At 36.7% G+C, this 115,343-nt stretch carries 119 protein-coding genes, 1 other RNA gene, 1 pseudogene and 1 other annotated feature (1 of these 122 only partly in view); of the genes and pseudogenes, 18 read left to right on the plus strand and 103 right to left on the minus strand.

Going from position 1 to position 115,343, the window contains the following annotated elements:
• Positions 1-22: 22 nt before the first annotated feature.
• The 9 genes from pstB to MKY26_RS10085 form a co-directional block, all read right to left on the minus strand.
• Positions 23-838: a phosphate ABC transporter ATP-binding protein PstB gene (gene pstB / locus MKY26_RS10045; RefSeq protein ID WP_370873266.1), complete on the minus strand. Its 816-nt coding sequence runs from the start codon at positions 836-838 to the stop codon at positions 23-25.
• A gap of 25 nt (positions 839-863) precedes the next feature.
• On the minus strand, positions 864-1,742 hold the full coding sequence (gene pstA / locus MKY26_RS10050; RefSeq protein ID WP_224935967.1) for a phosphate ABC transporter permease PstA: 879 nt from the start codon (positions 1,740-1,742) through the stop codon (positions 864-866).
• A 1-nt stretch (position 1,743) separates the two neighbouring features.
• Positions 1,744-2,694, minus strand: a complete 951-nt coding sequence (pstC, locus tag MKY26_RS10055) for a phosphate ABC transporter permease subunit PstC (RefSeq protein ID WP_095372558.1) — start codon at positions 2,692-2,694, stop codon at positions 1,744-1,746.
• Between the two features lie 51 nt (positions 2,695-2,745).
• Positions 2,746-3,720, minus strand: a complete 975-nt coding sequence (locus tag MKY26_RS10060; RefSeq protein WP_095372557.1) for a PstS family phosphate ABC transporter substrate-binding protein — start codon at positions 3,718-3,720, stop codon at positions 2,746-2,748.
• 423 nt (positions 3,721-4,143) lie between these two features.
• On the minus strand, positions 4,144-6,243 hold the full coding sequence (locus MKY26_RS10065) for a peptidoglycan D,D-transpeptidase FtsI family protein (protein WP_322909686.1): 2,100 nt from the start codon (positions 6,241-6,243) through the stop codon (positions 4,144-4,146).
• Between the two features lie 159 nt (positions 6,244-6,402).
• Positions 6,403-7,608, minus strand: a complete 1,206-nt coding sequence (locus MKY26_RS10070; RefSeq protein WP_095372556.1) for an MFS transporter — start codon at positions 7,606-7,608, stop codon at positions 6,403-6,405.
• 241 nt (positions 7,609-7,849) lie between these two features.
• A complete protein-coding gene (locus MKY26_RS10075) occupies positions 7,850-8,458 on the minus strand; it encodes a superoxide dismutase (RefSeq protein ID WP_095372555.1) in 609 nt (202 codons plus the stop codon).
• 110 nt (positions 8,459-8,568) lie between these two features.
• Positions 8,569-9,051 carry a DUF456 domain-containing protein gene (locus tag MKY26_RS10080; protein WP_095372554.1) on the minus strand — a complete coding sequence of 161 codons (483 nt, stop codon included), beginning with the start codon at positions 9,049-9,051 and terminating at the stop codon, positions 8,569-8,571.
• Between the two features lie 131 nt (positions 9,052-9,182).
• Positions 9,183-10,811, minus strand: a complete 1,629-nt coding sequence (locus MKY26_RS10085; RefSeq protein WP_180316948.1) for a Na/Pi cotransporter family protein — start codon at positions 10,809-10,811, stop codon at positions 9,183-9,185.
• A gap of 236 nt (positions 10,812-11,047) precedes the next feature.
• Here MKY26_RS10085 and MKY26_RS10090 point away from each other — a divergent pair, with 236 nt between their 5' ends.
• From MKY26_RS10090 to ispG, 3 genes are all read left to right on the plus strand, one after another.
• Entirely contained in the window at positions 11,048-11,830 is a 783-nt protein-coding gene (locus MKY26_RS10090) for a DUF1189 domain-containing protein (protein WP_307312886.1), read from the plus strand.
• Between the two features lie 121 nt (positions 11,831-11,951).
• On the plus strand, positions 11,952-12,290 hold the full coding sequence (locus MKY26_RS10095) for a hypothetical protein (RefSeq protein WP_095372552.1): 339 nt from the start codon (positions 11,952-11,954) through the stop codon (positions 12,288-12,290).
• Between the two features lie 125 nt (positions 12,291-12,415).
• Positions 12,416-13,525, plus strand: coding sequence for a flavodoxin-dependent (E)-4-hydroxy-3-methylbut-2-enyl-diphosphate synthase (gene ispG / locus MKY26_RS10100; RefSeq protein WP_180317072.1), 1,110 nt, complete (start codon positions 12,416-12,418; stop codon positions 13,523-13,525).
• Positions 13,526-13,572: 47 nt separating this feature from the next.
• On the opposite strand, the gene MKY26_RS10105 is transcribed toward ispG, so the two are convergent.
• Entirely contained in the window at positions 13,573-13,950 is a 378-nt protein-coding gene (locus MKY26_RS10105) for a DUF4190 domain-containing protein (protein ID WP_341096566.1), read from the minus strand.
• 206 nt (positions 13,951-14,156) lie between these two features.
• Here MKY26_RS10105 and MKY26_RS10110 point away from each other — a divergent pair, with 206 nt between their 5' ends.
• Positions 14,157-14,729 carry a 5' nucleotidase, NT5C type gene (locus tag MKY26_RS10110; RefSeq protein WP_095372549.1) on the plus strand — a complete coding sequence of 191 codons (573 nt, stop codon included), beginning with the start codon at positions 14,157-14,159 and terminating at the stop codon, positions 14,727-14,729.
• Positions 14,730-14,779: 50 nt separating this feature from the next.
• Here the strand turns inward: MKY26_RS10110 and MKY26_RS10115 are convergent, their stop codons facing one another.
• The 3 genes from MKY26_RS10115 to MKY26_RS10125 are packed head-to-tail and all read right to left on the minus strand — an operon-like array spanning position 14,780 to position 16,851.
• Positions 14,780-15,190: a Fur family transcriptional regulator gene (locus MKY26_RS10115; RefSeq protein ID WP_095372548.1), complete on the minus strand. Its 411-nt coding sequence runs from the start codon at positions 15,188-15,190 to the stop codon at positions 14,780-14,782.
• Positions 15,191-15,214: 24 nt separating this feature from the next.
• Positions 15,215-16,063, minus strand: a complete 849-nt coding sequence (locus MKY26_RS10120; protein ID WP_341098684.1) for a metal ABC transporter permease — start codon at positions 16,061-16,063, stop codon at positions 15,215-15,217.
• Positions 16,063-16,851 (minus strand): metal ABC transporter ATP-binding protein, encoded by a 789-nt coding sequence (locus tag MKY26_RS10125; protein WP_307312882.1) that lies wholly within the window; start codon positions 16,849-16,851, stop codon positions 16,063-16,065. The genes MKY26_RS10120 and MKY26_RS10125 overlap by 1 nt, the downstream gene beginning before the upstream one ends.
• A 168-nt stretch (positions 16,852-17,019) precedes the next feature.
• On the opposite strand from MKY26_RS10125, the gene MKY26_RS10130 reads away from it, so the two are divergent.
• Positions 17,020-17,277, plus strand: coding sequence for a DUF2624 domain-containing protein (locus MKY26_RS10130; RefSeq protein WP_095372545.1), 258 nt, complete (start codon positions 17,020-17,022; stop codon positions 17,275-17,277).
• A 92-nt stretch (positions 17,278-17,369) separates the two neighbouring features.
• Here MKY26_RS10130 and MKY26_RS10135 read toward each other — a convergent pair whose 3' ends face one another.
• Both MKY26_RS10135 and MKY26_RS10140 read right to left on the minus strand, forming a co-directional pair.
• Complete coding sequence (locus tag MKY26_RS10135; RefSeq protein ID WP_251163394.1) at positions 17,370-18,263, minus strand: deoxyribonuclease IV; 894 nt, start codon at positions 18,261-18,263, stop codon at positions 17,370-17,372.
• A 16-nt stretch (positions 18,264-18,279) separates the two neighbouring features.
• Entirely contained in the window at positions 18,280-19,584 is a 1,305-nt protein-coding gene (locus MKY26_RS10140) for a DEAD/DEAH box helicase (protein ID WP_095372543.1), read from the minus strand.
• A gap of 220 nt (positions 19,585-19,804) precedes the next feature.
• Between MKY26_RS10140 and MKY26_RS10145 the strand changes: the two genes are divergently transcribed.
• Together MKY26_RS10145 and MKY26_RS10150 are read left to right on the plus strand one after the other, a co-directional pair.
• On the plus strand, positions 19,805-20,455 hold the full coding sequence (locus MKY26_RS10145; RefSeq protein ID WP_233435220.1) for a YqfQ family protein: 651 nt from the start codon (positions 19,805-19,807) through the stop codon (positions 20,453-20,455).
• Positions 20,456-20,797: 342 nt separating this feature from the next.
• A complete protein-coding gene (locus MKY26_RS10150; protein WP_095372542.1) occupies positions 20,798-21,754 on the plus strand; it encodes a 4-hydroxy-3-methylbut-2-enyl diphosphate reductase in 957 nt (318 codons plus the stop codon).
• A gap of 44 nt (positions 21,755-21,798) precedes the next feature.
• Here MKY26_RS10150 and MKY26_RS10155 read toward each other — a convergent pair whose 3' ends face one another.
• The 26 genes from MKY26_RS10155 to rpsU form a co-directional block, all read right to left on the minus strand.
• Entirely contained in the window at positions 21,799-22,914 is a 1,116-nt protein-coding gene (locus tag MKY26_RS10155) for a Nif3-like dinuclear metal center hexameric protein (RefSeq protein WP_095372541.1), read from the minus strand.
• Positions 22,911-23,615 (minus strand): tRNA (adenine(22)-N(1))-methyltransferase, encoded by a 705-nt coding sequence (locus tag MKY26_RS10160; protein ID WP_307312877.1) that lies wholly within the window; start codon positions 23,613-23,615, stop codon positions 22,911-22,913. The genes MKY26_RS10155 and MKY26_RS10160 overlap by 4 nt, the downstream gene beginning before the upstream one ends.
• A gap of 81 nt (positions 23,616-23,696) precedes the next feature.
• Entirely contained in the window at positions 23,697-24,050 is a 354-nt protein-coding gene (cccA, locus tag MKY26_RS10165; RefSeq protein WP_095372539.1) for a cytochrome c550, read from the minus strand.
• 351 nt (positions 24,051-24,401) lie between these two features.
• Positions 24,402-25,541: an acyl-CoA dehydrogenase family protein gene (locus tag MKY26_RS10170; protein WP_095372538.1), complete on the minus strand. Its 1,140-nt coding sequence runs from the start codon at positions 25,539-25,541 to the stop codon at positions 24,402-24,404.
• A gap of 418 nt (positions 25,542-25,959) precedes the next feature.
• Positions 25,960-27,087 (minus strand): RNA polymerase sigma factor RpoD, encoded by a 1,128-nt coding sequence (gene rpoD, locus MKY26_RS10175; protein ID WP_095372537.1) that lies wholly within the window; start codon positions 27,085-27,087, stop codon positions 25,960-25,962.
• A 122-nt stretch (positions 27,088-27,209) separates the two neighbouring features.
• Positions 27,210-29,030, minus strand: coding sequence for a DNA primase (gene dnaG, locus MKY26_RS10180; protein WP_307312872.1), 1,821 nt, complete (start codon positions 29,028-29,030; stop codon positions 27,210-27,212).
• A gap of 44 nt (positions 29,031-29,074) precedes the next feature.
• The gene (locus MKY26_RS10185) at positions 29,075-29,509 is read right to left on the minus strand and encodes a YaiI/YqxD family protein (RefSeq protein ID WP_095372535.1); all 435 of its coding nucleotides are present in this window, start codon (positions 29,507-29,509) and stop codon (positions 29,075-29,077) included.
• Between the two features lie 344 nt (positions 29,510-29,853).
• Positions 29,854-30,672, minus strand: coding sequence for a pyruvate, water dikinase regulatory protein (locus tag MKY26_RS10190; RefSeq protein WP_095372534.1), 819 nt, complete (start codon positions 30,670-30,672; stop codon positions 29,854-29,856).
• 33 nt (positions 30,673-30,705) lie between these two features.
• Positions 30,706-31,326 carry a helix-turn-helix transcriptional regulator gene (locus MKY26_RS10195; protein ID WP_225230375.1) on the minus strand — a complete coding sequence of 207 codons (621 nt, stop codon included), beginning with the start codon at positions 31,324-31,326 and terminating at the stop codon, positions 30,706-30,708.
• A gap of 216 nt (positions 31,327-31,542) precedes the next feature.
• Positions 31,543-33,615, minus strand: a complete 2,073-nt coding sequence (glyS, locus tag MKY26_RS10200) for a glycine--tRNA ligase subunit beta (protein WP_341096615.1) — start codon at positions 33,613-33,615, stop codon at positions 31,543-31,545.
• Positions 33,608-34,498 carry a glycine--tRNA ligase subunit alpha gene (glyQ, locus tag MKY26_RS10205; protein ID WP_095372531.1) on the minus strand — a complete coding sequence of 297 codons (891 nt, stop codon included), beginning with the start codon at positions 34,496-34,498 and terminating at the stop codon, positions 33,608-33,610. The genes glyS and glyQ overlap by 8 nt, the downstream gene beginning before the upstream one ends.
• Positions 34,499-34,870: 372 nt before the next feature.
• Positions 34,871-35,626 carry a DNA repair protein RecO gene (recO, locus tag MKY26_RS10210; RefSeq protein ID WP_095372530.1) on the minus strand — a complete coding sequence of 252 codons (756 nt, stop codon included), beginning with the start codon at positions 35,624-35,626 and terminating at the stop codon, positions 34,871-34,873.
• Positions 35,627-35,655: 29 nt separating this feature from the next.
• Positions 35,656-35,799, minus strand: a complete 144-nt coding sequence (locus tag MKY26_RS10215; protein ID WP_095372529.1) for a YqzL family protein — start codon at positions 35,797-35,799, stop codon at positions 35,656-35,658.
• A gap of 147 nt (positions 35,800-35,946) precedes the next feature.
• Positions 35,947-36,858 carry a GTPase Era gene (era, locus tag MKY26_RS10220; RefSeq protein WP_095372528.1) on the minus strand — a complete coding sequence of 304 codons (912 nt, stop codon included), beginning with the start codon at positions 36,856-36,858 and terminating at the stop codon, positions 35,947-35,949.
• Positions 36,851-37,249: a cytidine deaminase gene (locus tag MKY26_RS10225; protein ID WP_224935947.1), complete on the minus strand. Its 399-nt coding sequence runs from the start codon at positions 37,247-37,249 to the stop codon at positions 36,851-36,853. Before MKY26_RS10225 ends, era begins: the two co-directional genes overlap by 8 nt.
• Before the next feature lie 330 nt (positions 37,250-37,579).
• The gene (locus tag MKY26_RS10230) at positions 37,580-37,963 is read right to left on the minus strand and encodes a diacylglycerol kinase family protein (RefSeq protein WP_341096627.1); all 384 of its coding nucleotides are present in this window, start codon (positions 37,961-37,963) and stop codon (positions 37,580-37,582) included.
• Positions 37,941-38,411: an rRNA maturation RNase YbeY gene (ybeY, locus tag MKY26_RS10235; protein WP_095372525.1), complete on the minus strand. Its 471-nt coding sequence runs from the start codon at positions 38,409-38,411 to the stop codon at positions 37,941-37,943. The genes MKY26_RS10230 and ybeY overlap by 23 nt, the downstream gene beginning before the upstream one ends.
• A complete protein-coding gene (locus tag MKY26_RS10240) occupies positions 38,408-40,588 on the minus strand; it encodes an HD family phosphohydrolase (protein ID WP_095372524.1) in 2,181 nt (726 codons plus the stop codon). Before MKY26_RS10240 ends, ybeY begins: the two co-directional genes overlap by 4 nt.
• Before the next feature lie 413 nt (positions 40,589-41,001).
• Positions 41,002-41,964, minus strand: coding sequence for a PhoH family protein (locus MKY26_RS10245; protein ID WP_095372523.1), 963 nt, complete (start codon positions 41,962-41,964; stop codon positions 41,002-41,004).
• Entirely contained in the window at positions 41,961-43,154 is a 1,194-nt protein-coding gene (gene yqfD, locus MKY26_RS10250) for a sporulation protein YqfD (RefSeq protein ID WP_095372522.1), read from the minus strand. Before yqfD ends, MKY26_RS10245 begins: the two co-directional genes overlap by 4 nt.
• 74 nt (positions 43,155-43,228) lie before the next feature.
• Positions 43,229-43,513, minus strand: a complete 285-nt coding sequence (yqfC, locus tag MKY26_RS10255; RefSeq protein WP_095372521.1) for a sporulation protein YqfC — start codon at positions 43,511-43,513, stop codon at positions 43,229-43,231.
• A 73-nt stretch (positions 43,514-43,586) separates the two neighbouring features.
• Positions 43,587-44,090 (minus strand): hypothetical protein, encoded by a 504-nt coding sequence (locus tag MKY26_RS10260; RefSeq protein WP_095372520.1) that lies wholly within the window; start codon positions 44,088-44,090, stop codon positions 43,587-43,589.
• 43 nt (positions 44,091-44,133) lie between these two features.
• A complete protein-coding gene (gene floA, locus MKY26_RS10265; RefSeq protein ID WP_095372519.1) occupies positions 44,134-45,129 on the minus strand; it encodes a flotillin-like protein FloA in 996 nt (331 codons plus the stop codon).
• 24 nt (positions 45,130-45,153) lie between these two features.
• A complete protein-coding gene (locus MKY26_RS10270; RefSeq protein ID WP_095372518.1) occupies positions 45,154-46,470 on the minus strand; it encodes an NfeD family protein in 1,317 nt (438 codons plus the stop codon).
• Positions 46,471-46,696: 226 nt separating this feature from the next.
• Positions 46,697-47,140, minus strand: coding sequence for a GatB/YqeY domain-containing protein (locus tag MKY26_RS10275; protein WP_095372517.1), 444 nt, complete (start codon positions 47,138-47,140; stop codon positions 46,697-46,699).
• Positions 47,141-47,156: 16 nt separating this feature from the next.
• Complete coding sequence (gene rpsU / locus MKY26_RS10280) at positions 47,157-47,330, minus strand: 30S ribosomal protein S21 (protein ID WP_066201342.1); 174 nt, start codon at positions 47,328-47,330, stop codon at positions 47,157-47,159.
• Positions 47,331-47,559: 229 nt separating this feature from the next.
• Here rpsU and MKY26_RS10285 point away from each other — a divergent pair, with 229 nt between their 5' ends.
• Positions 47,560-48,486, plus strand: coding sequence for a Na/Pi symporter (locus MKY26_RS10285; protein ID WP_341096663.1), 927 nt, complete (start codon positions 47,560-47,562; stop codon positions 48,484-48,486).
• Positions 48,487-48,568: 82 nt separating this feature from the next.
• On the opposite strand, the gene deoC is transcribed toward MKY26_RS10285, so the two are convergent.
• Positions 48,569-49,240 carry a deoxyribose-phosphate aldolase gene (gene deoC / locus MKY26_RS10290; RefSeq protein ID WP_095372515.1) on the minus strand — a complete coding sequence of 224 codons (672 nt, stop codon included), beginning with the start codon at positions 49,238-49,240 and terminating at the stop codon, positions 48,569-48,571.
• A gap of 296 nt (positions 49,241-49,536) precedes the next feature.
• Here deoC and MKY26_RS10295 point away from each other — a divergent pair, with 296 nt between their 5' ends.
• Together MKY26_RS10295 and MKY26_RS10300 are read left to right on the plus strand one after the other, a co-directional pair.
• Positions 49,537-49,737 carry a helix-turn-helix transcriptional regulator gene (locus MKY26_RS10295; protein ID WP_157733932.1) on the plus strand — a complete coding sequence of 67 codons (201 nt, stop codon included), beginning with the start codon at positions 49,537-49,539 and terminating at the stop codon, positions 49,735-49,737.
• A gap of 6 nt (positions 49,738-49,743) precedes the next feature.
• Entirely contained in the window at positions 49,744-50,172 is a 429-nt protein-coding gene (locus MKY26_RS10300; RefSeq protein WP_095372513.1) for a hypothetical protein, read from the plus strand.
• A gap of 163 nt (positions 50,173-50,335) precedes the next feature.
• Here MKY26_RS10300 and mtaB read toward each other — a convergent pair whose 3' ends face one another.
• The 11 genes from mtaB to gpr form a co-directional block, all read right to left on the minus strand.
• Complete coding sequence (gene mtaB, locus MKY26_RS10305) at positions 50,336-51,679, minus strand: tRNA (N(6)-L-threonylcarbamoyladenosine(37)-C(2))-methylthiotransferase MtaB (RefSeq protein WP_341096677.1); 1,344 nt, start codon at positions 51,677-51,679, stop codon at positions 50,336-50,338.
• Positions 51,680-51,685: 6 nt separating this feature from the next.
• Positions 51,686-52,432 (minus strand): 16S rRNA (uracil(1498)-N(3))-methyltransferase, encoded by a 747-nt coding sequence (locus tag MKY26_RS10310; protein WP_281202237.1) that lies wholly within the window; start codon positions 52,430-52,432, stop codon positions 51,686-51,688.
• A 58-nt stretch (positions 52,433-52,490) separates the two neighbouring features.
• Entirely contained in the window at positions 52,491-53,429 is a 939-nt protein-coding gene (prmA, locus tag MKY26_RS10315) for a 50S ribosomal protein L11 methyltransferase (protein ID WP_341096687.1), read from the minus strand.
• Between the two features lie 22 nt (positions 53,430-53,451).
• A complete protein-coding gene (gene dnaJ / locus MKY26_RS10320; RefSeq protein ID WP_307312851.1) occupies positions 53,452-54,573 on the minus strand; it encodes a molecular chaperone DnaJ in 1,122 nt (373 codons plus the stop codon).
• 569 nt (positions 54,574-55,142) lie between these two features.
• Positions 55,143-56,978 carry a molecular chaperone DnaK gene (gene dnaK / locus MKY26_RS10325; protein ID WP_095372509.1) on the minus strand — a complete coding sequence of 612 codons (1,836 nt, stop codon included), beginning with the start codon at positions 56,976-56,978 and terminating at the stop codon, positions 55,143-55,145.
• Between the two features lie 29 nt (positions 56,979-57,007).
• Entirely contained in the window at positions 57,008-57,601 is a 594-nt protein-coding gene (gene grpE, locus MKY26_RS10330; RefSeq protein WP_095372508.1) for a nucleotide exchange factor GrpE, read from the minus strand.
• Positions 57,602-57,683: 82 nt separating this feature from the next.
• Positions 57,684-58,715 (minus strand): heat-inducible transcriptional repressor HrcA, encoded by a 1,032-nt coding sequence (gene hrcA / locus MKY26_RS10335; RefSeq protein WP_095372507.1) that lies wholly within the window; start codon positions 58,713-58,715, stop codon positions 57,684-57,686.
• A gap of 262 nt (positions 58,716-58,977) precedes the next feature.
• Positions 58,978-60,111, minus strand: coding sequence for a radical SAM family heme chaperone HemW (gene hemW, locus MKY26_RS10340; protein ID WP_341096707.1), 1,134 nt, complete (start codon positions 60,109-60,111; stop codon positions 58,978-58,980).
• A gap of 188 nt (positions 60,112-60,299) precedes the next feature.
• The gene (gene lepA / locus MKY26_RS10345; RefSeq protein WP_095372505.1) at positions 60,300-62,135 is read right to left on the minus strand and encodes a translation elongation factor 4; all 1,836 of its coding nucleotides are present in this window, start codon (positions 62,133-62,135) and stop codon (positions 60,300-60,302) included.
• A gap of 422 nt (positions 62,136-62,557) precedes the next feature.
• Positions 62,558-62,851 (minus strand): DUF3679 domain-containing protein, encoded by a 294-nt coding sequence (locus MKY26_RS10350; protein ID WP_095372504.1) that lies wholly within the window; start codon positions 62,849-62,851, stop codon positions 62,558-62,560.
• A gap of 65 nt (positions 62,852-62,916) precedes the next feature.
• A complete protein-coding gene (gene gpr, locus MKY26_RS10355; RefSeq protein ID WP_095372503.1) occupies positions 62,917-64,035 on the minus strand; it encodes a GPR endopeptidase in 1,119 nt (372 codons plus the stop codon).
• A 246-nt stretch (positions 64,036-64,281) separates the two neighbouring features.
• Here gpr and rpsT point away from each other — a divergent pair, with 246 nt between their 5' ends.
• The gene (rpsT, locus tag MKY26_RS10360; RefSeq protein ID WP_095372502.1) at positions 64,282-64,545 is read left to right on the plus strand and encodes a 30S ribosomal protein S20; all 264 of its coding nucleotides are present in this window, start codon (positions 64,282-64,284) and stop codon (positions 64,543-64,545) included.
• Positions 64,546-64,612: 67 nt separating this feature from the next.
• Here the strand turns inward: rpsT and holA are convergent, their stop codons facing one another.
• Positions 64,613-65,647 (minus strand): DNA polymerase III subunit delta, encoded by a 1,035-nt coding sequence (holA, locus tag MKY26_RS10365; protein WP_095372501.1) that lies wholly within the window; start codon positions 65,645-65,647, stop codon positions 64,613-64,615.
• 340 nt (positions 65,648-65,987) lie between these two features.
• Between holA and MKY26_RS10370 the strand changes: the two genes are divergently transcribed.
• Entirely contained in the window at positions 65,988-66,122 is a 135-nt protein-coding gene (locus tag MKY26_RS10370; protein WP_095372500.1) for a YqzM family protein, read from the plus strand.
• Between the two features lie 145 nt (positions 66,123-66,267).
• On the opposite strand, the gene MKY26_RS10375 is transcribed toward MKY26_RS10370, so the two are convergent.
• The 3 genes from MKY26_RS10375 to MKY26_RS10385 all read right to left on the minus strand — a co-directional run bounded on the left by MKY26_RS10375 (position 66,268) and on the right by MKY26_RS10385 (position 69,941).
• On the minus strand, positions 66,268-68,586 hold the full coding sequence (locus tag MKY26_RS10375; RefSeq protein WP_341096729.1) for a DNA internalization-related competence protein ComEC/Rec2: 2,319 nt from the start codon (positions 68,584-68,586) through the stop codon (positions 66,268-66,270).
• Between the two features lie 85 nt (positions 68,587-68,671).
• The gene (locus tag MKY26_RS10380; RefSeq protein ID WP_095372498.1) at positions 68,672-69,232 is read right to left on the minus strand and encodes a ComE operon protein 2; all 561 of its coding nucleotides are present in this window, start codon (positions 69,230-69,232) and stop codon (positions 68,672-68,674) included.
• 85 nt (positions 69,233-69,317) lie between these two features.
• Entirely contained in the window at positions 69,318-69,941 is a 624-nt protein-coding gene (locus MKY26_RS10385; RefSeq protein ID WP_095372497.1) for a helix-hairpin-helix domain-containing protein, read from the minus strand.
• A gap of 91 nt (positions 69,942-70,032) precedes the next feature.
• Here MKY26_RS10385 and comER point away from each other — a divergent pair, with 91 nt between their 5' ends.
• Positions 70,033-70,857: a late competence protein ComER gene (gene comER / locus MKY26_RS10390; protein ID WP_095372496.1), complete on the plus strand. Its 825-nt coding sequence runs from the start codon at positions 70,033-70,035 to the stop codon at positions 70,855-70,857.
• A 74-nt stretch (positions 70,858-70,931) separates the two neighbouring features.
• On the opposite strand, the gene MKY26_RS10395 is transcribed toward comER, so the two are convergent.
• The 8 genes from MKY26_RS10395 to MKY26_RS10430 are packed head-to-tail and all read right to left on the minus strand — an operon-like array spanning position 70,932 to position 75,973.
• Positions 70,932-71,693, minus strand: a complete 762-nt coding sequence (locus tag MKY26_RS10395; protein ID WP_095372495.1) for a class I SAM-dependent DNA methyltransferase — start codon at positions 71,691-71,693, stop codon at positions 70,932-70,934.
• Positions 71,693-72,049: a ribosome silencing factor gene (rsfS, locus tag MKY26_RS10400; protein ID WP_095372494.1), complete on the minus strand. Its 357-nt coding sequence runs from the start codon at positions 72,047-72,049 to the stop codon at positions 71,693-71,695. Before rsfS ends, MKY26_RS10395 begins: the two co-directional genes overlap by 1 nt.
• Before the next feature lie 4 nt (positions 72,050-72,053).
• Positions 72,054-72,620 carry a bis(5'-nucleosyl)-tetraphosphatase (symmetrical) YqeK gene (yqeK, locus tag MKY26_RS10405; protein ID WP_095372493.1) on the minus strand — a complete coding sequence of 189 codons (567 nt, stop codon included), beginning with the start codon at positions 72,618-72,620 and terminating at the stop codon, positions 72,054-72,056.
• A complete protein-coding gene (locus tag MKY26_RS10410) occupies positions 72,610-73,179 on the minus strand; it encodes a nicotinate-nucleotide adenylyltransferase (protein ID WP_095372492.1) in 570 nt (189 codons plus the stop codon). Before MKY26_RS10410 ends, yqeK begins: the two co-directional genes overlap by 11 nt.
• A 22-nt stretch (positions 73,180-73,201) precedes the next feature.
• Positions 73,202-73,492 (minus strand): ribosome assembly RNA-binding protein YhbY, encoded by a 291-nt coding sequence (gene yhbY / locus MKY26_RS10415; RefSeq protein WP_095372491.1) that lies wholly within the window; start codon positions 73,490-73,492, stop codon positions 73,202-73,204.
• Complete coding sequence (gene aroE, locus MKY26_RS10420; RefSeq protein WP_307312833.1) at positions 73,479-74,324, minus strand: shikimate dehydrogenase; 846 nt, start codon at positions 74,322-74,324, stop codon at positions 73,479-73,481. Before aroE ends, yhbY begins: the two co-directional genes overlap by 14 nt.
• A 27-nt stretch (positions 74,325-74,351) precedes the next feature.
• The gene (gene yqeH / locus MKY26_RS10425) at positions 74,352-75,455 is read right to left on the minus strand and encodes a ribosome biogenesis GTPase YqeH (RefSeq protein ID WP_095372489.1); all 1,104 of its coding nucleotides are present in this window, start codon (positions 75,453-75,455) and stop codon (positions 74,352-74,354) included.
• 2 nt (positions 75,456-75,457) lie between these two features.
• Entirely contained in the window at positions 75,458-75,973 is a 516-nt protein-coding gene (locus MKY26_RS10430; RefSeq protein ID WP_095372488.1) for a YqeG family HAD IIIA-type phosphatase, read from the minus strand.
• A 388-nt stretch (positions 75,974-76,361) separates the two neighbouring features.
• On the opposite strand from MKY26_RS10430, the gene MKY26_RS10435 reads away from it, so the two are divergent.
• Positions 76,362-76,502 (plus strand): sporulation histidine kinase inhibitor Sda, encoded by a 141-nt coding sequence (locus tag MKY26_RS10435; RefSeq protein ID WP_095372487.1) that lies wholly within the window; start codon positions 76,362-76,364, stop codon positions 76,500-76,502.
• Between the two features lie 42 nt (positions 76,503-76,544).
• Here MKY26_RS10435 and MKY26_RS10440 read toward each other — a convergent pair whose 3' ends face one another.
• The 4 genes from MKY26_RS10440 to sigK form a co-directional block, all read right to left on the minus strand.
• Positions 76,545-77,324, minus strand: coding sequence for a phosphatidylserine decarboxylase (locus tag MKY26_RS10440; protein ID WP_307312828.1), 780 nt, complete (start codon positions 77,322-77,324; stop codon positions 76,545-76,547).
• 451 nt (positions 77,325-77,775) lie between these two features.
• Positions 77,776-79,578 (minus strand): M3 family oligoendopeptidase, encoded by a 1,803-nt coding sequence (locus tag MKY26_RS10445; RefSeq protein WP_095372486.1) that lies wholly within the window; start codon positions 79,576-79,578, stop codon positions 77,776-77,778.
• A gap of 187 nt (positions 79,579-79,765) precedes the next feature.
• Positions 79,766-80,095, minus strand: a complete 330-nt coding sequence (locus MKY26_RS10450) for an antibiotic biosynthesis monooxygenase (protein ID WP_307312826.1) — start codon at positions 80,093-80,095, stop codon at positions 79,766-79,768.
• Between the two features lie 670 nt (positions 80,096-80,765).
• Positions 80,766-81,479, minus strand: coding sequence for an RNA polymerase sporulation sigma factor SigK (gene sigK, locus MKY26_RS10455; protein ID WP_095372484.1), 714 nt, complete (start codon positions 81,477-81,479; stop codon positions 80,766-80,768).
• 113 nt (positions 81,480-81,592) lie between these two features.
• Here sigK and MKY26_RS10460 point away from each other — a divergent pair, with 113 nt between their 5' ends.
• Positions 81,593-81,826: a hypothetical protein gene (locus MKY26_RS10460; RefSeq protein WP_341056587.1), complete on the plus strand. Its 234-nt coding sequence runs from the start codon at positions 81,593-81,595 to the stop codon at positions 81,824-81,826.
• A 236-nt stretch (positions 81,827-82,062) separates the two neighbouring features.
• Here MKY26_RS10460 and MKY26_RS10465 read toward each other — a convergent pair whose 3' ends face one another.
• The 5 genes from MKY26_RS10465 to MKY26_RS10485 all read right to left on the minus strand — a co-directional run bounded on the left by MKY26_RS10465 (position 82,063) and on the right by MKY26_RS10485 (position 86,068).
• Entirely contained in the window at positions 82,063-82,206 is a 144-nt protein-coding gene (locus MKY26_RS10465) for a YrzI family small protein (RefSeq protein WP_095372483.1), read from the minus strand.
• A gap of 425 nt (positions 82,207-82,631) precedes the next feature.
• The gene (locus tag MKY26_RS10470; protein WP_095372482.1) at positions 82,632-83,768 is read right to left on the minus strand and encodes a bifunctional cystathionine gamma-lyase/homocysteine desulfhydrase; all 1,137 of its coding nucleotides are present in this window, start codon (positions 83,766-83,768) and stop codon (positions 82,632-82,634) included.
• A 1-nt stretch (position 83,769) separates the two neighbouring features.
• Positions 83,770-84,693, minus strand: coding sequence for a PLP-dependent cysteine synthase family protein (locus MKY26_RS10475; RefSeq protein WP_095372481.1), 924 nt, complete (start codon positions 84,691-84,693; stop codon positions 83,770-83,772).
• Positions 84,694-84,713: 20 nt separating this feature from the next.
• A complete protein-coding gene (gene mtnN / locus MKY26_RS10480) occupies positions 84,714-85,415 on the minus strand; it encodes a 5'-methylthioadenosine/S-adenosylhomocysteine nucleosidase (protein WP_095372480.1) in 702 nt (233 codons plus the stop codon).
• 14 nt (positions 85,416-85,429) lie between these two features.
• Positions 85,430-86,068: a class I SAM-dependent methyltransferase gene (locus tag MKY26_RS10485; protein ID WP_095372479.1), complete on the minus strand. Its 639-nt coding sequence runs from the start codon at positions 86,066-86,068 to the stop codon at positions 85,430-85,432.
• A gap of 183 nt (positions 86,069-86,251) precedes the next feature.
• Between MKY26_RS10485 and MKY26_RS10490 the strand changes: the two genes are divergently transcribed.
• A complete protein-coding gene (locus tag MKY26_RS10490; protein WP_322909612.1) occupies positions 86,252-86,470 on the plus strand; it encodes a DUF2536 family protein in 219 nt (72 codons plus the stop codon).
• A gap of 156 nt (positions 86,471-86,626) precedes the next feature.
• Here the strand turns inward: MKY26_RS10490 and MKY26_RS10495 are convergent, their stop codons facing one another.
• From MKY26_RS10495 to MKY26_RS10590, 20 genes are all read right to left on the minus strand, one after another.
• Positions 86,627-87,310 (minus strand): DUF1510 family protein, encoded by a 684-nt coding sequence (locus tag MKY26_RS10495; RefSeq protein ID WP_233435217.1) that lies wholly within the window; start codon positions 87,308-87,310, stop codon positions 86,627-86,629.
• 83 nt (positions 87,311-87,393) lie between these two features.
• A complete protein-coding gene (locus MKY26_RS10500; RefSeq protein WP_341096808.1) occupies positions 87,394-89,154 on the minus strand; it encodes a peptidoglycan D,D-transpeptidase FtsI family protein in 1,761 nt (586 codons plus the stop codon).
• A 66-nt stretch (positions 89,155-89,220) separates the two neighbouring features.
• On the minus strand, positions 89,221-89,697 hold the full coding sequence (gene greA, locus MKY26_RS10505) for a transcription elongation factor GreA (protein WP_095372476.1): 477 nt from the start codon (positions 89,695-89,697) through the stop codon (positions 89,221-89,223).
• Positions 89,698-89,843: 146 nt separating this feature from the next.
• Entirely contained in the window at positions 89,844-90,479 is a 636-nt protein-coding gene (udk, locus tag MKY26_RS10510; protein ID WP_095372475.1) for a uridine kinase, read from the minus strand.
• Positions 90,480-90,599: 120 nt separating this feature from the next.
• Positions 90,600-91,241 (minus strand): O-methyltransferase, encoded by a 642-nt coding sequence (locus MKY26_RS10515; RefSeq protein WP_095372474.1) that lies wholly within the window; start codon positions 91,239-91,241, stop codon positions 90,600-90,602.
• Positions 91,242-91,478: 237 nt separating this feature from the next.
• On the minus strand, positions 91,479-92,603 hold the full coding sequence (mltG, locus tag MKY26_RS10520; RefSeq protein WP_322909615.1) for an endolytic transglycosylase MltG: 1,125 nt from the start codon (positions 92,601-92,603) through the stop codon (positions 91,479-91,481).
• A gap of 431 nt (positions 92,604-93,034) precedes the next feature.
• Positions 93,035-93,316: a DUF1292 domain-containing protein gene (locus tag MKY26_RS10525; RefSeq protein ID WP_095372472.1), complete on the minus strand. Its 282-nt coding sequence runs from the start codon at positions 93,314-93,316 to the stop codon at positions 93,035-93,037.
• 12 nt (positions 93,317-93,328) lie between these two features.
• A complete protein-coding gene (ruvX, locus tag MKY26_RS10530; protein WP_341096829.1) occupies positions 93,329-93,745 on the minus strand; it encodes a Holliday junction resolvase RuvX in 417 nt (138 codons plus the stop codon).
• Position 93,746: 1 nt separating this feature from the next.
• Entirely contained in the window at positions 93,747-94,013 is a 267-nt protein-coding gene (locus MKY26_RS10535) for an IreB family regulatory phosphoprotein (protein ID WP_095372470.1), read from the minus strand.
• A gap of 159 nt (positions 94,014-94,172) precedes the next feature.
• Positions 94,173-96,806, minus strand: a complete 2,634-nt coding sequence (gene alaS / locus MKY26_RS10540) for an alanine--tRNA ligase (protein ID WP_340975701.1) — start codon at positions 96,804-96,806, stop codon at positions 94,173-94,175.
• A gap of 54 nt (positions 96,807-96,860) precedes the next feature.
• Positions 96,861-97,067: a binding site (T-box leader), on the minus strand.
• An 89-nt stretch (positions 97,068-97,156) separates the two neighbouring features.
• Entirely contained in the window at positions 97,157-98,233 is a 1,077-nt protein-coding gene (locus tag MKY26_RS10545) for an AI-2E family transporter (RefSeq protein WP_307312804.1), read from the minus strand.
• A gap of 146 nt (positions 98,234-98,379) precedes the next feature.
• Positions 98,380-98,514 carry a DUF3918 family protein gene (locus tag MKY26_RS10550; RefSeq protein ID WP_281202230.1) on the minus strand — a complete coding sequence of 45 codons (135 nt, stop codon included), beginning with the start codon at positions 98,512-98,514 and terminating at the stop codon, positions 98,380-98,382.
• Between the two features lie 22 nt (positions 98,515-98,536).
• Positions 98,537-98,728, minus strand: coding sequence for a hypothetical protein (locus MKY26_RS10555; protein ID WP_095373640.1), 192 nt, complete (start codon positions 98,726-98,728; stop codon positions 98,537-98,539).
• A 19-nt stretch (positions 98,729-98,747) separates the two neighbouring features.
• Positions 98,748-99,218, minus strand: coding sequence for a PRC-barrel domain-containing protein (locus tag MKY26_RS10560; protein ID WP_341096849.1), 471 nt, complete (start codon positions 99,216-99,218; stop codon positions 98,748-98,750).
• A 131-nt stretch (positions 99,219-99,349) separates the two neighbouring features.
• Positions 99,350-101,749, minus strand: a complete 2,400-nt coding sequence (gene recD2 / locus MKY26_RS10565) for an SF1B family DNA helicase RecD2 (protein ID WP_341096855.1) — start codon at positions 101,747-101,749, stop codon at positions 99,350-99,352.
• Between the two features lie 42 nt (positions 101,750-101,791).
• Entirely contained in the window at positions 101,792-102,445 is a 654-nt protein-coding gene (locus MKY26_RS10570; RefSeq protein ID WP_095372464.1) for a tetratricopeptide repeat protein, read from the minus strand.
• 298 nt (positions 102,446-102,743) lie between these two features.
• Positions 102,744-103,859 carry a tRNA 2-thiouridine(34) synthase MnmA gene (gene mnmA, locus MKY26_RS10575; RefSeq protein WP_322909619.1) on the minus strand — a complete coding sequence of 372 codons (1,116 nt, stop codon included), beginning with the start codon at positions 103,857-103,859 and terminating at the stop codon, positions 102,744-102,746.
• A 29-nt stretch (positions 103,860-103,888) separates the two neighbouring features.
• On the minus strand, positions 103,889-105,031 hold the full coding sequence (locus MKY26_RS10580; RefSeq protein WP_341096870.1) for a cysteine desulfurase family protein: 1,143 nt from the start codon (positions 105,029-105,031) through the stop codon (positions 103,889-103,891).
• Between the two features lie 24 nt (positions 105,032-105,055).
• On the minus strand, positions 105,056-105,475 hold the full coding sequence (cymR, locus tag MKY26_RS10585) for a cysteine metabolism transcriptional regulator CymR (protein ID WP_095372461.1): 420 nt from the start codon (positions 105,473-105,475) through the stop codon (positions 105,056-105,058).
• A gap of 52 nt (positions 105,476-105,527) precedes the next feature.
• Positions 105,528-106,187 (minus strand): YczE/YyaS/YitT family protein, encoded by a 660-nt coding sequence (locus MKY26_RS10590; RefSeq protein ID WP_095372460.1) that lies wholly within the window; start codon positions 106,185-106,187, stop codon positions 105,528-105,530.
• 238 nt (positions 106,188-106,425) lie between these two features.
• Between MKY26_RS10590 and MKY26_RS10595 the strand changes: the two genes are divergently transcribed.
• Positions 106,426-107,691, plus strand: a complete 1,266-nt coding sequence (locus MKY26_RS10595; RefSeq protein ID WP_341096879.1) for a replication-associated recombination protein A — start codon at positions 106,426-106,428, stop codon at positions 107,689-107,691.
• 178 nt (positions 107,692-107,869) lie between these two features.
• Here the strand turns inward: MKY26_RS10595 and MKY26_RS23390 are convergent.
• The 6 genes and pseudogenes from MKY26_RS23390 to MKY26_RS10630 all read right to left on the minus strand — a co-directional run bounded on the left by MKY26_RS23390 (position 107,870) and on the right by MKY26_RS10630 (position 112,432).
• Positions 107,870-108,618 (minus strand): annotated as a pseudogene (locus tag MKY26_RS23390) (polysaccharide deacetylase family protein).
• 82 nt (positions 108,619-108,700) lie between these two features.
• The gene (locus MKY26_RS10610; RefSeq protein WP_095372457.1) at positions 108,701-109,657 is read right to left on the minus strand and encodes an ABC transporter permease; all 957 of its coding nucleotides are present in this window, start codon (positions 109,655-109,657) and stop codon (positions 108,701-108,703) included.
• A gap of 3 nt (positions 109,658-109,660) precedes the next feature.
• A complete protein-coding gene (locus tag MKY26_RS10615) occupies positions 109,661-110,581 on the minus strand; it encodes an ABC transporter ATP-binding protein (RefSeq protein WP_322909623.1) in 921 nt (306 codons plus the stop codon).
• A gap of 9 nt (positions 110,582-110,590) precedes the next feature.
• On the minus strand, positions 110,591-111,286 hold the full coding sequence (locus MKY26_RS10620) for an ABC transporter ATP-binding protein (RefSeq protein ID WP_095372455.1): 696 nt from the start codon (positions 111,284-111,286) through the stop codon (positions 110,591-110,593).
• Positions 111,276-111,650, minus strand: a complete 375-nt coding sequence (locus MKY26_RS10625) for a GntR family transcriptional regulator (RefSeq protein WP_095372454.1) — start codon at positions 111,648-111,650, stop codon at positions 111,276-111,278. The genes MKY26_RS10620 and MKY26_RS10625 overlap by 11 nt, the downstream gene beginning before the upstream one ends.
• Positions 111,651-111,652: 2 nt before the next feature.
• Positions 111,653-112,432: a hypothetical protein gene (locus MKY26_RS10630; RefSeq protein ID WP_095372453.1), complete on the minus strand. Its 780-nt coding sequence runs from the start codon at positions 112,430-112,432 to the stop codon at positions 111,653-111,655.
• Positions 112,433-112,562: 130 nt separating this feature from the next.
• Between MKY26_RS10630 and MKY26_RS10635 the strand changes: the two genes are divergently transcribed.
• Positions 112,563-112,958 (plus strand): SANT/Myb-like DNA-binding domain-containing protein, encoded by a 396-nt coding sequence (locus MKY26_RS10635; RefSeq protein WP_095372452.1) that lies wholly within the window; start codon positions 112,563-112,565, stop codon positions 112,956-112,958.
• Positions 112,959-113,003: 45 nt separating this feature from the next.
• Here the strand turns inward: MKY26_RS10635 and MKY26_RS10640 are convergent, their stop codons facing one another.
• From MKY26_RS10640 to aspS, 3 genes are all read right to left on the minus strand, one after another.
• Positions 113,004-113,774 carry a tRNA threonylcarbamoyladenosine dehydratase gene (locus MKY26_RS10640; protein ID WP_095372451.1) on the minus strand — a complete coding sequence of 257 codons (771 nt, stop codon included), beginning with the start codon at positions 113,772-113,774 and terminating at the stop codon, positions 113,004-113,006.
• A 997-nt stretch (positions 113,775-114,771) separates the two neighbouring features.
• Positions 114,772-114,960: non-coding RNA, 6S RNA (gene ssrS, locus MKY26_RS10645), on the minus strand.
• Between the two features lie 81 nt (positions 114,961-115,041).
• A protein-coding gene (gene aspS, locus MKY26_RS10650; RefSeq protein ID WP_341096902.1) for an aspartate--tRNA ligase crosses the window boundary here: on the minus strand, positions 115,042-115,343 show its end. 1,474 nt of this gene lie beyond the right edge of the window; 302 of the gene's 1,776 nt are visible here — the last part of the coding sequence; the start codon falls outside the window, past its right edge; the stop codon is at positions 115,042-115,044.

Here is a 115,343-nt window from a genome sequence, read left to right on the forward strand (position 1 = left end):
ATAATCAGTCTCCTTTACTTAATTAGCCGAACCTGCCGGTAATATAATCTTCCGTTCTCTTATCAGTTGGATTAGAAAAAATTTTATCTGTTTCTGCAAATTCTACTACTTCACCGTTTAAGAAAAAGGCCGTTCGGTCAGATATCCTAGCTGCTTGTTGCATATTATGAGTCACTATAATGATACTATATTCTTTTTTTAATACCTGTACAAGCTCTTCTACCTTTAGTGTTGAAATCGGATCTAATGCTGAGGTAGGTTCATCCATGAGAATAACATCTGGTTCTATCGCCAAACATCTTGCAATACATAGTCTTTGCTGTTGACCACCTGATAAACCATAAGCGTTATCCTGCAATCTATCTTTTACCTCATCCCAAAGCGCTGCCCCTTTTAAACTTTTTTCAACAATTTGATTCAGGACTTTCTTATCTCTTATACCATGAATTCTCGGACCATAAACAACATTTTCATAGATAGATTTAGGAAAAGGATTCGGCTTTTGGAACACCATACCCACTTTTGTTCTTAATTCTTCAACACCATAACGTTTATCAAAAATATTACGTCCACGATATTGAATTTCTCCTGATGTTTTTACTGATGGTACCATTTCAATCATTCGGTTCAACGCTTTAATATAAGTCGATTTACCACATCCTGATGGACCGATAATCGCAGTTACTTCATTTTCATAAATATCTAAATTGATTTGTTTTAATGCATGATTACTTCCATACCATAAATTTAATTCTTTTGTTTGATAAACTTTATTGTTATCATTAAGATTTTTATAGTTGTCAAGTGAATCGGCGGCTTCTTTTTTGGGTGCAACCAATGTACTCATATTCTCCACTCCTCGTTTAATACCTTTTTTGGAATTTATTTCTGATCAACACAGCAATAGAATTCATCACAATTAACATTACTAGTAATACAATAATGCCCCCCGCTGCAACGGCATGAAACTCTTCTTGCGGTCTACTCGTCCAGTTATAGATTTGCATTGGTAAGACAGTAAACATATCGAAAACAGATTGAGGTAAAAACGCTAAGAAAAGTGGTAAACCAAGCACTACTAATGGTGCCGTTTCCCCGATTGCTCTAGAGAGAGCTAAAATTGCTCCTGTTAATATGCCAGGTAATGCAGCCGGCATAACCACCCTTACAATTGTTTGCCATTTATTAGCTCCCATTCCAAATGACGCTTCTCTTAATTCCATCGGTACACTTCGAATCGCCTCTTGAGACGCGACGATTATGATTGGTAATACGAGTAAACTCATCGTTAAGCCTGCGGCCAATACACTTGTTCCTAAAGTTAATGCTCTCACAAAAACCGTTAATCCTAATAATCCAAAAACAATCGACGGGACACCTGCTAAGTTAGATATATTAATCTGAATCAGTGAGGTAAACTTATTTTTACTCGCATACTCCTCTAAGTAAATGGCTGTTCCTACACCAAGTATAAGCGTCACAGGGGCAACAACACCCATTAACCAAATGGTCCCTATTAAAGCTGTTTTAATACCCGCTTGTTCTGGATCACGTGAAGGTAAAGATTGCAAGAACTGCCAGTCTAAATAACCAATTCCTTGAGTGATAATGCGATACAATAATATCGCAAGAACCACTAATGCAAACGCAGTCGCCAACATGAACAAACCTTTAAAAACGGAATTTTTCCATTTTCGTGGTGACATTTTCTTTAGTACTTGATCATGATTAATTAATTTCATACTAGTATTCCTCCCTAAAGCGCTTGGAGATGAATTGGGCGAGCATATTCATGAACAATGTGAAAATAAACAATGTAAATCCAACTGCGTAGATACTATAATAGATGGTCGTACCATATCCAGCATCTCCCTGACTGACTTGGACAATATAAGCCGTCATTGTTTGAATACTACTTGTCACGTCAAAGCTTAAGTTAGGCGTGGAGCCTCCTGCAACAGCGACAATCATTGTTTCACCTATTGCTCTTGAAATTGCTAATACAATAGAAGCAACAATACCTGAAACAGCGGCAGGTATAACAATTTTAATGGCCACTTCAAGTTTTGTTGCCCCTAATGCATAAGCCCCTTCTTTCATCACTTTAGGTACAGACGACATGGCATCTTCTGATAATGAGGCAATCATCGGTGTAATCATAATCCCGATAACAATCCCTGGGCTAAGCGCATTGAATATTTGCAGAGATGGAATCATTTCTCTAAGCACTGGTGTCACAAAAGTGAGAGCAAAAAACCCATAAACGATAGTAGGTACGCCTGCTAATACTTCTAAAATAGGTTTAATAACTCTCCTTGTTCGGTCACTCGCATACTCACTCAAGAAAATAGCTACAGCGAGACCAATCGGGACTGCCACAACTGCAGCTATAAGAGCAACTTTTAACGTTCCTGAAATAAGCGGTAGGATTCCATATGAGCCTTGTGTTTCAGAAAATGGATACCACTTTTGTGCGGTAAAAAATTCTTTGATACTTACGTGACTGAAAAAAGTCGTCGTTTCCACAAATAATGTTACAACGATCCCAATCGTCGTTAATACTGACACAATCGCGGTTAATAATAAGATAACTGGAACAATCTTTTCTGACTTCAGTTTATTTTTACTTTTAGATTTTTTTTGTTGTATAAGTTCTTGCACAGAAAACGCTTTTTCTTCTTGTTGTATATTCATAGTTGATCCCCCCTTCATTACGATGATGATCTCTCTTCATCATTCAAACACTTATTTTAAATCTTCAATTGTTGATAACCCTGTTTCATATTCTTCATCTTTTAATTTCACATAACCGACATCTTCTGAAAGTGCCCCCGCATTTTCTAATGTGAACTTAACGAATTCATATGTTTCTTCATTCTTTAGGGAATCATTTTTCACGTAGATATATAAAGGACGTGATAATGGTGCATACTCCCCTGATTCAACCGTGTCATGAGTCGGCTCTACCGGACCATTCCCACCATCGATTGGAACAACTTTTAGCTTATCTTGATTCTCAACATAATAAGCAAATCCAAAGAATCCAATGGCATTTTCGTCCCCTGCTACACCTTGAACAAGGATGTTGTCATCTTCTGACAGTGTCGCTTGTTCTACAATTGGCTCATCCTCCAGAATGATTTCATTAAAGTAATCATACGTTCCAGAGTCTGTTCCTGGAGAATAAAATTTGACTTCCTCATCTGGCCATTCTGGTCTAATATCTGACCATTTTTTTGTTTCTCCCGTATTGATCCATAACTCTTTCAATTCTTCGATAGTAAGTGAATCGACCCAATCATTCTCTTTATTTACAACGATTGATAATCCATCGTTGGCTAGCTTTAATTCTGAATACTCAATTCCTGCTTCTTCAATTTGGGTTTTCTCTTCATCTTTAATTTCTCTCGAAGCGTTACTGATATCCGTTGTTCCTGCAATAAACTGTTTAAATCCTCCACCTGTTCCAGAAGAAGCGACTGACACTTGTACGCCTGGCTGATCCATACTGAATTCTTCAACAACAGCTTCCATAATAGGATAAACTGTAGAGGAGCCATCAATTTTGATTTCTCCTTGTAACTGTTGATTTTCTTCACTAGTTGTTTGCTCTCCATTACTTGAACTGTTCGCACCGCCATTTGCTCCACATGCCGTTGTAAAAGCAAGAACAGAACCAATCATTAATGTTGATGCCACATACTTGAATCGTTTCTTCATTAGAAATATTCCCCCTAGAAAATCAGTTGTTTTGTCCTACAAACCCATCATAAGACCTAAACGTTAATAGGAAATAAATGTCGTGTAAATATTCTGTAAACCAATGTGAAGAAATGTAAAGTGAAATTTAGGGAAAATCATATCTCATTTTTGGAGTGAGCATTACCTTGCAAACAAACAATGCTGTAAAAGCAAAGTAATGAACATGGGGATTGTCGAGGCACTCCTTAGTAAAAGAACGATAATATAGAGGTAGTTGTGTAGGATTGTCAGCGTTCTTTGCCTCTTTCACTTCTGATGTTATAAACTAAAACTAAAAGAAAAGCATAAAAATAACTCGGATTCCCCCTTTAAAATAGGGTGAATCCGAGTTTGATTGTTGATTAGTATCTGTTATGCTTGTGTTTTTCAAAACAAACAAGCTTATTCATCCTCTTCTTTGTTAACATCAATTACTTCTTGCTTCGTTAAATCTTCTGGTTTCTTACTTTCTTCTTTCGCACGTTCTTCTTTTAATTCAAAGTATTCATCCATGACGCGTTCGGCAATAATCATGTTTGCTTTATGGCCACTTCCACCTTCATAGGCCCAAGGGACCATGACAGCAATTGCCACTTCTGGATTATCAGAAGGTGCATAACCAACATAGCTGATATTCATTACTTCAGGTGGCTCATCATAATTACTACGTAGTGGTCCATCATAGAAAGCCTCTGCTGTTCCTGTTTTACCTGCAGGGTCATACTCTTTATCACCAAAGAAGGATAGTGCCGTACCTTGTTGTTCTTGTGCAACTTGACGGAATCCCTCTTTTACACGTTCAATCCAAGAAGCATCCATATCAAGTTTATTAAGAACTTTCGGCGATATTTCTTCTACAATAGGGCCTAATTCTTCATTTTCTAATAAAGGCTCCCTAATTTCTTTTACTACATGAGGCTCCATTCTATTCCCGCCGTTAGCAATCGTGGATACATATTGCACGAGCTGCATATTAGAGTACGTATCATACTGTCCAATCACTAAGTCCAACATAAATCCAGGGAGTTGACTCATTCCTTTAAATCCTGTTTGTTCATTTGGTAGATCAATCCCTGTTCTAACGCCTAAACCAAACTGAGCAAACGATTCTCTGATTGTATCAAACCCTTTAGGATCTAACGGCAATGATTTATTATAGCGATATGTGCCGCCTCCAATTCGAATGGCTGTTTCAAACATATACACATTGGATGAAACCCTTAATGCGTACAAATCACTAATTGGTCCGAACGTTTTCCATGATTTTTTTACAGGTGTACCAGCAATTTTTAATGGCTGGTCATTAATTACTGTACCAGGTTGAATCACACCTTCCTTATAGCCCGTAAGAATAGTAGCCCCTTTGACTACGGAACCGGCGTTATAAGTGGTCGTAATATTCCCTAACGCATCATCCGTCATTCTTGTTCGGCCTGTTTCCTCATCTTTCACAAGCCTTCTACCAGCCATTGTTAAAATTTCGCCGCTATACGGATCCATTAACACGACATAGGCTCTATCTAAAAGACTGGTTCCTCCAGTTTGTTTAGCCGCACGCAACTCTTCTTCAATGATTTTTTCTGTTGCTAATTGTAAATCCATATCGACACTTAATACTAAATCTTTCCCCCGCTGCCCTTCTGAAATTGTAACCGTTTCTAGAATCGTACCACCTTTATCAGTGACATTTTTCACTTTGGCTTTTTGACCATGGAGGACTTCTTCGTATTGATATTCAAGATAACTTTTACCTACACGGTCATTTCTTGAATAATCTCTTGCTAAATAGTAATCAAGCATTTCTTTCGGAATACCTTCTTCAGAAGAAGAAACAGAACCAAGGACAGATTTCAATGTATTATCAAAAGCATAGTAACGGTCCCAATCAGTTGTTGTATCAACCCCTGGAAGATAATCTAAATTTTCGCTTACTAGGGCGAATTCCTTTGCAGTTACTTCATCATTTTTAACAACTTGTGGTGTAAAGGCATACCCACTAGAGAACTCTCGATAAATCGCAAGCACTTCCAAGTCGTCTTCTGTCAGTTCATCCAATTCTTCTTCCGTAATACGATCTAATGTTAATTGATAGACATCTTTATCGTAATCGGCTTCTTCGTCCTCGCGAATATTTTCCTTTTCTTTCTCTGTTACCTTTTCATCCGCGCGATCAGGATTAATCATAATCCAATAATCTTTTTCATCTCGTTCCGTGACTTTTTCTGTATCTTTTTCAATTAGTTCCGCTAATTTCTCAGCAGTATCAAGCATTTCCTCTTGACTAGCTCCATTATTTGTATATGTAATGGCATTCTGCGGGATATTATCGACAATAATCTTTCCTGTACTATCAAACATCTTTCCCCTAGGTACAGGGTTATTTACAGTGATTTCTTCTGTTCGTTCTATTTCTCGCTTATAGTCATCACCGTAGACAATCTGAACAAACCCTAATCTAAAAATAAGTACAGAGAACAACACAAAGACAATTAAGAATAGCATGTTCAACCGAAAGGACACACGATTCTTCTTTTTCTTTTTATTCAATTGCTAAAACCACACTTCCCTCTTAATTACATATACTTATTTTAAAAGAAAACCAAAAATAATTCTATTCATAACTATAAGGAAATGATAGTTATTTTGAATATTTTTTTCACATCATTCGATATTCTTTATAAAGAAATAGATCATACTATGCCCAATCCCTAATATTACTAGCAATATCGGCAAGATCACATGATCATCAAAATAGATTACACCCACTATAAAGAACAACAAAGATAATATTCTACCGATGTTCAAGAATAATTCCCTTACAACAATATATTCAATTCTCATTTCTGCCGCTTTCCAGGCTGTGCCTATTACATCATAAGTCATTGAAGAATAAGGAACGAGTAATAAAGGATAAGCGATTGCAATTAATGCCGCATAGAGCAAAAGATTAACGTAGGTTATATGAAATACTAACAGGAAAATTGACAGAAATAATAACACACCTCCAGCTAACACTGCTCTTTTCCTATGCTCTTTCTTAATCCATCTTGAAGCAATATAATAACAAACTAATGCGATACCTGAATTTAATAATCCGAATGTACCAAGTGCTAATTCGCTCCCCGTAGCTATAAACACAAAGACAGAAACGACAAACGCATATGTACCTTCACGAAACCCTTGGAAAAAATGAGCATTTGTAATCCTCTTCCAATTCTTATTATACTTTCGTTCTTCTATAATCCGCTTAAAAAAATATTTTCCATTTGCTGGACGCCTTTTAATAGAAAAGCTTAAAAATACGGCAATCGCGAATAATGCTAATGAAATTCCAAATATGACTGAATAACCAGTATAAGCCTTCATTTTTGAAATAATTAAACCGGCAGAAATAGGACCAATCATACCACCAAATGATGAAAGTAACCCGAGAAAACCATTAAAAAAGTCTCGATTTTCTGGATCGGTTATTTCAAATGTTAATACATTAAACGCAAGCCAATAAAAACCAGAACCTATACCTAATAAAGAACCTAATAAAAGGAGATATGACGACGCTTTATCCCCTACAAGAAGCACAGAAATATAAAAGAAGGCAAGAAATATAACCCCTAACCTTAGAACAATGACACGATCTACTTTTTTCGCCCATTTGCCCGCAATAATAAATGCAATAGGTTGCAGAACAACAGCAGCGAGGTTATATAAGCCTAAATCCACGTATTCACCAGATTGCTTCCACAAAAAAATATTCACAAAAGTATTGGATAACGCAATACTTAAGGAATATAATCCTCCAATTAGCAGCAACAAAACAAGGTCTCTGGTCGGCTCAATATTTCCAATCACTCTCTGCAATTTACTCATAAAAAAACTCCCCTTCGATTCTACAAATAGTCTCCTTCAAAAACGATGGAGTTATGCAAGAAAAGGAAGATCCTCATTGAAAAAATATTTCATGTCACTTGGTCTTCTTACAAAGAACAATTATGGTTAGACAATCGAAGCCCATACATTAGGAAAGAGTGACATTTATTAGACAGCAATGTAAAAAAGCACTATTTCAATGAATAGCGCTTTTTTTAAGATTATAGATTTATTTTGGCTTTTACTTCGCTTCTTGATATCTTCTGCCTACTTCGTCCCAATTGACAACATTCCAAAACGCTTTTATATATTCAGGACGTTTGTTTTGATAGTTTAAATAATAAGCATGTTCCCAAACATCTAGCCCAAGAAGGGGTGTTTTGCCTTCCATTAATGGCGAGTCTTGATTAGGTGTGCTCGTTATGGCTAATTCTCCATTATCAACAACTAACCATGCCCAACCCGATCCGAAGCGACCAGTAGCTGCTTTAGCAAATTCATCCTTGAAGTCGTCAAAGCTACCAAATTTACTAGCTATCGCATCTCCTAAATCGCCTGTTGGTGTACCCCCTCCATTTGGTGAAAGAACTTCCCAGAATAAAGAATGGTTGGCATGTCCACCGCCATTATTCCTGACAGCTGTACGGATATCTTCAGGAATATCATTTATATGGGTAATTAATTCTTCTACACTTTTCGATGCGTATGCACTTTTTCCTTCAATTGCATTGTTCAAGTTAGTTACATAAGTATTATGGTGTTTCGTATGATGGATATTCATTGTTTCCTTGTCGATATGTGGTTCTAAAGCATCATAAGCATACGGTAATTTCGGTAGTTCATAAGCCATGTAAACATTCCTCCTACTAAAAAATATAATCATATGCAGACATCATTAAAATGTCTTCTTATATTTTCTATACCACTTTGCCATAGAATCAAACATAAAAATTAATTTTTTTATAGAACAACAAATAAGAAATAGATAATCATCACTACTTGAACAATTCCTTTAGTAATGATGCTACTTATGAATCCTACAAGTGACCCAAATCCAACTAAGACCGCTTCCTTAAATGGGCGACGATGTACAATTAATTCTGCGATAATTGCCCCGACTATTGGTCCAAGTAATATACCTGCCACCGGGATAACAAAAGGACCTACTAGTATTCCAATAGTGCTTCCCCATATTCCAGCTTTTGTCCCACCATATTTTTTCACACCAACCATATTAGAGATATAGTCGGCACCAAATAGTAATATTACAAATAAAATTTGAATGGACCAAAACAGTACACCAAAAGGTTCAAAGGAATAGAATAATCCATAAACAATAAAGCCAGCGGCAATAAAAAGTACACTCGGGATAATTGGATAAATCAATCCGATAAAAGCTATAACAAATAAGATGATAATGAGTGCCCAAGCTAAAATATCCATAACCGTTCCCTCCTATTCATAACAAAAACTTCTCATAGTCTCGCCATAATTAAAACATTAAAATGTTATCTTTTCCATCGAAAGATTTTAAAAAAAGAGGTAAGGAACCAACCCTTACCTCTTTATAATACTCAATCTTCGCCTAATACAGCCTCTGCAATATTAACTGCATGATCACCGATTCGTTCTAGATTACTTAAGATATCCACATATACAATCCCTGCTTGTCCAGAACATACTCCTTCACTTAAGCGAATGATATGTTGTTTACGTAATTTACGCTCCATTTTATCTATTTGATCTTCTTTTTGTACAACATGTTGTGCTGCTTCTTTATCATTATGATCTAGCGCTTCTAATGCTTCAGAAACCGTAGAGATCGTTAATTGGAACATATCATCTAAATCTTTCATAGCGGATTCCGTAATACTTACCTTATTGGCTTTCTTATAATCCATTAATTCAACGATATTTTCGAAATGGTCACCCATTCTTTCAATATCTCTAATCGTATCCATTAGAACCGTATGTTCAGCCGATTCGCTATTAGATAAAGAACTTCTAGAAAGCTGAATAAGATAATCTGTAATTTGTCTATCCAGATTGTTTATCGCACTTTCGATTTGATAAGCTTTTTCACCATGTTTAGGAGAACCATCTATTAAAAATGATCGTGTCTCATTTAATCCTTCAACAGCAAATTGACCCATTCGAAGTACCTCTTCTTTTGCTTGTCCAAGAGCAATTGATGGCGATTGCTGAATAAAAACAGCATCTAAATGTTTGGCTTTTTGCTCAATCACTGTATCTTCACCCGGAATAAGCTTCGTCACAATATAGGCCAGAACAGCCACAAATGGCAGTTGAATCAACGTGTTAGTAATATTAAATGTTCCATGAGCGAACGCAATTGTCAGCTCTGGATTCAGTCCAAGATTCGCTTGGAACATTTCAACCAATAAAGTAAAAGGATGAAGTAATATTAAAAAGATGGTAGCTCCAATTAAATTAAACGTTACGTGAACTAGCGCTGCTCGTTTAGCTGCAACTGTAGCCCCAAGTGAAGCTAATACGGCAGTTATCGTTGTACCAATATTATCTCCAAATAAAACTGGAAGAGCTGCATCTAAGTTAATTAACCCCTCAGAAAATAGGCCTTGCAATATTCCAATTGTCGCACTTGAGCTTTGCACAATTACTGTAAGCACAGTTCCCACAAGAACACCTAATACTGGAATCTCACTCATACTAACTGTCAAGTCATGAAAGCTTTGTAAGTTACTTAACGGTTTCATACCACCGCCCATTAACTCTAATCCATAAAACAATGCCCCAAAACCAAATATAATAGACCCAATGTTTTGCATACGGTTATTTTTAAAGAAGACTAAGCATAATACCCCAATCGCTAGGATTGGCAACGCATATTCACCAATATCTAGACCAATTATAAACGCTGTAAAGGTTGTCCCAATATTCGCACCCATAATTACGCCTATCGCTTGACGTAGATTCATAAATCCAGCGCTAACTAATCCTACTGTTAACACCGTCGTTGCAGAACTACTTTGAATAAGCATCGTTACTAACATTCCTGCTAGTACACCCATTAATGGATTTGTGGTGAATCTATCCAAAATATCTCTAAGACGATCTCCAGCTGACTTTTGTAGACCATCTCCCATCGTTTTAATTCCGAGAAGGAAGATACCTAATCCACCGACAAACTCAAATATCATCTTTTGAATATCTAATTCCAAGCTTTTCAACCCCTAGAAAGTATTTCAACACTAATGTAAACCCCACACTATTATTAAAGCTTTCTCTATTAATGTAAATAGTGTAACGGTTAAATTTACAAACCTTTAATATTTTTCCCTTATGTTACAATTAGATGACAAAGGATTAATTATTCAAAAAACTTATTATTCTTGTATGACGAAAGTATTGTCGTTAAAATAAGTAGAATAATGACAAGTAAGGACGTGGAAAATTTTTGAATATCTTCAAACAATTTATAAGAAGCATTTATTCTCCAAAAGACATTGCAACATTTCGTCAGCAGGGTATAGGAAAGACTATAGGTTATGTTTTTTTTCTCACTTTCCTATCCATTATCCCCACTATTTTTTTTCTCAGTACATCCGTCTTCAATGGTGTACAATCAATGGAATCAACAATAATGGATGATTTGCCTGAATTTGAGATTGCTAATGGGACATTACAAGCAAATGAAACAGCACCTATTACTGTTGAGAATGATGGTGTGACCATTATTTTTGACTCTAATAATATTGTAAAGAAAGATGAAATATTACAAACAAATGATACCATTGCCATTCTACAAGACGAATTGGTGTTCATTAGCGGAAACAATCAACAATCCTATAGCTATAGTATGCTCGGTGATATCAATATTGATAAATCAACCGTTATTGAATTAATACAAACGGCAGATTCTTGGTTAATCATTTTAATTAGTATCTTCGCTATTGTACTGTATTTATTTTCTGTAGCCATGCGCTTAATAGAAATTTCCATTATTGCCTTAATCGGTATAATGATTGTGAGAATTGTTCAGAAGACACTTCCTTATCGCTACATGTGGCGAATAGCCGCTTATAGTATCACGTTATCAACAGTATTTTTTATTATCATGGACACACTACAAACCGTTGTTCCAAATGGAGCACTTATTAACTGGTTAATATCCATCATCATTCTCATGTTAGCCATCAAAGAAATACCTCATCAGAAAAAGGAAATACCTGAACAATAATGGAATCATACTGTAGACGCCTATACCGTCTGCAGTTTTTTTATACATAATCTGTTCTAATTAGATATGTACATGCATAAGTATGATAATGATTATTCTATAATGACGGGAGCTTGTAAATATGAGAAGAATTTCAGCCTTCATCTTAATTATTATCATTGCATTTGCTGTATACGTCGATCTTTCCAAAGGAACTCTCCCTAAACATATTGCACCCGTTGTCGCAGAGGTCACAAATTTAGAAAAAGGCGAACAAGAGGTAGGCCTTACTTATTTCGAAAAAGAAGTGAATCGGGGAGATACCGTTCTATCCATTATTGAGCAGCAAAATATGAACATCGAAAATCTTCCAATTAATGTTATTGCTGAAGATTTCAGCACATTAAATAACGGAATAAAGCCTGAAGAAATTCAATACGGCAATACCTATAAATTTCCTTCATATAATAATGAAAACTAAATGCTTAGCATCTATTTCTTGTCAATTCAATCACTTCATTGATACAATAGTTGATGATAAGAGCTTACATTGAGAAGTTCAAATATATTTTTTATATATAAAGGAGCGAATCTCCATTGAGTGAAATGATACATCGTACGAAAACTCGTCCGGTAAAAGTGGGACCGCTAACCATTGGCGGAAGTAATGAATTATTTATTCAAAGTATGACTACAACGAAAACTCATGATGTAGAAGCAACCGTTGCGCAAATTAAACGATTAGAAGAAGCAGGATGCCAAGTTGTTCGCGTAGCATGTCCAGATGAAAGGGCAGCTAATGCGATTGCTGATATAAAAAAACAAATCGATATTCCACTTGTCGTTGATATCCATTTTGATTATAAGTTAGCCTTAAAAGCCATTGAAGGTGGAGCTGACAAGATTAGAATTAACCCAGGTAATATTGGAAAACGCGAAAAAGTGGAAGCTGTTGTAAAAGCTGCTAAAGCGAAAGGTATTCCTATTCGTATTGGTGTAAATGCAGGTTCATTAGAAAAACGCATTTTAGAAAAATACGGCTATCCTACAGCAGACGGAATGGTTGAAAGTGCACTTCACCATATTAAAATCCTGGAAGACCTAGACTTCCATGATATTATCGTCTCCATGAAAGCGTCAGATGTCAATTTAGCGATTGAAGCTTATGAAAAAGCAGCTCAAGCTTTTGATTATCCTCTACACTTAGGGATTACTGAATCCGGAACATTATTTGCCGGTACAGTAAAAAGTGCAGCTGGCTTAGGCGCAATTCTTCATAAAGGTATCGGAAATACGTTAAGAATTTCATTAAGTGCTGATCCAGTTGAAGAAGTAAAAGTGGCTAGAGAGCTGTTAAAAGTATACGGTTTATCATCGAATGCTGCGACACTCATTTCTTGTCCGACTTGTGGTCGTATCGAAATCGACTTAATTAGTATCGCGAATGAAGTTGAAGAATATATTTCAACAATTAAAGCACCAATTAAAGTCGCTGTTTTGGGCTGTGCCGTTAACGGCCCTGGTGAAGCAAGAGAAGCTGACATTGGCATTGCTGGAGCACGAGGTGAAGGTTTATTATTCCGCAAAGGGAAAATTGTCCGCAAAGTACCAGAAGATACAATGGTCGATGAATTAAAGATTGAAATTGATAAAATAGCTGAAGAGTACTTTGCAAAACAAAAAGAAGAAGAAGAAAACGCCAAAGAAACAGTTTAAATAAACAAAGCGCCTAGGGATACTCCTAGGCGCTTGTTGTTCATTATTTAAAAGAATGGCATAATAAAAATCCCTACTAAGAGCGATACTATACCGATACCAATCGCCCAAGTGCCAAATCCTCTAGCTCCTTTGCTATTTGCAACAATACCAAGTACGATCCCTGCAGCTCCAAGAAATATCGGCATAATGAATAGTGAAAGGATTGATAATACTAAAGCAGTAATACCTACTCCTCGGCCACCACTACGCGTTCCTTTTCTATCGTCAATATCCCTTCCCCTGTCCTCATCATAAGTTACAGGAGCAGCAATTTCGGCTGCAGTTTCTTCTGAATAATCGCTTGAGACTTCATACTGGTTCTCATCAACTCTGTCACGACGAAGCTGATCTTCATCATATTTACGCATCTGATCTGCCATCATGATCCCTCGCTTTAATGGTATCCACTTTTTCTGTGGTGGAGCATTTATTATTATTAACAAGCGTTACACTTTTACTTGTGTTAAGATTTTCTAGCAACAAAAAGGCTTTTATGGTTTATATAATGAAAAGTTTCAGCTAAAATTAGGAAGTAGAGATAAAATGAAGTGAACGGTTAAATGTTCAAGTTTTAAAGGAGAGCAATGAAATGAAAAAACGATTCGGAATTGATATCGATGGAACTGTCACGAGTCCAGCGGCAATGATTCCTTTTATGAACAAAGCATTTGGTTTACAACTTACTTTAGAAGACATAAAGCAATATGACTTGTATCCGCTTGTAGATATAGAACCTCAAGCATTCGATCAATGGTTTAAAGAAAATGAACCGGAAATTTATCGCCAGTCAACCATTGTACCTAACGCAAAAACAATATTAACACAATGGAAAGAAGAACATGAACTATTTTTTATTAGTGCACGCTCAACTCATTTGATGAGCGTAACTGAAAATTGGTTCATACAGAATGGCATTACTTTTGATCATATTGATCTTATTGGCTCTCATGATAAAGTCTCAGCAGCTAAACAATATGATATTGACATATTCTTCGAAGATAAACATGATAATGCTGTTATGATCCATGAGGCGTGTCAAATTCCCGTCATATTGTTCGATACACCCTATAACCGCTTACCGACTCCAGACGGCGTAAAACGGGTGACAAGCTGGAAGGAAGCAGCCACATGGGTTGAGAATTGGTTAAAAGTATCTGTGTAATCTTACTATCTTCACATAAAAAACCCCTCATATATGAGGGGTTTTTCCAATTAACAACATTCTGGGCATTTTCCGTAAATTTCAAATTTATGCCCAGAAACATCATATCCTTTTAAGTTTTCTGCCAGAGTATTCATCGGACAAGTTTCTATTTCTTTTGTTTTTCCACAATCCAGACAGATAAAATGATGATGATGATGTTCATGAGAACAAGTAAACCGAAAATGTTTTTCACCAGATAACTCGGTCATCTCAAGAATATCTAAGTCAACAAACAACGATAAATTACGATAAATGGTATCAAAGCTCAAGCCCGGATAATCTGGTTTCATTTCCTCTAAGACTTCTCTTGCCGTTAAGTACTTATTACTATCCGCAAATAGTGCAAGCATTTCTTCTCTCTTGCCTGTATGCTTATAGCCTCGATTTTTCAACAGTTCTAATGCTCCACTCACATTCATGACTGATTCACCCTTTTTTTGCAATTATACTTTAGCTGGTCTAGATGTCTTTACTTTCTTTAAAAGTATCGTTACTAATAATATTAACACAGCAATGATCACAATGGTTCCTCCAGGAGCAAGATCTAAGTAATATGCTAAAAATAAACCGCCAAGTACTGACACTTCCCCAAAAATAACTGACAATAAAATCGTTTGCTTAAAGCCCTTTGCAATCCGCATACTCGCAGCAACCGGTAAAGTCATAAGTGCGGATACGAGGAGAATTCCAACGATACGCATAGATGAAGCGATAACAAGTGCCACCATCACAATAAAAATAAAATGAACAATTTTTACTGGAATACCAGATGCTTGCGCATGCTCCTCATCAAAAGATAATAAGAATAGTTCTTTATATAAAGAAACAATAATGGCTATAATAATCACCGAAATGATGATAATAAGCCATAGATCTTCTCTACTTACTGCACTAACGCTACCAAAAAGGTAACCAAACAGATCTGAATTGAAGCCATCAGCGAGTGAAATAAATATTACACTTAGACCGGTTCCCCCAGAAAGTATAATAGGAATGGCAAGCTCCTGATAATGCTTGTATACAGACCTTAACTTTTCTATAAACACAGATCCTGTAACGGAAAAAGCCATCCCCATATAAACAGGATTGACTCCGCTAAAACCGGTTAGTTTCTTTTCAAGTAATAAGCTTGCTGCAATCCCAGCTAACGTTACATGACTAAGCGCATCTGCTATCAATGATAACCGCCTGACTACAATATACACACCAAGTAAAGGGGCAATAATACCAATAACCATACCAGTTAAAAAAGCATTTTGTAAAAACTCATATTCAAATATAGCAGCAATCATCATCTCACCCCTTCATGATGGTGGTGATGATCATGGGATAAGATATGAACGTCATGTCCATAAAACGTCGACATTTCAGCTTTATCAAGACGCTCAAATTCCTCTGTTTTCCCGTGGAAATGAAGAGTTTTATTCATACATGCAACATGTGATACCCGCTCAGAAACTGTCCCTATATCATGTGTAACCAGTAAAAGCGTAATGCCACGGTTTTTATTCAGATCTTCAAGCATATGATAAAATGATTGCACATGTTGTGCATCAACACCAACAGTCGGTTCATCTAATATAAGTAATTTAGGCTCACTAACTAACGCTCTTGCAATAAACACCCGTTGTTGCTGACCTCCAGATAACTCTCCCACATTACTCATTTCATATTCGCGTAATCCAACAGAATCTATAGCATCGATAACATGACGCCTATCTTCCTTTTTCATCCATTTAAATAGTCCCAGCTTTTTTGTTAACCCACTAGCAACAACCTCAAATACCGTTGCCGGAAAACCTGTATTAAATGAATTTGCCTTTTGCGAAACAAAGCCAATTTTTTGCCTGTCCTTAAATTGATTCATTTCTTCCCCGAAAAGAGTGATTTTCCCATTTTGTAATTTTAATAAGTTCAATATTAACTTGAGAAGTGTTGATTTTCCAGAACCATTTGGACCAACAATGGCTAAGAAGTCTCCTTCATTTACAATTAAATTTACCCGCTCTAATACATTATTCTTTTCATATCTAAAGGAAACATCCTCTATTTTAATCACTGGCTCTTGCAGTGTTTCCATCTTATTCACCTTCGTTTTAAGAATCATTACGATTTAGTACAAAGAGTAGTATACATGAAGTTCCTAACCTTGTAAAGGAGTGAAATGGGGCTTGTTTCATCAATTTTTGTAGAAAAATAGGCAAATTTTTCTGCACAGGTGCATACAGTTTAATGAGGAGTGATGCACATGAAAATCTTTGAGAACATCATTAATCACAAAGTCAATCACATTACCGCAGATGAATTATTAAAGTATGGAAAACAATTTAATATCTCAGTTAGCCGCTCAGAAGCGGAGCAAATCGCCCAATATCTTCGCGGTAAAAAGGTGAATATCTTTAATGAAAATGAACGAAAGAAACTTGTCAAAGAAATTGCCAATATTGCAGGTGTAGACACGGCAAAGTCAGTCAATCAAATATTTCTTATGTTTACCAATTCTTAAGTCGATTACAAGTGCCATTGACATCTACGATTTTAACAGACCATTAGAAGGGCAAAGAAGAAGCATAGAGGATCCCTCTCCTCCATGCTTTTTTATTGTGCTAAAATATCTTCTAAAAGATTTTCATTAAACGCTTCTTTACGCAACATATTAATTTCGAATTGATATGGCGGTTTCTTATTTTTCTTGTCCTCGCCAACATAAGGTGTTTCTAAGATTTTCGGTATTGTCGTAAGTTGTGGATGATGAACAATGTTGTTTAGTGCCTTAAAACCGATATGACCAAATCCAATATTTTCATGGCGGTCTTTCCTAGCTCCCTGAATGTTTTTACTATCATTAATATGAAGAACCTTTAATCGATCGATACCAATGATTTTATCAAATTCATTTAATACACCATCAAAGTCATTAACAATATCATATCCAGCATCATGAGTATGACAAGTATCAAAACAAACAGATAAATGTTCATTATGAGTTACACCATCAATAATTTTCGCTAGTTCTTCAAAATCTCTTCCACATTCTGACCCTTTTCCAGCCATTGTTTCAAGCGCGATTTGCACATTTTCATCCCCATTTAGTACTTCATTTAAACCTTCAATAATCCTTGCAATACCGTTTTCTGCACCTGCTCCGACATGTGCACCAGGATGCAAGACAATTTGCTTTGCCCCAAGCGCTTCTGTACGATCGATTTCAGAACGTAGAAAATTCACTCCTAATTCGAATGTAGCTGGGTTCGTTGTATTCCCTATATTAATAATATAAGGGGCATGAACAACAATATCACTTATGCCATTTTCCTTCATATGAGCTAGGCCTGCTTCTATATTTAAATCTTCTATTTTCTTTCTTCTCGTGTTTTGGGGAGCACCTGTGTAAATCATAAATGTATTCGCCCCGTAAGAAGCTGCTTCTTCACTGGCTGCTAACAACATTTTTTTTCCGCTCATCGAAACATGGGATCCGATTTTCAACATACAATATCCCTCTCTCTTATTTTCTTTTAATCCTTCTTTCTCTCTTCTTTATCTTTTCCATTTCCCATTTGCGCTTTCTTTTGTATCCTGGTTTTACTTTTTTCGGTTTTTGTACAAGTGAACTAGCTTTTTTATCAATCTCATCTGTTTGACGTTGTCTGTTTTTTCTTTTATTACGATCGTCAAGTTTTACCCAATTTCCTTTAACAAAATCAATATGAGTAAAAGTAACGCCCATCTTCTCTAATTTATTTAATGCGTCTTCATCTGTTGGATCATAAATCGTTAAGGCAATACCTGAAGTGCCTGCTCTCGCTGTTCTACCTACACGATGAATATAAAAATCTAAGTCTGTAGGTAATTCGTAGTTAATTACGTGACTAATTCCTTTAATATCAATACCCCTAGCAGCTAAATCAGTTGCTACGATATATTGGAATTCGAGATCAACGATTTGCTTCATCATTTTCTTTCGTTCTCGTGGGTTCAAATCTCCGTGAATTCTTCCGACTTTCAAGCCTTTAGCCATTAAACCATCCGCGACTTCATCTGCCTTTTTCTTCGTATTCGTAAACACGATGGCTAAATACGGGTTAAAAGACTGTAAAGCATCAAACACAAGATTTACTTTGTTGCGGTGTCTTGAAGGTAATAATTGATGTTCAATTTTAGCTGCGGTTGGTTGCTTCGGCTCTACATGAACATATTTTGGGTTTTCCATATATTTTTTCAAAAATGGTTTAAGCTTCTCTGGGATCGTAGCTGAAAACACAAGCATTTGCAATTTCTCTTGCATATGTGAAGCGATTTGGTCAACATCTTCCAAGAAGCCCATATCCAACATTAAGTCCGCCTCATCCACAACTAATAATGAAGCAGTATGGATAAGCAATGCCTGCTCTTTCACTAAATCATTAATTCTTCCCGGTGTACCAACAACTATTTGCGGTTGCGTTTTAAGCTTTTCAATTGTTCTTTGTTTATCTGTACCACCGATAAAGAGCTTAACTGCGATAGCATCTTCACTATGGCTCGTGATTTTTAAAACCTCTTGATAAATTTGGTTGGCTAGCTCTCTAGTTGGTGCAGTGATAATTGCTTGTACACCTTTTTTATTTGTTTGAAGTTTTTCAACCATTGGCAGAATATAAGCGTGTGTTTTACCTGTACCTGTCTGGGATTGACCAATGGCACTTTCCCCTTTTAAGACAGTCGGTATTAATCTTTCCTGTATATCTGTTGGTTCATAAAACCCTAACTTCTTTACTGCTTCTATAATAAAAGGTTTAAACTCATACCTTTCAAATCTTGTTTCATTCATTTTTTTAACTCCTCATTATCGTTATGAAATGATCATAAGTACTTGCACACATGATCACTTAAAATCGCAAACATTTACTCCATCATATTATTATAATAAAATTCCAGGTAAATAACCAGTTATACTTGTTATTCCTTCTTATCCTTTTATTAAAGATAAACCCATTTCTCCTTTTTGCATACAATGAAAGTAAAATCCCCTTTTGAGAGGAGGAGATGTGATGTATCCAGGAATGGGACCAAATCGAGGGCAGAGACCAGGCTTCCCACCACCACACCAAACACCACAAATGATGCAAAACTTATCAGGTAGGCCACCATTTCCACCCGGTATGACTCCATACGGACCAACACAACCAAGAAATAATGGTGGCATGAGAAATAACGGATCTTCAAGAAGTGGAGGTCTATTATCCAAAATTCTTGGTGGTAGAGGTGGTTCCGGTGCGCAGGCAGCCGTTAACACTGCTACTAATGCTGCCACAGAATCTAGAGCCGCTGGTGGAGCAGGCATTCTCCAAACGCTAACAAACCCAACAAATATCAGCGGTTTTTTAACAAATACACAAAAATTCTTAAATACTGCAGGGCAAATCGGTCCAATGGTTCAACAGTACGGTCCAATGGTTAAAAATATCCCTTCAATGTGGAAGCTTTATCGCGGTCTTAAGAATATGAGTTCAACAACGGAAGAAAAAGAAGAAGAAAATGAATCTAGTTCACCATCTCCGATAAAGGATAGTCATCCTACTATGTCAGTAACGAAAACTAAAAAAGAGACATCAGTCACTATGAAGTCTTTAGAAGACCAGCCAACTCAACACCCCCCTAAAAAAGCTGGTGGTCAGTCTGTACCGAAACTGTATGTTTAATCATGTGCTTAGCGCTCGCCATTTTGGCGAGTTTTTATTTTATTTAAATCGCTCATTTCCTTCATTAAGTGAATTAAAAAAATTGTTATAGTCATCTCTTAAGTACCAATATGCAAAGTGTATCTATCCTATCACCTTCATTGTCTTATTTTCATTCGTCCTTACGGAACAATAGAATTGAGCTTAAATCACCGTGGATTTCTTTTATAAATTCTCCTTTTTGTGTTATTGCTTTATGTCTTATATAATAGATTAGAAGAGATGAGTAATTTCATTCATCCAATGTTTTATTTAAAATTATATAACACAAAATATATGTTTCAGATATAGGGAGGATATTCAATGAACGTCATCAAAATATCACCAAGGGGCTACTGCTATGGTGTAGTAGACGCAATGGTGATTGCTAAAAACGCATCACTCGATAAAACCTTACCGAGGCCAATTTATATCCTTGGCATGATTGTCCATAACAAACACGTGACTGATGCATTTGAAGAAGAAGGCATTATTACTTTAGATGGGAAAAACCGTGACGATATTTTAGACCAAGTCCAAAGCGGTACGGTTATCTTCACAGCACATGGTGTATCACCTAAAATTCGAGAAAGAGCTAAAGAAAAAGGGTTAGTAACTTTAGATGCTACCTGCCCGGATGTGAGTAGCACGCATGATTTAATTCGTCAGAAGAAAGACGAAAATTATCAAATTATATATATTGGTAAAAAGGGACATCCTGAACCTGAAGGAGCGGTTGGGGTTGCACCTGAGATCGTTCACTTAGTTGAAACGATTGACGATGTTCAAGCGTTAACACTAACAAATGAAAAAATTCTTGTTACAAATCAAACAACCATGAGCCAGTGGGATGTCGGCGATATCATGGAAGAAATCAAAGAGAAATATCCTCAAGCTGAATTTCATAAAGAAATTTGTCTTGCTACTCAAGTACGTCAAGAAGCGGTTGCAGAGCAAGCAGGGGCTGCAGATGTCCTTATCGTTGTTGGGGATCCGAAAAGTAATAACTCGAACAGGCTTGCTCAAGTTTCCGAAGAAATTGCTGGCACAAAAGCCTACCGTATTGGCGATATTTCCGAGCTTAATTTAGATTGGATTAAGGATGCTCAAACGGTTGCAGTAACGGCCGGTGCCTCTACACCAACACCAATTACAAAAGAAGTGATTTCTTTTATTGAACAGTATGATCCAAAAGAAGAATCAACTTGGCTTACAGAAAAGAAAGTACCATTATCTAAAATTCTTCCAAAAATAAAAAAGCCAAAAGTTGTACAAAAGTAAGCAAAAAGCCATCTCCAAATGGAGATGGCTTTTTCTATCTTCAATTATACAAATGTAAAGGGATCCGTATGTACTTTAGAAGCAATAAACTCCACCTCTAACCCTTTTTCAGCACATTTTTTCTTCATATATTCTGCAACACCTGATTTCATCACTTTTTCGACATTATGACCAGGGTCAATAATATTTAAACCAGCTTGCATCGCATCATGCGCAACATGATAATACATATCTCCCGTAACGTAAACGTCTGCACCTTTCATCTTCGCTTTTGCATAATATTTATTGCCATCTCCACCAAGAACGGCTACTTTTTTCACAACTGATTGTAAATCTCCTACCACACGCACGCTAGGCACATCCAACACCGCCTTCACATGCTCTGCAAACTGTGCTAAGGTCATTTCCTTAATTTCACCTATTCTACCGAGTCCGAGAACTTCTCCTTGATTAGCTAATGGATAAAGATCATAGGCCACCTCTTCATATGGATGAGCCGCAAGCATTGCTTTGATAACTTTCTTCTCTAAATTAGATGGGAATATTACTTCAATTTTATTTTCTTTCACCTTTTCAAGTGTACCCGGTTGGCCAATATGAGGATTTGCTCCCTTACTTGGTAAAAATTGTCCATTCCCTTCACTTGAAAAACTACAATGACTATAATCACCTAATGCACCTGCACCAGCATTACCTAAAGCTTGCTTGACTGCTTCCTCGTTCTCTACAGGTACATAAACAGCAAGTTTCATTAAAGGTATTTCATATGTTGGTACAAGGACTTCTGTATTTTTCATCTGAAGTGCAGTTGCTAATAAATCATTTACACCACCATTAGCAACATCCAAATTCGTATGAGCTGCATAAACGGCTATATCATGCTTAATTAATTTTGTATAGATTCTTCCTGCAGGTGTATCACTGTCTAATTTCTTTAAAGGACGGAAAATCGGTGGATGGTGTGCAATAATTAAGTTAACACCTTGGTCAATTGCTTCATCAACCACTTCCTCTAACACATCAAGTGCAACCATTACTTTGCTTACTTTTTGGTTCAAGCTACCGATTTGTAACCCAATAGGATCTCCTTCCATTGCGTAGGCTTTTGGTGAAAACTGTTCAAATAATTGAATGATTTCATGTCCATTTGCTTTCTTCAAGATAATACCCCTCCAACAATAGCTATTTTCTTCTGTAAAGCAACTATTTTTTCATTATTTTCATTTGATGATTTTGCTGCTTGGATTTGACTAATTATTCTCTCCCAATTCTTTCGTTCATGTTTCCATTTTTTAATAAAAACTGCCGATTTTTCAAGTAATAAATACGGTCCTAACAAAAGACCTTCTTCTAAATCGTCGTATCCTCGATTGATATCGCCTTTCTCAGCGATTAAGATCTCATAAATTTTTTCATCTTCTTCGATTATTTCTTCATTTATTAACGCCCATCCGTTTTCACGCAGCCAAAGTCTGATAGAGATGCTACTAATATTAGGTTGGAGAATTAATCGTTTTACTCCACCTAAGCGATCTGAACCTTCTTCCAAAATGGACGCAATCAATGTTCCGCCCATACCGGCAATTGTTATTACATCTACTTCATCGTCCGTTAAAACAGAAAGTCCATTTCCTTTTCTCACGGAGATTTTGTCTTCTAATTTATCTGCTTTTACTTGTGCTAACGCTGATTGAAACGGTCCTTCCACAACCTCACCAGCAATCGCTTCTTTTGCAATCCCTTGTTTAACAGCATAACAAGGTAGGTAAGCATGATCTGAGCCAATATCGGCTATTTTCGAACCTTTTGGTATATATTGAGCAACTGTTCTTAATCGATTAGATAATTGATTTGTGTTCATTCGTTTTTCCACCACTTCTATGTATTAAGTTCTGATTATAGTATAAAAAAAGTCCCTTGCATATGCAAAGGACTTACTCGTTTATTCCAATGTCATTAACCATTCAGCCATTTCTTGCTCTTTACCAGAGACAAGTCCCCCTGGCATTGCACCTTTACCATTTGTTAATACATCAACGATTTCTTCTTCTGAAAGTCTCTCGCCAACACCCGTTAGTGCGGGTCCTACACCACCTTGATATTGGTCACCATGACAGCCAATACAAGATTGTTGATAAATTTCCTCCGGTGACGCTGCTACCTCTTCTGTTGCTTCCTCGTCCCCTTCACTTGTCAGTTCTTTGTGATCACCTAATCCTTTAAATGAAACAAGGAACATTGCGCCAATCCCAAGGATAGCAATAAGAGCGAACGGTATTAACGGATTACGATTCAATGTTTAAACCTCCCTTATGTAAGAACTTCACAATATAAGTAAGTATATACAAACAATCTCTATTTTACTGTAAAAAACGCTATTGGAAAAGCCCTAAAACGAATTTGTTATCAGCAATTCAAAATTATTTTAATAAACTGGCAAAAAAGTTTACTTCCTATCATTTATTTTTTTACCATTTTACCCCTTTTCATTCCTTAAAAATATTTTATGTATAACATGTATTGTTTAAAAGAAAAACTATCTAAAAAATAGTTTTGGGTAATTTTACACACGTAAAGTCTCTAAAGATTCACCCTCTCTAACCATTCTTAGATAGCATTTTCCTTTAATGCAAAAAATATACTCCTATTAACAACCAATCTGTCTGGCAATCACCATACGTTGTATTTCTGAAGTTCCTTCTCCAATTTCTGTTAACTTACCATCACGCATATATCTTTCTACATGATATTCTTTCATATAGCCATAACCACCATGAATTTGAACGGCCTGATCAGCGATTTCCATACAAATCTCAGATGCATATAACTTACACATTGCCGCTTCTTTGGAAAACGGTTTTCCTTGATCTTTTAACCAAGCTGCTTTATAAACCATATTTCTCGCCAATTCAATTTTCATCGCCATATCAGCTAGTTTGAATTGTATAGCTTGAAAATGAGATAACTTTCTACTAAATTGTTCACGTTCTTTAGCATACTTTAGCGCCTTCTCATATGCTGCTTGGGCAATGCCCACTGCCATGGCACCAATGCCAATTCTTCCTCCGTCAAGAGTGATTAAAAATTGCTTAAATCCATCACCCTTTTTACCGAGCAAGTGCTCAGTCGGTACGCGCACGTCTTCTAATATCAATTCAGTCGTATTAGATGCATTAAGTCCCATCTTCTCATAATTATCCAATACAGTGAACCCGTTGGCATCGGTAGGAACAATAATCGCACTAATTTCTTTATCCGTACCATTCATACTAGTGATAGCTGTTAAGGCTAAATGTTTTGCATAACTCGCATTCGTGATATAGCACTTATTCCCATTGATGATATATTCCCCGTTCTCTTCTACTGCTGTTGTTCTTGTCCCACCAGCATCGGAGCCAGCATTCGGTTCAGTTAAACCAAATGCACCAAGACTCTCACCGGTACAAATAGGTGTTAAATACTTATGTTTTTGTTCTTCGGTACCAAATAATGACAGAGGTGCGCCACCCAAAGATATGTGGGCCGAATACGTTATACCTGTTGAGGCGCATGCTTTACTTAATTCTTCAGTTACGATTGCAAAACTAATTGTATCGGCTCCACCACCGCCATATTCTTCCGAAAAGGGTAAGCCCATCATACCCAGGTCTGATAATTTCTTGAACACTTCCAATGGAAATTCTTTCGTTCGGTCTCTTTCCAATGCACCAGGTTCCACTTCTTCCATTGCAAACTCTTTAATCGTTTTAAAAATCATCTTTTGTTCAGATGTAAGGTCAAAATTCATATAAATCCTCCTTCTTATGACTTTTGAATACGCTTTCAATTCCTATTATATAATCACCTCTCTAATATTCTCAAGATTTAAAAAATTTAAAATTGTACATAGTTATGTTTCAATAATGATTTAAACATTAGAACTAAATAAAACCGCTTTATGACTCTCATGTTTTGTTTCTCAATATAGTAATAATTATCTAAATAATAAATAATTTAAGAATTTTTTACAAAAAGTAATTTGCAATATAATTAACTATTCAGTAAAATAAATTGTAAATATAAGTATGGATATTACCGTACATTTGTTTATTTATTAATATATGGTATCATATACAAATAAAGGAATTATCCACACCACTAGAAGTGAATACTGCACTAAAAAAAGATAGCTTACCCATTTAGAGTAAACTATCCTGAATTGAATTCTATTCTAAAAAGTCTTTCAGTCTTTTACTTCTGCTAGGATGTCTTAATTTTCGAAGGGCTTTCGCTTCAATTTGACGAATCCTTTCTCTCGTGACGCCAAAGACCTTTCCAACCTCTTCTAGCGTCCTTGTTCTTCCATCATCTAGTCCAAAGCGAAGACGAAGTACATTTTCTTCACGGTCTGTTAAAGTGTCGAGTACATCTTCTAACTGCTCTTTTAACAGCTCGTAGGCAGCATGCTCAGATGGAGAAGTAGCGTCTTGGTCTTCTATGAAATCTCCAAGATGAGAATCATCCTCTTCACCAATCGGTGTTTCTAATGAGACTGGCTCTTGAGCAATTTTTAAAATTTCTCGTACTTTATCTGGTGTTAGATCCATGTCTTCAGCAATTTCTTCTGGAGAAGGTTCACGGCCCAAGTCTTGTAGCAATTGGCGCTGAACACGAATTAACTTATTAATTGTTTCAACCATGTGAACCGGAATTCGAATGGTTCTTGCTTGGTCAGCTATTGCTCTTGTAATTGCTTGACGTATCCACCATGTTGCATAAGTACTAAATTTAAAACCTTTACGATAGTCAAATTTCTCTACTGCTTTTATAAGACCCATATTCCCTTCCTGGATCAAATCTAAAAACAGCATGCCACGACCGACATATCGCTTGGCAATACTTACAACGAGACGTAGGTTAGCCTCCGCTAAACGACGCTTCGCTTCTTCGTCGCCTTGCTCAATTTTATTTGCAAGTGAAATCTCTTCTTCTGCTGTTAGTAGGTCGACACGACCAATTTCCTTTAAATACATTCTTACAGGGTCGTTAATTTTTACTCCAGGAGGTACGCTTAAATCATTTAAATCAAATTCCTCTTCATTTTTTGCTAATTCTTGCGCATTGGGATCTGCATCGTCATCATTATCACCAACTAGTTCCACACCTTGATCACCAAGGAATTCATAGAACTCATCCATTTGATGAGAATCCAACTCATAATGAGACAATCTTTCTGCTATATCATCATAGGCGAGAACACCTGTCTTCTTTCCTGTTTCTAAAATCTGCTCTTTTGCTTGTTCTAGGGTCAATTCTGTTTCAACCTCTTTCGAACGGGCCGATTTTTCAGCCATTTGTCCCCCTCCTTCCAAAAAATCACAAACCTCTGGGACAGCATAACACTTAAATGGTTATTATGGTAATCATTTGCTTTTGCTTATGCAGTCTATAATATAATTAACACGATGAGAGATTATCACTTTTCTAATGATTTTCTTAATTGTAGAATCTCCATCGCAATTAATGCCGCTTTGGCATAGTCCTTTTGACGTTCTGCTTCTTTTTCATCATGAATTTTTTCTTTTATTTTAATCATCTTTTGATGATTTAACACATGCTTAATATAATCAGATAATTCCTTTTCAGTAAAATCTTCATTGACAGGCATCATCACAATATCTGCTACAATATGCCGCAACTCTTTGTCTTTTATAAATTGCATAAAGTTACTTGTATCAGGCACATGACCACTTTCATAATATGCAAGAAGATAAGTATAAATCGCTTGGTGCTCATCCACATTAAATTCATTGCCACTTAACATTTCCTGAACCTTCAATGTAATATCGTGATTATTCATCATATGAGCCAACAACATACGCTCGGCATTTTGAAAAGCTGGCCGTAATACATTATTTGACTTTTGTTGTAATAAAAACGGTTCTTGTGGTAATGACTGTGGCTGATTTTTTGTATTTTTTTGCATTGAATAAAATATTTGTTTTTGTTGCTGTTGTAGGGCATCTAATGAAAGCGAAAATTCGCTAGCCATTTGTCTTAAATAATGATCTCTTTCTACTGCTTTCGTTAGACGACTGATTTCTGTTAGTACTTCTTCTATATAACGAAGCCGTTCTCCTTCATCATTCAACCTTTTTCCTAGTCTTAAATATCTCATTTTAAAGGACATATAAGTAAGACTAGCCTCAATAACCTCATTTTTAAACTTTTCTGCGCCATATTCCTTTATATAATCATCAGGGTCAAGCTCTTCCGGAAGCCAAGCAATTCGCACATTACAACCGACTGATTGAAGCATATCTAAGGCACGATTGGCTGCTTGAATTCCTGCTGTATCCCCATCATAGCAGATCGTCACATGGTCAGTACTTTTTCGAATTAATTGTACATGTTCATCTGTAAGCGAAGTACCCATCGTAGCAATTCCATTAATGACGCCAGCCGCATCAGCAGCAATGACATCAGCAAATCCCTCAAAGAGAACAGCTCTTTGCTCTTTTTTAATGTGCTTCTTTGCTCGATTAAAATTAAAGACCGTTTTGCTCTTATTGAAAATGGCCGTTTCAGGACTATTTAAATATTTTGGGTCTTCTTCCCCCAATGATCTTCCTGAAAAAGCAATAATATTCCCTTTTTCATTATGGATAGGAAACATGATACGATGGCGAAATCGATCAAAAAAGTTACCATCTCTCTCTCTTTTGATTAATAAACCTGCTCTTTCCATGAGATCCAAGGGAAATTTTCTTTTCTGCAAAAATTTACAGACAAAGTCCCATGAATTTAGTGAATAGCCAATTTTATACTTCTCAATTGACTCCATTGTAAATCCACGTTTTAAAAGGTATTCTAACGCTTCTTGACCATCCTTTGTGTTTACTAGTAAATGGTGGTAGAATTTACATAATAATTCATGCGCATCATACATTTGTTGCAATTCAGGTGACTGTTTCACGTTTTTGTCATGTGAAGAAACGTCAATATCAAGAGGGATATTTGCTTTCTCTGCTAAGTTGACAACAGCTTCTTGAAAAGAAAAACCTTCTAAATCCATTAAGAATGAAAAAGCGTTTCCTCCTGCATGACAACCAAAGCAATGATAAATTTGCTTATCAGGAGATACGGAAAATGATGGTGTATTCTCTCCATGAAAAGGGCAAAGTCCAAAATAATTTCGGCCTTGCTTCGTTAAATTCACATAATCTCCAATAACATCAACAATATCAACTGAATTTCGAATTTGATCAATCTTTTCTTCAGGAATACGTTCTGCCATAACGACAACTCCCCACTACATAAAGAAGTATTCTAGAAAAAAAGCTAAAATCCTTCAATTTTCGACAATATTTTTGTCAGTTCTTTCTTAAATCGCTGTCGGTCTTCTTCCTTGAACGGTTTTGGTCCTTTTCCATAAACACCTTGACGCCGTGCTTTCGCCGATAGGTATCGCATATCTAATGCTGTATGAATATGACCTTCCTCATATACATTACCCCTTGGCGATAAAACATGAACACCATTTAACAGGAGTGTAGAAGCAAGACCTATATCCTGGGTAATTACCACATCTCCTCGTTTGGAGTAATTTTGGATATATAAGTCGACAGCTTCTTTACTGGAATCCACGAATGTCCACTCATCTGAGCGATACTCTGTTTTCATATGTGCATAGGATGCAATGAACTTGTAAGCAACCGAATGAATATTGGCCAATTCGACAATTTCCTGCTTAACCGGACAGGCATCCGCATCCACTAAGATGGTTGGTTCGTCTGATGTTCTTATAATTCTACATCACTCCAGTATTTCCTCCTTATAAAGAAATTTCTTTATAATGGAAGGATTGTCGAATTTTTTTTATATAATTCCCTTGACTTCTCCCAATAAATAGTTTATTCGTTAAAAGTCAAGTCTAAACCTATTTTATCATTTTTTATCACGATTTTTTATTATAATATATAAAATAGATAATTTCCAGACATATGTTTTATATAGAATGTTTCTACTAGCGCTAGCCTATTTATTCAGCAAAATGGCAATGGCATACATTTTAATCTGGAATGTACAAAGAAAAGGCACATAATCAATTACATTATGTGCTAATCCTTTAAAAGATTTTTACGATAATGATCTAGTACAAGATTTGCTGTTTCTTCAACCGCTTTGTTTGTTACATCAATCACTGAACAACCTATCTGATTTACAATGCGATCAAAATATGAAATCTCATCTTTAATTCTTTCTATATTTGCATAACTTGCGCTATCACTAAGTCCTAAAGAAATAAGCCTTTCTCTTCTAATATGATTTAATTTTTCCGGGCTAATCTTCAAACCAAAACACTTCTCTTTTGGTACGAGAAATAACTCTTCAGGAGGGTCGACTTCTGGTACAAGCGGCACGTTCGCCACTTTTAACCTTTTATGAGCTAAATATTGTGATAATGGTGTTTTCGATGTCCGAGAGACCCCTATTAAAACGATATCAGCCTTTAAAATCCCCCTAGGATCTCTACCATCATCATATTTAACGGCAAATTCAATTGCTTCTATCTTCTTGAAGTAATCATCATCTAATTTCCTCACTACACCCGGTTCATACAATGGTTCATTTCCATAATTATTTTGAATTTGATCCATTATAGGCCCGATAATATCGTAGGCGAAGATATTTTCTTTTTTAGCTGTTTCAAGCATATAATTACGTATATGTGGCTTCACTAACGTATATGCTATGAATCCTTTGTCGAGTTTAGCTAAAGCGACCACTTCATCGATATGAGCTTGTTCCTCGACGTATGGAAAACGTTTAATTCTTACATCCCCATTATTGAACTGACTTGCAGCCGCCTTTATGACAAGCTCAGCCGTTTCACCAACAGAATCAGAAACTACATAAATAATTGGCATATTACCCATACTAGCATAATCAACTCCTTATTTGAGCTTTACTTATTCACCCGCTAGTGCAACAAATGCTTTTGTTAAATTAGTTTTTGTTATTCTTCCAATAACCTCAAAGCCTTTATCAGCTTCCTTCACAACGGGCATACCATCAATTTGCTTATCAATGAGTTGTTGCGCTACATCAATAAGTAAGTCTTCTTTCTTACACATTGTGATATTTGGCATCCTCGTCATAATGATATTTACTGGTAGTGCGCCGAGCTCTTGCTTTCCGATACTGGCTCTTAACAAATCTTTTCTAGATAATACACCTACAAGTAAAGAGTCCTTGTCAACTACAAATAATGTGCCAACATCCTCTAAAAACATTGTGACAATGGCATCATAAACTGAAGTATTTTCACTAATAACAACTGGAATTGATTGATAATCCTTCACAAATAACTTTTTCATATTCTCAGTTAAAAGTTGAGCACCCGTTTTTCCTGTATAGAAATATCCTACTCTTGGTCTTGCGTCTAAATAGCCAGCCATTGTTAAAATAGCTAAATCCGGACGAAGCGTAGCTCTTGTTAAATGTAATTGATCAGCGATATGTTCCCCTGTAATTGGACCATTATCTTTCACTATTTCTAATATTTTTTCCTGCCGTTTATTGAGTTCCATTGATCTCACCACCTTGAGTTGGAGCGTCTTCTAAGTAAACCTATGCATATGTAGACGTTTCCCCAAATAAGCAAATTATGAACGAGCAATAAGGTTATACTTTTATATAATTATTATATACTATTTCTCAGAAATGAAAAGAATTTGCTTGTTGAAGTAAATGAGAAAGGGTGGAAAGAACCATATGGCAGCATTTAACGGTTCTTTCCATTTAAATCATTTCACAAGTATATGATTCATTTGTGCAAACGATTGTATCATCGTTGCTAAATGGGCCATAAAGCTTAAACGATTCGCTTTCACTTTTGGATCTTCAGCCATTACCATTGTATGTTCAAAATACATATCAATTTCTGGTTTTAATGATATAAGATAGTTAAAATAAACCTCTGCATTCGTTGTTTCATCAAGGTTATTTCTTACTTCAATGTATTTATTATATAGCTTATGCTCATCTTCATTCTCAAATAGCTCTATTTGAACATCTTCCATACTTTCTGCTTTTTGAGCGATATTCAATACCCTACTTAATGCTTCTATTTCACCCTTGAAACTGTCATTATCCTTGTTTGAATGAAGAACTTTCGCCCTTTCAATAATCGCTGGGACCGATGTTAATGCACTGCCTAACACAGCATCAATTAAATCATAGCGAATGGCTTTTTCTTGTAATATATACTTTATTCTTAAGCGGAAAAAGGCTATTAACTCTTCTTTTATTTTCTCATTCTCTTGCTTATTAATGCCAGCATTTTCTGTAAGGTGGATAGCTTGATTAATTAACTCCTCAAACGAAATCTCCCAATTCATATTCAACAATGTTTGAACGATTCCAGTCGCTTGTCTTCTTAGCGCATACGGGTCTTGTGAACCACTTGGAATAATCCCGATTGCAAAACAAGAAACAATCGTATCTAATTTTTCTGCAATAGATAAAATCGCTCCAGGGACAGATTTTGCAGTAGAATCATGTGCGTTTCTTGGCATATAATGTTCATTAATAGCCTGAGCTACTACAGCATCTTCTCCTTTTTGCAAGGCATATTTCTCACCCATGAACCCTTGAAGTTCTGGAAATTCATAAACCATTTGTGTCACAAGGTCAAACTTACAAATTTCTGCAGCCCTGTCTGCTACTTTTTTATCCTCTGATGAAAGTGATAATAATTGAGCGATATGATTCGTTAATGCTCGTACACGTCCTACTTTCTCAGACATCGTTCCAATTTCTTCATGATAAACGATTTTTTCTAATTTTTTCAAAGAAGTTTCAATGGATGTTTTTTGGTCTTCATTATAGAAAAATGCTGCATCTGATAATCTTGCTCGTAGCACTTTTTCATTTCCTCGAGCGACATTATCCAAATGTTCGTGGCCACCATTTCTCACTGTTATAAATTGAGGCAATAAGTCTCCACTTTTCGATTTAACAGGAAAATAACGCTGATGTTCTTTCATCGAAGTCACAAGCACTTCCTCTGGTAATGATAAATACTCCTCTTCAAAACTGCCGAATAAAGCAGTAGGATACTCTACTAAGTTATTTACTTCTTCAAGTAAGTCTTCATCAATTGGGACGAGCCAATTTTGTTCTTCTTCTAATTTATCGATTTGCTTACGAATAGCTTCTTTTCTTTCCACAGCATCTACAATCACATATTCTGCAAGCAGAGCTTTTTCGTATGATTTAGGATTCGTAATAATAACATCTTTTCCTAAAAAACGATGTCCTCTAGATGTATTACCTGTTTGTACATCTGTTATTTCAAAAGGAACCACCTTTTCACCGAACATTGCCACTAACCATTTAATTGGTCTAATGAAGCGCATTTCTTTGTCTGCCCATTTCATATTCTTTGGGAAATGCATAGAAAGAATGAGCTCTTTTAATTCAGGAAGTAATTTCAGCGTTTCTTGTCCTTTAGTAAAGGTTTTAACATGTGCATATTCTACACCTTTAATTTCTTTAAAGAAAATATCATCAGGCGTCGCTCCTTGACCTCTACTAAAGCCAATCGCTGCTTTTGTCCACTCACCTTGGTCATTCAGTGCAATTTTTTTTGCCGGGCCTTTTGCTTCTTCATGGACATCTTCCTGTGCTTCCTCAACATCTTCTACAAGTACAGCTAATCTTCTAGGCGTAGAGTATGCTTTCATCCCTGAAAATTGAATACCTTTTTCTACTAACCAAGCCTTTACTTTATCCGATAATTGGTTCATGCTATCTGTTACAAAACGGGCTGGCATTTCTTCTAAGCCAATTTCTAATAGGAGATCTTGTTTACTCATGGTCTTCCCCCTCCTTTTCTTGTATCATCGGAAATCCTAATTTCTCACGTTCTTCATAAAAGGTTTTAGCAATTTTTCGAGCAAGTGTACGACATCGACCAATATAGCCCGTTCTCTCAGTGACAGAAATCGCTCCTCTTGCATCTAATAAGTTGAATGTGTGCGAACACTTAAGAACATAATCATATGCAGGATGAACGAGTCCCACCTCCATTTGGCGATGAGCTTCTTTTTCATAAATATTAAAGAGATTAAATAACATATCTACATCTGAAGTTTCGAATGTATACTTTGAATGCTCATATTCGGGTTGCCCAAAAATATCTCTGACAGTAAAACCTTCTGTCCATTCTAATTCAAATACATTTTCCTTATCTTGAATATAAGAGGCAAGCCTTTCAATACCATATGTAATCTCAACAGAAACAGGCTTACACTCTAATCCTCCGACTTGTTGGAAGTAAGTAAATTGCGTAATTTCCATACCATCAAGCCATACTTCCCAACCGAGTCCAGCACAGCCTAAAGACGGGTTTTCCCAATTATCTTCAACAAAGCGGATATCATGCTTTAACGGATCAATACCTAATGCTTCTAAAGAAGCTAAATAAAGCTCTTGGATATTATCTGGTGAAGGCTTCATTATTACTTGGAATTGATGATGCTGATAGAGACGGTTTGGATTTTCACCATATCTGCCGTCTGCTGGTCTTCTAGAAGGCTCTACATAAGCAACGTTCCACGGTTCAGGTCCAATCGCTCTTAAAAATGTATACGGGCTCATTGTACCCGCACCTTTTTCAGTATCATAAGCTTGCATCAAGATACATCCTTGATCTGACCAATGCTTTTGCAACGTTAAAATCATATTTTGAATATTCATAAGCCACCTCTTTCTTTCCTTTTCAGTCACCAAAGACCGGTATCTACATTAGATAAACACTTGCTTTTCGACAAGTATTTTTTCTTTTAAAAGCATAAAAAACTCTCGTCTCTATGCCTTTAATTAAGACATAGGGACGAGAGTTAACCCGCGGTTCCACCCTATTTGCTACTTACTTTTACGTAGCCTCTTTTACTTCACCTGTTGCTCCAGAGCGCCCTTCGTTCACTTTCTATTCCCTAGCTCACACTCTCCTAGAGTCGCTTGTATAGAGGGAGTGAAGTACTTTTCTCCTTCATTGCTAAACATAGCTATAATTTAATGAAATAATAGCTGAATTTCTTTCGAAAGTCAATAGCTTACTTTTACTTATTATTGCATGAAACCCTTCATATTGTTCATTTGATTTAAAAACCTTTTTGTTTTTAATTGCAAGCCTGCATACTCATCATAATATGTTTCTATTACCTTTTTCAATTCAAGTTTGGTTTGTTCTTTTACAGATATATTCCCAAGCCTTGACAAGTCCATGTAATAAAAAATGCGAAGTAATCTAACGGTAGCAGGAGAAAGCTTTAAATGATAGGGATCTTTATCCAAACAATGATGACAAATGAAGCCATTTTGGCTAATAGAAAAAGCAAATGTTCCTTCCGTTCGTTGACAGACGGCACAATGATTAAGCTCAGGATATAAGCCAAATAAGCCGAGCATTTTCATTTCGAAAATATGTGTTAGAATCTCAGCATCATATCCTTCATCAATTGCTTGTATGCATCTAAATACAAGTTCGAAAAGATAAGGATTAGGCTTCTTCTCTTCCGTTCCTTTATCCAGTAAGTCTACTATGTAACTTACATAAGCTGTAAGGAAAATATCTTCTTTTATGCTCCGCATCGAAAGTGAAATTTCACCTTGTTGAAGGGTCCCAAGCCCTCTGCTTCTTTGTATTAAGTAAGTGCCATAAGTAAAAGGCTGGGTGACAGCAGCAAGCCGACTATTTGGCTTTTTTGCGCCGCGTGCCATCACACCAACCTTTCCCCACTCTCTTGTAAAGAGTGTGACAATTTTATTTGTTTCGCCATAATTGACTGTTCTAATGACAATGCCTTCACATTTTTCAAGCATCGATGTCACCATCCTTATACGATGACAACCTATGAAATCGGAAAATCAAATTCTGCTAGTTCTTCATCTTGTTCTACGGGTATATCATGGTAATCTTTTTCAATTTCTTTAAAAAGAAGATATGTGTCAATATTACCTGTTTGGGAAAACACTTTCCAGGTAAAATCTTTCATAGATAACCCCACCTTTATTGTGTTTTTACTAGCAATTAAATCTATACTCTTATCATAGCCTGTCTTCTGAAAATCATAAGACGAAAAAATTGTTAATTAAATGGATGCATAATTCTTTGATTTCACCAATAACCTATGTTGACAGGTTTAATATTCATCTTCCCTAAATCCAAAGTCTCTTAACTGGGTCATTTTGTTACGCCAATCTTTTTGAACTTTCACCCATAATTCGAGGAAAACCTTACTTCCCATGAGATTTTCTATATCTACTCTTGCTCGTTGTCCGACCTCTTTGAGCATTTTCCCTTGTTTACCAATAACAATACCCTTTTGAGAATCTCTTTCTACAATAATCGTAGCCATGACATGAATGATATCCTTCTTATCTTGCCGCTCAATCTTATCAATTACAACCGCTAATGAGTGAGGAATCTCTTCTCGGGTTAAATGTAAAGCCTTTTCTCGTATCAATTCGGAAATAATAAACCTCTCCGGATGATCTGTTACTTGATCAGCAGGATAGTATTGCGGCCCCTCTGGTAAATATTCCTTAAGCTGCTCTAGAAGGCGATCAACATTATTTCCTTCTAAAGCGGATATCGGCACAATTTCACAGAAGTTATATTTCTCTTTATAAGATTCAATGACAGACAATAGTGCATCTGGGTGAATTTTGTCAATTTTATTGATGACAAGAAAAACAGGTGTTTTGACTGATTGGAACTTTTCTATAATGAATTCTTCCCCTCTGCCAAACCCTTCTTCAGCATTCACCATAAATATAATGGCATCGACTTCTTTTAGCGTATTTTGTGCAACTTTCATCATAAAATCGCCTAATTTATGCTTAGGCTTATGAATTCCTGGTGTATCGATAAAAATATACTGTGCATCATTTGTTGTGAGCACACCTTGTACTTTGTTTCTTGTTGTTTGTGGTTTATCACTCATAATCGCAATTTTTTGTCCAATGACACGGTTAAGTAGTGTAGACTTTCCTACATTTGGTCTGCCGATAATGGAAATAAACCCTGATTGATGTCCTTGTTGATTATTCATGTAAATCCTCCGATGAAAAAGCTCCTGGTAATAGTTGCTCTACTGTTAATTGTTGTGTATCTCCGTTTAAGTTTGTTAGAACCACCGGCATCTCTTTTGAACATAATTCAGAGATTACCTGCCTGCACGCGCCACATGGTGATACTGGTCTGTCAGTATCTGCAACAACTGCTAACATTTTAAATTCTGTTACGCCATCAGAATATGCTTTAAAAAGCGCCGTTCTTTCGGCACAATTACACATACTATATGCGGCATTCTCTATATTACATCCGTGGAAAACTGTACCATCTACTGCCAAAAGTGCAGCACCAACTTTAAATTTTGAATACGGTACATATGCCCGGTCCCTTGCTATTTTCGCTTCTTCGATTAGTTTATCAATGTTCAATTGTTTCTTCCTTTCTGAAATGGCCGATTGCCTTCTTTTATTTTACACTATTTTTTTTGTAAAATCATGGGTTGTTGTCATTTTGTAATAAAATAATTGAATTTTCAGTAAATAAGCCCATTTAATAAATTTCTTATGCTTTGTCATTTTAGCTTAATCATGCTTACTATACAAACGGTTTTATCTTCATTTCACTGAAATCAAGAAAATGAAAATCTATTTTTCATGAATCAAACTAATTTTTATACTATCTTGTACTTATTTAAAACAAATAAAGCAAATGGTTTTAAAAAACAAAAAAAGCATATAACCGCAATTGCGGCTATACACTTAAAGGATCTTTGGTAAAAAAATAGAAAGGCCAATGATCACGGTTAAAACGGCATAAATAAGAACTGCTCCAGCTGCAATATCTTTTGCTTGCTTCGCCAAAGGATGCTGCTCTGTTGTCACAAGATCAACGACACGCTCTATAGCTGTATTCATTAACTCAAGTGCAATCATCCCAGCTATTGCAAAACTTATCAACAGCCATTCTGTTTTAGTCAATTCAAAAATAATACCGAAAAAAATGACTAGTACTGTCATCACAAAGTGGATTTTCAAGTTTCGTTCCGCTTTAAAAGCGGTAATGACCCCGATAAATGCAAAATAAAATGACGAGACTAATGATTGTTTTTTACGTGAATTTTTATCTCTGTAATCCGAATTCATCTAAAATTTCCTTTTGCCGAGTAAACATTATTTTCTCCTCCTCGGTTGTTTCATGGTCATATCCAAGTAAATGTAGGAAACCATGTACAGATAAAAATCCTAATTCTCTCATAAAACTATGTCCATACTCTTCTGCTTGTTCCACTGCTTTAGGAATAGAGATGATAATATCGCCTAACATGCGAGGCAACCCTTCTCCGATAAGAGGGATTTCCCCTTCCCCCATTTCTTCCATTGCAAATGAAATCACATCTGTAGCCTTGTCTTTATTTCTATATTCACGATTGATTTCTTGTATGCGCTCATTTTCAACAAACGTAATAGAAATCTCCGTATCTTCTTCAACCACTTCTTTTACAGCTGCAAATTGTAGAAGGTTTTCAATCTCTCTTGTTTGCGTCTCTGTAAGTCCTTCTGTTTCATCAATAAAGTCAATGTGTAATGTCATGCTTGTGTCACCTTCTGATTCGTCATTTCTGGATATTCAATTCGTGAATGGAAAATACCATTCAATGTTTCATTAAATGATTTTGCTACAACCTCTAACTCTTTTAATGTTAAATCACATTCGTTTAACTGCCCATCTTGCAGTCGGTCAGCAATGATTTTACGAATAAGACCATCAATTTGTTCTGGAGTAGGATGAGACATAGAGCGCACAGCTGCCTCAACGCTATCAGCTATACCGATCACAGCCGATTCCTTTGTTTGTGCCTTTGGACCAGGATAGCGAAAATCCTCCTCTTTCACTTCAACTCCACTTTCTTTTGCTTTGTAGTAAAAGAATTTAAGTAAAGTCGTGCCATGATGTTGTTCAGCAATGTCAATAATTTCTTTTGGCATTTTATGCTTTCTTAACAAATCAGCACCATCTTGCGCATGTGCAATAATAATATTTTTACTCGTCAATGGTGGCAGCTTATCATGTGGGTTGTCTATGTTTATTTGGTTTTCGATAAAGAATTGTGGCCTTTTTGTCTTCCCTATGTCGTGATAATAGCAACCAACTCTCGCTAGAAGTCCATTGGCACCAATAGCTTCACAGGCAGAGTCTGACAGATTAGCAACCATTACACTATGGTGATATGTTCCAGGCGCCTCTGTTAAAATCTTTCTTAAGAGCGGATGATTAGGGCTCGATAGCTCTATTAGCTTCATTGCAGAAAGAATACCGAAGCCTGCCTCAAAAAATGGCAAGAACCCGATTGTTAAAACAGCTGCGGAAATGGCTGATATAAATCCAGAAACCATATAAAAACTGTACTCTACAAGATCCACTTGACCATTTCTTAGCAATAGCAGTGCTAAAATCACTAGAATATTTACAACGGAAACAAGTAAGCCAGCTTGTAAAATTTTTGATCGTTGGTTTTGTTTACTTAAAAATAATACGCCCGCTATTCCACTGCAAGTTATATAAATGGCAGCAGTCACATGAAAACTTCCAGTAATAGACCCATTAAAGATAAGGGAGCCACAAATAGCAATAATTACTGAATAATAAAGGGCAAGTTTTTCACTAATAAGTATTTTAATCAACATCGAACCCATTGCAGCAGGAAATATATAGAGTATATCAGAATACTCAAATGCCTGTATATAGCTAATCCCCTTCATTAGTAGTAAGGAAATGATGAAAACAATACTATAGACTAATAAGAAATTTTGCTTTACTTCTTGTGGCTTATCAAGCTCATAAAAATAATAATATGTGGCTGCTAGAATGATGAGAACAACTAGCGCTAGTCCAATAAATGGTTGGATAGAATTCTCATTATCTAACATGCCTACTAGTTCAAGTTGACGATAGACTTCCCTACTTATGAGTTGATTTTGCTCAACAAGTATTTGTCCTTGTAATATTTTGACTGGTTCAACAGATTCAACAGCTGTTTGTCGTTTCTCTTGCGTTTCCTCCGGAGCGTAAAATTCATTCTGGTAAATAGCATACCTACCAAGCTCCACCATCGCAGTTTTTAAAGTATTGTTGAGTGATGTTAAGCTAATTTGATCTTGCACACGTTTTTTAGCATTCTCTACCCCATCAGCAGGGATCCTTTGTTGCATAACGTGATTAATCTCTGTAATTGTAACATCTTTTGCAATTGATAATTGATTAGGGCTGGCTTCTAATAACGTTCTCAATACGCTATCTGAGATTTCCTTCGTTACTTCTTCTGTTAATTGTGATTTTGTGCGCTCAAGTTTCTCATCAAGACTAACAAGCTTTGGTTTTTCATCCTTTTCACTTTCTTTCGCCTTTTCTGAAGCTTGCTCGTTTTCCTCCGCTGCTTCTTCATTTACTGCAGAAACGGTATCAAAAATTGATGTTATGAGATCCACTCGGTTTTGTGCAATTTCTTTTTTTACAACATAAACGTCCTCAACCTGGTTTTCAGCTTCTTTCTTTTTCTTTTCGGTACTTTCTTTGTCTTCAATCGTAACCGGCGAACGAATCGTTTGCTCTGCTACAGAAAAAAGACTTAATTCCAATTTCTCTGGCCGTACATTTGAAAACATTGTTGCGTACATAATGATTCCAAGTAGAACAAAGAGCAAAACCCTCACAAATGTCATTTTTAATAAATTTCTAATTTTATGTATGTAGTGATGGAGTTTATCCATTAACGAGACCTCCAATCCTAAGTATCTCTGAGAAATTCTTTTCTTCCTTAATTATGTAAAATCATAACAGTTTTTTTTCAAAATTACACTAATATTTTTAATTGATGACAATATGTAATCATCCTTATCTTACCCTATTCTTCCATATACTCCAAATAACAATCACTCCTAGCTCGAGAGATTGTCAGCAGAAATCAAGAAAGAGCGAGTATTATTCCTTTACATATCGTCACATACACACTTTTGGCTTAAGCATTTCACCTTACAAGTTCTTCCCATTTATGATTATTTTAATAAGATATGTATCATTAAAATAATCATAATGTCGGATCATATATAGTTCACGATAAAAAAGAACAAACTCTGATTCAAAAAGCAGAATTTGTTCCTGATTGTGTTGCTAAAACAGCCATTTATTCAGCATTTTCTTCGTATGCTTGAATGATTTTTGCAACAAGCGGGTGTCTGACAACGTCACTTTGTTCTAAATGAATAAAACCAATTCCAGAAACACCATTTAATATTTGTTCACTTACCACGAGACCCGATCTAGCCCCACGAGGAAGGTCGATTTGGCTTTTGTCACCAGTAATAACCATTTTTGATCCAAAACCTAAACGTGTTAAGAACATTTTCATTTGCGCTTGTGTTGCGTTTTGCGCTTCATCTAAAATAACATAAGCATCATCTAACGTACGTCCCCTCATATAAGCAAGTGGGGCAATTTCAATTGTTCCTCTTTCAATTAACCTTTCTGTATGCTCTGCTCCAAGTATATCATGAAGCGCATCATACAAAGGACGTAAATACGGATCGACCTTTTCCTTTAAGTCACCTGGTAAAAACCCTAAACTCTCTCCTGCTTCTACAGCTGGACGAGTAAGAATAATTTTTTTCACTTGTCCATTCTTAAGGGCATTCACTGCCATTACAACAGCTAAGTAGGTTTTTCCCGTTCCTGCAGGACCAATACCAAAAACTAAATCTTTCTGTCTCATAGCCATAATATATTGGCGCTGACCTAAGGTTTTAACTCGAATCGATTTACCTTTTGCATTTTTCATTATTTCTTCTTCATAAAGTTCTTTGAAATATTCTAGTGTACCTTTCCTTGCCATCTCTAATGCGTAAATAATATCCCTACCACTAATTTGAATACCTTTTCTAATAACGTAAAGAAGTTGCTCAATTACGTCACCTGCAATGGCCACAGTTTCTTTCTCACCTGATACATAAACAGATTCGCCTCTTGTTACAATTGATACCGATAACTGTTGTTCAATTAGTTTAATATTTGTGTCACCATTACCTAAGAGGGCAATGGCTTCATTTGGGTTTTCAAATTGTACATTTAATGTCTTTAAATCTTCTGTCATTCTTTATCTCCTTGGATTATTGGTTGTTCCTCAGCAATATTCTCAATAATTTGGAAATGTATTGATAATTTAACTTTACCATTCTCTATCGTTTGGTGCAAAACATTTTCCCCTTTAATGGTGGCATCTTCATCTAGCTGCTTTTTAATTTTACTTCTAGCTAATTTCTTCGCTTCTACAATCGCCTCTTTTTCTGTATAAACTTGTGTCATCTCTTCTGCTTCTCTGTAGATGTTTTTTGTAACTGCAATCGGTAACTCCCATTTTAGAAATTTAACTTGCCGCTTGTCCTCTTCCTTTACATAGTGGTCAAAACCTATATTTCCAAAGCCCCAAAAAGGAATCTTTAATGATCCAAGCTCCAATATATTTTTCACTTTTTGATCACCAGTGTATACTTTGGACTTTTTCTCTAATGGATAAGCTACATTCGCTTTATACCACGTTTCCGCTAATACTTCCCCTTTGGCAGGCACTATCTTCTTTCTTTCATCATTTCCAATTAGGCCTGAAACTAATAATTGACCTGGTTTTACAAAGTCATTAATTTTCGCCTTTGCTTCTCCCTCTTCAATAAACATACCGATAATGGTTCCTTTTTTCTTTGCCACTAAATGCTGCGGACTTAATAACTCTGTTTTCTTTGGTTCATTTTTTTCTACCACTTGAAGATGATAGGTTGTCCCTTTCAACTCCACACCGACCCAAGTAATTTCATTCACATTTTCTGTTAAATACCGTTGTATACCTTCAGGTGTATCTATAAAGAATTGTAGCTTCCCTTTTTTTACACCAATTTTCTCTAACTCTTTTTCCATCTTATATTCTGTTGCTGGATTTGCTCCTTTAATTTCGATCCCCCATACCATGTTTGACAACAAAATAACTACAACTAAGAAAGCTATTGCCCCTAATAAGAATCCACTATTCCTTAGCATACGCTTTTTCATGAAGGGCAATCCTTTGCGGCCGACAAACTCAAATTTGCAGTCGGCACTTCTTGCATATTGTCTTAAAGTCGGTAAATCATCTAATTTCATTTGAAATGTAAGCACTTGGCTTCCATGGGCTTTAACATTCCAAATGGATACACCAGCTCTCGTTAAAGTATTTAAAAATCTTTCACTTCCTCTACCGCTTGTCCTAACTGTGACGATTCCTTTTAAAAAAAAGAGCCATTGATTTTTCATCTTATCCTCCTCATATTTGAGCAGGTGGAAATCGCTAACCTTGTAATAGAATAGCGACCCTTCCCACATCAAATTTACTCAGCTACAAAAAGAACTTGATCAATTGTTCCTTGCAATAAGATTTCTTCAGGCATAATTGTTTTAATAACAAAGTTATTCCCTTTAATGAGCAGTTGACCATGCTCTAATAACAACCTTACTTCTTTATCTGAAAAACCAAGTAAACCGCGGTGGTTCTCAATATAAATATGAATTTGTCCAATCATAGTAATGCGGGGCAAATCCATCATGACATCTTGAGGAAGTTCCATATTTTTTGTCATCCAGCTTCTTAGTCGTTCTCCCCATTTTTTTGCCATAAAAAAAGAACCCCCTTTCATCTCATATGTATGAGAGAAAGGATGGTTCTAGCACTGAATTCAACAGCAAATTTTATTTTCTTTTCATCGTTCGATGTGGGTTCCTTGATCTCGGTTGTCCGAGAATTTCTGACCAAACAACCGCGTCAACTAATTGTTTATTAGAGACTCTCATACTAGGTTGATCTACATTGTTATTGGCCACATTTTTATTTTTTGTTGCTGAAAGGAAGGCACTTGCTCGTTTTTGCGCTTCTTCTTTTTGTTTTCTTAAATCAGCCAGTCGCTCTTCTGCTTCTTTTTTACGATCCGAGACTTCTACACCAGCTTCTTGCATAGTAGCCTTCGCGTAGCGTTTTAACTTCTCTTCGTTGCGATCATAAACAGGTGGCCCTTCTTCTTGTTTCTCTGCATCCATCATCTGACGCCTAGCTTCTTCTTGCTCTTCGACAGACTTTCCACGTGGCTGCTTCTGTTTGTCTGACTGCTGGTCATTTACTTTCTTACCAAATAAGGAAGTAATGATCCCGATAAGAAAAACCAATAATAAAGGATTTTCCAACAAAAAATCAATCATGAGATAAAACACTCCCCTCTAGAGGTGAGTCCGATTAGGACATTCAATCTTTCTTCGGCCCTTGTTTTGAGTCATCTGATACTTTACTAATCGAGTCTCTCATTTCTGTATCAGCTTCAATATTTTGGATATTCATATAATCCATCACGCCAATATTGCCACTTTTTAATGCATCTGCCATCGCTAAAGGAACTTGAGATTCTGCTTCCACAACTTTCGCTCTCATCTCTTCAACTTTCGCTTTCATCTCTTGCTCTTTGGCAACAGCCATTGCACGACGTTCTTCCGCTTTGGCTTGGGCAATATTTTTATCAGCTTCCGCTTGCTCTGTTTGCAATTCTGCACCAATGTTTTTACCGATGTCCACATCAGCTATATCAATGGATAGAATTTCAAATGCTGTACCAGCATCTAACCCTTTAGCAAGGACAGTTTGAGAGATCATGTCTGGGTTTTCCAATACTTCTGTATGTCTTGTAGATGAACCAATTGTAGAGACAATCCCCTCACCAACACGGGCAATGATTGTTTCTTCTCCAGCACCCCCGACTAGTCGGTCAATATTGGCTCTTACAGTAATTTTTGCTTTTGCTTTCACTTCGATACCATTAATCGCTACACCAGAAATAAATGGTGTTTCAATTACTTTTGGATTAACACTCATTTGAACTGCTTCAAGTACATCACGACCAGCTAGGTCAATCGCCGCACTTCTTTCAAAACTTAATTCCATATTGGCACGATGCGCTGCAATTAAAGCATTCACTACTCTATCTACATTACCACCTGCCAAATAATGACTTTCAAGTTGATTGGTATGAACTTCTAATCCTGCTTTATGTGCTTTAATTAATGGATTAATTACGCGGCTTGGAATTACTCGTCTTAATCTCATTCCAATAAGGGTGAAAATACTTACCTTAACACCTGCTGCTAATGCTGAGATCCACAGCATAACTGGTACGAATGTGAAGAGTATGGCAAGAGCAATAATTGCTAATACCACAATTACGATCGTCATAATAGAAATAGGTTCCATTCAATTACCTCCTAAAATACTTGGTTATTTATCTAAATTTGTTAATTCACGGACGACTACTCTCGAGCCCTCTGCTTTTATGACTTCCACTTTTGCATCTTTTTTAATAAATCCACCTTCACTAACGACATCAATTCTTTCATTTTCAATGACAATCGTTCCTGATGGACGTAACCCTGTTAAAGCATAACCTTGTTTTCCAATTAGCTCTGAACGGGATTTATTTGAGATGTATCCTCTTTCAGTATTTGTAGAATCGCTTAAAATTAGTTTTTTGAAAAATTTCATTTTTTTACCAAACACCTTTACCATTAGAATAGAAACCGCAATAGATAATATAGCCGCAATCATAATGGAGGTTGCCATTTGTTGCACATCAGCCCCAGCCATGAATAAACTCCCAATTACTGCAGCAATCCCCAACACACCGGCGATACCACCTGGGAGGAAAAACTCTGCGATAATTAACCCAATTCCAATAATAAATACAATGAGTGATTCATACCCGGCAAATCCAGCAACCATATGACCATAGAAAAATAAACCAAGAGCTGTGAGTCCCATTATACCTGGAATACCAAAACCAGGAGAATAGAGCTCTAGCAATAATCCAATGCTTCCTATAGAAAGAAGAATAGGCACGATGATTGGATGTGTAATGAATCTAGCCAATTTCTCAGAAAAACTTTCCTCGATAGACCTTACTTCTGCATCTTCATAACCTAAATGTTCTAAAAGCTCTGCTTGCGTAGCAAATGTTCCTTCTGAATATTCTACCTCGTCTGCTTGACTAGCAGTTAATGTCAATAGCTTTCCTTTTGGTGCACCTAATTCAGGTAGATCGATTGAATCATCTGCCATTGCTTGAGCAATTTCTGGATCTCTCCCACTTTGTTCAGCAGCTGCAGTCATAGCAGATAACCATGCTGAAACTGCTTTTTTGTCAGCTGTGTTGCCTTCTTGGTCGATAATCGCCGCCGATCCCATTGTAGCCCCGGGCGTCATATAAATCTCATCCATGTTTAATGAAATATACGCACCAGCTGACAATGCTTGTTTATTTACAAATGAAATCGTTTTAATATTTGTAGATGTTAATACTCTGCCAATTTCCTTAGCTGCTTCTACTTCACCGCCAGGCGTGTTTACTTCGAAAATAATCGCACTTGCTTGATTTTCTTCAGCTGTAGTCACCGCTCTATTGATAAAAGCATGCAATCCTTTTTCAACAGTATCTTCTATTGGTACGACATACACAACCTCGTTATCAGCCTTGCTGATCGGTGTCATCATTACGAAAAATGCCCATAAAAATGAAAGGATGATTGTCGCTTTTCTCATTCTCTTCTCCCCTCCCCCCTTTTACAGAAATACCTATGATAGTTATACGGCTGACGCGTGAAAAGGTTTCATTTTTCTTTTCTTATTTTGATTATTTATAATTACATAAAGTAAAAAAGTGTGACTATGTAATATATATAAAAGAAACCTTACTACTAGTATGGCATCTTTTAGACAAAATAAAAAGACCGTAAGCTCGAAAGCTCCGGTCTTTCCGTACATCTTTTTATGAAAGGTGTTGTTGTACAAGTTTATTAATAAGTGCACCGTCTGCCTTACCTTTTAGCTTTGGCATAATGGCTGACATCACTTTACCCATTTCAGCTTTCGATGTAGCGCCTGTATCGGCAATGGTTTGTTTGACGATAGCAGATACCTCTTCATCAGAGAGCTGCTCAGGCATATATAACTCTACGTACTGTAATTCAGTACGAATTTTTTCAACTAGATCTTCACGACCTGCCTTGTCAAATTCATGGAGGGAATCCTTGCGTTGCTTTACTTCGCGAGAAAGGACAGTAAGTTCCTGATCCTCGGTAAGATCTTTTCCTTCCTTGATCGCCTCATTTTGCAATGAAGCTTTGATCATCCGAATCACAGTTAACTTATCTTTTTCTTTGTTCCTCATCGCTTGTTTCATATCTTCATTTAAACGCTCGAGAAGACTCACTTACATACACCCTCTCTTAAAACTTGCGCTTTCTTGCAGCTTCAGACTTTTTCTTACGTTTGATACTTGGTTTTTCGTAGAATTCGCGCTTTCTTGCTTCTTGCAAAGTACCAGTTTTTGATACTGAACGTTTGAAGCGACGAAGAGCATCTTCAAGCGATTCGTTTTTACGAACGACGGTTTTAGACATTCTCTTTCCCTCCCTCCGAGCACAACACACTTACATGTCAACATGGAATACCATGTACTTTGCAATTATAATATAACAGCGGTGTGAGGTCAACTGTATTTCACCTAGTCTTTCGCTGTTTAAAGATAAATGTACGTTTGTCTTATTTATTTTTATTATTTAATTTTTTGATTCTTCCTATGCATGTCCCTCAATTTTTCACCATATGCTTTCCTAGGAGGGACAAAGCATGACTTCATTACTCATTTTTATAATAATGATTGCTGTTTTTATTTTTGGCATGACTTTATTGCGGAAAGGGCTATTCTATTTATCAGCAGATTCAACTAAACGCTGGTTAACTAAGTTTACAAATACACCTCTTAAAGGGATGGTGGTTGGCATTATCTTAACTGCTATTATGCAGAGTAGCTCCGCAGTTATGATTATTACCATTGGTTTAGTTGCCGTACACTTACTTACTTTCCGCCAAACGATTGGTATTATTTTAGGGACAAACATTGGCACCACTATCACAACGGAGTTAATTACTTTCGATATAGAATCTTTTATTTTACCGATTGCTATAATCGGCATGTTATGTGCATTCATCAGGAGGCGATCCTTTCAGAGTATCGGCATTGGATTAATGGGTATTGCTTGCGTATTTGCTGCTATGAGGGGGTTTGAACATTTAGCTTTTACCATTAAAGAAACCCCATGGGTAAAAGATTTTCTTATTACATTAGATCAAAGTCTATTATTAGCCGTAATAACCGGTATTGTTCTTACTGCGATTATCCAGTCAAGCACTGCCACTACAGGTATTCTAATGGGATTTTTAACAGCAGGTGGGATGGACCTTAGTACAGCGATTGCTATTATGCTTGGTTCCAACATCGGCACATGCGCTGACGCATATCTCGCCAGTATCGGTGGACGTAGAGAAGCAAAGTTAACTGCCTATGCTCACATTTGGTTGAATATTATAGGTGTTCTTCTCTTCTATCCTTTTATTGAGCTGCTAACAAATTTCGGTATTGGTTCAGCAGACCAAATTGATAGGCAACTTGCTCATGTTGGTGTCCTTTTTAATGTCATTACTTCACTTCTCGTTCTACCTTTTGCCAAACCTTTTAGTGACTTGATTATTCGCCTACATGACCGTAAAAAGTAGTGAATATCGTTGTGCTAATATACACCACAGTTAAAAAGAGAGACGAACATTCAGAATGTCCGCCTCTCTTTCAACAACTAGATTAATAATCTGTTGTACTTGTTAATCCATTTACGATAGCAATGCCTGAGCTTGCACCGATTCTAGTCGCACCAGCATCAATAACTGCTTGTGCATCTTCTGCACTTCTCACTCCACCAGAAGCTTTGACGCCAATATCGGGACCTACCGTTTCTCTCATTAATTTCACGTCAGCAACAGTCGCGCCACCCGTTGAGAAACCAGTTGATGTTTTAACGTAATCCGCTCCTGCTTTAACAGCCAATTGACATGCAATTACTTTTTCAGCATCTGTTAACAAACTAGTTTCGATAATCACTTTTGTTAAAGCCTTACCATCTGCCGCTTCCACAACTGCACGGATATCCTCCTCCACAACTTCTAATTTCCCACTTTTAAGTGCGCCAATATTAATAACCATATCAACTTCTGTGGCCCCTTGTTTGATGGCTTGTGTTGTTTCAAAAGATTTAACTTCTTTATCCGATGCACCTAAAGGGAAGCCAATGACTGTACAAACAGCCACATCTGATCCCTGTAAAAGTTTAGCCGCTTGTGAAACCCATGTTGGATTTACACATACAGAAGCAAAACCGTTCTCTTTTGCCTCGTTACATAAAGTATTAATTTGCTCAACCGTTGCATCAGCCTTCAATAATGTATGATCAATCATTTTTGCTATATTATTTGTCATCAATGAACTCTCCTTTTTTTATAAAATGCTTTTATACTTAATTCTTCTGCTAGTTGTCCGTACCTCTGTTATCATATCATTTTATGAATGAAATATCGAGATTCTCTTTAGTAAAATGAGAAAAACTGTTTTAATTTAGGTTCCAAAAGATAATAAGACTGTTTTACAAGATGTTAAGGACATTATTTATTCCCAGGACTTTTATTATCCTTATATTGAAAAGCTATTATTCATGTAATATATATATTGAAAAATGTAAAATATATGTTACGTTTATAAAAGGAGTGATACAATATTTGGATAATAAGGTTAAGATTTCTCGTATACAAGTAGATTTAACACAACAACAACTTGCAGAAAAGATAGGTGTTACTCGCCAAACCATCAGTTTAATTGAGAAGGGTAAGTATAACCCTTCTCTCAAGTTATGTTTGGATATATGTTACGCAGTTAATAAAACTTTAGATGAAGTATTTTGGATAGAAAAAGGAGGCTGATAATATATGAAAAAAATCACAGATGAACGTTTAGTTCTACAAAATTTAAAAAATATACGTATTGCATTTATCATCCAGACCATTGGAATTCTTGGAATTTTAGGTTATGACTTAGTTACAGGTGGGTTAGATGAAATGAGAAAAAACCCACTATGGACAGTATTTATAATAACCGCAGTTGTTTCAGCCTATTTATCAATGAGTATTAGTGCAGACCATGAAGATAATAAGATAAACCCCCGGAAAAGTCTAATTATTTCATTAGTAATTCTTATTTTGATTACAACAGTTGTTGGTTTTTTTGTATCTCTCACACAAGGATTTTCTATCATGAATGGAGTAATTGTGGGTGCTATTCTATTTATTTGTGGCCTAATTCCAATCATTTATATCTATTACTTAAGAAAAAATCGACAAGATAAAGAATCCGAATAAAATTGAAAAATAACCTATTAAGGGATCACCTAAAATAAAGAATTACTTAGGGTTTCATTCGTTTTCCTAGATTCACCATTTACCTTACTCCGGCTATTTTTCTTACGGAATAAAAATGCAGTAAAAAAAGCTGACCGGTCAATGAACGGTCAGCTCTAATCGTTTATATTGCTTTTTCTTTCATCTCATCCATGACACGAATAAATTGCCCTTCGTTATATGGATAACCTGCTTTTGTTATCTTCACTTTGACTAATTTACCTACCATCTCTTCTGTTGCAGGCACAATCACTTTTAAGTAATTATCCGTATAGCCTACATACAAATTCCCGTCTGGCGCATCTTTGTATTTTTCTTCAGGGATGATCTCGAGTACTTCATCTTCAAAGCGACTTGCGTACTCTTTCGCTAGTTGATCAGATAAATGAATTAAGCGATGAACTCTTTCATTCTTAACTTCTTCATCAATTTGATCAGTCATTCGTGCTGCTGGTGTGCCTGTTCTACTTGAATAAGGAAAAACATGAAGCTCTGAGAATTTATGTTTTTTAATAAAATCATACGTCTCCATAAATTCTTCTTCTGTTTCACCAGGAAAACCGACAATGACATCTGAAGTAACTGCTAAACCAGGTAAGGCTTCTTTTAAACGCTCAATACGTTCAGCGAAAAACGCCATCGTATACTTTCGACGCATTCTTTTTAATACTGTGTCCGATCCTGATTGAATCGGAATATGCAGATGACGGACAACAACCTTAGAGTTTCTAATTACTTCAATCACTTCATCCGTAATTTGACTCGCCTCAATAGAGGATATACGAATCCGTTTAATGCCTTTAACCTGTTCTTCTAAATCCTTTAGTAGCATAGCTAGATTATAATCCTTAAGATCCTCGCCATAACCGCCAGTATGTATCCCGGTTAAGACAATTTCTTTGTAACCAGCCTCCACTAATTGTTGCGCTTGATGAATCACTTCTTTGGGGTCTCTAGATCTCATTAAGCCACGAGCCCAAGGAATGATACAAAAAGTGCAGAAGTTATTACAACCTTCTTGTATTTTTAATGAAGCACGCGTCCTATCTGTAAAGGCCGGAACATCTAGTTCCTCGTAAACCCGATTTTTCATAATATTTCCGACACCATTAATCGGTTGACGTTCACTTTTATATTGCTCAATATACCCTAACATTTTCTTCCTGTCTTGTGTTCCAACGACAACATCCACACCTGGGATGGCCATGATTTCTGCCGGTGATGTTTGGGCATAGCATCCTGTTACACAAATGACAGCGTCCGGATTTTTTCGAATGGCTCTACGAATGACTTGTCTGCTTTTTTTATCACCAGTATTCGTAACCGTACATGTGTTAATCACATACACATCAGAGGTAGATTCAAAACCGACACGATCGTATCCTTCTTCTTTAAACAATTGCCAGATGGCTTCTGTTTCATAATGGTTTACTTTACAACCAAGTGTATGAAAAGCTACTGATGGCATATATCTTCACTCCATTAATTCAAAATGATAAGAAACAGCTGAAAGTACATAGGAAGGTGCTGTTTCAGTTCTTAATATTCTTGGTCCTAATCCACAAGAAATAAACCCTTCATCCTCTAAAAGCGTTATTTCTTTTTCTGTCAGGCCACCTTCTGGCCCAAAAATAAATAATAAAGAGTCTCCCCGGGACATACCCTTGAGTACTTGGTGAAAAGCCGATGATTCACCTTGTTTACTACTTTCTTCATAAGCGACACATTTATAATCATAATTTTTACTTATTTCTAGTAACTGCTGTAAGGACTGTGGTCCATACACATGTGGTACTATGATGCGATGAGACTGCTCGGCCGCTTCTTTAGCGATCTTTTGCCAACGATCTTTCTTTTTATTCGCCTTTTTTTCGTCTAACTTTACAATGGAACGAGCTGACATAAAAGGGATAAACCGATGGGCGCCAAGTTCGGTGCCTTTTTGTATTATCCATTCGAGCTTATCCCCTTTAGGCAATCCGCTCACAATGGTAACATCAACAGGTAATTCGACATTTTTCTCTATCCATTGTACAACTTCTAACTCTACCACTTCAGAGGTAATGTTAACCAGTTTACATTGAGCTGCTTTTCCGTCAGGGTCTACACAAATAATTTCGTCACCTACATTCATCCTCATTACGCGGGTAATGTGGTGATAATCATCACCTGTAATAAAAAAATGATCATTTTCTCTATGATTCACAAAATATCGTTGCATATATATAACCCCTTACTAAACGAATAAATAGGGGGAATTCATGACTCCCCCTAGTACATTACTGCTTTTTACCTATAATGGCAACCCAATCTTCCATTTGAATTGTCTCAACAATGTCAAAACCACTTGAAATCATCGCCTCTTTGACAGCCTGTTTTTTCTGCTGAATAATGCCAGAAGCAATAAAATGACCTCCTGGTTTCACCACTTGCGCGACATCATCTGTAAAACTTACAATTACTTCTGCTAAAATATTGGCGACTACTACTTCAGCTTGTACAGTAATATTATCTAACAGATTACCTTGAGAGACTTCAACAATATCCTGCACTTTATTTAACTTGATATTGATTTTCGCTGAACGTACAGCTACTTCGTCCAAATCGAGTGCAGTAATATTCTCTGCACCGAGCATCGCTCCAGCAATACTGAGTACTCCTGACCCCGTTCCCACATCGATAATATGATCACCAGATGTAACAATATGCTCTAGTGCTTGAATACACATCACTGTTGTTGGATGAGTTCCTGTTCCAAATGCCATTCCTGGATCCAATTCAATAATGAGTTCATCACTACTTACTGGTGTATATTCTTCCCAAGTTGGAACAATCGTGAATCGTTTAGAGATTTTCACAGGGTGATAGTACTTCTTCCAAGCAGTCGCCCACTCTTCTTCGTTCACTTCACTAATACTGACCTCATTTTTACCAATATCAATATTAAACGATAAAAGGTTACTAATGGCATTCTTTATTTCTTCTACTGTTTCGCCTAAAAAGCTATTAATCGGTAAATATGCTTTAACGATTACGCCTTCCTCTGGATAATCATGTGGATCGAGCTGGTAGATTTCGCCGTATTGATCTCTTCGTTCTTTCTTCAATTCAAATGGATCTTCAATCACTACACCACTTGCACCTGCTTCATGAAGAATATTTGAAATCGGCTCAACTGCTTCGTTCGCCGTGTGAACACTAATCTCTGACCATTTCATCTTACTACCAACTCCATTTCACTTATTCACCCTTAAAGGCACGCTTTACTTTTGAGAAAAACCCATCTTCTTGTTCACCTTGAGGTACTTTGCCACTCACTTCTGCAAATTCATTTAATAGCTGTCTTTGTTTATCTGATAACTTCGTCGGTGTTACCACTCTAACAATAATATGTTGATCACCAGTACCATAACCTCTCACATTAGCTACACCTTTTCCTTTTAGACGGAACTTTGTACCTGTCTGTGTTCCTGCTGGTACTTTGAGCTTAACCTTGCCGTGAAGTGTTGGAACTTCTACTTCATCCCCAAGTGCAGCCTGCACAAATGTAACTGGCATTTCACAATAAATATCGTCGCCATCCCTCTCAAAGAACTCATGTGCACGAACGTGGAAAACAACATATAAATCACCTGCTGGTCCACCGTTTACACCAGGTTCCCCTTGAGAAGATACACGAAGTTGCTGACCATCATCAATACCTGCTGGAATTTTCACACTGATTTTGCGACGTTTTTTCACTTTACCGTCGCCACCACATGTTGAACATTTATGTTTAATCTCTTTGCCTGTACCGTTACAATAATTACATACACGACGGTTGACAATCTTACCAAACGGTGTATTTTGCTCTACATTTAATTGACCGGAACCATGACAATGTTTACACGTTTCAGGTTTCGTCCCAGGTTTCGCGCCTGAACCATTACATGTTTCACACGTTTCTTCACGTGGAATTTCAATTTCAGTATCTTTACCAAAAGCGGCATCTTCGAAAGATACCGTCATATTATATTGCAAATCAGCACCTTGGCGCGGTGCATTCGGATCTCTTCTTCTTGATCCTCCACCAAAGAAAGAACTGAAGATATCTTCAAAGCCACCAAAGCCTTCGAAGCCACCTCCACCACCAAAACCTTGGTTTGGATCTGTATGACCAAATTGATCATAATGAGCTTTTTTCTGATCATCACTCAATACTTCATAAGCTTCTTTCACTTCTTTAAACTTTTCATCCGCACCCGGTTCTTTATTAATATCCGGATGATACTTCTTCGATAATTTTCTGTATGCTTTCTTTATTTCATCCTTAGACGCACCTTTACTTACGCCTAGGACTTCATAGTAATCTCTTTTATCCATGATTACCACTCCCCGATCCATTTCACATAAAAATAATTGTATCATCCCACCAACCCAAAAGGCAATAAGAAAAGCGGAAGCGGCTTGCTCTGGAGCGACAAGCATAAGGCGAGGTTGGCTATGAGGTTGTTCTTACCTCATAGACAGCTTTGACTTATGACCTCGAGCTCCATGCCGCTGCAGCTAGACAATAAGAAAAGCGGAAGCGGCTTGCTCTGGAGCGACAAGCATAAGGCGAGGTTGGCTATGAGGTTGTTCTTACCTCATAGACACAGCTTTGACTTATGACCTCAAGCCGATGGCACCTGCAGCTAGATCATAAAAAAGCGAAAGCAGTTCGTCCACTTTATTTCACCTCTACGGGTGAGGATACATGATTTTTATGACTATTTTATGTTCTTTTCATTAACAAAGTGTGGTTTATAGTTTAGAAATAAGAAGTAAGCTGACGATTGCTTCCTTACTTCTTATTTCTAAAACAAATGCCACTTAAATAATGAACTTTTTAATGCAAAAATAAAGCCAAAGCCAAGTAATACCTGACTTTGACTTTTGTTAGGACTTTAAAATTATTTTTTATCGTCTTCTACTTCTTCGTACTCTGCATCTACCACATTATCGTCTGCTTTTTTAGATGCATCGCCTTCTGCACCTTGAGCTGCTTGTGCTTGTTGTTGTGCTTCTTCATATAACTTCATAGTCAAAGCTTGAACGATTTCTTGAAGTGCATCTTTTTTCGTGCGAATGTCTTCTAAGTCACCTTTTTCAATGGCAGCTTTCAATTCATCCTTCGCTTCATTTGCTTTTGTCACTTCTGCTTCTTCTACTTTACCTTCAAGATCTTTTAATGTTTTTTCAGTAGTGAAAACTAATTGATCTGCTTCATTGCGAAGTTCAACTTCTTCTTTACGTTGTTTATCCGCTTCTGCATTATCTTCAGCTTCTTTCACCATACGATCGATTTCTTCATCTGAAAGACCTGTTGAAGATTTGATTGTAATAGCTTGTTCTTTATTTGTGCCAAGATCCTTCGCACGAACATTAACAATACCGTTTTTATCGATATCAAATGATACTTCAATTTGTGGTACACCACGTGGTGCCGGTGGAATATCTCCTAATTGGAAACGACCTAGTGTTTTATTATCTTGTGCCATTGGACGTTCACCTTGAAGTACATGGATATCAACAGCAGATTGGTTATCAGCAGCTGTAGAGAATACTTGTGATTTAGATGTTGGGATTGTTGTATTACGTTCAATTAGCTTCGTGAATACCGCACCCATTGTTTCAATACCTAGTGAAAGTGGAGTCACGTCAAGTAAAACAACGTCTTTCACATCACCAGTGATGACACCACCTTGAATGGCAGCTCCCATCGCTACGACTTCATCAGGGTTTACCCCTCTATGTGGGTCTTTACCTGTTTCTTTTTTAATCGCTTCTTGTACAGCTGGAATACGTGTAGAACCACCAACAAGAATGACTTTATCAATTTCTGATGGAGAAAGGTCAGCATCTTTTAACGCTTGGCGAGTTGGTCCCATTGTGCGTTCAACTAAATCTGCAGAAAGCTCATCAAATTTTGCTCTTGATAAAGTAACTTCTAAGTGAAGTGGTCCAGCTTCACCTGCTGTGATAAATGGTAAAGAAACTTGCGTAGAAGTAACACCTGAAAGATCTTTTTTCGCTTTTTCAGCTGCATCTTTCAAACGTTGAAGAGCCATTTTATCTTTAGCTAAATCAATACCATTTTCTTTTTTAAATTGTTCCACTAAGTAGTCAATGATCACTTGGTCAAAGTCATCTCCACCTAGTCGATTATCACCTGCAGTTGCTTTTACTTCAAATACGCCATCTCCTAATTCAAGGATAGAGACGTCAAAAGTACCACCACCAAGGTCATATACTAAAATCGTTTGATCTTCGTCCGTTTTATCCATACCGTAAGCAAGTGCGGCAGCAGTTGGTTCGTTAATGATACGTTCAACTTCTAACCCCGCAATTTTACCCGCATCTTTTGTCGCTTGACGCTCAGCATCATTAAAATAAGCAGGAACAGTGATAACAGCTTTATCAACTGTTTCTCCAAGATAATCTTCAGCATAGCCTTTTAAGTATTGAAGGATAGCTGCAGATACTTCTTGTGGAGAAAGCTCTTTACCTTCTGCTTCTACTTTATAATCTGTTCCCATATGGCGTTTAATTGAAATAATTGTATTCGGGTTCGTAATTGCTTGTCGTTTAGCTACTTCCCCTACTTGACGTTCACCATTTTTGAAAGAAACAACTGATGGCGTTGTTCTATTTCCTTCAGGATTTGGAACTACCTTTGCTTCGCCGCCCTCAAGCACAGCAACACATGAATTTGTTGTTCCTAAGTCAATACCAATAATTTTGCCCATGATCTATACCTCCATTACATAATATGTAGTTATTGATTTACTTTAACCATTGCCGGTCGAATGACACGGTCTTTCAGTAAATAACCTTTTTGAAATTCTTCAACGACTACATTAGAATCGTAGCCTTCTTCTTCCACCTGCATAACAGCTTGATGGAATTGAGGGTCAAATACTTGGCCTACAGCTTCAATCTGTTCAACGCCTTCTTTTTTCAACGCCTCGATTAAACTGCGATAAACCATTTCCATACCTTGTAGCAATGATTGCACGCTACTATCGTCTGAATTAGATTGCAGTGCTCTTTCAAAGTTATCAAGGGCTGGTAATAAATCTGATACTAAGCTTTGCGCTCTATATTTTTCAGACGCTTCACGATCTAACTTCGCACGACGTCTGCTATTATCAAAATCCGCTTGTAATCTTAAATAACGATTATCGGCCTCTTCCACCTTTTTCTCAAGCTCTGCCACCTTAGCTTCCAGCGCAGAAACCTCACTATTTACTTCAGATGAATCACCTTCAGATTGAGTGTCAGCAGCTTCACCAAAAACTTCTTCTGGTTGAATGTTTTCTTGCTCGGATTTGTTTACCTCTTCTTGTAGAGTCTCTTTTTCTTCTGCCAACTTTTTCACCTCCCTTAAATGCTATTGGGTTCATAGTTAAAGGGGTGGAAGCGAATTCCACCCTTATTCAATATTTCCAGGGTTATTCGTTTTGATACAGCCTTGTCAACTCATAAGATAAGCCTTTACTTAAAAATTGTAGCAAACTGATGACTCTGGAATATTCCATTCTGGTTGGTCCTAATATAGCAATCGTTCCCAATTGTTCTGCACCAATAGAATAGCTTGCGGTAATTAAACTACAATTATCCATCGCAGAATTTTTATTTTCGGTACCAATTTTCACTCGAATACCTGAGGAATGATTACGTATTAAATCATATATTCCTTCTTCCTGCTCAATCATATAAAGTAAGTCCTTTACCTTGTCTATATCATGAAACTCGGGTTGACTTAATATATTCGTTTTCCCACCAAAGAACAATTTCTCATTTGCAGGCATTTGAATCGTATCGATAATTGAGTGGTAAAGAAAGTCATAATGTTGGATATGCTGGCGTAAAACTATGGCAACTTCTTTATAAATCGTTTGATTTAGATGTTCAATTGGTACACCCACTAAACGATCATTTAAAATATTTACCATCATTTCAATATCTGCTGGGTTCATGGATTCAGGAAAATGAAACATTCTATTTTCCACATGCCCAGTATCTGTCACAATAATTGCAATGGCTGTGTGATCATTCAATGGAACGATTTGAATTCTTTTTAACCTATTCTCCTTCACTGCCGGACCTAAAACGATTGAAGTGTAATTCGTCATTTCTGAAAGGATTTTAGCTGATTTTTGTACAATTTTTTCTAATTCGTACATCTTATCACTGAAAATACTTTTCATTTGTACTACTTCACGTTTATTTAGTCGCTGCGGGGATAAAAGATGGTCGACATAGTATCTATACCCCTTCTCAGAAGGTATTCGTCCTGATGAGGTATGTGTTTTTTCTAAAAAACCAAGCTCCTCTAAATCAGCCATTTCATTCCTAATTGTCGCCGAGCTAAAAGAAATTTCATCTTTCTTAGATAATGTTCTTGAGCCAACCGGCTGTGCCGTCTGAATAAAATCATCAACAATCACTTGGAATATCAACAATTGACGATCTGTTAACACAGTAATCACCTCTGTTAGCACTCTCATTTAATGAGTGCTAAATCTAATAATAAATTATCAAATCTAGGAGCGAGTGTCAATCATTTGCGCCTTATCTCCATCATAATTATTAAAAGAAAGACAACAAACCATCATTCAAGGAAGAATGTTGAATGTACCACTCGTTTGATCATTGTTTAGAATACAATGATTTCAACATATTTTGCTTCTTTCTACGTACCACCTGATCAACGAAATAGAGCGGTAGCTTTTACCGTTCTAATCATTTAATAAATGATTGAAAAACTTCATTGCCTAACAGTCGGCCTTGCTTTGTTAATTGAATAGAATCACCTTTTATTTCTAGTAAAGACTTCTGTTCATGTCCTAGTAATTCTTCGCGAAATACCTCCATAATATCTATATAGTATTTATCCTTAAACTCTTTCATAGAAACACCTTGTGTTTTCCGAAGTCCAAGAAACATTTCTTCCTCCATTTTCTCCTTCTTCGTTACTTCATGTTTATCCATAATAGGCAACTCATTTTGATCTAATGGTTCCATATATTTTTTTAAAGGACCGTAATTCGAGCGACGATAACCTTCCACATAGCTATGGGCACCAGCACCAAACCCAAAATAAGCTTCATTATTCCAATAGGTCAAATTATGTTTACTTTCAAAGCCAGGTTTAGAAAAATTACTAATTTCATACTGCTCAAAGCCATTCTCTTTCATTTTTTCCATTAATAACTCATACATGGCTGCCTCAACATCCTCCCCAGGGGTATGAAGTTTACCTTTACGCATAAGGTTATAAAATACTGTTTTTGGCTCTATGATGAGAGAATAAGCAGAATAATGCTGAACATCTAATTGAAAGGAAGTGGTTAAAGTTTCTTGGAAGTCTGCCATCGTTTGAGTAGGCAAACTATAAATAAGGTCTATACTCATATTTTTAAAGCCAGCTTTTTTTGCTGATTCCACTGACTGATATACATCTTTTGCCCGATGTACTCTACCAATTTTCTCTAACAATTGATCATTAAATGTTTGTACACCTAAGCTTAATCGATTGACCCCATAATCATACAAAAGCTTAAGTTTTTCGTATGACAAGTCCCCTGGATTAGCTTCAAACGTAAACTCATACTGACCAGCAAGAGGTAATCTTTTGCGAATTGACTCTAGAAAAGTTGCAAGTTGCTTTTCATTCAAAGCAGTCGGTGTACCTCCTCCGACAAATATAGTCTTAAAAGGAGCGTAGTCGCTGCTGTTCATCGTAATTTCCATTTCTTTATCTAAATATTGTAGATACTCATCTACTGGTTGTCCCTTTAAGAACACTTTATTAAAATCACAATAGTGACAGATATGCTCACAAAACGGTATATGAAGGTATGCCGCTTGAATCATTACTTTCACAACCTTACTTTTTTAGGTTTCTCATCATCTAGTGATGAGTTTAGCAAAAACAATCTTTAGACTTTCCAATTTTAGTCTCTTTGTTTCTGCTTCTATTTTAAAATTTAAAACGGAAAAAAATAGGCTAGGATACGCCTATGGGAAAGCATACCTAACCTATCCTAATAAAGCAATTTATTTTATTTCTTTGTATTATTATCATCCATTTTTAATACAGCCATAAATGCTTCTTGCGGTACTTCAACCGACCCCACTTGTTTCATGCGTTTTTTCCCTTCTTTTTGCTTTTCAAGCAATTTTCTTTTACGGGAAATATCCCCACCATAACATTTTGCAAGGACATTTTTGCGCATCGCTTTTATTGTTGAACGAGCAATTATCTTTTGTCCAACAGCTGCTTGAATAGGGACTTCAAACTGTTGACGCGGAATAAGTTCTTTTAATTTTTCAACTATCACTTTTCCTCGTTCGTAAGCAAAGTCACTATGAACAATAAAGCTCAAGGCATCAACTTTCTCTGCATTTAATAAAATATCCATTTTCACTAGCTTGGATGGGCGATAACCGATTAATTCATAATCAAAAGACGCATACCCTTTTGTATTTGATTTTAATTGATCAAAAAAGTCATAAACAATTTCTGATAAAGGAATTTCATATACAATATTCACGCGTGATTCATCCATATATTGCATATCAATGAAATTGCCTCGTTTTAATTGACACAGTTCCATAATCGCCCCAACATATTCATTTGGTGCCATCATCGTTGCTTTTACATAAGGTTCTTCTACTCTGTCAATTTTTTGTGCATCCGGCATATCTGATGGGTTATCAACTTTCAACTCTGTCCCATCTGTTAGCATGACATCATAGATTACACTTGGTGCAGTTGTAATCAAATCAATCTTAAATTCGCGCTCAATTCTTTCTTGAATAATCTCCATATGCAATAAACCTAAAAATCCACAACGGAACCCAAATCCAAGTGCCTGGGAAGTCTCAGGCTCGTACTGAAGAGCAGAATCATTCAGTTCTAGTTTTTCAAGTGCTTCACGTAAATCATTGAACTTCGCACTATCAATCGGATAAAGTCCACAATAGACCATCGGGTTCAGTTTACGATAACCAGGCAACGGGTCTGTTGCACCATTCTTTGCACTTGTAATCGTATCACCAACACGTGTATCGCCTACATTTTTAATTGCTGCCGTTAAGAAACCAACATCTCCAACGGAAAGCTCATCCATTGGTGTCGATTTAGGTGTAAACACGCCAACCTCGGTCACTTCGAACTCTTTACCTGTAGCCATCATTTTAACTTTGTCGCCTACTTTAACCGTTCCATCAACGACGCGGATATAAGCAACAACCCCACGATAAGCATCATATAACGAATCGAATATTAACGCTTTAAGGGGTGCATCGGGATCTCCAGTAGGTGCCGGAACCTTTTCTACCACTTGCTCTAGAATATCTTCAATCCCAATTCCCGCTTTGGCAGATGCTAAAACAGCTTCAGAAGCATCGAGTCCAATGACTTCTTCCACTTCATTTCTCACACGTTCTGGATCGGCACTAGGTAAATCTATTTTATTAATAACAGGTAATATTTCTAAATCATTATCTAATGCCAAGTATACATTAGCTAACGTTTGCGCCTCTATTCCTTGAGCAGCATCAACGACTAATACTGCACCCTCACATGCAGCTAAACTTCTGGACACTTCATATGTAAAATCGACGTGCCCTGGCGTATCAATTAGATGGAAGGTATAAATTTCTCCATCCTTAGCTTTATATTTGAGTTGTACAGAATTTAATTTAATCGTAATGCCACGTTCTCTCTCTAAATCCATAGAATCTAGGAGCTGGTCTTTCATTTCCCGCGCAGTAAGTGCATTTGTTTTTTCCAAAATACGGTCAGCCAACGTAGATTTCCCATGGTCAATATGAGCAATAATGGAAAAATTACGGATCCTAGATTGCCTATTCAGTCTCTCTTCTCTGTTCATGTAACTTTCTTCACTCCTATATAAAAGCGCAAATCACACATATGTGTATGGTTCACAACAGTTTTCACTAGTAAGTACACTAATTGTCTGGGCTCCACAAAGTCTCTATACGATACGATCCTTCTCTCAACGATTGCAATCATTATTGTTAGCCAAGTTTCTTAGCACTTAAAAAGTGGATGATATGTACTTCATTTATTTACTTGCTTCTCTTTCTAATCGAAAAGACATACATATTGTTGATTATAGCAGTACAAAATGGAAGATTCAACGAAATTCATGAATGGGTGTACAGATTCAATCGGAGTTTCATTTCTTGTGTAAGAATTGAAAAGCTAGTTGGGGAATTGTTTTATCTGATATTATTGAACTTTTTTATTAGGCCTAGGCGGATCCCTCGAATCCACCTAGGGAATGCTCTATTACTCCTCATCTTTTTCTTGTACCTTATCAACTACCATATCAATACCTGTTCTTGTAATGGCTTGAGTTCCTTCTGATATGGACTTACCTATAGATGAAAAGAGATTAAAGGACTTCATCTCCTCTAATTGTTTTTGCTTACCTTGTAAGTCGTGTGTGGATGCGCCCCTATCGTCCCCGACTGTTAGCGCACTCATCTCTACCATTGCATGATTCGCTTGCTTCATACCAAACAAAACAGAAATGAACATAAGAGATATAATTAATATAGTTGCGACCATGAATCTTTTCATTCGAATCACCTTTCCCTCATTCTAGTAATAGATTGTATGAAAAGAATAGAAAAGATAGAACCTTTTTATCGCGTATAAAAGCCTGTATTCTCTTGATTTACTTTAGAATGGAGAGCTGCATTTAATCCATTAGCTAGTAAATTAGCCATATCTTCTATAAACACATCTACTTCTTTTGGGGTCACCATCAAGTTATGTCCCAATGGAGATAATACTTCTCCGATTAATTTACGTTTTTCTTCCTCAGGTAAAGTACCCACAATACCCATAAATGTTTGTCGCTCTTTCTCCTCGGGTAAATCTTCTTCAGATAGCTTTCGCTTTTCTCCAAATGTCATTCCGGCCGGTATTAGTGAGCGAGAAGGCTTGTCCCCTTCTTTCAGTTCCTTTCCGAAATGCTTGAGGATAAAATCAATTGTGTCACTTGTAATTGAAACGGCATCAACAACAGTTGGTACTCCAATTGCAATAACAGGTACACCTAAAGTTTCTTTACTAATTTCCTTTCGTTTATTGCCTACACCTGATCCGGGATGAATCCCTGTATCAGAAATTTGGATAGTAGAATTGACCCTTTCAATTGACCTTGCTGCTAGAGCGTCCAAGGCAATGACAAAATCCGGCTTCGTTTTCTCAACAATGCCAAACAAAATGTCACTCGTTTCAATACCCGTTAAACCCATTACACCAGGCGAAAGCGCACTGACAGGACGATAGCCATCTTCTACACTCTCTGGCTGTAACTCAAATAAGTGCCGAGTAATTAGTAGGTTTTCACATACTTCGGGTCCAATCGCATCTGGGGTAACATTCCAGTTCCCTAAACCAACAATTAAACATGAATCATTAGGGCCAATACCTAGGTCTTTAATAAAGTAGGCCATTTCTTTAGCAAATAGCTTTTCCACTTGCAGTTGCGTTTCCGTATCTTGTTGTCTAATCCCCTGTACCTCTATTGTTAAATATTTACCTGGTTTTTTCCCTAGCATTTCACTTCCTTGTTCAGTCACTTCAACATAAGAGATTTTCATGCCCTCTTTTTCTTTTTCTTTAATAATAACGCCTTCGATTTGGGACTGATTATCTTCACCTTGTATTCCTTGGTTTTCTAATACGACCTCACGAGCTTCTATTGCTAAGTCCGTTCTTATCCCATATTTGCTTAGATCCAACTTCTCATTCAAAGCCAAACGACCACCTTTTTTGCGTATTATTGTAGTTTTAGGATGACCACCACTTGTTCAAATCATGCATGTTTTATATGTGAACAATATGTTTCTACAGTGAAGGAGAAGATGGATTTCCTCGTTTTGTATTGATTTATTGTCTCAGTTTTGATAGAATATCACTTGTTCTGAATTTATATTAATGATGAATACAAATATCGAGTTCATAAAAATTCGATGCCTTTTTTGTAGGAGGTGAATGGAATGCCAAATATTAAATCTGCTATCAAACGTGTTAAAACAAACGAAGCACGCTATGCACGTAACATTCAAGCTAAGTCTAACATGCGTTCTGCAGTGAAAAAATCTGAAGCTGCGATTGCTAATAACGATGCAAATGCTGCTGAAAGCTTTGCACTAGCTGCAAGCAAACTAGATAAAGCTGCTGCAAAAGGACTTATCCATAAAAATGCTGCTGCTCGTAAGAAATCTCGTTTAATGAAAAGAATGAATACTGCAAATGCTTAATTTGTAGAAATCATAAAAAGCTATCCGCATGATGGATAGCTTTTTTTCATTACATATAAAAGATTATTTATAGAACTTCCATATCCCGTTTATTTAATTTAAATAAGAATAACTCAATTAATAATTGCTTGTTCATTCCTCCGGTTTTCATTTGATAATCCGCATCTGCGAGAATATCCATGATTTGCGATAACTCTTCTTCACTAAAAAGTCTCGCTTGACCGGCGGCAAGTTTCACTCTAAAAGGGTGCGTTTTAATATATCCAGCTATCTGATTTTGTCCGTAACCTCTTCTAGACAATTCTTTCACTTGGTAAATGAGACGAAACTGATTTGTAATGACTGCCAAAATTTTGATAGGTTCCTCATTTAACTTCAATAAATCATAAAAAATTCTTAATGCTGCTTCTATATCTCTATGGACGACTTTTTCTACAAGTGTAAAGATATTTTGTTCTAAAGACCGCGACACTAATTGATCCACCATTTCAACCGTAATACGTCTTTCATCACTTCCATATAAAGCAAGCTTATCCATTTCGCTCGTTAACATAAATAAATTCATACCTGATAGTGTAAGTAGAAGATTGATTGCTTCTTCATCAATCTGTACGCCATTTTTGGATGCACGATCACGCATCCAAACATGTAGCTCTTTCTCATTCAATTGTTTCGCTTCTAACACTGCAGCGCTTTTTTTGATTTGTTTCGTTAACTTTTTACGCTCGTCTAGCTTTTCATATGCGCCTGAAAATACGAGAATCGTGTAAGGAGCAGGATCTTTCAAATAATTCTCAAGTGCATTTAATTGATGCTCTACCTTCGCTTTCCCTTTATCCGCTGTTAGAAAATAGGGATTATGTAAAATAATAAGACGGCGCTCCCCCATAAAAGGAAACGTTTCAGCGTCTTCAAGCGCAACTTCAATAGGCGTTTCTTCTAAATCATAGGTAGACAAATTGAAGTCAAGTTCTTCTGGCAGTAACGCATGATTTATTAATAATTGTTTCGTTTCATTTATAAGGTAAGGCTCGGTACCGTATAATAAATATACAGATGAGAAGCTTTTTGCTTTAATTTGCTTCCATATATCAAAAACCACTTTTTCTCGCTCCGATCATTTTTTATAAGTACTATCTATCCTATAGAAGCAAATCGATTTTGACAAGTGGAATGAAAAGAATGTACGCTGCTTATAATACCAATAAATATAAAGAAAAGCGCTTTTTAAGGCGCTTCTCAAACAATCTATATAGAAACGCTTGCAAGCAAGAGGCCTAGGATACTCTTGCTGAAGCGGTGCACCCTTATACTTATAATATGTCATGACAGTCGCTGAATTATCGCTGTCAACTCATGTAAGTAAAGGAAAAGCATTTCTAGAAGTGTAGATTTTTTCATGGAAATCACTTATACTAATTAAGGAAATAGGAGGGTTGACTGTGAACGAATTTGAAAAAAATGTCCAATCGAAACGTCACGATATTGGTGACTCCGCAATGGGATTCGTTGCTTCTTTCGGATTCTTTACCATTCTATTTGTCATTGCGGTCGCAATTAAAGCAATCGGCGCATAACCCTTGAAGGCTCATTAGCAGATACATACTTCTGCAATTTTGCATTGACATCGAGCTTTCGGAAGAGACTGCATTACGCTTGCAGTCTTTTTTATTTTTTGAAAAGAAAGTTAAGTTGTTTTCTATTGTCTGGGCATAACATATCCTATGGTAGGACAGTTGAAAAGGTTCCGTTACCTTTGAAAAAAACATAAGTAATTCCGCCATGACGATCAGTTCTTACTATTGGAATTTGATGATTTCTTAACCTCTGCAACACTTCCTCTGTTGGATGACCGAAACGATTGTTTCTACCAACTGAAATAACTGCCAGTTTAGGTTTTACTCCATCAAGAAACTTCTCAGTCGTCGAAGTTTTACTTCCGTGATGTCCCACTTTTAATACATCAACAGATAACCTTTCATATTTATTGACTAGCTTCGCTTCCCCAGCTTCTTCTAAATCACCAGTAAATAACCATGTTAATCCTCCTATGACAGCATAAAGCACGATAGACCCATCATTTTTATTATTTGCTGTTTTATCAAACGGCATAAGAATTTGAAATTCCTCAGTCTTCATACGCCAACGTACTCCAGCACTTACCTGCCGTACATTAACCTGTTTTGTGTGAGCTATCTTTATTATCTCTGTTTCTAACGCACTTCTTTCCTTCGTAATCGGGAGTAATATCTCACTTACTTCAATCATAGACAAAACAGCTGGTGCACCACCCATATGATCACTATCACCATGTGTAAGAATCAGTTTATCAATTTTCCTAATGCCTTTACTTTTCAAAAAAGGCACAACGATATCTTCCCCAGGATCAAATGCGCCGGTTCTTTCCTGCCATTCCTCTTTATCAAACGAAAGTACTCCCCCAGTATCAATTAAATAATTCCCCCTGTTATGAGGTAAACGAATGAAAATACTGTCCCCTTGCCCTACATCAATAAAGGATACTTCACCTGTAAAATAAAAATAAGGAGTGAGATAGTGAATGAAAAAGACGAAAAAAGGTGCAATGCTTGCTAATAGAAAATTCTTTCTCCCCTCCCCTTTCTCCCATTGTAAGAAGAAAAGATTGATTGCAATTAAATAGAGCAGAATAAGCCACAAAGAGGGTCTTCCTAATGTTAATACAGCCTGGGGAAAATCCGCTATTGTTAAACTCAAATCATTCATTCGCTCTAGTAATGTATTTATCCATTGAATCGGAAACCAAGCCCAAGTTCCAACAATCATATGATAAGCCAATAAGAACAGAAATAGCGGGAGAATAACAAAAGAAAAAATGGGTACAAAGAGTATATTAGCGACGAGGGAGAAGATTGAGATTTCATAGAAGGAATAAAGTAATATTGGCGTTGCTGCTAATTGACAAATAAAGGATATTATAAAAAGAGATCTTATAGGAGAGGTACGTCTTTTGAGGAGAGAATAAGAAGACAAAAGTAAAACATAAGTAACTGTGAAAGAAAGCTGAAAACCAACGTCATAAAGAATAAATGGGTTAATTAATAAATAACAAACAAATACAATACATAACACATCTTGCGTTCTCATAGCTGACAAAAAAATCTTAAAAAGCGCTGCGAACATAAGCATTGCTACAGCTCGAATCACTGAAGGTGTTCCTCCGGCAAGGATGCCATAGATCGGTAACAAACCCACTAAAATCATCAACATATGCTGCCTTGTCACACCTAGCCTTAAGCCCACAAATAAGAGCATTCCAGCTAATAAACTTACATGCATACCTGAAATAGCTAATAAATGAATAATGCCTAATCTTTGATAAGCTGTTTCAACGGTTTCATCTAATTGCGATCGGTCTCCATAAACTAGAGCATTCACTAGTGGTGCGGTCTCATTTGGAAAATACTTACTCACGTATTGGATCCCTTTTTCCCGCAATTGCCAAATTTGTGTAACGATATTCGTATTGCCCATTTGGCAGCTTCGTAAATCAAATTGGTCAGTTTGAATTTGCCAGTGAATACCTTTGCGCTCTAAATATTGTTGGTAATCAAAGCTATGAAAATTTGTTGCTTTTTGCGGAGTTTCTAGTTTGCCCATCACATTACATATCAGACCTGTACTCGTTACCTTCTCCAGTGAGTCTTTCTCTTCCTTAGATGGAATATAGTATGTAAATACGAGCTTTTCATTTGAAGGTTGATCGATCGCTTGAGCAGAGAGATGATCTCCATCAATGACCCATCCATGAGTAAAGGTCAGCGTGAAATCAGTCCTTTCACTTCTTATATCAGTCCCATTATCATAAGAAGCAACATAACCTCTAATGAAAAATAACACACTACATAAAATAAATAATAATGTCAGTCTTCGAGAAAGATACCTTGTAAAAATACTAAAGAGAAAAAATAGGAAAAGGGGTATGAAATAAAAATAAGAGGAGAAAGAAGATAAGAGTGAAAAAATCGCGACAAGGGAGCAAAAAAACCATTTCCCTGGCAAAGAAATCTCACCACCCATTTAGAATAGTATTGTACACCAAGAGGATGAAACGGCTCGCTACCTAATAAACCGTTTCATCCATCAATTATTTTAAAATTGTTTCTACTTCTTCTTTTAATTGAGCATCTAGAGCGTTCTCACCTTTTAAGTCTCTAATTTCAACCAATAACTTCTTAATTAAGTCGTTCTTTTCTGTTGCTTTTGCATCTAACTGTTGTTGATCGAAAGGTACTTTCTTTAACGAGACTCCAGCTTGTTGAAATAGCTCGATCCCATATGGATGATTTTTATAGTCCTCTGCATAGTATACCTTTTTAATGCCTGCTTGAATAATCGCTTTACAGCATTGTAAGCATGGAAAATGAGTTACATAAATTTCTGCATTCTCTGTTGGTACACCAAATTTCGCGCACTGTAAAATCGCATTCATCTCCGCATGTATTGTTCTAACACAATGATTGTCAATGACGTAGCACCCTTCATCAATACAATGATCGCCACCTGTGATTGACCCATTATATCCACCTGCGATCATTCGTTTATCGCGAACAATTGTTGCCCCTACAGTTAATCGTGTACATGTACTTCTTAATGCTAGTAAATGGCTTTGTGCCATAAAATATTGATCCCAAGAAATTCTGTCCATTGTACGTCTCTCCCTTTTTTAAAAACATCCTCATATTTTAGTTTAATCACACCATACATGTATGGTCAAATCCATTTTCATCTAATCAATTAACACTTATTAGATCTTTTAGTTTTTCAAACGTTTTTTCTCCAATTCCTGATACTTCTTTTAAATCTTCAATAGCTTTAAAAGAGCCGACTTCCTCTCTATACGAAAGAATATCTTCTGCTTTTGAAGGGCCAATCCCTGGCAGTGTTTCAAGCTGTTCAATCGTTGCTTGATTCAAATTGATTTTCCCATCATTACCCTCGTTTAACGGCGGTAATGACGACACGCCCTCTTCCCCCACTTTTGGAATATAGATAACCATTTCGTCTGTCAGTTTCTGAGCAAGATTGACTTGTTTTTGATCCGCTTCACTTAGAAACCCTCCTGCAACTTGAATAGCATCTACAATACGCTGGGTGCTTTTTAATTCATAGACGCCAGGGTCTTTGACTTCTCCTTTAATGTCAACCATAACATCATCATCTGAATAATTCTCTTCTTCTTCTTGAGATATTTCCCCCCCTTCTTCAAAACCTTTATCATCAAGCAACCATTCATTTTCCACTTCAACCGTATTGTTTTGATTTAGAAGTGGGGAGAGCAACCACATACATAAAGCACCAACAATGAATCCAGCGGCTATTACAATATACAGGGCGTATTGCTTCACCCATTCCATTTTCATCAATTCCTTTCAATAGACATAATTTCAACTGGTGCTTCATATTTTTAATAGGAGTCATTTTTTGTTGGCGAAGGAGGGATGTATTTTGAATATCGGTATAATTGGCACAGGCAATATGGGGAGAATTTTGACAGAAGCCTTGCTTGATAGCAAAGCTGTTTCCCCTTCTTCCATTACCATTACAAACCGTACCATTGCAAAATCATTGGAGATAAAAAAAGCATATCCAGATATCAATGTGGCACGAGATGCACTGACAACTGCAAAGATGTCTTCGCTTATTTTCGTGTGTGTCAAACCGCATGATGTTTACGAAGTCATTCAAACCATTCAACCGAGTCTAAATAGAGACAAATGCGTCATCTCTATTACAAGTCCTATTGCAGTAAATCAATTAGAGTCTGTCTTGTACTGTTCAAGTGCAAGAGTCATTCCGAGTATTACGAACCGAGCATTAGCTGGTGTCTCTCTAGTCACATATGGAGATCATTGCTCAAAAGAATGGCGAGAAAGTATTCAATGGCTGTTTGAACAAATTTCTGTCCCTACCATTATTGAGGAGAATATTACAAGAGTGGCTTCAGATATCGTTAGCTGTGGTCCTGCATTTTTTAGTTATTTAACCCAACGATTTATCGATGCCGCCGTTAAGGAAACAAAGATAGATAATGATACAGCCACAAAATTAGCTAGTGAAATGCTGATAGGTTTAGGGGAATTGTTGCGCCAAGGACATTATACATTACCTACTTTACAAGAAAAGGTGTGTGTAAAGGGCGGAGTTACTGGCGAAGGCATAAAGATACTTGAAAAAGAGTTAGGAGATATGTTTGAACACTTGTTCCAAGCGACTCACTCAAAGTTTACTGAGGATATAAACCTGGTTAAAACGCAATATACAACTATTTAATAGTTCTATAAAAAATGCCATAACCCTTCTAACAAAAAAAGAGTCTCGGAATTTTTTCCGGGACTTTTCTTTGTTTATATTCTGTTTTTCAGCTTTTTACAAATAAAAAACAATCTTTCAGCATCGTTCATTTCTCTATTTTTCTCATTAAAATCAACGAAAAAAGTAGTTATTTCAAAACCTGCCTCTTTCAACCACTGTCTGTATACGTCAAATTCATACGTTCTCTGAAAATGGCATTCATCATATCGTTTGTATGTGCCTATTTTTTCATCAAGGACGAAGAATGACAAATCATGTTCCACACTATGAGGAAATTCCCCTTCAAAACTTTGCCAAATATAACTTACGTCTTCTTCATTCAGGGCAAACGTTTGATTAACAAACAAATCATCAATTTTATGAACGGTATGCACGTCAAACATAAACAAACCGTCATCAGCTAAATGTTCATATACACCTGAGAAGGTAGATTTTACTTCATCTTCTGATTGGAGATAGTTCAATGAATCACAAAAAATAGTAATGATATCATAGCAACCAATTTCATCTAATTGGGACATATCCTGCTCTAAAAATTGAATTGACAGGGCTTCGCTCGCTGCTTTTCTTTGTGCAACCGCAAGCATATTGTCTGATAAATCAGCCCCAGTCACTTCATATCCTTTTTTAGCCAATCGCAAAGACAGCTCACCTGTTCCACAAGCAAGATCTAGGAGGCGCTTACCTTTTAATTGATGAAGATTACACTGTGATGCAACAATGGATACCCACTTTTCATAAGGTGCATCTACCATTAATCCATCATAGAGATAAGCAAATTGCTGATAACTCATTACGGTTGCAGCTCACTTTTAATATCTTCCGTTTTTGCATCGCCCCAAAGACGTTCTAAGTTATAATAACTTCTTTCATCACGATGGAACACATGTGCAACGATATCCCCTAAGTCAACTAAAACCCAGCGTGCTTCATCAAACCCTTCCATTCTTTTGACTTCATAGCCGCTTTCTTCAGCTTTGTCTTTTACCTCTTTAGCAATAGCTTGCACTTGCTTATCTGAATTCCCGTGACAAATAACGAAATAATCCGCTATTAACGAGATTCCTTTCATATTTAGTGCCACAATATCTTCTGCTCTCTTACTGTCTACTGCTTTAACAACTGTTGTAAGTAATTGTTTTTCTGACATATCATCAACCCTTTCTATTCATCACTAAATCATTGTACATCGTTAATGTGAGCGGATAGACTGATTGATTTTTTTTCATTAGAAAAAGAATAGAGTTTTTCACAGCTTGAATTAATGCTTCATCCAAATCACGCTGTGCAAGTTCTCTCACTTCTTCAACACCAGGAAAATGCCTACCCGGCTCAATATAGTCCGCTAAATACACAACTTTCTCTAATAATGACATATTAGCTCGCCCTGAAGTATGATAGCGTATTGCCTCTAATATTTCACAATCAGTAATACCAACTTTCGTTTCGACTAAATATGCGCCCACTGGTGCATGCCATAACTCACTATTATATTCTAGTAAGTCTGAAGGCATGTCTTTTGCTATGATACACGCTTTCATTTCTTCCTTAGGATGAAATTTAGCATAATCATGAAAAATGGCGGCCATTTCAGCTTTCTTCACATCTGCTCCGAATCTTTCTGCCAATTCAATGGCACTGTTCATCACACCAATAGTATGTTGATATCGATGGTCTGTTAATTGTTCATTGACAATCTCTAATGCCTGTTCACGGTTCATATAGGTGATTCTCCTCCATGTATGTGCGGACATTATCTGGCACTAAATACTTAATTGTCTTTCCATTTTGCATGCGTTCTCTAATCAAAGTAGATGAAATGCCAATCTCAGGAATCTCAACATAATCAACGGGATATTTGGTCGTTAATTGATAATCTGGTCTCTTTACACCTACAAAAGTAACAAGATCAAGTAAATAATCTATATCACGCCATTTATGCAGATACTCAACCATGTCCGCGCCAATAATAAAGAAAAATTTTGTATCTTTCTCTCTTTCATGTAAGATCTTGATCGTATCAACAGTGTAAGAAGGACCTTTTCTTTCTAATTCTACTAATTCTATTTGAAATTGTGGATGATCACTAACCGCTCTTCTTAATAATGCTACTCTATCTTCATTACTTAAAAAGTAACTCTTCTTTTTATGAGGTGGCTCTTGGTTAGGCATAAACCAAATCTCGTCTAAGTCTTTTGCATGCAATACTTCATTAGCGATAATTAAGTGACCTAAGTGAGGAGGATCAAATGTACCTCCTAGGATTCCTATTCTTTTCATCCTTTTCCCCCCACAGGATCGTTTAAGGTAATTTAATTTGTTTATTCTCTTTTGATTGTTTATAAAGCACAATCATATTGCCAATCACTTGTACAAGTTCCGCTTTAGTTCCTTTAACTAACAATTCGGCTACAGTATCCTTATCTTCATCACAGTTTTGTAAGATGCTTACTTTTAATAGTTCTCTTGCTTCTAATGCTTCCGCAATTTGCTTCACCATATTATCATTTACGCCGCCTTTTCCCACTTGGAAAATCGGGTTTAAATGATGTGCTTCTGATCTTAAATATCTCTTTTGCTTACCTGTTAACATAATTTCCTCCTAATTGTTGCTCCACATTTCTTCTCATTCGTTCCGTGTCTGGCATTTGAGAAGTCCATAACTCAAACGCTAACGCTCCTTGATAAACAAACATCTCTAGTCCATTTTGTACACGGGCTCCCTTTGCTTTTGCTTCTGCTAAAAAGGCTGTTTCAAATGGATTATATATAATATCGCTAACAAAAACGTCTTCACGCATAAGATTAAGATTAAGTGGTTTTTCATCCATTCTCGGTGACATTCCAATCGAAGTCGTTTGAATGATACAATCATATTCGTCCAGTTTATGTGCTGCATCATCCAATGTCAATGCTCGCATATCTACATCATACGGACAATCAGCAATCAATTGCGCTGCACGATTAACGGTGCGATTGGCAATTGTGATATGGGAAACACTCGCTTGTGCTAAAGCATAGACAATAGCTTTAGCAGCCCCTCCTGCACCTACTACCAATATTTTATTTTCACTAAACTGTGGTTGATGGTTTTTCAGCCCCCGGAGGAAACCCGTTCCATCCGTATTATAGCCAATTAACTTTCCATCCCTGTGAATGACAGTATTTACTGCCCCTATTGCTTCTGCTAAAGGATCTAGTTCATCTAAATACGCCATAATAGTCTCTTTATGTGGCACAGTCACATTAAATCCTGCAATACCACATGCCCTTAAGCCCTTTATGGCATCCGATAGATTTTCCGATTGAATATGCAACGGTAAATAATGCGCATCCATTTCGTAGTACTGAAATAAATCATTATGCATCACAGGTGACATCGAATGTGCAATAGGATCCCCAATTACTGCATAAAACTTCTCCACTCTTCTTCTCCCCTTTGACAATAAGGATTATATCAGTGATTTTCTTAGTGAAACATTAACACCCTTAGGTACATATGCTGCGATTTTGCACCCTGCTGTAGGTACTGTTATCCAACCTAAACCTGAATAAACGACATCTGTCTTATCTTCTTTTATTGTAAATTCATGACGAATGAGTTCAGGAAACTCGTCTAATTCATCCTTACGAGGTGGTGTCAACATTTCTCCAGCATGCTTTTCGTATAATTCATCTGCTTTTTCTAATTTTGTCCGATGAATTTGGATTTCATTAGAAAAATGACAAATAAATGATGTCCGGTCACCATGAATAAAATCAAATCGACTTAATCCACCAAAATAAAGGGTTTGACCATCATTTAATTGGTATACTTTCGGTTTTATTTCTTTTTTCGGTGTAATGATTTTCAAGTCACGTTTGTCAATATAATGTGCCATTTGGTGATGATTAATAATACCTGGTGTATCGATGAGGGCTTTTCCATCCTCTAAAGGAATTTCAATCATATCTAATGTTGTTCCTGGAAAATGAGAAGTAGTAATGATATCTCCTTCTCCAGTTACCTCTTTTATTATCCTGTTAACAAACGTTGACTTTCCAACATTCGTGCAACCGACAATATATACGTCCTTACCTCTTCTATACCGATCAATTTCTGCTGCTATTTCTTTCATTTGTTGACCTTTCGCAGCACTAACTAAAAAGACATCTTCAGGTTTCAAACCAAGTTCCTTCGCCTGCTGTTTCATCCAGTGAATTAATTTATTATGATTCACTGATTTTGGTAGTAAATCTACTTTATTACCAACTAATAATACTTTATTATTACCTACAAACCTGTGCAATCCAGGCAACCAACTGCCATTGAAATCAAAGATATCAACAATCTTTACAATTAAAGCATCTTTATTTCCTAAGCCATTTAGAATTTTCAAAAAGTCGTCATCTGTTAAACTGACATCCTGTACTTCGTTATAGTGTTTTAGGCGAAAGCAACGCTGACAAATAATTTCTTCTTTTTTTAATGCTGAATTTGGCGCATAACCTATTTCATTCGGATGCTCAGTTTGAATATGCACACCGCATCCTATACAAACGTATTCTTCTTTCAAAGTTAATCCTCCCAATTAATCATACCTTTTTTCTTAAACCAGTTGAGTATTCTTCTTTCTATCGTACGATTGATTTTCGTAAAAAACCCATCTGTTTTTGCAACAGGTACTACTAAAATCGTGTTAAATCCACTTCTATTTCCACCTAATACATCTGTTAATAACTGATCACCAACGACAACAACTTCATGCTTTTCCAGTTGCATTTCTAGTAACGCGCGTTTAAAAGCTCTTCCCATCGGTTTTCTTGCTTGATAAATAAATGGTGTTTTTAAAGGATCAGAGAAATTTTTCACTCTGCTCTCATTATTATTAGATACAATCGTTACTTTAATATCACTTAAGCGCATTTGTTCGAACCAATTAATTAATTTTGGAGTAGCATTAGGTCGATCCCATTCAACTAACGTATTATCTAAATCAGTAATAATCCCTTTAATTCCTTGTTCTTTCAAGATATCTGGAGTAATTTCAAAAACATTCTTTACATGTTGATCCGGTAGAAAATTCTTTAGCACGACCGTTTAAACACCTCATTCTTCATTATTTCAAGCTATCATCTTATTCTGACCTAATATGACATATCACAATCAAATGGTCAATTAGCATTATTCTATATTCGAAAATGAATAATCGAATAAATAGAACTAAAACTTTTCGACAAATTCCAACATTACCCTTTTTGTGGATAACTTTATACACATTATACACTGTGAGATTATTTACTCGTACAGAGATATGAACAGTTTAATCACACTTTATCCACTTTCCACTGTGGATAAACGAACGATTGTTCTATCTTACTCATTCTGCTATGGTAGAAGTAACAACAAGAACTTCTTTTAAAATAGCCCTGTTCTTTAGATAAACGAGAACGAATGAGACGTAATGGAGGTGTGATCCTACATGCGAAAGTTATCTGATGAGCTATTAATAGAATCTTATCACAAAGCTATTCAACTTCAATTATCATTGGATTTCATCCGCCTTATCGAAACTGAAATTCACAGAAGATCCTTATCAAATAGAATAAAAGCTTCTTCCTAGCAGAATCATCGCCCTCCACAATTGTAGGGCTATTCTTTTTGTCTACACAATATGACCAATTACTTCTCCAACTTTTATTGGGGCTGGAAACTGTATTGTCGGTACCAATTGAAAGGCATCTTTTTGAAATAACAAAATCACTGTCGAGCCAAATGAAAAATAAGCAACCTCTTCACCTTTTTTCAATGAGTCATTTTGATACGTCCGCTCAATTGAATTGACAAACATGGCCCCTACTTTGACCATTGCTAATTCGCCACCGTCATATTGAATTTCTGATATTTTGCGATAATTTTTAGATAAAGTATCTTTACCAAGAGTTAAACCCCATTTATTCACTGGGTAAGATTTCTTTCCTAAAGTCCATTGCCTCTTTACTTGACCATCTACGGGACTATGAATGCGGTGATAATGACTAGGACTTAAGTAGAAAATCATATACGTCCCACCTTTATATTTCTCCGCTTCTTCAACCCCACCAAGCATTTCTGCAATAGAGTAATCTTTCTCCTTCACAGTAATCACATGTTTACTATCCACCATACCTATATCCTCAATCATAGCATCAACAGGGCTAACAATTGTATCCTCCCCTTGATGAATAGGCCGGGCATCTTCCTTCAATAGACGTATAAAGAATTCATGTAATGTATGGAATTGATCCAAATCTCCTTTAATTTCATCTTCGTTAATACGATACGTCTTAGAAAACGGTTTAATTAAAAATCTACTCATTTTAGATCTTGCAAATTTATATAATATCGATGAGGTCATTCGACCATTCGTTAATTCAATCAAAGTTCGATATATCGCTTGCTTCATCTTTAACACCTTTCTATACTTTTTTTCCAAGGAATAAGCACCTATTTCGTAAAGGTGTCTCTCTTCATTTTAAATTTCTCTAATTCTACTACTCGTTCTTCATTTCTTAAAGTTCATCTATCGTCACTGAATATTTATCATAAATAAAGTCAATTATGTTTATGTTTTTTCTTTATGCATTAAAGAAAGGGGTGTCTTTCATATATAATAAACCCACCCTCACCGACTGCTATTATATCACTAGTTAACAGTCCAGCCTATTAAAATTATCGTAAGGAATGATGATTGTAAAGAGGAAAGAATGAATATGTTGTAAACTTGAGATGATTTACATAGATAGAAGGCATCATTCTAGAGATTTTCGAAGATAGTGAAGATTCATCTTTTGATAGAGGCTAAGCAAAAATCGTATATTAATTGGTCATACTATCCCTAGCCTCTATTCTTTCTTTTATAATGAAGTAGTCAACTGCATAAACTCCTCAATATCCTTTATACAAAGGCTCGCAGCGTTTTCCCAAAAGTCAGGTTTTGTTAAATCCTCATTTAGATGCTTCATCGCAAGAGATTCAACGGTCATAGAACCAGTATCTTTTAATAAATTTACGTATTTCTTTTCATAACTTGGGCCTACTTCTTGTGCTTGTTTATAGATACCCAATGAGAAAAGATAGCCAAATGTGTAAGGGAATTGATAAAAAGGTGTATGGGTATTATAAAAATGCAATTTGGAAGCCCAAAAATACGGATGATAATGTTCTAACGAATGACCATATGCTTGTTTTTGCGCACTTGTCATCAATTCATTTAATCGCTCTCGTGTGACTGTACCTTTTTTTCTTTCTTCATAAAAAGCGGTTTCAAACAAATAACGTGCATGTATATTCATAAACATCGTAACAGTCCGACTAATTTTATCATCCAGAAGAATCACTTTTTCCATTTTTGTTTCCGCCTGCCTTACTGAAGCATCAGCGACAATTAGCTCCGCAAAAGTCGATGCTGTTTCTGCTACATTCATGGCATATTTTCGATTAAAGAAAGGGATGTCTTTCATTACAAAACTGTGAAATCCATGTCCAAGCTCATGCGCAAGTGTAGAAACATTACTAGGTGTCCCAGAATATGTCATAAAAATCCGTGACTGCCCACTGTCGGCAAAATATGTGTGAAATCCTCCTGGACGCTTATTCGGACGATTCTCAGCCTCAATCCAACGGCCTTCAAAAGCTTGTACTGCAAATGTTTTCATTAAAGGACTAAATGTACCAAATTGTTCAATGATAAACTTCGCGCCCGCTGTGAAATCTTTCTTTGTATCTACTTTACCGATCGGTGCATCTAAATCAAACCAGCTTAATTTATTTACCCCAAGTAATTTTGCCTTTCTTTCTAAATAACGCGTAACTGGTTCTTTATATTTCTCTACCGCTGCCCACATACTATGTAAGGTTTCTTCTTTCATTCGGTTATTAAGAAGCGGCTCTTTTAAAGGGCTATTCCAACCTCTTTTCTTATTTGCCATTAATCGATACCCTGCTATGTGATTTAATGCTTTTGCAAAGATAGGAGATTTCTCTTCCCATGCCTGTTCCATTTGATTAAAGACCTTTTCTCTTAATGCTGCATTTGACTGTCCCATTATATTATTCGCTTGTCCTACAGATAATGTTGTTTGGCCATTCTCATCTTCATATGGAATAGCAATCATACTAACAGTTGTATGATATAACTCTCCCCAACTGTGAAATCCATCCATACTTAATGATTGAATTAAATCTTCTTCTTGGATTGATAATTTTTCCTGAGCCATCTGTCGCCATTCGTCTAAAACAAAAGCTACCGGAGTAAGAGTTTTACTACTTACATATTGCTTCCATTCATCATTACCTATAAGTGCCAATTTATTTTGAAAGGTTAATAGCACTGTCGAAAAAGTGGATGATTGTTGCATGACTTGCATTTGTAACCGTTCAACCAAAGGATCTACCGTATTCTCAGCTTTTAAACAACTGACGAAGGCGCTTGCCTGCATGAGCTTTTTAAATACTTCTTCAGATGACCTTAAAACTTGTCCTATACTATTTATAGTATGTTCTTCATTTTCTGTTATTTGCATATCGTTAGCCAGTGAAGCGAATTCTTCCATCAAGATATCTATTTGCTCTAGATAATTTTGAAACGATTGTGATTGACTACCTCCTTCAAAAAAGCTTTCTAAATCCCAAACCTCAGTATAAGTTGTATGAGTCATTCTAATCTCTCCCTTCTAATATTTAAATACTATCAGAGGTTTCAGATTATTAATACTTTTTGGAACGGTTTATATGGCATAAAAATACTCCCTTATAAGTACCAAGCTTATTACTTGTCTACCTATAAGGGAGCGTATCCTAGTGTTTTTCCGTTTATTTTTACTTGACTATGCAAAATGTAGAAGGTTATTTTGCTTCGATTGCAGGTGTTTTAATTGTTTCAACATGATATAGACTGCCTTCAGTTTCTAGAATAAATTCAGGCTTTGGTTTTCCTCTACTTGCTTTATGTCCAGCAATGTGTGCTTCGCTTTTCTCCCAGTTCTTCCAATCCTGTTCCGATTCCCAACGAATTTGCAATATAACTTCTTCATTTCCTCTACGTACTTTTTTTACCATAACTGTGATGTCAATAATCCCTGGTTGTTCATCAATAATGCCTTTTTGGCTGAATTTTTCCACAAGGTGATGGGCATTACCTTCAGTTACAGTAAATTTTTTCATTTGAACGAACATATTTAAATCCACCTCTATATTTAATGATATAACTTCATTTTAATCGATAATGATTATCATCGTCAACCATATGATCTATTTCACTACAATCTTATCACTGTAGGTATAAGATACTGATTCATTGGTAAATTGTCTCTCTCTTTATAAGGAAAAGTTTTATGCATGTTGAGAAAATCCAGTCTGTGCAGCTCTCATTTGAGGTCTTGAACGCGCCGTTATTGCCGTTTACAGCATTCTGAGGAAAAAACGGAAATAAGTGCGCAGTCAACATTAAACAAAGCTTTATGTTGAGTTGAACATTCATAAAATAATCCAATCGATGCGGGGTTCCCTTGATAATCACACAGGTTACAGTGTTTCTTCATTTTGGGATACTCTCGACTTCCTTTACTCACTTGCATTAGGCAAGTTATATGCGGAAATCAATCATTAGAAATCCGCTTTTATGTGGGCAATCGATAATATTCACACATCTCAAATTCATATTATACTAGTAATTAAAAGTACTTGGTTTAAATTTATTGTGTCAATGATTAAACGACCCTTTTCTTCATAAAGCTCGTTCATTTCAATACTATCTTTTACATAGCTCTTACCTTACATTGCAGTCATTTTTCTATACTACAAAGAAACCACAGCATGGAAACTGTGGTAAATACATACGGTATTCTTAATTCTTCTTCTTCTCTTTTTCCGCTCGATAAAACTCATGAAACATTTTCATTAATGCTCGTTTTTCAATACGCGAAACATAGCTCCGTGAAATACCTAATTCTTTTGCTATCTCTCTTTGCGTCTTTTCCTTCTTTAAATCCAACCCAAACCGTCCCACAATCACTTCTTTCTCTCTTTCGTCCAATACATCAATGTATTCTCGCACCTTCTCAAGTTCCATATTTAGTTGAATCGTATTAATCACATCTTCTGATTCTGACTTTAGCACATCAATCAACGAAATTTCATTGCCTTCTTTATCCTGCCCGATTGGATCATGAAGAGAGACATCCTTCTTTGTCTTCTTTAATGCTCTCAAATGCATGAGAATTTCGTTTTCTATACATCTTGCGGCATAAGTAGCAAGCTTTGTTCCTTTGCCTTCAGAATAGCTTTCAATCGCTTTAATTAACCCTATTGTACCGATAGAGATAAGATCCTCAGCATCTTCTCCTGTGTTCTCGAATTTTTTTACAATATGTGCGACAAGTCGAAGATTATGCTCAATTAGCATATTGCGTGCGTGTGAATCCCCTTCTGCCATTTGCCTTAAGTATTTTTTTTCGTCACTTGAAGATAAAGGCTGAGGAAAAGCATTATTCTTCACATATGAGACAAGAAAAACAATTTCTTTAACTAAAAATCCAAGTGCTGTCATAATTCCAGACATAGAGCCACCCCCGCTAGTTTGAACTTTTCGCCTATTAACCATTTCTATGTAGTGGAAAAGCTGTTATTGTCTGTCCTAGCGTATTAATTTTCAATTACAGTGTTTATTGTTTAGTGGAATTGGACGAGGTGTATGCCAATCAGTTAATATGGAGATATAAGAAATGGATAGAAAGTGGGAACGCTAGTTTGGGAGTGAATCGTTTAGTATTAGGGATTGTTTTTCTTATCATCGCCATGGTTAGTATTGCTGAAATTATATTTGAAGGCTTTTCTTGGAAACCAGTTGTCATTTTTGTCATTGGTTTATTTTTAATTATGTTTTTATGGAAACGACCTGATAAATAAAATCATGATGGGACATCTAAAAGCTAGAGGTCCCATCAATTCTGTTTTTATATTTTTCACTTTTGATTTCTATATTTTTTTGTAAAATAAACTGTGAATAGAGTTATTTTTATCGCCACATACTCTCCCCCTACAAAACTACGTTAGGTTGAGTCCTTCTCAACCCAGAAATAAACCTTTCTTCCTTGTAATAAAAACATCATGATCTCCTCCACCTTTCTTTATTTCCTTTATCCTTAGTAAAAATTGCGATAGATTTCTTCTTGTCGTGCTTTATGGTCTTCAAGAAGACGGTTTACATATTCATCATGCATACGTTCTTCAACCGAGCGTTTTCTAGCTTTAATTGTCACCGTTAGAAAAATTAGATTTAATGTCATCCTGCAGCACCTCCTCTCTTTATCTATCCAAAAAATGCACACAAAAATGCCGCAAAGGGGCACTCACCCCCTTACGGCATTAAGAAATAAACATAAAAATGCCGCAGGAGATGACAATTCCTCCCTGCGGCATGGATAGACAAAAAATTAAATGAAGCGATCCATTCCAAATAGGTCGAAATTGATTTGTATTTGAGTTTCATTTACTGCTGTAGTTAAATTGCATAAGTTTTTCATTGTTTCCGACCTCCCTTTTCTTTAGAATATTTTCGCTTACATTGGTAAGTATATCCAAGAAATAGCCATTTGTAAACGGCTTTTTGCAAAAAATTTTAAAAAGGGCGAAAATAATTATTTTTCTCCCTAGAACGCCCTACCTTTCTTTGAGAACAGAAAAAAGCCCACCCCTTAGGTGAGCCTCAACTTTACTTTTCTAAAGCTAACTTTAAATCTTCAATTAAATCCTCAACATCCTCTAAACCAACAGAAATTCTTACAAGTCCGTCTGTGATACCTAGTTCATCTCGACGTTCTTTCGGTATAGATGCATGAGTCATTCTTGCTGGAACGGAGATTAAGCTTTCAACAGCACCGAGGCTTTCTGCAAGAGTAAAGTATCTCACATTTTCAAGTAGCTTATCAGCATTCTCTTCACTGCCAACATCAAAAGAAACCATTCCTCCAAAACCATCAGCCTGTTTCTTGGCGATGTCGTGATTTGGATGAGACTCAACCCCAGGATAATACACTTTTGATACTGCAGGATGCTGTATAAGAAACTCGACAATCGCCTTTGTGTTACTTTCCGTTTCCTCCATTCTGATTCCTAATGTTTTAATCCCTCTCATTAGCAACCATGAATCTTGAGGCCCTAACACTCCACCGGTTGAATTTTGAACAAAGTGTAGTTCTTCTGCGAGCTTCTCACTATTTACAACCACTAACCCTGCAACAACATCGCTATGTCCACCTAAGTACTTCGTCGCGCTGTGAAGCACGATATCTGCACCTAACTCAATTGGAGTTTGCCAATATGGTGTTGAAAATGTATTATCAACAATTGTTAAGAGATTATTTTCTTTAGCTAATTTTGCTGCTGCTTCAATATCCGTGATTTTTAGAAGTGGATTTGTTGGTGTTTCAATATATACAGCCTTTGTATTTGGCTTTATGGCAGCTGTGATATTGTTTAAGTTACTTGTATCAACAAATGTCGCTTCAATACCGAATCGATTAAGCACTTTCGTAATCACACGATAAGTTCCCCCGTATACATCATCAGTGAGGATGATATGATCCCCACTATCAAAAAGCATCACAGTAGCAGTGATTGCTGCCATCCCTGAGCCAAAAGCAAAGCCTGCATGCCCAGCTTCTAAATCTTTAATAAGCTCTTCTAATGCATGTCTTGTTGGGTTACCTGTACGTGAATACTCAAAGCCTTTATGATTACCTACTCCGTCTTGTTTATAAGTACTTACTTGATAGATAGGTACAGATACTGCACCTGTTGTGGGATCACCAGCAATTCCGCCATGAATTAATTTTGTTTTTCTTTTCATATCAAATACCTCCTTCATAAATCTTTTTACTTAAATAACGCTCACTGCCATCTGGAAAAATCACCACAATATTCGTACCTGCTGGAGCTTGTTCTGCTTCTAATAATGCTGCATGCAAAGCTGAACCAGATGAACTACCGACAAGCATTCCTTCTTTTTCAGCTAATTGCTTTACTCTATTAAAAGCGTTCTCATCACTTATTGTATGAATGCTATTAAAATAAGTGGTATCCATATAATCTGGTAAAAATTCCATACCGATTCCCTCTGTTTTATGCGGACCAGATTCGCCACCATTTAAGATGGAGCCTTCTGGCTCAACAATGACGGTTTTTATTTGTTCTCTTTTTTCTTTCAAATAACGAGCAGTGCCCATAAATGTGCCACCTGTACCTGCACCGGCTACAAATATATCAACATTCCCATCAAGATCATCCCATATTTCAGGGCCTAAAGTTCGGTAATAAGTATCCGGGTTAGCCGGGTTTGCAAATTGCTGTGGACAAAATGCATTAGGGATTTCCTTTAAAAGCACTTCTGCTTTGGCAATGGCACCTTTCATGCCTTCTTCTGTAGGTGTTTGAACGACTGTAGCTCCTAAAGCTCTCATCAGATCTTGCTTTTCAATACTAAACTTCTCAGGTACACAAACAATCACATTCACATCTTCTTTTAATGCTGCTAGCGCTAGACCTATACCTGTATTGCCTGCTGTAGGCTCAATAACTGTTCCACCTTTTTTTAACTTACCACTTTCAAAGGCGTTTCTTAATAATTCTTGTCCTAGGCGGTCTTTTACACTGCCACCGGGGTTCATGTATTCTAACTTAGCAAATAAACGCACACCTTCTGGTAAGTCAAACTGCGAAATTTCTACCATTGGCGTTTGTCCAATTAATTCATGAATGCTTCGGTAAACCTTCATAACTTCCCGTCCTTTGTTGATTATTTACTTTTGATTCCTTCTACTATTTTCATAACAAGATTTGCAGAGTGTAGTGCTGCTTTCTCTAGGAATTGATCAAAAGAAATATTAGATTCTTTACCAGCAATATCAGATAAAGAGCGAATAATCACAAAAGGTGTATCAAAGGCATGAGCAACCTGCGCAATCGCTGCTGCTTCCATTTCTACTGCTTGCAATGCCGTGAATTTATCTTGTATTAGTGCCGTTTGCGCTGGGTTGCTAATAAATGAATCTCCAGTCGCAATCAGTCCTCTTATAACTGTTATACCTTCTAACTCTTTACCACTCTCTTCAGCAATTTCCAATAACGCCTCATGTGCAATAAAGGCAGGAGGTTGTTGTGGTACTTGACCATATTCATAACCAAATACAGTTGCGTCGACATCATGATGTCTAACTTCAGATGAAATAACGACATCACCTACATTTAATTCAGGGTTGAATCCTCCAGCAGACCCTGTATTGATAACATAATCCGGCTTGAACTTCTCCAAAAGAATGGTAGTGGACATTGCTGCGCTCACTTTACCAATGCCAGAACGAAGAAGAACAACGTCTGCTCCGTTCATTTTACCTTCTGTATATTCACAGCCAGCAATCACTTGCTGTTGCTTCTCATCCATATGGTCCCTTAAAATTGTTACTTCTTCTTCCATTGCTCCGATAATAGCTATTTTCATTACTTTCCCTCTTTCTAAGCTTTGACACCTTCCATAATCCAAACAAAATCATTGCAGCGATTAAATGAAACTGTAAAACCATTCACCCGCATAATCTCTCTTAATACGGGGATTGTCGTATAGTATTCTCGCTTTAAATCTTCAGCTAGATTATGATAACCCTTTTCAGTGGCATCAGTAATAGCCTTTTGATAAGCATCTACAGATTCATACATTGTATCCGCAAACACTATTTTACCACCTGAAGGTAACATCTTTCCATACTGTTCAATCGCCAAAGACTTTTCTTCATCTGTTAAATGGTGAAAGGCATAAGAACTTACTATAGTATCTACGTTTTCATCTATTTGAAAGTTTAAGAAATCACCATCGAGCACTTTTGCTTTATCTTGTAACTTGTTGATAGCAATCTCTCTCATTGATTTCGACGGTTCAATCCCGATAACAGTTAAATTACGTTTTAATAATTTTGCAGTTAAATTGCCTGTACCTGGGCCAAATTCTAATACATTACCTGTTGCTCTATCTGCCACCTCTTGTAGCAATTGATCATAGTATAAGAAAACATCCTTATATTCTTCATCATGGCCTGTTACTGTATCATCATATGTTTTAGCCCACTCTTCGAATAATTCAATAAACTCTTTCCCCATTTTGCACCCTCCTGCACGTAATTACAATAGCAATAATTCCTATGAGTATACTATGAATTAATTTGTAACATGTTCCCAATCTACCACACCCCTTCTTAAGTTTCAAGAAAAATCAATATCCACTTTTCTCATTGCACAGAAAATGAAATTTACTTAAAATTAGGAGTGATAGCGTATGAAGGGATGATTAACTTGAACTTTCAATTAGATTTTATTGAGGATAAAGTAGAATTTTTCGAAGCAACAAAGCTGGACGATTTAGAAAAGAAAATAAATGACCAAATTGAAACAAATAAAGCCATTATGCTAGAAGTTCATCATGTCGCTCACCAAATGCATATAGATGAAAACGGCAAAAGGTTCTATTCAGCTGTTGTTCATTTTAAACTGAAGAAAAAGTAGAATAAAAATTGCATGCGAAGCAAATGATCCTTTGTGGCAAGTGGACACTTAGAATTCACCACTTTCTAATATGAAGCCATATGTTGACTCTCGATGCAAAAAAACGCGAACAAATGAATGTTCGCGTTTCATTCTGGCTAGGAAAACCAGTTTTTCTTATATACTATTTAATTCTTCTACCTTCGTTGGTTTCCATCCTTTTCCGTCTACCCATTCAATATATACACGATACATTTCATCTTTATTAGGTGAAGCGACTGTACCAACAGAACGATTTACACCGTCATTACCAAGGAAATAAACAGTCATAGCTGAACGATCTAATCCAGTAGCATAAGTGATTGCACGAAGCATTTCATCCCAATCCACATGACTCTGATCATACACAGCTGTCGGATGGTCGTCTTGTACTGTACCTACAGGTTGCCAAGCCGGATTTTCTACCGTTCTATTTACATCAGCACTACTGCCGCCTTCAGTGACAATCTCTTCCTCTTTTACTTTTTCTTCATTGTTTTCTTCTTCATTACTTTCTTCATCTTTATTCTCTTCATTATCTTTATTTTCTTCTTCCTCACTGTTACCTTCTTGACTTCCCTCATTTGTTGCATCATCTTTCTCATCACTGCTATTTTCTTTAGAAGTTTCTTCATTATTTACTTCTTCATTCGCAGCAGAATCCGCTGGTTGATCCTCGTCTTTTCCACCGGAGAAAATAATCGTACCAACAACGATGATGAGCAGAATAACGACGCCAATTAAGCCATTTAAGATTATGTTTGTTTTTTTCCTTTTCGATCTTTTATCATAACGGGATGAACCATTATCAGTATTATTCAAAGGAATACCTCCTAATTTAAAAAAGAAATATCATAGCTGAAAACATTTTAACATGTCTTTTAAAAAACTTGAAGGGATAACCATTACGTGGAATGATCTAATCTATGTATTTCTTTCACAATATCAGCGAATAAAGAAAGTGGTGATGGGTCGGTACTTTTGGCATCTAACCGGACGGTTACTAGTGCATATCTTGGGTTATCATATGGAAAATAGCCAGCAAACCATTTATTTTCTAGTTGCTGCCCATTCACTTTTTTCCCTGTTTCCCCTGTTCCAGATTTGCCTGCTACTTGATACGGTAAATTTTGTAGTTGCCTACCTGTCCCCAAATCATGATTGACAACTTCAAGAAGAAGCTTTTGTAATGATATGGCTGTATATGGCTTAATATTTTTACCAACAATTTTTTTAGACTGAAAGCTCTTTACTTTCGTCCCATTTTTATATTCTAGTTGTGAGGCGACACGTACCATCTGCTTTTCTCCACCTCTTGCGATTGTTGCCATCATATTCGCCACAGCTAACGGTGTACTGCGGACATCTAATTGACCAATGGATGTTAGAGCAATTAGATTTGTATCTTTTCTATTTCGCGGATCACTAAAGACCTGGCCTTGTTCTTCATCTGCCAATTGCTGAAAGCCTTTTAAATGATAGAAATCTCCTTGCCATCCTACTTTTATCGATAGGCCTAATTTATTGGCATAGCTATCCACCACCAATGGTTCTATAGACATCAGCTCTTTGCCGACCGTTGCAAATGTATAATTACAACTTTTCGCAAAACTATCTTTAAAATTAAGCATGCCGTATTGATAATTTTCATCGATTTCTCCATTGATTGACCGATTACAATCAAACATACGACTTTTTGCATCTAGCCCATAATCTATCGCTGCTGCAGCGATAACAGTTTTAAAAATAGACCCTAGTACTTGATTTTGTACCATAAAATTATTTGTACCTTCTTCGCCATGAGCGAAAGGGTTGACTGGGTTCACTTTCGGACGAGAAACCATCGCGACAACTGAATTATCCTCAATATCTATTAACACCATCCCCCCTTTGGTAACCTCGTTTTTATCGACTAGCATTTCCATTCGTTGCTGCCATTGAAAATCAAGCGTCGTTCTAATATTCAATGGATAAAAAGGGTTCGCAGGGTGAACATACTTTACATTCGAGCCAAATAAAGGCCTTCCTTTTCCATCAACATGATAAATGAGCTTTGTTTCACCTTCTCCAGACAAAAGTTCATCAAAGCTTTTTTCCATACCAGTTGCACCTAGTCTTGTTATATTAGATAAGTGTTTATTAGGATATCTTTTGGTTAGTAAAAAATCCCTATTGGCAATCCCTAATAATTGTTCTGCTGGTCTCTCATAAATCGGGTATGATTTTCTCACTGCAAATACACCTGGTATTTCCAACTGATTAATCTCCTCCATTTGTTCATTAGACAAAATGAAAGGTTCTCGCTCACCATATACAATAGGATCCTTTATTGCTTGAACTTTTTGACGGAGTTGACTATTATCAACTTTAAGAATTTCAGCTACACTCGAGACATCCCATTCTATATCTTTTAGGAACGGAAAAAGGATTAAGACCGTTTTATAGGCTACAGTTAATTGTTTGCCATCTCTATCAAGCAAATTCCCTCTCTCGGCATCTATAACTATTTCCTTAGAGCGTTGTGCGACACTTTGACTGATCAAGTTAATGTCTCTATTTGTAAAATGCTTTGTTTCAAACAACTGTATTTGAGCCAGTCTAACAATAAGTATTGATAAAATAATCATCATAACAGAAACAAACAGAATGACTCGTTTTCTTTGCATAAAAACACCTCGTCAAAAGTGTTGACGAGGTGTTTCTATTTCAAACGCTAAAACACAATAATTTTATTAGTTAATACTTGTTATCTTAACACTCATTTCTCCACCTGGTGTTTGCACTGACACTTCTTCGCCTACTTTTTTACCAATAAGGCTTTTAGCAATCGGAGAATCATTGGAAATTTTGCCCTCAAAAGGATCTGCCTCTGCACTACCTACGATAGAATAAGTCTCTTCTTCACCATCAGGTAATTCTACGAAAGTAACAGTTGAGCCTAAGCTAACTGCGTCGCCTTTCATCTCATCCTCAGTAATGATTTTAGCATTACGAATCATGTTTTCAAGAGTCGTAATACGACCTTCTACAAAAGCTTGTTCTTCTTTAGCAGAATCATATTCTGAGTTCTCAGATAAGTCACCAAAACTACGAGCTATTTTTATACGTTCAACCACTTCTTTTCGTTTAACGGTTTTTAGGTTTTCTAGTTCTTGTTCTAATTTCGTTTTACCTTCTTGTGTCATTGGAAATACTTTTTCTGTACTCAAAACACCCACTCCTTTACCATATATAACCAATTATTGGTCAAAAGTATGTATAAATTTTATAAACAATGCATTTACAGCGCGTCCTTTATCGAACGCGCCTATCTATGCAAACGTTTGTAGCCTTATTATTTTTCTATGCTATTGTGTCATAAAAAAGACTTTTCTTCAAGAATTGTTTGAATTTTTGTGACCATTAAATCAATCGCCACTTTATTTTGTCCACCTTCAGGAATGATAATATCGGCATATCTCTTAGTCGGTTCGATAAATTGATTATGCATTGGACGAACAACACTGACATATTGCTCAATTACTGAGTCAATGGAACGCCCTCGCTCCTTAATATCACGCATAAGCCTTCTAATAATTCTTAGATCTGCATCCGTATCGACAAACAGCTTCATATCCATTAAATCACGTAAGCGCTCATCTTCAAGTACAAGAATACCCTCTAAGATAATTACATCTTTTGGTTCAACAACGATGACATCATCTGACCTCGTATGAATAGAATAGTCATATACAGGCTTTTCGATGACCTCGTGATTCGTTAAAGAGATGATATGCTCAATTAATAAATCTGTGTCAAACGCAAGTGGATGATCATAATTGGTTTTCAAACGTTCTTCAAACGGTAGATGTGCTTGATCTTTATAGTAATAGTCTTGTTCTAACATAAGAATAGAATGACCTTGAAATTGATTATAAATCGCCTTCGTTACACTTGTCTTTCCAGAACCTGATCCACCAGCTACACCGATCACAATCGGTTTTCTCTTCATCTTTATCAATCTCCCTAACATCGTAGCTTTTTTGCTACTGTTTAACAATATACACCTTTTTGCTATGATTGCCAAACATATGGTACTTATACTAGTAATAATTCTTTATCACAACAAAACTTATTTCTTTCTACTAATCGCAACACCATCACCAATAGGCAAAATCACCGTATGGTAACGATCATTTTTCATAAGCCATTCATTAAATTGGTCAATTTTTTGCACTAGGTTGCGGATGCGTTTTTTTTCTATCTCTGCTTTTTCATAAACAAGGCCTTTAAATAACACGTTATCGGTAATAATTACACCTGTATCATTTAAATATTGACTATACATCTCGAAAAACTTCTTATACTGTCCTTTTGCTGCATCAATAAATATCATATCATAGTCACCTAATATTCGAACCTCATCTTCTTGCTCTAATGCATCGCCTTTAATTAAAGTGATTTGATTCGCCATGCCGCTTCTTGCAAAGTAGTTCTCTGCCTTTTCATAACGCTCCTGATCTCTTTCCAATGTAACAATATGAGCAGATGGACAAGCTTCAGCCATTCGTAAAGCGGAATATCCGATTGCTGTTCCAATCTCTAATATTTTTGTTGGTTGTTGAATTCGTACAATCTGTAACATGGCTTCAATACCTTCTAGTTCCATGATTGGCACACGATTTTCCCTAGCGTATTCTTCCATTTCCATGAAGAGGTTTGTACGATCCGGTATTAATTTTTGCATATATGTAATTAGCTCATCATTTAGCAATTACTTTCACCTCTATTAATTTAACTTCCATCCTTTGCATATGCAAGAAAAAAAGCGCTCACATTAGTAGATTGTCAACAAGAGCTTGGACCATCTACGCTATCTGCATGATACGCCACATAAAAAAATATATAAAATGCTTGTGCTATTTTACCACATAAAAAAGAGGAAAGCTATGAGATTTTATCATAAATGATGATCTAACATCATTCACACCTCTTTAGCTTCCTCTATTTTTTAATTATTACTAGTTATGTGCTCATTTTTCTTCACATTATGTTCATCCAATGTTTTAGAGAATAAAACTTCTCCTTCTGGTGTAGCTAGGAAATACAAATAATCCGTTTCTTCAGGATTCAATGCAGCTTCAATAGAAGTTGAACCTGCATTAGCAATCGGTCCAGGTGTTAGGCCATTGTATTTATATGTGTTATATGGGTCATCTATTTCTAAATGCTTATACAATGTCCTTTCCTTATGCTCACCATGTGCATATAAAACGGTGGGATCTGTTTGTAAAGGCATATCTTCATCCATACGATTATAAAAAACGCTGGCTATCTTATCGCGGTCCACTTGTGCAGTGGCCTCTTCTTCGATTAATGAAGCCATTGTGAGTAATTCATGGACAGACATCTCTTTGTTCTCCATTGCATCTGTGTACTGAGCAAGCACTTCACTTGTCTTCTTAATCATTGGTGTTACAATTTCTTCTAACGTTGCATCTTCTTTGTAGTAATCATATGTGGCAGGGAATAGATAACCCTCTAAAGGGTATTTAATATTCTCCGCAAAAACATCATCAGTAATGACACTTGGAAATTTCTCCTGCATTTCCTGTACAAATGCTTTATCATTTAATTCTGCAAAGACTTCGTCTGCGTCCATGCCTGCTTTTTCTGCTATAATTGCTGCAATTTGCTCCAACTGCTTGCCTTCAGGAAGTGTGACTTTAAACACGACTTCTTGATCAACATTTCCAGTTTTCAGCTCTGATATGACTTGACCTAAAGTCATCGCCGGTGCCAGTTCATAAGTTCCTGCCATAAAGCCTGATTCATTCTTTAGCTTCACATAGTATTTGAATACTCTAGCATCCTTTATTATCCCATTCTCTTCTAATACTTGTCCGATCCCTGAAACGGATGAGCCTATAGGGATTTCGACATTTTTGACTTTGTCGTTATCTGGATTAACAGGTTTTAAAGCAGAATTCACATAAAGGAACCCACCTAGCCCTCCAACACCTATGATTACAAATAATATTATGGCTGTAATTAACACGATTTTACGCACAACTTTCGCCTCTGTTTGCCTCTCTATCAACTGTTTTTTCATCTTACCTTTTTTATCATCTGTCATGGTAAACCTCCTTGCAACTATTTCCCCTTACTATTCATACTTCCTTTTCGCCTCATGTTGCTACTGTATTAATAGCTGGAAAATAGCTCTCATACATCTCGGATTATTATACTATACTTTCTGTCATAGGATAGCATATTTAGACAAAATTCTTCTACTATAGAACGAATCAGTTATACTGAAAGCGTTAATCAATAATACCTCTCCCTTAATAATGAATGAGTTAAGTTTATAGAGAATGAGATAGAAATGAGGACAATGCTGAAAGTGGAGGTTTTTTTTGAGATAGGTTATATTTTGCTAAGTCTTTTTTTACTTAATGTTTTTTTGTTGTGTGATATTAATCTGGGTTAGCCTTAGTCGCAAGTTCACCTGCGAAGAATGATAGAACATAAAAAAAAGACCCACTAAACAAGCGGGTCTTTTCAAATTTATTCTTCTTCATTTTCTAAAAATGTATTTAACATCTCTTCGATAAGGTCCCATTCTTCGTCCGTTTCAATTGGCATTAATTCACCATCAGTATTATCTTCACTTGGAACGAATGCAGATGCATGAATTTCAACCTCTTCTTCATCCTCATCTGCACCAATTGGATAATAAAGAACATAAGATTTGCCAAATTCTTCAGAGTCAAAAGTAAAAAGCACTTCGCAAAGCTGCTCGTTACCTTCCTCATCTACTACTGTGATATTGTTTTCTCCGTGATCCATTTCTTTCACCTCTTAATTCTGGCTATCTAAATAACCTTGTAAAATCATGACTGCCGCCATTTTATCAATCACTTTTTTCCTTTTTTTGCGACTGACATCTGCATCAAGTAGGACTCTCTCTGCAGCGATTGTAGTGAGACGCTCGTCCCAATAAATAACCACAACACCGAAACGTTTGTTAAGTTCATTACCATAGAACTGACTCGCTTCACCTCTAGGCCCTATTGTACCATTCATGTTCTTAGGAATGCCAACAACAACCTTTGTTACTTCATATTCTTTGAGCAGCTCACCAATACGTTTAAATCCGTACTGATTCTGTTCCTCATTTATTTTCACTGTTTCGATGCCTTGGGCTGTCCAACCAAGACCATCACTAACAGCCACGCCGACCGTTTTTGAGCCGACATCTAATCCCATTGTACGCATATTATCCCTCTCGTTGCTGTTTTAAATACGACTTCACAAGTTCTTCAATAATTTCATCCCGTTCTAACTTGCGAATCACATTCCTTGCATCTTTGTGACGGGGTATGTAGGCAGGATCTCCAGAAAGCAGGTAACCTACAATTTGATTAATAGGATTATACCCTTTTTCCTGCAGGGCATCGTGAACATGGAACAAAACTTTATTGACATCTTGTTCAAATGGTTCCTCAGGAAAATTAAATCTCATCGTTTTGTCAAATGAGCTCAATTGCTACACCTCACTATTCTGTTCTTAAGCGATTAAGCTACCTATTCAAAAAGAGAAGGATGGATAGCTACACCAAGTTCATGAAGAAGAGGTTATATAACCTCTTCTTTTTATGATTCGCTTTTGTTTACCTACATTTTACACTAAACTATTCGGGAATCAAACGGATTTTACCCATTCCTCTACAAATTGTAACGCTCCCTCTAATTTTGCTGGGTCTTTTCCACCAGCTTGCGCCATATCTGGACGTCCACCGCCACCGCCTCCACAGCGAGTAGCCACTTCCTTAATTAATTTACCCGCATGATAGCCACTTTTAATCAAATCATCTGTCACACCGGCAATTAAATTCACTTTTCCTTCATTCGCACTACCTAGTACAACCACTGCTGAAGCAAGCTTTTGTTTTAATTCATCTGCCATATTACGCAAGTGGTTCATGTCTGTCGCCTGAACTTTTGCAGCTAATACTTTTACACCGTTCACTTCTTTCACTTGGTCAATCAAGCTTCCAGCTTCAATATTACCCAATTTAGTTGCTAATGATTCATTTTCTCTTTGTAATTGCCTGATTTCTGCATGTAAGCTGTCAATTTTTACTGGTACATCTTTTATATTTGATTTTAATTTAGCTCCAGCCTCTTTTAATACAGAGATTTGCTCTGTCATCATCTTATAAGCACCTTCACCTGTGACTGCTTCTATTCTTCTTGTGCCTGCACCAATCCCGCTTTCAGATTGGATTTTGAACAAACCAATGACTGCAGTATTTGCCACATGACAGCCACCACAAAGTTCTAATGAATAATCACCGATTTGAACAACTCGTACAATTTTCCCATACTTTTCTCCAAATAAAGCCATTGCTCCCATTGCTTTTGCTTCTTCAATATCTTTCAGGTCAATTTGCACATTTAAGCTATTCCAAATTTTCTCGTTAACAATGGCTTCGATTTTCTCTAACTCATCTCCTGTTACTTGTCCAAAGTGAGAAAAGTCAAATCTTAGTCGATCTGGTTCAACAAGAGAACCTGCTTGATTTACATGCGTACCTAATACATCTTTCAATGCTTGGTGAAGAAGATGTGTCGCAGTATGATTTTTTACGATTTTATTACGATTAAAATAATCTACAGATGCTTTAACCGATGAATGAGCTTTTAATTCTCCTTCTGTGACAACTGCACGATGGAGGTTTTGTCCATTTGGAGCTTTTTGCACATCTTTTATTTCAACCCTCACGCCACTTGCTGTTAGAGTTCCCTTATCAGCGATTTGCCCACCACTTTCAGCATAGAAAGGAGTAGCTGTCAATATTAATTGAACCTCTTCGCCTTGACCAGCTTGGTCTACTAGCTCGCCACCACTTACAATTGCAGCTACTTCAGTATCAATCGTCAATTGTTCATACCCAACAAACCTACTGTCTACCGTAATTTCACCTAGGACACTATCCTGGACTTGCATACTATCTATATCTTGACGAGCAGCTCGAGCGCGATCACGCTGATTTTCCATCTCTTTTTCAAAGCCATCATGGTCGATGCTCATCCCTTCTTCTTCTGCGTACTCCTCTGTTAATTCAACGGGGAAACCATACGTATCATAAAGACGGAAAACATCTTTTCCATCGATTACAGTATGTCCATTAGCTTTTTCTTTTTTCATTACTTCTGAAAGAATAGCTAAACCCTCGTGTAACGTTTCATGGAAGCGTTCTTCTTCGTTTTTAATGACTTTTTGAATAAAAGCCGTTTTTTCTTTTACTTGTGGATAATAATCAACCATTATTTCTGCAACCACTGGTACTAACTCAAACATGAACGGACGATGAATATTGATTTGTTTCGCATAACGAACCGCGCGACGTAATAATCGTCTAAGAACATATCCTCTACCTTCATTTGATGGAAGAGCACCATCACCAATTGCAAATGCTACTGTACGAATGTGGTCAGCAATCACTTTAAATGCGACATCTTGTTCCGCAGTTTTTCCATATTTCTCAGCAGAAATATCTTCTGTTCCTTTAATGATTGGCATAAATAGATCTGTGTCAAAATTCGTCTTTACATTTTGCACAACTGAAGCCATACGCTCTAAGCCCATGCCCGTATCAATATTTTTCTTTGGTAGTGGAGTATATGTTCCATCTGGATTATGGTTAAACTCAGAAAATACAAGGTTCCATACTTCCAAGTAACGTTCGTTCTCTCCCCCAGGATAGAGCTCAGGATCATTTAAATCGTTACCATACTCTTCTCCCCTATCATAGAAAATTTCTGTGTTCGGTCCACTTGGTCCTTCACCAATATCCCAGAAATTCCCTTCCAAACGAATAATTCGTTCTTCTGGTACACCTACTTTTTCTCTCCATAATTTGTACGCTTCATCGTCCTCAGGGTGGATTGTCACAGATAATTTGTCTTCTTCAAAACCAATCCATTTTGGACTCGTCAAGAATTCCCAAGCATATAGAATCGCTTCTTCTTTAAAGTAGTCACCGATAGAAAAATTCCCAAGCATTTCAAAGAATGTATGGTGACGTGCTGTCTTCCCAACATTTTCAATATCATTGGTACGTATTGATTTTTGTGCATTAACGATCCTTGGATTTTCGGGAATCACTCGACCATCAAAATATTTCTTCAATGTAGCTACACCACTATTAATCCATAGTAGTGACGGATCTTCATGTGGTACTAAAGAAGCACTTGGTTCCACTGCGTGACCTTTTTCTTTAAAAAAATCTAAAAACATTTGTCTAATTTCTGCACCAGTTAAATGTTTCATAAAAAAACCTCCTAAAAAATTTATGTAACCATAAAAAAAAGCCCTCATCCCCAATACAGGGACGAGAACTTAAGCTCGCGGTACCACCCTGATTGTGAAAGAAAACTCTCACCTCTCAAAGCACCTTAACGCGGTGAACGGCAGTAGTTAACTGCACTCCGGATTAGCTTTCTGTTATCCTTCATCGAGAAATTCTCTCAGCCATGGAATTTCCTCTCTTTCGAATGGACTATAACATACTTCTTCCATCAACATCTTACATTATTTAAATAGATATAGTCGAATTATAGCTAGATTTTTGCTCTTTTGTCAATATCAATGTCTAACAGTATCAACAAATTCAGCTGAAACTATACCTTATCTGCCCTATGTCGGTTCATTAATAGTTTACGTGCATGTATAAGACTAATTTTTAGGATTGCCAAAATCGGAACAGCCATAATTAAACCAATGATACCGCCAGCTTCTCCACCAGCTAGTAATGAAAGCATAATAATGAGGGGGTGCATATGTAAGCTTTTCCCTACAATTAAAGGAGATAATATATTCCCTTCCACAAATTGCAATACAACTATAATAATTAATGTGATAATTACCATTTTGACTGACAGGGTCGCTGCAATAATCACCGCTGGGACTGCACCAATAATTGGACCAAAATACGGAATAATATTGGTTATTGCAATGATAAAACCAAGCAACAATGGATACTTCATACCGAACACCCAAAATAAAGTAGCTGAAATCACCCCGATTACTAAACATACAAGGAGCTGCCCACGAATATAACCTCCGAGTGACTTATCAACATCTCTTATAAACAAAACAGCTTCTTTTCTCCATCTTCTTGGCGTTAAGTACCAGACTGCTTTTTTTACATCCGTATAATCTTTTAAAAGGTAAAAGGAGATAAATGGGATAATAGCGATGATTAAAGCATAATTAAGAATCTCAAGCAATATATTAATTGCCTTTGTTAATAATTTATCTAATGCTGCTTCAATATTGTTAATCCCATCCTCTACACGTAATTGTAATGTTTCTGGCCATTCAGATGTGCGTTCTTGAATCAAAGCAATAAAAGAGCGATATTGCTCGGCAAACTCTGGCGCATGATCAACTAAATCATTTAGTTGATGAATAAAAGCCGGAATCCCTTTATACAATCCGTAGCCAACACCACCAAAAAATAATAAATAAATTCCTAAAGCTGCTAATCCTCTGTGCATACCCGTTTGATGTAACTTTTCAACAATAGGGTGTAAGAGATAAGTAAAAAATGCCCCAAGTAAAAACGGAATCAGCACAACAAGCAGTAATTTTAAAAGAGGGAGCCATAATTCTTTTAATTGAAAAAAGATATAAAGTAAAATGAGAACAAGCAAAACAAAGCCTAAACGGTACAACCATTTCATACGAACGTCCATGCACTACGCCTCCCTTTACTATCTTGAGAAGAGAGCATATGAATTATACATACAAGTTAAATAAGGGACGGAATGGATTCATTTATTGACATAGCACAGGTACGAAAAAACGTCCCCAATCTATTTGATTGAGGACGCCAAAACATTTAAAACATTTTCATTACTTTTCTTTGTATTTTTTTCATATCTCTTTTTGAGACGATGTTATTTTTCTGCATATAGCTATATGCGGCTACACCTGCGCCTATGACAGCTGCTGAGGTTAACATTTTATTCATCATATGACACCTCTCATAAGAATTTTTATGAAGAAAAACGACGCTCTTCTTCATCAAATAAGTCATCTAAAGAACTTAAAGACCCATCTTCTTCCACTTGGTGAGTGTGAATAATTCCTTTAGACAATGAGAGTTCGATAAAGCAATTCCAACAGTAATATTGATTTATGCCAATCTTACCGACATCTTTGCTTTGACAATTAGGACATTGAAGCATCATGGAAAGGACACCTACCTTATTCTACATTTACAATAATGGCATCCTTTCCAATCGCTGGTGCGCAACTAGCTTTAACTACTTTCTTTCCTTCAAGTACATCAGAAAAGAAGCCATCTGATAGTTCATACCCTACGATTGTGCCCAATTCTTCATTGAAATATACATCTTGAAGAAGTCCTAAGCGATCGCCCTCTCTTGTCATCATCATTCGGCCAGCCAGACGATTTTCACTAGCAATTGTAAAATCACTATGCTTTGGTATAGCTGTTAATACATCACAACTCTCAATCATCACACCATCCCAACCAAATGAGTACACATCTTTAATATCTAGAAAAAAGGATTTACGAATAAATGAGTGGTTCTTCACCCATAGTCCCTTCACTAATCCTTCGGGTGAGATGAAGAGATCATTCACTTCACCTATTGTCCTACCGTTATTCAACACGATTACCGACAAGCCTCTTAATAAGGAAAATGTTCGCAAAAGTTACTCCCACCTTCTTTGAACATTGTTATTTTGTTCAAAGATGGTGCGAGTCATTCTTTTTCCAGGTTGGCAATTTGTTTTATGTATATAGGTAAAAAAATAAGATGAGAAAAATCTCTCATCTTAGTCTAATCAGCCTCTAAAAAATCATAAGGTGTGATATTTTCCATTCCTATCAACGGGTCGACTTTCATCAAATAATCTTCATATGTTAATGATTCATCTACAGCTTCAATGGTCTCTCCTTCGAAGATTTCATCTTTTAACTTCAATCGTAAGTTAGATCGCCTCGATTGATCATCCAATCGTTGTATACCCATTTTTAACGCTTCTTCATCACCGCATAATATAAGGAACTGCTTGCTTCGTGTAATGGCAGTATATAATAAATTCCTCCGTAACATCCGGTAATAACTTTTAACGACCGGAAGAATAACAATCGGAAACTCACTGCCCTGTGACTTATGAACGGAACAACAATAGGCATGAGTGATTTGATTTAAATCCTGTTTTGTATACGTTGCTTCCACTCCGTCAAAAGAAACAATAACCATATCTTGTTTCTCTGTGTTCTCCTTTGCATAAAATATGGAAATAATTTCACCCATATCACCGTTATAAACGTGGTTTTCAGGTTGATTGACTAATTGCAACACCTTGTCTCCAATGCGATAGACAACATCACCAAAAGCAATTTCCTTTCTACTACCATCTTCATTAGGGTTGAAAATTTCTTGGATCATTTTATTAAGGCGATCAATACCTGCAGGACCACGATACATCGGTGCAAGTACTTGAATATCCTTTGCTAAATACCCCTTTTTCTTTGCATTTCGCACTACTTGCCCGATAACCGTGCCAATTTGACCTGGTTGGCATTGAAAAAAGGAACGGTCTTTTTGTTGCTGAGTAATATTTTGCGGCAATCTTCCCTTTTTCATTTCATGTGCTAACTCAATAATTGACGAGCCTTCCGATTGCCTATAAATATCTGTCAACATAACCGAAGGGATACGTTCAGAAAGTAATAAATCTCTTAATACTTGACCTGGGCCCACAGATGGTAATTGATCTTCATCACCAACAAGTATGACTTGCATTTCTTCAGGGATCGCTTTAAAAAGTTGATTGGCTAGCCATATATCAACCATGGAAGTTTCATCAACAATAAGAATTTTCCCTTCAAGCGGGTTTTCTTCATGATGGTCAAAACCCTCACTTCCATTCCAACCAAGCAATCTGTGAATCGTCACAGCTGGTAATCCTGTAGATTCTGCCATTCTTTTCGCCGCTCTTCCAGTAGGTGCAGCTAATAAGAAAGGAAAAGGCTCTTCTTTTTTATAGTCTTTCGGATTTAAACTACAGCCATGTAATTCACCATACAATTCAACAATTCCTTGAATAACCGTTGTTTTGCCCGTACCTGGACCACCAGTTAAGATCATCATTGGCGACATTAACGCTTTTTGAATGGCATCTTTTTGAGATGGCGCATACTGTACCGAAAGTCGCTCTTCTAATTGTCCCAAAGCAAGGAGGAATTCCGATTCAGGAAACTGTTCATTAAATTCCGTTTGATTGAGTATACGTTTGATATTTGTAACGATTCCCTTTTCAGAAAAGAAAAGAGAAGGTAAATATAACTGCTGTCCTTCTGCAATCACTTTTCTCTCTTCTCCGAGCTTTAAGATTGCTTCACTAATCGCCTCGTAAGGGATTACCTCAGTCGCTTTTTCCTCTAATAGTTTTTTGACAGCAGGGAGTAATTCTTCTGCTTCAGCATATACGTGACCTGCCTGTGCACTTTCACTATCAAGCACATACAAACATGCTGCTTTAATACGGTCAGGATGACTACCTGACATTCCCACTTGTTGTCCAATCTCATCTGCCCGATGGAAGCCAATCCCTTCAATATCCTCTACGAGTTGATAAGGTTTTTTTTGCAAAATATCTATTGCTTGATCTTTATATGTTTGAAAAATCTTCATAGATAGTTGTGGACCAAAACCAAGTTGATTGAGGTGAATCATGACTTGTTCAATTCCTTGATTCTCCACAAGTGTGTCGTATAAAACTTTCGCTTTTTCACTTGCTAATTTTGGTATCCCATCTAATAATGAAGGATTATTTAAAATGCTATTGATCGCATTTTCTCCAAGCTCGTCCACGATACTTTGTGCCGTTTTCTTACCAATTCCTTTAAAGAGGTCACCTGATAAATAATTAACGACACCTTCTTTTGTTTGAGGCATTTCTTTCTTGTACTGCTCTACATGGAATTGCAACCCAAACTTTGGATGTTCCTTCCATTCCCCTATAAATGTATAGGTCTCCTCTTCATGGATTTTCGGTATGTAGCCAGTAATGACCGCTTCTTTCTCTTCATATTGTGCATTTGTCTCTAGCACCCGAATACGTAAAACCGTATAAAGATTACTCTCATTATGGAAAATAGTCACAAGATGCTTGCCCTTTACATACGTTTTTTGTTCAGCAAATAAATCTAAAGAATTCTGCTCATCCATCCCATATGCTCCTTCCTTTTTAAGCGCATCTTGTTTTTTATCTTATGCTTGTTTTTCAATCATTTTCTTACCGTAGCCGGCAAGCATATGATCCGGTTGTATATCCAATGCACGATTAAAATGAGCGAGTGCCTTTTGCACGTCTTCTTTAAAACCATAAGCGACACCGAGATTATAATGAGCATCTGCATGTTCCTCATCTAATTCAATACATTGTTGTAGTTGCTTAATGGCTTCATCTATTAATTCTAATTGCGCTAAGCAAAGACCATATTGAAACGCCGCTTCTGCATCCTGTGGATTTAATTCAGTTGCACGTTGTAAGTATGGTAATGCTAATTTCCCTTGCTCTAATTGCATAAGGGAAATACCTAACATAAAATAATTGTCTCCATGGTCGATTCCTTTTTGCATCGCTTGTTCAAACATATTTTTAGCCTCGTCAAATTGTTCTTTTTCAAAAAGTAAATTTCCGACACTATAATAAGCAACACCCGCGTTTTCATCAAGTTCAATTGCTTTTAGAAAAAACTTCAATGCTCGTTCTCCGTCGCCAACGGCTGATAAAACATTACCAAAATTGATATAAGAAACCGCATCCTCAGGGTTTTCATCAATGGCTTCCATAAAAATCTTAGCTGCTTCTTCCCATTTACCTTCTTGCATATATTGAATACCTTGTTGGTTTTTATCCATTATTTATCGACTCCATTTCTATCTCTTTACTCTTCGAAATAGTATAGCATATTTTTCGTTATGACTTCATTCACAGGCTAAACGTTCAGGCATAATTTGTTTAGGTTTTTAGAATTGAACATAATATAGTTGGTACACGGCTTGATTTTCCAGCTTCTCCAAAGAATGAGAGGAGAAAAGTTAACTTCGATGATTTGCGGCATTTGTGCGTATCCATTCTAGACTCAGTAACTTGTTGAAGATTTATCATAAAAACGTGGGAAAAATAAAAAACCAGGCAATCAATTTGCCTGATTTTTTATCCTACATATGTGAGTTGACTACTATTAATATATACTTCATCAATTGTTGCTCCGCCTAAGCATTCGTCACCGTTATAAAAAACAACTGATTGGCCAGGGGTAATCGCTCTACTTAGCTCATGAAACTTCACTCGAACTTTATTGTCCGCTAAGCGTTCCACCGTTACATTATTGTCTGTCTGACGATATCTAAATTTAGCTGTACATTCAAATGTTTGTGGCATTTCTTTTTCAGATACCCAACTTACATTCACAGCTACAAGGGAATCGGAATATAATTTTTCATGATGAAAGCCTTGTCCTACATAAAGAACATTCCTTTTCAAGTCCTTACCAATCGCAAACCAAGGCTCACCTGCGCCACCGATCCCTAAACCATGTCTTTGACCAATTGTATAATACATTAAACCATCATGCTTACCGACTACTTTACCATCAAATGTCTCCATATTACCTGGTTGAGCTGGTAAGTAGTTACCTAGGAATTCTTTAAAGTTTCTTTCACCAATAAAACAAATACCTGTACTATCCTTCTTAGTAGCTGTTGCTAAATTTGCTTTTGCCGCAATTTCCCTTACCTCTGACTTTTTAATATTGCCGATTGGGAACATTACTTTTTTTAATTGATCTTGCGAAAGCTGATTAAGGAAATACGTTTGATCTTTGTTTTCATCAAGGCCACGAAGCATTTTTACTTCGCCGTCTCTTTCTTCTACACGCGCATAATGACCAGTTGCTAAATAATCAGCACCTAAATGCATCGCATGTTCTAGAAACGCTTTAAATTTTATTTCCTTATTGCACATGACATCGGGGTTCGGTGTTCTACCTGCTTTATATTCTTCAAGAAAGTAGGTGAACACTTTATCCCAATATTGCTTCTCAAAGTTGACAGCATAGTATGGAATACCGATTTGATTACATACGCGGATTACATCTTCATAGTCTTCCGTCGCTGTACATACACCGTTTTCATCGGTGTCATCCCAGTTTTTCATAAAAATGCCGATGACATCATAGCCTTGTTCTTTGAGAAGGAGTGCAGCTACCGATGAATCAACGCCACCGGACATCCCAACAACAACTCGCGTATCTTTTGGCGCTTTTGTCATTGTCTTCACCTCTCTTTGCTATACTTTATTTATGCCTGAAATCGTTGCACGATTTTACTTACTTCTTTTCCAGCTACACCTGCTTGTTCTAATGTATTACCATAGCCAAAGCTGAACCTTATAGAGTTAGCTAACCGCTCATCTCCTTTACCAAACATCGCGACCAGTACATGCGATGGGTCTATAGATCCTGCTGTACATGCAGAACCACTAGATGCGGCAATCCCTACCAAATCCAAATTAACAAGCATAGCTTCCACATTTGTTCCTGGAAAGCTTAAGTTTAATACATGAGGAAGTGTTTCAGCAAGCGAACTGTTTTGCTTAAACTTTATTCCATTTTCTATCAATGTTTGCAAGAACATTTCTCTTAATTGTTGAAAGTGCGTACTTTTAGCCACTCTATTTTGTTGACTTACTTTCACTGCTTCTAAAAAACCAGCAATGGCAGGTACATTTTCCGTTCCAGCTCTACGCTTTCTTTCTTGCTCGCCCCCAAACAATCTTGAAGGAAGGGAAATGTCTTTCCGGCAATATAGAAATCCAATCCCTTTTGGACCATTTATTTTGTGAGCTGAAACAGAAAGTAAGTCAATATGTGCTTCATTCACATCTATAGGCAATAGGCCATAAGCTTGTACCGCATCTGTATGAAAGACTGCTTGATGATTAACGAGCAGTTTACCTATCTCAGCGATGGGCTGAATGGTACCAACTTCATTATTCGCATACATGATGGTAACTAAAATTGTATCATCTCGTAACGCTTTCTTAACAGTGTCTACCTCAATGACCCCTTCATTGTTGACTGGTAAATATGTTACTTCAAACCCTTCTCTTTCAAGCTCTTCGCACGCATGTAGTACTGCATGATGTTCAATTTCTGAAGTGATGATATGCTTACCTTTATTTTGATTCGCTCGAGCTACTCCAAAAATAGCATGATTATCGGATTCGGTTCCACCACTTGTGAAAATAATCTCGTTTGCAATAGCTCCAATACTTGATGCCATTACTTCTCTTGCCCGATCAAGTACTTGTCTTGCTTCTCTACCAAAAGAATGAATGCTTGATGGATTTCCGTAATCCTCTTGCATCATTCGCATCATTACTTCAATTACTTGAGGATGCATCGGACTTGTTGCCGCATGATCCAAATAAATTCTTTCCACTTTTTTCACCTTCTTGCCAATCTGTTAAATATAAAACATATAAGCATCGGATTCACCATTATCTTTATGGTTTGCTAAATCCTCAATCGTTGTATTATCCAATACCTCTTTCACTGCGTCACGTATACGCATCCATAATTCTCTTTTAGCTGGTTCTTCATTTTCTATCCCTTCAACTGGACTAATCGGACCCTCTAATACGCGAATAATATCGCCTGAAGTGATCTTTGATGGTTCATCTCCAAGTATATATCCGCCATAAGCTCCTCTTATACTTTTCACAAAACCAGCATTTCTTAAAGGAGCAATTAATTGTTCTAAATAGTGTTCTGATAAATCATTTGCTTGTGCAATTGTTTTTAATGAAACGGGACCTTCCCCATATTTCTTAGCGAGTTCTATCATAATCGTTAATCCGTAACGACCTTTTGTCGATATTTTCATTCCCGACACCTCTATTCATCTTTATTCTCTCTATAAATTCCATCGTTACCTGTTATGAGGCAATCGATACTTTTCTTTCCTTCATTCGTGCAAGTAACTTATTCGTAAATCGTTGACATTGTGGTAATGCTGCACCGACTATTGGACCAGTAGCCAAGCTTAAAACGATTGTCCCCCAAAAAACAGGACCGCCAAGCTGCCAACCGATAACTAACACAATAATTTCCATACTTGACCTTATATAGGCAACTTTCCAACCTGTTCGATTCATTAATGCCATCATTAAACTATCCCGTGGCCCAGTACCTAAACGAGCTGATATATACAAGCCCATACCATAACAATTAATTAAAAGACCACCAGCAAACATAATGAACTTTCCCCAAATCGTTTCAGGAGTGGTCATAAACGGTAATAATAAATACAAATCAATAAAGATTCCAATAAGAATCATATTAAGATAAGCACCTGCTTTTGGCATCTCTTTACCAATGATTGCCGCAATGGCAAGTACAAGAATACCAACAATAATAGACCAGGTGCCAATTGATAACCCTAATTGATAATACAAACCTACATGCAATACGTCCCAAGGTGTTGCGCCTAAATCTGCAACAATAAGGAGTACAATTCCTAAACTCATTACTAATAAACCGAGTAAATAGATAATAAACCTCGGTCCTGTTTGCCCTATTTTATTATTATTGATCATTTGACAAGCCCTCACAGGATAGATTATTTTTAATCTTTTTTCTTACGCCCTCCATTAAATGGTAGAATACTCTTTAATAAGTAGTTGGATAGGTTAAAAACATTTTTCTTCACAACATATAAATAGACCTTGCTATTATAGCACATTTGCAAGCGTTAATCATTTTAGCTATTTTAATTTTATGATATGTTATCAAAAGGAACAGGATAAGCCTCTTATCTAATTAGGAGTGATATAGTTGAGTATCAAACCGTTAGCTTTTCGAATGAGACCAAGAACAATCAATGAAATTATTGGTCAACAACACCTCGCGGGAGAAGGTAAAATTATTCATAGAATGGTAAAAGCGAAACAACTATCATCGATGATATTATACGGACCACCAGGAATTGGAAAAACCTCTATTGCTAGTGCAATAGCTGGTAGTACTAAATTCGCTTTTCGCACTTTAAACGCAGTGACAAATAATAAAAAGGATATGGAAGTCGTAGCAGCCGAAGCAAAGATGTCAGGTAAGGTTATTTTATTATTAGATGAGGTTCATCGCTTAGATAAAGCAAAACAGGATTTTCTTTTACCTTATTTAGAAAATGGCATGATTACCTTAATAGGTGCTACTACTAGCAATCCTTATCATGCAATTAACCCCGCCATCAGAAGTCGATGTCAAATTTTCGAACTAAAGCCATTAGAAGTGGAAGAGATTAAAACGGCATTAAAAGTAGCTATTGCTGATGAAGATAGAGGGCTGGGTAATAAGACAATAGACATAGAAGATGAGGCATTAACTCACTTTGCAACTGCATCTGGAGGCGATGTTCGTAGTTCGCTAAATGCGCTTGAATTGGCAGTGCTTTCAACTGAACCAGATGACTCAGGTACTATCCTCATTACACTTTCAGCTGCCGAAGAATGCATGCAAAAAAAGAGTATGGCACATGACAAAGATGGTGATGCACATTACGATGTTTTATCTGGATTCCAAAAATCCATTCGTGGAAGTGACGTGAATGCCTCCCTTCATTATTTAGGCAGATTAATTGAGGCAGGAGATATGGTTAGTATTACAAGAAGACTATTGGTTATCGCTTATGAAGATATCGGACTTGCCTCCCCCCAAGCTGGACAAAGAACATTATCAGCCATTGAATCAGCAGAGCGGTTAGGTTTCCCTGAAGCAAGAATTCCGTTAGCTAATGCAGTGATTGAGCTATGCCTTTCACCGAAATCTAATTCAGCTATTATGGCGATTGACCGGGCTTTATCAGATATACGTGCAGGCATTAGCGGTGAAGTTCCAGATCACCTAAAAGACGCCCATTATAAAGGGGCGAAAGAATTAGGTAGAGGCATTGACTATCAATACCCGCATGATTATGAAAATGGATGGGTAAAGCAACAATACTTGCCTAATAACATTAAGCAGAAAACTTATTATGAGCCAAAAACGAACGGTAAATTTGAACAAGCTCTTTCCAATGTTTACAAACGGCTACAACAGTAAGATTCTGGCTAAAAAAGATAGTAAATCCACTCAGTTCTAAATGTTTGAGTGGATTTTCCTCATTTGTTAACAATAAAATACTTGGCAATGCCTTATCTATCTCTTGTCACTCTGATAAGTAACGCAGAACATATCTTTTCATCACCACTTATTTCCACTCAAAAAAAGAGAAAACGTGTTATTTTGCATCGAAGATAGTTGTTGGAATCTCTTGTGAAAGTAAAATAAGCTCGGACACAGTTACCCCTTTAAATTCAATATTTTTCATTGTTTTCAAGATTTCCTCTAGTGCAAACACTGTCTGTGAACGATCACCACCAGCATCATGTAAAACAATTATATCTCCAGGTTTCATCGCAGTAGATACGTGATGAAAAATAGGATAAACACCAGGGTTCATCCAATCTTTAGGATCTTGATGCCAAGACCACATCGTTACTAAATAACCTTGTTTTTTAGCTGTATTCATAATAGTATCATTGTATATTCCTGCAACTGGTCGATATAACGTCATTGATTTAGAAGTAATGGCTTTCACAACCTCCTCTGTCTTTATAAGTTCTTCTGTCAATTTATCTTCTTTAATTAAGACATCATATCCGTGGTTATACGTATGATTAGCAATTTCATGACCTCTTTATTTATACGCTGTATCACCTCAGGGAAATCCTTTGCTTTTTTCCCCACGACAAAGAAAGTCGCCTTTACTTGATATTTTTTTAATAAATCTAAGATTTGCGGCGTGTATACAGGATCTGGTCCATCATCAAATGTAAGTGCTACATAATTTCCTTTCATTTGGCAAAAATCCCAAATGGCTAGGCCCAATTGTTCGTATTCATCTCTTTCCTTAATCGAAGCCTCGCTAATACGAAATGGTATAAATAAAATCATTATAAAAACGAGAAAAAACCACTTTATCCTCATGACCCCACACTCCTTCAATGATTATTTTGGCCATTTTACCCATAAAAATAAGCTGCTGGAAATTTCCAGCAGCTTCTAGATTTTATCCAGCTATATCTCTTTTCTTAAATATGATAAATGCAATGATTTGGAATATCAGAAAATAAACAATCAACATGATAACGGAAAAAGTTAACGTCATTCCTGGTAACATCGGTGTTCCTTCAAAGTACTGAAACAGATCGGTATTAGCAAATAAACTATATTTCGCCCAATCATACTTCATCGCAATGAGGTGAGTAATTTGTCCACCAGCAAACATAAGGAAAATAGATAAACCAATTGCTAATGAACTACTTCTGAATGCTGATGAAATCATAAAGGCCATCGTTGCTAGCATAATGTTTTGAATGGATGATAAACTATACACATTGATTAAATGCAAAATCATTGACTGTTCTTTTACTACTCCATCTTGATATAAGAGATACGGTTCACTACCACCTAAACCAAATAGAACGAGGCCTAATATGCCAGAGAACATGAAAAGTAAAAAGAGCAAACTGAAACCAAATAACAGCACAGTTATGTACTTGGAGAGAAGAATTTTACTTCTAGTAATTGGGCGAATGAGTAGCAGTTTAATCGTTCCCCAATTAAATTCACTTGCTACAATCCCTCCAGCAATAATAATCATAAACAAACCGGCAAAATCTATTAGCGAAGACATATCAGATATAAAACTCAGTGCCTCGTAATCTCCATTTGGTGATATATTGTTTTCGATGCGATACTCATTAATGGCAATGATCTTTTCATAGCTTTCTTTTACATCCTCTGGAAGCATATCTCCGGAATTCTCCAGCTCCTTCTCATAGGAGTCTATCTCCATTTGTAACCCTTTTTGCCATTGCTCATTTGGAGGGACTGATCCTTGTACATCTTGGTATTTCATAAAAGCACCTGCTACAGCGACGATAAAAAGAAGAATGCCAATCATTACATAAGTGCCACTTCGTTTAAAGATTTTCACCCATTCGTTTCTAATTAATGAGAACATCGCTTATTCCGCCTCCTTCTGTAGTGTTGTCACTTCAAGAAAGCGGTCTTCCAACGTTTTCGTCGTTTCTTGAATACGATATATATTAATTCCATCATGAACCCACTCTTTCACCAATAAAGGGATATCCTCTTTTTGTGCTCGCAGCATAAGCGTATTTCCCTTCACTTCTGCTTGCTGTTGTGGAATTAATCTATTGACAGCAAACATTGCTTCTGTTGGATGATCGACGTCAATTTCATATTCCTTTGCTCCTCCTTCTACTTGCTCATGGACAGACTGAATCGTAATTAATTTACCTTTTTGAATAATACCGACTCGATCACACATCATTTCCATTTCTGATAGTAGATGACTAGATACAATGACTGCCATTCCTCTTTCTCTTGCTAACTTCCTTACATGGTCACGGATTTCACGAATACCAGCGGGGTCTAATCCATTTGTTGGTTCATCCAGAATTAACACTTTAGGGTCATGTAACAAACATTGAGCTAACCCTAGTCGTTGCCGCATACCTAAAGAATAAGTCTTCACCTTATCATGTATTCTCTCAGTCAAACCAACAAACTCTACTGTCTCCATAATTTTTTCTTTTGTAATTCCCTCTGCCATTTTTGCGTAATGGAGGAGATTTTGATATCCACTCATAAATTTATACATTTCTGGATTTTCAACAATCGCTCCTACATGTTGGATTGCCTTCTCAAAGTTTGTTTGCACACTATTGTCAAGAATTTTAATATCACCTTCACTAATGCCAATTAAGCCAACAATCATCCGAATAGTGGTTGTTTTACCCGCACCATTAGGGCCTAGAAACCCAAAAACCTCTCCTTCCATTACTTCAAAACTTAAGGAATCAATAATTTTTCTCTTTTTAATGATCTTTGTTACATTTTCAATTTTAACTACTGCTTTCATTTCTTTTCCTCACCCCTTATATGTTTCTTTCATCCATTCTTTGATAGACAGCCCTTTTTCTTCTCTTATTGTTTCTACATGATACTGACCAAGAAATTTCCCATCTTCTATCATAATCAATTCGTCAAGGACTGTTTCAACTTCTTCTATTTCATGTGTAGCCATTAGCACTGTTTGTTTCTCAAAATCAATAAAGCTTAATAATCCTTGAACCAACGAATCCCGAACCATTGGATCTAATCCAGAAAATGGTTCATCTAAAAGTAGAATAGGTGCTCTTCTAGCAAGAGCCAATACTAATTTTAACCGTCCACGGTTTCCTTTCGATAATGACCTAATTTTTACTGAATCATTTAAGTTCATAAATTGAAGTAGTTCCATTGCTTTATCTTGTTCAAAATCAGCAAATTGGCTCTCATAAAAATTCAGCATATCTCTAACCGTAAAAGAAGGATAAAAACTGTCTGCCTCTGTTAAATAGATGACTTTGGACGCAATTCTTCTATTAGCAGGCTCGCCTAATACATTGACTTCACCACTTGAAGGATAAGTTAGACCAGAGATGAGTTTCAATATGGTGGATTTTCCACTTCCATTCGGTCCCACTAGACCGATGATTTTCCCAGGGCGTATTGTAAAGCTGATATCTTTCAAAACCTGATTAAAGCCATATTTCTTATTCACCTTATGAAACTCAATCATCATGATCCTCCTTCAGGAATTGAGATAGCCCTTGTTTCATTTCCTCATTAGAAAAGCCTAACTCTCGCAAATTATTTACATAGGATTGGATGATCTGCTTTTGCATATCTCTTTTTAAGTTCATTAACTTGGCTGTATCTTCTGTTACAAATGTTCCTTGCCCACGCTTCGCCAAGGCGACTTCCATCCTTTCTAGCTCTTGATACGTTCTTTGAATTGTATTTGGATTCACCCCAAATGTAAGGGCCATCTCACGAACAGAGGGTAATTTTTCCCCTGGAGCTAACTCTTTTCTCACAATCTGTTGACAAACCCGTTCCATGATTTGGAGATATATCGGCTGTGATGAATGAAACTCTTTCGCCATTATTACACCTCAACCTTCTTTTCGAGCAACCAAGTCGAGGTAATGAATAACAGACTAGCTGTAACGAGGTATAAAAGGATTTCTACAATGGAGATTGTACTATCAGCCATATTGAATGTGAACCCGTCTGATTGAACAAAAAAGTTGAAATGCAGCCAATCTACATTTAAATCAAGCTCACTCATATGGACTAATTGTTTGTACCAATCGCTTTCACCTATTAAACCAGAAATGAACATTTGCACAACTACTATGATAAATAAAGATACTGAGCGCACCCTTCCTAAGATTGGTACATTTTTTAAGCTATAGTAAACGAACCAATAAAAACAGAACCATAAACCAAAATAGAAAGACAAACAAGTGATAAATAATAATAAGTAAAGCGGAAGAACAACTGGTATGTTGTCATAGAATGAGACATTAGGATTATAATAATAGCTCCCTATTGCTAAGAAAATGGTAATGACTATCGACATTACAAAATAAATACTAATGGCCACTAGCTTACTACTCAATAAATAAGAACCCCGATTTGGGTTATGCAACCACCCTTGCGTCTTTGTCTCTAAATTTAAGGAATACAAAATAAAAATAGGGTAAAACAGAATATGCGCAAAAAATAAGAAGAACAGAAAAGCAGGTAAAATATTACCTTCCTTAAAATAATGAGTCAATGCTAAGCCTATTAACACGGCAAAGAACACGGTTAAAATTACGCCATAAAAGTGAGATTTCATTATCTTTAATTCTTTTACGAGCAAGCCACGAAAAGGATTCATTTTTTCCTCCTTTTTACATCTAGTGTATTAGTTAAATAGTACACCGGTACTTTGTTTCCGTCAAGCCTAATGTATGATTCTTTTTTTAAGGTAGAGGATAATAATAAATGTTTTGATAAGGAGGCTTTCGATGACACATGCATCTTGGCAAGAATCCGACGATCAACTATTAGAAGAATTGGTTAATGAGTATAGCCAAAATGGTGATTCTAAAGCAGATGCCTTTCGCATGGCAGCAAAAAAATTAGGTAGAACAGAATCAGCCTGTCAAACTAGGTATCACAATATGAAGAAGACTAAAGAAGACGCTACGAGCTTATCTATACAGAAAGTGATTGAATACTTAAAAACAACCCCTGACCTTTTATTATTATCTGAGAACAAGGCACTTTTACTGGAAAATGAGCAATTAGAGGAAAGAAATAAAGAACTTAATCAAAAATGGGAAGAAACTAGCCATCAATTAGAAAACGAGCTTTCACTTTACGAAGGACTAATGTCTGTTATGAAAGAATATCGCAAATAAATGAAGAAAGCTTGTAGTAACAATAACTACAAGCTTTTTTTTCATTTATTTACTTTCGTCATTTACACGACTAATAGGAATGTCGGCTAATAATTCCTTAACAACATAACTTGCCATAATAAGTCCTGATACAGATGGCACAAATGCATTAGAAGACGGCGGCATTTTCGCCTTACGGATTTTTGCATCATCTTTCCCAACGGTTTTTCTCACATCTTCACGAATAACGATTGGACTTTCATCAGAGAAAACGACGGGTATACCTTTACGAATGCCTTCCTTTCGTAAACGAGTACGAATTACCTTAGCAATTGGGTCAGTATGCGTTTTAGAAATATCAGCGATTTGGAATCTTGTCGGATCCATCTTATTAGCTGCACCCATACTAGAAATAATCGGTATATCTCTTTTCAAGCACTCTTTCATTAAGTGGATCTTATAAGAAATCGTGTCTGAAGCATCAATGACAAAATCAGGGTTATAACTAAAGAAATCTTCATATGTTTCTTCTGTATAAAACATTTTCAAAGCAATGACTTCACATTCTGGATTAATATCCATAATTCTCTCTTTCATTACTTCTACTTTTTGTCTACCGACAGTAGAAAGCAACGCAATAATTTGTCTATTGACATTGGTAATATCCACATCATCTTTATCAACAAGCACAAGTCTGCCCACACCTGAACGAGCAAGGGCCTCAGCTGCAAATGTCCCCACTCCCCCGATACCTAATACAGCCACTGTACTATTTTTCATTGTCTCTAAACCATCTTTACCAATGGCAAGCTCATTTCGCGAAAACTGATGTAACATGCTATTTCAACTCCATTCCATATCTATCCTACAAATAATCATACCCGTAAAAAAATATATCATACTTTCCGTTAAATACAAGTAAATCACTGGGATTTCTCATTCCTTCTTTTGAAAAAGGTGAACAGATTTTTATGGGCATATGATCTCTTTTGACCTTCCTGTTTTGGTACATATTTGTTGAGTTTTTTAAACCCTAAAAATAATGAAGTCATACGCATGCCAGGTTCTTTCTGAGGGACTTGCTCATTCATTTTGCGAAGCGCTCATACGCCAGCTTCCTGCTGAGGGACTTGCTAATACATTTTGCGAAGCGCTCACACACCAGAGTTCCTTCTGAAGGACTTGCTATTCCACTTTGCGAAGCGCTCACGCCCGGGATTCATTCTGAAGAACTTGCTATTCCACTTTGCGAAGCGCTCACACACCAGAGTTCCTTCTGAGGGACCTACTAATCCATTTTGCGAAGCGCTCACGCCCGGGATTCATTCTGAAGGACTTGCTCATCCACTTTGCGAAGCGCTCACGCCCGGAGTTCTTTCTGAGGGACTTGCTATTCCATTTTGCGAAGCGCTCACGCCCGGAGTTCTTTCTGAGGGACAAGCTAATCCATTTTGCGAAGCGCTCACACACCGGAGTTCCTTCTGAGGGACTTGCTAATCCATTTTGCGAAGCGCTCATACGCCAGATTCATTCTGAGGGACCTACTAATCCATTTTGTGAAGCGCTCACGCCCGGGATTCATTCTGAAGGACTTGCTATTCCACTTTGCGAAGCGCTCACACACCAGAGTTCCTTCTGAGGGACCTGCTCATCCATTTTGCGAAGCGCTCATACGCCAGATTCCTTCTGAGGGACCTGCTCATCCATTTTGTGAAGCGCTCACACACCGGGTTGTTTCTAACTTGCAAAACCCTTAAGTAAGTACACTATTATTCGACCACAGATAAAAAAACCTGATAACTATGATCAGGTTTTACATACAATTATAAATTGAAAGAGTCCCAATTATGCCGTCGTTATTGGTCCTTCATTTTGAACCCGCACTTAGCAGGTGGGTGTCCTGCTTCTCGCATCTGTAAGTCCTCTAGAAATGAGGCATTTACGCTTACGTAGAAAACTCCGGACTCCCGAAGGTAATATGTTCGGTCAAAATTAGGGTAGACGACGTACACATCAGGACTCTTTATGATTGAAGTAATCTTATCATAGCTAAGATATGAATTCAAGAAGTGACATATAGTTCAAAAATCACTTTTTTTACCAATTAATCTTGATTCTTTACATTCAAAGCGAGATGAAGATCATTTAATTGTGCTTCACTTACTTCCCCAGGTGCATCTGTTAAAACGCAACTTGCACTAGCTGTTTTAGGGAAAGCAATTGTATCTCTTAGGTTCGTTCTACCAGCAAGTAACATTACTAGACGATCAAGTCCTAGTGCAATCCCTCCATGTGGCGGAGTACCATAGTCAAATGCTTCAAGTAGGAAACCAAATTGCTCGACAGCTTCCTCTTTAGAAAAACCAAGAATTTCAAACATTCGCTCCTGAATATCTCTTTCGAATA

The organism is Cytobacillus sp. FSL R7-0680 (assembly GCF_038009245.1).
Lineage (GTDB): Bacteria > Bacillota > Bacilli > Bacillales > Cytobacillaceae > Cytobacillus > Cytobacillus kochii.

Bases quoted from the DNA above. Each gene is read 5' to 3' on its own strand.
- MKY26_RS10410 (WP_095372492.1), bottom strand. From the start codon at position 73,179: ATGAAAAGAATAGGAATCCTAGGAGGTACATTTGATCCTCCTCACTTA.
- MKY26_RS10465 (WP_095372483.1), bottom strand. From the start codon at position 82,206: ATGACATTAAATCTAATTTTTCTAACGGTGACAATTAAAGCTAGAAAA.
- pstC (WP_095372558.1), bottom strand. From the start codon at position 2,694: ATGAATATACAACAAGAAGAAAAAGCGTTTTCTGTGCAAGAACTTATA.
- MKY26_RS10640 (WP_095372451.1), bottom strand. From the start codon at position 113,774: ATGTTACATCAGTTTTCGCGAAATGAGCTTGCCATTGGTAAAGATGGT.
- MKY26_RS10525 (WP_095372472.1), bottom strand. From the start codon at position 93,316: ATGGATCACGGAGAAAACAATATCACAGTAGTAGATGAGGAAGGTAAC.
- MKY26_RS10490 (WP_322909612.1), top strand. From the start codon at position 86,252: ATGATTAACTTGAACTTTCAATTAGATTTTATTGAGGATAAAGTAGAA.
- MKY26_RS10620 (WP_095372455.1), bottom strand. From the start codon at position 111,286: ATGATGATTGAGTTTCATAAGGTGAATAAGAAATATGGCTTTAATCAG.
- MKY26_RS10270 (WP_095372518.1), bottom strand. From the start codon at position 46,470: ATGAGAAAAGCGACAATCATCCTTTCATTTTTATGGGCATTTTTCGTA.
- MKY26_RS10380 (WP_095372498.1), bottom strand. From the start codon at position 69,232: ATGGACAGAATTTCTTGGGATCAATATTTTATGGCACAAAGCCATTTA.
- recD2 (WP_341096855.1), bottom strand. From the start codon at position 101,749: ATGGATGAGCAGAATTCTTTAGATTTATTTGCTGAACAAAAAACGTAT.
- glyS (WP_341096615.1), bottom strand. From the start codon at position 33,615: ATGAGTAAACAAGATCTCCTATTAGAAATTGGCTTAGAAGAAATGCCA.
- MKY26_RS10260 (WP_095372520.1), bottom strand. From the start codon at position 44,090: ATGATTGATTTTTTGTTGGAAAATCCTTTATTATTGGTTTTTCTTATC.
- mtaB (WP_341096677.1), bottom strand. From the start codon at position 51,679: ATGCCATCAGTAGCTTTTCATACACTTGGTTGTAAAGTAAACCATTAT.
- alaS (WP_340975701.1), bottom strand. From the start codon at position 96,806: ATGAAACATTTAACTGGTGCAGAAATTAGACAAATGTTTTTAGATTTT.
- MKY26_RS10245 (WP_095372523.1), bottom strand. From the start codon at position 41,964: ATGACAGAAGATTTAAAGACATTAAATGTACAATTTGAAAACCCAAAT.
- MKY26_RS10135 (WP_251163394.1), bottom strand. From the start codon at position 18,263: ATGTTGAAAATCGGATCCCATGTTTCGATGAGCGGAAAAAAAATGTTG.
- udk (WP_095372475.1), bottom strand. From the start codon at position 90,479: ATGAAGAGAAAACCGATTGTGATCGGTGTAGCTGGTGGATCAGGTTCT.
- MKY26_RS10130 (WP_095372545.1), top strand. From the start codon at position 17,020: ATGAAAATCTTTGAGAACATCATTAATCACAAAGTCAATCACATTACC.
- MKY26_RS10190 (WP_095372534.1), bottom strand. From the start codon at position 30,672: ATGGGTAATATGCCAATTATTTATGTAGTTTCTGATTCTGTTGGTGAA.
- MKY26_RS10470 (WP_095372482.1), bottom strand. From the start codon at position 83,768: ATGAAAAGAAAAACAAAATTAATTCATGGCGGAATTGCTGGTGATCCC.
- MKY26_RS10065 (WP_322909686.1), bottom strand. From the start codon at position 6,243: ATGCTATTCTTAATTGTCTTTGTGTTGTTCTCTGTACTTATTTTTAGA.
- rpsU (WP_066201342.1), bottom strand. From the start codon at position 47,330: ATGTCTAAAACCGTCGTTCGTAAAAACGAATCGCTTGAAGATGCTCTT.
- MKY26_RS10240 (WP_095372524.1), bottom strand. From the start codon at position 40,588: ATGGATAAACTCCATCACTACATACATAAAATTAGAAATTTATTAAAA.
- MKY26_RS10125 (WP_307312882.1), bottom strand. From the start codon at position 16,851: ATGGAAACACTGCAAGAGCCAGTGATTAAAATAGAGGATGTTTCCTTT.
- MKY26_RS10120 (WP_341098684.1), bottom strand. From the start codon at position 16,063: ATGATTGCTGCTATATTTGAATATGAGTTTTTACAAAATGCTTTTTTA.
- mltG (WP_322909615.1), bottom strand. From the start codon at position 92,603: ATGACAGATGATAAAAAAGGTAAGATGAAAAAACAGTTGATAGAGAGG.
- MKY26_RS10635 (WP_095372452.1), top strand. From the start codon at position 112,563: ATGACACATGCATCTTGGCAAGAATCCGACGATCAACTATTAGAAGAA.
- dnaG (WP_307312872.1), bottom strand. From the start codon at position 29,030: ATGGCAGAACGTATTCCTGAAGAAAAGATTGATCAAATTCGAAATTCA.
- MKY26_RS10500 (WP_341096808.1), bottom strand. From the start codon at position 89,154: ATGCAAAGAAAACGAGTCATTCTGTTTGTTTCTGTTATGATGATTATT.
- MKY26_RS10545 (WP_307312804.1), bottom strand. From the start codon at position 98,233: ATGGACGTTCGTATGAAATGGTTGTACCGTTTAGGCTTTGTTTTGCTT.
- MKY26_RS10230 (WP_341096627.1), bottom strand. From the start codon at position 37,963: ATGAATTCGGATTACAGAGATAAAAATTCACGTAAAAAACAATCATTA.
- yhbY (WP_095372491.1), bottom strand. From the start codon at position 73,492: ATGTTAACAGGTAAGCAAAAGAGATATTTAAGATCAGAAGCACATCAT.
- MKY26_RS10450 (WP_307312826.1), bottom strand. From the start codon at position 80,095: ATGTTCGTTCAAATGAAAAAATTTACTGTAACTGAAGGTAATGCCCAT.
- MKY26_RS10435 (WP_095372487.1), top strand. From the start codon at position 76,362: ATGCGAAAGTTATCTGATGAGCTATTAATAGAATCTTATCACAAAGCT.
- yqfD (WP_095372522.1), bottom strand. From the start codon at position 43,154: ATGAAAAATCAATGGCTCTTTTTTTTAAAAGGAATCGTCACAGTTAGG.
- MKY26_RS10285 (WP_341096663.1), top strand. From the start codon at position 47,560: ATGACTTCATTACTCATTTTTATAATAATGATTGCTGTTTTTATTTTT.
- rpoD (WP_095372537.1), bottom strand. From the start codon at position 27,087: ATGGCTGAAAAATCGGCCCGTTCGAAAGAGGTTGAAACAGAATTGACC.
- MKY26_RS10080 (WP_095372554.1), bottom strand. From the start codon at position 9,051: ATGGATATTTTAGCTTGGGCACTCATTATCATCTTATTTGTTATAGCT.
- rpsT (WP_095372502.1), top strand. From the start codon at position 64,282: ATGCCAAATATTAAATCTGCTATCAAACGTGTTAAAACAAACGAAGCA.
- MKY26_RS10590 (WP_095372460.1), bottom strand. From the start codon at position 106,187: ATGATCAATAATAATAAAATAGGGCAAACAGGACCGAGGTTTATTATC.
- MKY26_RS10310 (WP_281202237.1), bottom strand. From the start codon at position 52,432: ATGCAACGATATTTTGTGAATCATAGAGAAAATGATCATTTTTTTATT.
- MKY26_RS10445 (WP_095372486.1), bottom strand. From the start codon at position 79,578: ATGACTCATACAACTTATACTGAGGTTTGGGATTTAGAAAGCTTTTTT.
- MKY26_RS10395 (WP_095372495.1), bottom strand. From the start codon at position 71,693: ATGAGTTATCAGCAATTTGCTTATCTCTATGATGGATTAATGGTAGAT.
- MKY26_RS10170 (WP_095372538.1), bottom strand. From the start codon at position 25,541: ATGAATTTTGACCTTACATCTGAACAAAAGATGATTTTTAAAACGATT.
- MKY26_RS10105 (WP_341096566.1), bottom strand. From the start codon at position 13,950: ATGATGGCAGATCAGATGCGTAAATATGATGAAGATCAGCTTCGTCGT.
- deoC (WP_095372515.1), bottom strand. From the start codon at position 49,240: ATGACAAATAATATAGCAAAAATGATTGATCATACATTATTGAAGGCT.
- MKY26_RS10110 (WP_095372549.1), top strand. From the start codon at position 14,157: ATGAAAAAACGATTCGGAATTGATATCGATGGAACTGTCACGAGTCCA.
- hemW (WP_341096707.1), bottom strand. From the start codon at position 60,111: ATGATTCAAGCGGCATACCTTCATATACCGTTTTGTGAGCATATCTGT.
- MKY26_RS10555 (WP_095373640.1), bottom strand. From the start codon at position 98,728: ATGCTTCAATGTCCTAATTGTCAAAGCAAAGATGTCGGTAAGATTGGC.
- MKY26_RS10075 (WP_095372555.1), bottom strand. From the start codon at position 8,458: ATGGCTTATGAACTACCGAAATTACCGTATGCTTATGATGCTTTAGAA.
- lepA (WP_095372505.1), bottom strand. From the start codon at position 62,135: ATGAACAGAGAAGAGAGACTGAATAGGCAATCTAGGATCCGTAATTTT.
- MKY26_RS10060 (WP_095372557.1), bottom strand. From the start codon at position 3,720: ATGAAGAAACGATTCAAGTATGTGGCATCAACATTAATGATTGGTTCT.
- mtnN (WP_095372480.1), bottom strand. From the start codon at position 85,415: ATGAAAATAGCTATTATCGGAGCAATGGAAGAAGAAGTAACAATTTTA.
- MKY26_RS10300 (WP_095372513.1), top strand. From the start codon at position 49,744: ATGAAAAAAATCACAGATGAACGTTTAGTTCTACAAAATTTAAAAAAT.
- MKY26_RS10440 (WP_307312828.1), bottom strand. From the start codon at position 77,324: ATGAAGCAAGCGATATATCGAACTTTGATTGAATTAACGAATGGTCGA.
- MKY26_RS10070 (WP_095372556.1), bottom strand. From the start codon at position 7,608: ATGAGTAAATTGCAGAGAGTGATTGGAAATATTGAGCCGACCAGAGAC.
- MKY26_RS10550 (WP_281202230.1), bottom strand. From the start codon at position 98,514: ATGATGAATAAAATGTTAACCTCAGCAGCTGTCATAGGCGCAGGTGTA.
- MKY26_RS10215 (WP_095372529.1), bottom strand. From the start codon at position 35,799: ATGAAAGATTTTACCTGGAAAGTGTTTTCCCAAACAGGTAATATTGAC.
- MKY26_RS10160 (WP_307312877.1), bottom strand. From the start codon at position 23,615: ATGAACACAAATCAATTATCTAATCGATTAAGAACAGTTGCTCAATAT.
- mnmA (WP_322909619.1), bottom strand. From the start codon at position 103,859: ATGACAAAAGCGCCAAAAGATACGCGAGTTGTTGTTGGGATGTCCGGT.
- ispG (WP_180317072.1), top strand. From the start codon at position 12,416: ATGATACATCGTACGAAAACTCGTCCGGTAAAAGTGGGACCGCTAACC.
- MKY26_RS10570 (WP_095372464.1), bottom strand. From the start codon at position 102,445: ATGGATAAAAACCAACAAGGTATTCAATATATGCAAGAAGGTAAATGG.
- dnaJ (WP_307312851.1), bottom strand. From the start codon at position 54,573: ATGGATAAAAGAGATTACTATGAAGTCCTAGGCGTAAGTAAAGGTGCG.
- ruvX (WP_341096829.1), bottom strand. From the start codon at position 93,745: ATGCGTACAATGGGATTAGATGTCGGCTCAAAAACGGTCGGCGTGGCT.
- glyQ (WP_095372531.1), bottom strand. From the start codon at position 34,498: ATGAATATTCAAAATATGATTTTAACGTTGCAAAAGCATTGGTCAGAT.
- floA (WP_095372519.1), bottom strand. From the start codon at position 45,129: ATGGAACCTATTTCTATTATGACGATCGTAATTGTGGTATTAGCAATT.
- MKY26_RS10115 (WP_095372548.1), bottom strand. From the start codon at position 15,190: ATGAATGTGAGTGGAGCATTAGAACTGTTGAAAAATCGAGGCTATAAG.
- MKY26_RS10140 (WP_095372543.1), bottom strand. From the start codon at position 19,584: ATGAATGAAACAAGATTTGAAAGGTATGAGTTTAAACCTTTTATTATA.
- rsfS (WP_095372494.1), bottom strand. From the start codon at position 72,049: ATGTCAGAAAAACAATTACTTACAACAGTTGTTAAAGCAGTAGACAGT.
- era (WP_095372528.1), bottom strand. From the start codon at position 36,858: ATGAATAATCAACAAGGACATCAATCAGGGTTTATTTCCATTATCGGC.
- cymR (WP_095372461.1), bottom strand. From the start codon at position 105,475: ATGAAAATATCGACAAAAGGTCGTTACGGATTAACGATTATGATAGAA.
- MKY26_RS10145 (WP_233435220.1), top strand. From the start codon at position 19,805: ATGTATCCAGGAATGGGACCAAATCGAGGGCAGAGACCAGGCTTCCCA.
- MKY26_RS10625 (WP_095372454.1), bottom strand. From the start codon at position 111,650: ATGGCGAAAGAGTTTCATTCATCACAGCCGATATATCTCCAAATCATG.
- pstA (WP_224935967.1), bottom strand. From the start codon at position 1,742: ATGAAATTAATTAATCATGATCAAGTACTAAAGAAAATGTCACCACGA.
- yqeK (WP_095372493.1), bottom strand. From the start codon at position 72,620: ATGAACCGTGAACAGGCATTAGAGATTGTCAATGAACAATTAACAGAC.
- sigK (WP_095372484.1), bottom strand. From the start codon at position 81,479: ATGTCTGGAATTATGACAGCACTTGGATTTTTAGTTAAAGAAATTGTT.
- prmA (WP_341096687.1), bottom strand. From the start codon at position 53,429: ATGAAATGGTCAGAGATTAGTGTTCACACGGCGAACGAAGCAGTTGAG.
- ybeY (WP_095372525.1), bottom strand. From the start codon at position 38,411: ATGACATTACACATTGACTTTATTGATGAAACAGAAGGACTTACAGAG.
- MKY26_RS10485 (WP_095372479.1), bottom strand. From the start codon at position 86,068: ATGGGGAAAGAGTTTATTGAATTATTCGAAGAGTGGGCTAAAACATAT.
- MKY26_RS10610 (WP_095372457.1), bottom strand. From the start codon at position 109,657: ATGTTCTCATTAATTAGAAACGAATGGGTGAAAATCTTTAAACGAAGT.
- recO (WP_095372530.1), bottom strand. From the start codon at position 35,626: ATGCTTGAAAAATGTGAAGGCATTGTCATTAGAACAGTCAATTATGGC.
- MKY26_RS10475 (WP_095372481.1), bottom strand. From the start codon at position 84,693: ATGAAGGTTTACCGAAGCATTCATGAATTAATTGGACAAACGCCAATG.
- MKY26_RS10385 (WP_095372497.1), bottom strand. From the start codon at position 69,941: ATGGAATGGGTGAAGCAATACGCCCTGTATATTGTAATAGCCGCTGGA.
- MKY26_RS10095 (WP_095372552.1), top strand. From the start codon at position 11,952: ATGAGAAGAATTTCAGCCTTCATCTTAATTATTATCATTGCATTTGCT.
- yqfC (WP_095372521.1), bottom strand. From the start codon at position 43,513: ATGGCAAAAAAATGGGGAGAACGACTAAGAAGCTGGATGACAAAAAAT.
- MKY26_RS10350 (WP_095372504.1), bottom strand. From the start codon at position 62,851: ATGAAAAGATTCATGGTCGCAACTATATTAATTATATCTCTTATGTTC.
- MKY26_RS10150 (WP_095372542.1), top strand. From the start codon at position 20,798: ATGAACGTCATCAAAATATCACCAAGGGGCTACTGCTATGGTGTAGTA.
- MKY26_RS10195 (WP_225230375.1), bottom strand. From the start codon at position 31,326: ATGGAACTCAATAAACGGCAGGAAAAAATATTAGAAATAGTGAAAGAT.
- dnaK (WP_095372509.1), bottom strand. From the start codon at position 56,978: ATGGGCAAAATTATTGGTATTGACTTAGGAACAACAAATTCATGTGTT.
- MKY26_RS10630 (WP_095372453.1), bottom strand. From the start codon at position 112,432: ATGAATCCTTTTCGTGGCTTGCTCGTAAAAGAATTAAAGATAATGAAA.
- MKY26_RS10615 (WP_322909623.1), bottom strand. From the start codon at position 110,581: ATGAAAGCAGTAGTTAAAATTGAAAATGTAACAAAGATCATTAAAAAG.